Annotated in this window: 99 protein-coding genes (2 of these 99 only partly in view); 36 read left to right on the top strand and 63 right to left on the bottom strand. The window is 56.1% G+C overall.

Translation table 11 applies throughout. The features are described 5' to 3' along the window. From FGA82_RS10930 to kdpF, 6 genes are all read right to left on the bottom strand, one after another. Positions 1 to 618 carry the 5' portion of a response regulator gene (locus FGA82_RS10930; protein ID WP_141127095.1) on the bottom strand. The gene continues 81 nt to the left of window position 1, outside the view, so the window shows 618 of its 699 coding nt (coding positions 1-618); it begins with the start codon at positions 616 to 618; its stop codon lies beyond the left edge, outside the window. 48 nt (positions 619 to 666) lie between these two features. Further along, positions 667 to 3,318, bottom strand: coding sequence for a sensor histidine kinase (locus FGA82_RS10925; RefSeq protein ID WP_141127094.1), 2,652 nt, complete (start codon positions 3,316 to 3,318; stop codon positions 667 to 669). A 130-nt stretch (positions 3,319 to 3,448) separates the two neighbouring features. After that, a complete protein-coding gene (kdpC, locus tag FGA82_RS10920; RefSeq protein ID WP_141127093.1) occupies positions 3,449 to 3,994 on the bottom strand; it encodes a potassium-transporting ATPase subunit KdpC in 546 nt (181 codons plus the stop codon). A gap of 345 nt (positions 3,995 to 4,339) precedes the next feature. Beyond that, positions 4,340 to 6,397: a potassium-transporting ATPase subunit KdpB gene (kdpB, locus tag FGA82_RS10915; RefSeq protein ID WP_141127092.1), complete on the bottom strand. Its 2,058-nt coding sequence runs from the start codon at positions 6,395 to 6,397 to the stop codon at positions 4,340 to 4,342. A gap of 10 nt (positions 6,398 to 6,407) precedes the next feature. Beyond that, positions 6,408 to 8,102, bottom strand: coding sequence for a potassium-transporting ATPase subunit KdpA (gene kdpA, locus FGA82_RS10910; RefSeq protein WP_141127091.1), 1,695 nt, complete (start codon positions 8,100 to 8,102; stop codon positions 6,408 to 6,410). 8 nt (positions 8,103 to 8,110) lie between these two features. Continuing rightward, positions 8,111 to 8,200 carry a K(+)-transporting ATPase subunit F gene (kdpF, locus tag FGA82_RS10905; RefSeq protein WP_007899818.1) on the bottom strand — a complete coding sequence of 30 codons (90 nt, stop codon included), beginning with the start codon at positions 8,198 to 8,200 and terminating at the stop codon, positions 8,111 to 8,113. A 399-nt stretch (positions 8,201 to 8,599) separates the two neighbouring features. Here kdpF and eat point away from each other — a divergent pair, with 399 nt between their 5' ends. The 3 genes from eat (at position 8,600) to FGA82_RS10890 (ending at position 10,953) form a co-directional block, all read left to right on the top strand. Beyond that, the gene (gene eat, locus FGA82_RS10900) at positions 8,600 to 9,964 is read left to right on the top strand and encodes an ethanolamine permease (RefSeq protein WP_007908507.1); all 1,365 of its coding nucleotides are present in this window, start codon (positions 8,600 to 8,602) and stop codon (positions 9,962 to 9,964) included. A 129-nt stretch (positions 9,965 to 10,093) separates the two neighbouring features. Further along, positions 10,094 to 10,261: a DUF2897 family protein gene (locus FGA82_RS10895; RefSeq protein ID WP_007908505.1), complete on the top strand. Its 168-nt coding sequence runs from the start codon at positions 10,094 to 10,096 to the stop codon at positions 10,259 to 10,261. Between the two features lie 137 nt (positions 10,262 to 10,398). Further along, positions 10,399 to 10,953 (top strand): TetR/AcrR family transcriptional regulator, encoded by a 555-nt coding sequence (locus tag FGA82_RS10890; protein ID WP_141127090.1) that lies wholly within the window; start codon positions 10,399 to 10,401, stop codon positions 10,951 to 10,953. Here FGA82_RS10890 and fabF read toward each other — a convergent pair. From fabF to FGA82_RS10875, 3 genes are all read right to left on the bottom strand, one after another. Beyond that, positions 10,950 to 12,224: a beta-ketoacyl-ACP synthase II gene (gene fabF, locus FGA82_RS10885; RefSeq protein WP_141127089.1), complete on the bottom strand. Its 1,275-nt coding sequence runs from the start codon at positions 12,222 to 12,224 to the stop codon at positions 10,950 to 10,952. The genes FGA82_RS10890 and fabF overlap by 4 nt on opposite strands. 22 nt (positions 12,225 to 12,246) lie before the next feature. After that, a complete protein-coding gene (locus FGA82_RS10880; protein ID WP_141127088.1) occupies positions 12,247 to 13,050 on the bottom strand; it encodes an SDR family NAD(P)-dependent oxidoreductase in 804 nt (267 codons plus the stop codon). A gap of 217 nt (positions 13,051 to 13,267) precedes the next feature. After that, complete coding sequence (locus tag FGA82_RS10875; protein WP_141127087.1) at positions 13,268 to 13,603, bottom strand: ComEA family DNA-binding protein; 336 nt, start codon at positions 13,601 to 13,603, stop codon at positions 13,268 to 13,270. A 74-nt stretch (positions 13,604 to 13,677) separates the two neighbouring features. Here FGA82_RS10875 and FGA82_RS10870 point away from each other — a divergent pair, with 74 nt between their 5' ends. Together FGA82_RS10870 and FGA82_RS32850 are read left to right on the top strand one after the other, a co-directional pair. After that, the gene (locus FGA82_RS10870) at positions 13,678 to 14,685 is read left to right on the top strand and encodes a class I SAM-dependent methyltransferase (protein WP_141127086.1); all 1,008 of its coding nucleotides are present in this window, start codon (positions 13,678 to 13,680) and stop codon (positions 14,683 to 14,685) included. Next, entirely contained in the window at positions 14,686 to 15,069 is a 384-nt protein-coding gene (locus FGA82_RS32850; RefSeq protein WP_141127085.1) for a GtrA family protein, read from the top strand. Between the two features lie 36 nt (positions 15,070 to 15,105). Here the strand turns inward: FGA82_RS32850 and FGA82_RS10860 are convergent, their stop codons facing one another. Continuing rightward, entirely contained in the window at positions 15,106 to 16,983 is a 1,878-nt protein-coding gene (locus tag FGA82_RS10860) for a hypothetical protein (RefSeq protein WP_141127084.1), read from the bottom strand. A gap of 250 nt (positions 16,984 to 17,233) precedes the next feature. Further along, a complete protein-coding gene (locus FGA82_RS10855) occupies positions 17,234 to 19,228 on the bottom strand; it encodes a polysaccharide biosynthesis protein (protein WP_141127083.1) in 1,995 nt (664 codons plus the stop codon). A 451-nt stretch (positions 19,229 to 19,679) separates the two neighbouring features. Here FGA82_RS10855 and FGA82_RS10850 point away from each other — a divergent pair, with 451 nt between their 5' ends. The 13 genes from FGA82_RS10850 (at position 19,680) to FGA82_RS10790 (ending at position 35,801) form a co-directional block, all read left to right on the top strand. Continuing rightward, positions 19,680 to 20,660: a glycosyltransferase family 2 protein gene (locus FGA82_RS10850; protein ID WP_249384235.1), complete on the top strand. Its 981-nt coding sequence runs from the start codon at positions 19,680 to 19,682 to the stop codon at positions 20,658 to 20,660. A 553-nt stretch (positions 20,661 to 21,213) separates the two neighbouring features. After that, on the top strand, positions 21,214 to 21,531 hold the full coding sequence (locus tag FGA82_RS10845) for a hypothetical protein (RefSeq protein ID WP_141127082.1): 318 nt from the start codon (positions 21,214 to 21,216) through the stop codon (positions 21,529 to 21,531). A gap of 1 nt (position 21,532) precedes the next feature. Then, complete coding sequence (locus tag FGA82_RS10840; protein WP_141127081.1) at positions 21,533 to 22,351, top strand: ABC transporter permease; 819 nt, start codon at positions 21,533 to 21,535, stop codon at positions 22,349 to 22,351. Continuing rightward, positions 22,341 to 23,657, top strand: coding sequence for an ABC transporter ATP-binding protein (locus FGA82_RS10835; RefSeq protein WP_141127080.1), 1,317 nt, complete (start codon positions 22,341 to 22,343; stop codon positions 23,655 to 23,657). Before FGA82_RS10840 ends, FGA82_RS10835 begins: the two co-directional genes overlap by 11 nt. Positions 23,658 to 23,693: 36 nt before the next feature. Continuing rightward, positions 23,694 to 24,641, top strand: a complete 948-nt coding sequence (locus tag FGA82_RS10830) for a class I SAM-dependent methyltransferase (protein WP_212760534.1) — start codon at positions 23,694 to 23,696, stop codon at positions 24,639 to 24,641. A gap of 113 nt (positions 24,642 to 24,754) precedes the next feature. Then, complete coding sequence (locus FGA82_RS10825) at positions 24,755 to 27,148, top strand: glycosyltransferase family protein (protein ID WP_141127079.1); 2,394 nt, start codon at positions 24,755 to 24,757, stop codon at positions 27,146 to 27,148. A 1-nt stretch (position 27,149) separates the two neighbouring features. Continuing rightward, on the top strand, positions 27,150 to 28,097 hold the full coding sequence (locus tag FGA82_RS10820) for a CgeB family protein (protein ID WP_141127078.1): 948 nt from the start codon (positions 27,150 to 27,152) through the stop codon (positions 28,095 to 28,097). Between the two features lie 15 nt (positions 28,098 to 28,112). Then, positions 28,113 to 29,780: a hypothetical protein gene (locus FGA82_RS10815; protein ID WP_141127077.1), complete on the top strand. Its 1,668-nt coding sequence runs from the start codon at positions 28,113 to 28,115 to the stop codon at positions 29,778 to 29,780. Positions 29,781 to 30,019: 239 nt separating this feature from the next. Further along, positions 30,020 to 31,450 (top strand): UbiA family prenyltransferase, encoded by a 1,431-nt coding sequence (locus tag FGA82_RS10810; protein WP_141127076.1) that lies wholly within the window; start codon positions 30,020 to 30,022, stop codon positions 31,448 to 31,450. Continuing rightward, positions 31,447 to 32,760 carry an FAD-binding oxidoreductase gene (locus FGA82_RS10805; protein ID WP_141127075.1) on the top strand — a complete coding sequence of 438 codons (1,314 nt, stop codon included), beginning with the start codon at positions 31,447 to 31,449 and terminating at the stop codon, positions 32,758 to 32,760. The genes FGA82_RS10810 and FGA82_RS10805 overlap by 4 nt, the downstream gene beginning before the upstream one ends. Beyond that, complete coding sequence (locus tag FGA82_RS10800; RefSeq protein WP_141127074.1) at positions 32,757 to 33,497, top strand: SDR family oxidoreductase; 741 nt, start codon at positions 32,757 to 32,759, stop codon at positions 33,495 to 33,497. The genes FGA82_RS10805 and FGA82_RS10800 overlap by 4 nt, the downstream gene beginning before the upstream one ends. 79 nt (positions 33,498 to 33,576) lie before the next feature. Continuing rightward, positions 33,577 to 34,512: an NAD-dependent epimerase/dehydratase family protein gene (locus FGA82_RS10795; protein ID WP_141127073.1), complete on the top strand. Its 936-nt coding sequence runs from the start codon at positions 33,577 to 33,579 to the stop codon at positions 34,510 to 34,512. A gap of 2 nt (positions 34,513 to 34,514) precedes the next feature. Beyond that, on the top strand, positions 34,515 to 35,801 hold the full coding sequence (locus tag FGA82_RS10790; RefSeq protein WP_141127072.1) for an NAD(P)/FAD-dependent oxidoreductase: 1,287 nt from the start codon (positions 34,515 to 34,517) through the stop codon (positions 35,799 to 35,801). 191 nt (positions 35,802 to 35,992) lie between these two features. Here the strand turns inward: FGA82_RS10790 and FGA82_RS10785 are convergent, their stop codons facing one another. The 17 genes from FGA82_RS10785 to mtnA form a co-directional block, all read right to left on the bottom strand. Further along, complete coding sequence (locus FGA82_RS10785; protein ID WP_141127071.1) at positions 35,993 to 37,003, bottom strand: MraY family glycosyltransferase; 1,011 nt, start codon at positions 37,001 to 37,003, stop codon at positions 35,993 to 35,995. Continuing rightward, on the bottom strand, positions 37,000 to 37,962 hold the full coding sequence (locus tag FGA82_RS10780) for a UDP-glucose 4-epimerase family protein (RefSeq protein WP_141127070.1): 963 nt from the start codon (positions 37,960 to 37,962) through the stop codon (positions 37,000 to 37,002). The genes FGA82_RS10785 and FGA82_RS10780 overlap by 4 nt, the downstream gene beginning before the upstream one ends. Continuing rightward, a complete protein-coding gene (locus FGA82_RS10775) occupies positions 37,959 to 38,882 on the bottom strand; it encodes a glycosyltransferase (RefSeq protein ID WP_141127069.1) in 924 nt (307 codons plus the stop codon). Before FGA82_RS10775 ends, FGA82_RS10780 begins: the two co-directional genes overlap by 4 nt. Positions 38,883 to 38,937: 55 nt before the next feature. Next, entirely contained in the window at positions 38,938 to 39,828 is an 891-nt protein-coding gene (gene rfbA, locus FGA82_RS10770; RefSeq protein ID WP_141127068.1) for a glucose-1-phosphate thymidylyltransferase RfbA, read from the bottom strand. Then, positions 39,825 to 40,706, bottom strand: a complete 882-nt coding sequence (gene rfbD / locus FGA82_RS10765) for a dTDP-4-dehydrorhamnose reductase (protein ID WP_141127067.1) — start codon at positions 40,704 to 40,706, stop codon at positions 39,825 to 39,827. Before rfbD ends, rfbA begins: the two co-directional genes overlap by 4 nt. After that, positions 40,703 to 41,779 carry a dTDP-glucose 4,6-dehydratase gene (gene rfbB, locus FGA82_RS10760; protein WP_171057268.1) on the bottom strand — a complete coding sequence of 359 codons (1,077 nt, stop codon included), beginning with the start codon at positions 41,777 to 41,779 and terminating at the stop codon, positions 40,703 to 40,705. The genes rfbD and rfbB overlap by 4 nt, the downstream gene beginning before the upstream one ends. Positions 41,780 to 42,002: 223 nt before the next feature. Further along, positions 42,003 to 42,242 (bottom strand): lipopolysaccharide assembly protein LapA domain-containing protein, encoded by a 240-nt coding sequence (locus FGA82_RS10755; RefSeq protein WP_141127065.1) that lies wholly within the window; start codon positions 42,240 to 42,242, stop codon positions 42,003 to 42,005. Positions 42,243 to 42,272: 30 nt separating this feature from the next. Then, complete coding sequence (ihfB, locus tag FGA82_RS10750) at positions 42,273 to 42,569, bottom strand: integration host factor subunit beta (protein WP_003189779.1); 297 nt, start codon at positions 42,567 to 42,569, stop codon at positions 42,273 to 42,275. Between the two features lie 151 nt (positions 42,570 to 42,720). Then, positions 42,721 to 42,999: a hypothetical protein gene (locus FGA82_RS10745; protein ID WP_141127064.1), complete on the bottom strand. Its 279-nt coding sequence runs from the start codon at positions 42,997 to 42,999 to the stop codon at positions 42,721 to 42,723. 205 nt (positions 43,000 to 43,204) lie between these two features. Continuing rightward, the gene (gene rpsA, locus FGA82_RS10740; protein ID WP_122609279.1) at positions 43,205 to 44,893 is read right to left on the bottom strand and encodes a 30S ribosomal protein S1; all 1,689 of its coding nucleotides are present in this window, start codon (positions 44,891 to 44,893) and stop codon (positions 43,205 to 43,207) included. A 119-nt stretch (positions 44,894 to 45,012) separates the two neighbouring features. After that, the gene (gene cmk, locus FGA82_RS10735) at positions 45,013 to 45,702 is read right to left on the bottom strand and encodes a (d)CMP kinase (RefSeq protein ID WP_015093983.1); all 690 of its coding nucleotides are present in this window, start codon (positions 45,700 to 45,702) and stop codon (positions 45,013 to 45,015) included. Continuing rightward, the gene (locus FGA82_RS10730; protein WP_249384234.1) at positions 45,699 to 47,906 is read right to left on the bottom strand and encodes a bifunctional prephenate dehydrogenase/3-phosphoshikimate 1-carboxyvinyltransferase; all 2,208 of its coding nucleotides are present in this window, start codon (positions 47,904 to 47,906) and stop codon (positions 45,699 to 45,701) included. Before FGA82_RS10730 ends, cmk begins: the two co-directional genes overlap by 4 nt. Positions 47,907 to 47,934: 28 nt before the next feature. After that, on the bottom strand, positions 47,935 to 49,047 hold the full coding sequence (hisC, locus tag FGA82_RS10725) for a histidinol-phosphate transaminase (protein WP_095120519.1): 1,113 nt from the start codon (positions 49,045 to 49,047) through the stop codon (positions 47,935 to 47,937). 13 nt (positions 49,048 to 49,060) lie between these two features. Continuing rightward, positions 49,061 to 50,155 (bottom strand): prephenate dehydratase, encoded by a 1,095-nt coding sequence (gene pheA, locus FGA82_RS10720; protein ID WP_007908404.1) that lies wholly within the window; start codon positions 50,153 to 50,155, stop codon positions 49,061 to 49,063. Further along, positions 50,155 to 51,240 carry a 3-phosphoserine/phosphohydroxythreonine transaminase gene (serC, locus tag FGA82_RS10715; protein ID WP_141127063.1) on the bottom strand — a complete coding sequence of 362 codons (1,086 nt, stop codon included), beginning with the start codon at positions 51,238 to 51,240 and terminating at the stop codon, positions 50,155 to 50,157. Before serC ends, pheA begins: the two co-directional genes overlap by 1 nt. Positions 51,241 to 51,469: 229 nt before the next feature. Continuing rightward, positions 51,470 to 54,244: a DNA gyrase subunit A gene (gene gyrA, locus FGA82_RS10710; protein WP_141127062.1), complete on the bottom strand. Its 2,775-nt coding sequence runs from the start codon at positions 54,242 to 54,244 to the stop codon at positions 51,470 to 51,472. A gap of 423 nt (positions 54,245 to 54,667) precedes the next feature. Then, positions 54,668 to 55,744 carry an S-methyl-5-thioribose-1-phosphate isomerase gene (mtnA, locus tag FGA82_RS10705; protein ID WP_025113083.1) on the bottom strand — a complete coding sequence of 359 codons (1,077 nt, stop codon included), beginning with the start codon at positions 55,742 to 55,744 and terminating at the stop codon, positions 54,668 to 54,670. A 108-nt stretch (positions 55,745 to 55,852) separates the two neighbouring features. On the opposite strand from mtnA, the gene FGA82_RS10700 reads away from it, so the two are divergent. From FGA82_RS10700 to FGA82_RS10680, 5 genes are all read left to right on the top strand, one after another. Beyond that, a complete protein-coding gene (locus FGA82_RS10700; protein WP_141127061.1) occupies positions 55,853 to 57,187 on the top strand; it encodes a TRZ/ATZ family hydrolase in 1,335 nt (444 codons plus the stop codon). Between the two features lie 56 nt (positions 57,188 to 57,243). Continuing rightward, complete coding sequence (gene ubiG, locus FGA82_RS10695) at positions 57,244 to 57,942, top strand: bifunctional 2-polyprenyl-6-hydroxyphenol methylase/3-demethylubiquinol 3-O-methyltransferase UbiG (protein WP_141127060.1); 699 nt, start codon at positions 57,244 to 57,246, stop codon at positions 57,940 to 57,942. Between the two features lie 4 nt (positions 57,943 to 57,946). Continuing rightward, entirely contained in the window at positions 57,947 to 58,618 is a 672-nt protein-coding gene (gene mupP, locus FGA82_RS10690; protein ID WP_038364376.1) for an N-acetylmuramic acid 6-phosphate phosphatase MupP, read from the top strand. A gap of 72 nt (positions 58,619 to 58,690) precedes the next feature. Next, complete coding sequence (locus FGA82_RS10685) at positions 58,691 to 59,431, top strand: YciK family oxidoreductase (protein ID WP_007908397.1); 741 nt, start codon at positions 58,691 to 58,693, stop codon at positions 59,429 to 59,431. A 361-nt stretch (positions 59,432 to 59,792) separates the two neighbouring features. Beyond that, the gene (locus FGA82_RS10680; protein ID WP_141127059.1) at positions 59,793 to 60,719 is read left to right on the top strand and encodes a GGDEF domain-containing protein; all 927 of its coding nucleotides are present in this window, start codon (positions 59,793 to 59,795) and stop codon (positions 60,717 to 60,719) included. A 136-nt stretch (positions 60,720 to 60,855) separates the two neighbouring features. On the opposite strand, the gene FGA82_RS10675 is transcribed toward FGA82_RS10680, so the two are convergent. The 7 genes from FGA82_RS10675 to FGA82_RS10645 form a co-directional block, all read right to left on the bottom strand. Next, complete coding sequence (locus FGA82_RS10675) at positions 60,856 to 61,617, bottom strand: TenA family transcriptional regulator (protein ID WP_432767141.1); 762 nt, start codon at positions 61,615 to 61,617, stop codon at positions 60,856 to 60,858. Between the two features lie 79 nt (positions 61,618 to 61,696). After that, positions 61,697 to 64,156 (bottom strand): EAL domain-containing protein, encoded by a 2,460-nt coding sequence (locus tag FGA82_RS10670; protein ID WP_141127057.1) that lies wholly within the window; start codon positions 64,154 to 64,156, stop codon positions 61,697 to 61,699. Between the two features lie 201 nt (positions 64,157 to 64,357). Continuing rightward, positions 64,358 to 66,184, bottom strand: coding sequence for an ABC transporter ATP-binding protein (locus FGA82_RS10665; RefSeq protein ID WP_141127056.1), 1,827 nt, complete (start codon positions 66,182 to 66,184; stop codon positions 64,358 to 64,360). Beyond that, positions 66,177 to 66,779, bottom strand: coding sequence for a DsbA family protein (locus FGA82_RS10660; protein WP_171057270.1), 603 nt, complete (start codon positions 66,777 to 66,779; stop codon positions 66,177 to 66,179). Before FGA82_RS10660 ends, FGA82_RS10665 begins: the two co-directional genes overlap by 8 nt. 35 nt (positions 66,780 to 66,814) lie before the next feature. Further along, positions 66,815 to 67,756, bottom strand: a complete 942-nt coding sequence (locus tag FGA82_RS10655; protein ID WP_141127054.1) for a rhodanese-related sulfurtransferase — start codon at positions 67,754 to 67,756, stop codon at positions 66,815 to 66,817. 163 nt (positions 67,757 to 67,919) lie between these two features. After that, entirely contained in the window at positions 67,920 to 68,225 is a 306-nt protein-coding gene (locus tag FGA82_RS10650) for a BolA family protein (RefSeq protein ID WP_141127053.1), read from the bottom strand. A gap of 12 nt (positions 68,226 to 68,237) precedes the next feature. Further along, on the bottom strand, positions 68,238 to 68,753 hold the full coding sequence (locus FGA82_RS10645; protein WP_064391456.1) for a DUF2059 domain-containing protein: 516 nt from the start codon (positions 68,751 to 68,753) through the stop codon (positions 68,238 to 68,240). A gap of 193 nt (positions 68,754 to 68,946) precedes the next feature. Here FGA82_RS10645 and FGA82_RS10640 point away from each other — a divergent pair, with 193 nt between their 5' ends. Next, positions 68,947 to 70,341, top strand: a complete 1,395-nt coding sequence (locus tag FGA82_RS10640; protein WP_141127052.1) for a class II fumarate hydratase — start codon at positions 68,947 to 68,949, stop codon at positions 70,339 to 70,341. A gap of 123 nt (positions 70,342 to 70,464) precedes the next feature. On the opposite strand, the gene FGA82_RS10635 is transcribed toward FGA82_RS10640, so the two are convergent. Beyond that, positions 70,465 to 71,424, bottom strand: coding sequence for a DMT family transporter (locus FGA82_RS10635; protein ID WP_141127051.1), 960 nt, complete (start codon positions 71,422 to 71,424; stop codon positions 70,465 to 70,467). Between the two features lie 210 nt (positions 71,425 to 71,634). Between FGA82_RS10635 and FGA82_RS10630 the strand changes: the two genes are divergently transcribed. Then, complete coding sequence (locus FGA82_RS10630) at positions 71,635 to 71,829, top strand: DUF6316 family protein (protein ID WP_141127050.1); 195 nt, start codon at positions 71,635 to 71,637, stop codon at positions 71,827 to 71,829. A 139-nt stretch (positions 71,830 to 71,968) separates the two neighbouring features. Here FGA82_RS10630 and FGA82_RS10625 read toward each other — a convergent pair whose 3' ends face one another. Together FGA82_RS10625 and pap are read right to left on the bottom strand one after the other, a co-directional pair. After that, complete coding sequence (locus tag FGA82_RS10625; protein WP_141127049.1) at positions 71,969 to 73,153, bottom strand: thiolase family protein; 1,185 nt, start codon at positions 73,151 to 73,153, stop codon at positions 71,969 to 71,971. Positions 73,154 to 73,255: 102 nt separating this feature from the next. Next, positions 73,256 to 74,770: a polyphosphate:AMP phosphotransferase gene (gene pap, locus FGA82_RS10620; RefSeq protein WP_141127048.1), complete on the bottom strand. Its 1,515-nt coding sequence runs from the start codon at positions 74,768 to 74,770 to the stop codon at positions 73,256 to 73,258. A gap of 171 nt (positions 74,771 to 74,941) precedes the next feature. On the opposite strand from pap, the gene mnmC reads away from it, so the two are divergent. Continuing rightward, complete coding sequence (mnmC, locus tag FGA82_RS10615) at positions 74,942 to 76,921, top strand: bifunctional tRNA (5-methylaminomethyl-2-thiouridine)(34)-methyltransferase MnmD/FAD-dependent 5-carboxymethylaminomethyl-2-thiouridine(34) oxidoreductase MnmC (protein ID WP_141127047.1); 1,980 nt, start codon at positions 74,942 to 74,944, stop codon at positions 76,919 to 76,921. Between the two features lie 4 nt (positions 76,922 to 76,925). On the opposite strand, the gene FGA82_RS10610 is transcribed toward mnmC, so the two are convergent. Beyond that, positions 76,926 to 81,746, bottom strand: a complete 4,821-nt coding sequence (locus FGA82_RS10610; protein ID WP_141127046.1) for an NEL-type E3 ubiquitin ligase domain-containing protein — start codon at positions 81,744 to 81,746, stop codon at positions 76,926 to 76,928. A gap of 262 nt (positions 81,747 to 82,008) precedes the next feature. On the opposite strand from FGA82_RS10610, the gene FGA82_RS10605 reads away from it, so the two are divergent. From FGA82_RS10605 to FGA82_RS10585, 5 genes are all read left to right on the top strand, one after another. Then, positions 82,009 to 83,814, top strand: a complete 1,806-nt coding sequence (locus tag FGA82_RS10605; protein WP_212760533.1) for a dermonecrotic toxin domain-containing protein — start codon at positions 82,009 to 82,011, stop codon at positions 83,812 to 83,814. Positions 83,815 to 83,923: 109 nt separating this feature from the next. Beyond that, complete coding sequence (locus FGA82_RS10600) at positions 83,924 to 85,696, top strand: N-acetylglutaminylglutamine amidotransferase (RefSeq protein ID WP_141127045.1); 1,773 nt, start codon at positions 83,924 to 83,926, stop codon at positions 85,694 to 85,696. Between the two features lie 3 nt (positions 85,697 to 85,699). Continuing rightward, positions 85,700 to 87,448, top strand: a complete 1,749-nt coding sequence (gene ngg, locus FGA82_RS10595; RefSeq protein WP_141127044.1) for an N-acetylglutaminylglutamine synthetase — start codon at positions 85,700 to 85,702, stop codon at positions 87,446 to 87,448. 166 nt (positions 87,449 to 87,614) lie between these two features. Then, the gene (locus FGA82_RS10590) at positions 87,615 to 88,805 is read left to right on the top strand and encodes an osmoprotectant NAGGN system M42 family peptidase (RefSeq protein WP_141127043.1); all 1,191 of its coding nucleotides are present in this window, start codon (positions 87,615 to 87,617) and stop codon (positions 88,803 to 88,805) included. 170 nt (positions 88,806 to 88,975) lie between these two features. Continuing rightward, on the top strand, positions 88,976 to 89,203 hold the full coding sequence (locus FGA82_RS10585) for a YheU family protein (protein WP_003236706.1): 228 nt from the start codon (positions 88,976 to 88,978) through the stop codon (positions 89,201 to 89,203). Between the two features lie 5 nt (positions 89,204 to 89,208). Here FGA82_RS10585 and csrA read toward each other — a convergent pair whose 3' ends face one another. The 3 genes from csrA to FGA82_RS10570 all read right to left on the bottom strand — a co-directional run bounded on the left by csrA (position 89,209) and on the right by FGA82_RS10570 (position 90,741). Next, entirely contained in the window at positions 89,209 to 89,394 is a 186-nt protein-coding gene (gene csrA, locus FGA82_RS10580) for a carbon storage regulator CsrA (RefSeq protein ID WP_141127042.1), read from the bottom strand. Positions 89,395 to 89,529: 135 nt separating this feature from the next. Then, positions 89,530 to 89,862, bottom strand: a complete 333-nt coding sequence (locus FGA82_RS10575; RefSeq protein WP_141127041.1) for a YnfA family protein — start codon at positions 89,860 to 89,862, stop codon at positions 89,530 to 89,532. Between the two features lie 63 nt (positions 89,863 to 89,925). After that, on the bottom strand, positions 89,926 to 90,741 hold the full coding sequence (locus FGA82_RS10570; RefSeq protein WP_095120542.1) for an SDR family oxidoreductase: 816 nt from the start codon (positions 90,739 to 90,741) through the stop codon (positions 89,926 to 89,928). 323 nt (positions 90,742 to 91,064) lie between these two features. On the opposite strand from FGA82_RS10570, the gene FGA82_RS10565 reads away from it, so the two are divergent. After that, complete coding sequence (locus FGA82_RS10565; RefSeq protein WP_169432680.1) at positions 91,065 to 91,223, top strand: DUF3309 family protein; 159 nt, start codon at positions 91,065 to 91,067, stop codon at positions 91,221 to 91,223. A gap of 75 nt (positions 91,224 to 91,298) precedes the next feature. On the opposite strand, the gene FGA82_RS10560 is transcribed toward FGA82_RS10565, so the two are convergent. The 10 genes from FGA82_RS10560 to FGA82_RS10515 form a co-directional block, all read right to left on the bottom strand. Then, complete coding sequence (locus FGA82_RS10560; protein ID WP_141127040.1) at positions 91,299 to 93,392, bottom strand: LTA synthase family protein; 2,094 nt, start codon at positions 93,390 to 93,392, stop codon at positions 91,299 to 91,301. 314 nt (positions 93,393 to 93,706) lie between these two features. Beyond that, positions 93,707 to 94,312 (bottom strand): START domain-containing protein, encoded by a 606-nt coding sequence (locus FGA82_RS10555; RefSeq protein ID WP_016985992.1) that lies wholly within the window; start codon positions 94,310 to 94,312, stop codon positions 93,707 to 93,709. A 41-nt stretch (positions 94,313 to 94,353) separates the two neighbouring features. Beyond that, positions 94,354 to 94,608 carry a YkgJ family cysteine cluster protein gene (locus FGA82_RS10550; RefSeq protein ID WP_007908349.1) on the bottom strand — a complete coding sequence of 85 codons (255 nt, stop codon included), beginning with the start codon at positions 94,606 to 94,608 and terminating at the stop codon, positions 94,354 to 94,356. Between the two features lie 166 nt (positions 94,609 to 94,774). Continuing rightward, positions 94,775 to 95,245, bottom strand: coding sequence for a translation initiation factor 2 (locus FGA82_RS10545; RefSeq protein ID WP_141127039.1), 471 nt, complete (start codon positions 95,243 to 95,245; stop codon positions 94,775 to 94,777). 78 nt (positions 95,246 to 95,323) lie between these two features. Then, a complete protein-coding gene (locus FGA82_RS10540; RefSeq protein ID WP_007908347.1) occupies positions 95,324 to 96,763 on the bottom strand; it encodes a PLP-dependent aminotransferase family protein in 1,440 nt (479 codons plus the stop codon). Between the two features lie 202 nt (positions 96,764 to 96,965). Further along, positions 96,966 to 97,778 carry an OmpA family protein gene (locus FGA82_RS10535; RefSeq protein ID WP_141127038.1) on the bottom strand — a complete coding sequence of 271 codons (813 nt, stop codon included), beginning with the start codon at positions 97,776 to 97,778 and terminating at the stop codon, positions 96,966 to 96,968. Further along, a complete protein-coding gene (locus tag FGA82_RS10530; RefSeq protein WP_141127037.1) occupies positions 97,775 to 98,131 on the bottom strand; it encodes a DUF4398 domain-containing protein in 357 nt (118 codons plus the stop codon). Before FGA82_RS10530 ends, FGA82_RS10535 begins: the two co-directional genes overlap by 4 nt. Before the next feature lie 9 nt (positions 98,132 to 98,140). Further along, on the bottom strand, positions 98,141 to 98,974 hold the full coding sequence (locus FGA82_RS10525) for a substrate-binding periplasmic protein (RefSeq protein WP_141127036.1): 834 nt from the start codon (positions 98,972 to 98,974) through the stop codon (positions 98,141 to 98,143). 80 nt (positions 98,975 to 99,054) lie between these two features. Next, complete coding sequence (locus FGA82_RS10520) at positions 99,055 to 99,984, bottom strand: electron transfer flavoprotein subunit alpha/FixB family protein (RefSeq protein ID WP_034155324.1); 930 nt, start codon at positions 99,982 to 99,984, stop codon at positions 99,055 to 99,057. Beyond that, a complete protein-coding gene (locus FGA82_RS10515) occupies positions 99,985 to 100,734 on the bottom strand; it encodes an electron transfer flavoprotein subunit beta/FixA family protein (RefSeq protein ID WP_007908338.1) in 750 nt (249 codons plus the stop codon). A gap of 550 nt (positions 100,735 to 101,284) precedes the next feature. Between FGA82_RS10515 and FGA82_RS10510 the strand changes: the two genes are divergently transcribed. Next, positions 101,285 to 102,949: an electron transfer flavoprotein-ubiquinone oxidoreductase gene (locus tag FGA82_RS10510; RefSeq protein ID WP_064120345.1), complete on the top strand. Its 1,665-nt coding sequence runs from the start codon at positions 101,285 to 101,287 to the stop codon at positions 102,947 to 102,949. Positions 102,950 to 103,133: 184 nt separating this feature from the next. Here FGA82_RS10510 and FGA82_RS10505 read toward each other — a convergent pair whose 3' ends face one another. After that, complete coding sequence (locus tag FGA82_RS10505) at positions 103,134 to 104,024, bottom strand: AraC family transcriptional regulator (protein ID WP_141127035.1); 891 nt, start codon at positions 104,022 to 104,024, stop codon at positions 103,134 to 103,136. Positions 104,025 to 104,215: 191 nt separating this feature from the next. Between FGA82_RS10505 and FGA82_RS10500 the strand changes: the two genes are divergently transcribed. Next, positions 104,216 to 105,268 carry an NAD(P)-dependent alcohol dehydrogenase gene (locus tag FGA82_RS10500; RefSeq protein WP_141127034.1) on the top strand — a complete coding sequence of 351 codons (1,053 nt, stop codon included), beginning with the start codon at positions 104,216 to 104,218 and terminating at the stop codon, positions 105,266 to 105,268. 6 nt (positions 105,269 to 105,274) lie between these two features. Here the strand turns inward: FGA82_RS10500 and FGA82_RS10495 are convergent, their stop codons facing one another. From FGA82_RS10495 to FGA82_RS10450, 10 genes are all read right to left on the bottom strand, one after another. Further along, positions 105,275 to 106,078, bottom strand: coding sequence for an IclR family transcriptional regulator (locus tag FGA82_RS10495; RefSeq protein WP_008085521.1), 804 nt, complete (start codon positions 106,076 to 106,078; stop codon positions 105,275 to 105,277). Positions 106,079 to 106,138: 60 nt separating this feature from the next. Beyond that, positions 106,139 to 107,449, bottom strand: coding sequence for an MFS transporter (locus FGA82_RS10490; RefSeq protein WP_141127033.1), 1,311 nt, complete (start codon positions 107,447 to 107,449; stop codon positions 106,139 to 106,141). A 170-nt stretch (positions 107,450 to 107,619) separates the two neighbouring features. Further along, positions 107,620 to 108,768 carry a galactonate dehydratase gene (gene dgoD, locus FGA82_RS10485; protein ID WP_007908327.1) on the bottom strand — a complete coding sequence of 383 codons (1,149 nt, stop codon included), beginning with the start codon at positions 108,766 to 108,768 and terminating at the stop codon, positions 107,620 to 107,622. Positions 108,769 to 108,827: 59 nt separating this feature from the next. Further along, entirely contained in the window at positions 108,828 to 109,448 is a 621-nt protein-coding gene (locus FGA82_RS10480; protein WP_141127032.1) for a 2-dehydro-3-deoxy-6-phosphogalactonate aldolase, read from the bottom strand. A gap of 19 nt (positions 109,449 to 109,467) precedes the next feature. Further along, on the bottom strand, positions 109,468 to 110,457 hold the full coding sequence (locus FGA82_RS10475; protein ID WP_141127031.1) for a 2-dehydro-3-deoxygalactonokinase: 990 nt from the start codon (positions 110,455 to 110,457) through the stop codon (positions 109,468 to 109,470). Between the two features lie 105 nt (positions 110,458 to 110,562). Then, complete coding sequence (locus tag FGA82_RS10470; protein WP_141127030.1) at positions 110,563 to 111,093, bottom strand: hypothetical protein; 531 nt, start codon at positions 111,091 to 111,093, stop codon at positions 110,563 to 110,565. Further along, positions 111,090 to 111,824: a hypothetical protein gene (locus FGA82_RS10465; protein WP_141127029.1), complete on the bottom strand. Its 735-nt coding sequence runs from the start codon at positions 111,822 to 111,824 to the stop codon at positions 111,090 to 111,092. The genes FGA82_RS10470 and FGA82_RS10465 overlap by 4 nt, the downstream gene beginning before the upstream one ends. Positions 111,825 to 111,829: 5 nt before the next feature. Beyond that, a complete protein-coding gene (locus FGA82_RS10460; protein ID WP_141127028.1) occupies positions 111,830 to 112,324 on the bottom strand; it encodes a PAAR domain-containing protein in 495 nt (164 codons plus the stop codon). Next, positions 112,321 to 112,983, bottom strand: a complete 663-nt coding sequence (locus FGA82_RS10455) for a hypothetical protein (RefSeq protein ID WP_141127027.1) — start codon at positions 112,981 to 112,983, stop codon at positions 112,321 to 112,323. The genes FGA82_RS10460 and FGA82_RS10455 overlap by 4 nt, the downstream gene beginning before the upstream one ends. A gap of 159 nt (positions 112,984 to 113,142) precedes the next feature. After that, positions 113,143 to 113,622, bottom strand: a complete 480-nt coding sequence (locus FGA82_RS10450) for a GNAT family N-acetyltransferase (RefSeq protein WP_038364457.1) — start codon at positions 113,620 to 113,622, stop codon at positions 113,143 to 113,145. Between the two features lie 225 nt (positions 113,623 to 113,847). Here FGA82_RS10450 and FGA82_RS10445 point away from each other — a divergent pair, with 225 nt between their 5' ends. Together FGA82_RS10445 and FGA82_RS10440 are read left to right on the top strand one after the other, a co-directional pair. Then, positions 113,848 to 114,501, top strand: a complete 654-nt coding sequence (locus tag FGA82_RS10445; RefSeq protein ID WP_141127026.1) for an HD domain-containing protein — start codon at positions 113,848 to 113,850, stop codon at positions 114,499 to 114,501. Positions 114,502 to 114,611: 110 nt separating this feature from the next. Beyond that, positions 114,612 to 115,343, top strand: the 5' portion of a protein-coding gene (locus FGA82_RS10440; protein ID WP_141127025.1) for an MFS transporter. Its footprint extends 465 nt past the window's final position; only the first 732 of its 1,197 coding nucleotides appear in the window; its start codon is at positions 114,612 to 114,614; its stop codon lies beyond the right edge, outside the window.

Below are 115,343 nucleotides of genomic sequence, written 5' to 3'. Positions count from 1 at the left end.
CAGCTTCTGGCGCAAATGCCCCACCACAATCCGCAGATAGTGACTGTCCTCGGTGTGGGTCGGCCCCCAGATATCCTTGAGCAATTGCTGCTGGGTAATCACCCGCCCCGGATGCCGCGCCAGTTGCGCCAGCACTGCGTACTCCTTACGGGTCAGCGCCACCTCGACGCCCTCGAGCAGCACCCGCCGATAGGCCAGATCGACCGTCAACGGGCCAAAGCTCAGCGCCGCCTGTTGCGCTTCCCCTGCCGGCGCCTGACGCAACAACGCCCGCACCCGCGCCAGAAACTCCTGAATGCCGAACGGCTTGGTCACGTAGTCATTGGCGCCGCTATCCAGCGCCTGGACTTTCTGCCCTTCGCTGGCACGTACCGACAACACCAATACCGGGGCCGTGGCCCATTCGCGAAACTCGCGCAGCACTTGCTGGCCGTCCATATCCGGCAAGCCGAGGTCGAGCACCAGCAAGTCCGGCTTGTTCAGCGCGGCTTGCGCCAACCCTTCCGCACCGGTGCCGGCCTCGAGCACTTTGTAGCCTTGGGAAGCGAGGCTGATGCGCAGGAACTTGCGGATCTGCGGCTCGTCGTCGATGACCAAAATGGTCGCGGTCTGGCTCATGAATTCACATCAACACAAAAGAGTGGCAAGAGAGTAGCGCAGTCGGACTCAGCCTTCATCGTCCATCCCCGGTTGCGTCTGCAACGGCAAGTGCAAGGTGATGCAGGTGCCGCGTCCGTCGATGCCGTCGGCGACGCTGATGCGACCGCCGTGCGCACCGACCATGCCCTGACAGATCGCCAGGCCGAGGCCGGTGCCCTGGCCGCCGCGATCACCGCGGGCAGCGGTGTAGAACATGTCGAAAATCTTCGCCCGTTCATCCTCGGGAATTCCTGGTCCTTCGTCGCTGACCGAGAAGAAAATCTCCTCGTCATTCGCTCCTGCACTGAGTTGCAAGCGACCGTGAACGGGTGAAAAACGCGCTGCGTTTTCCATCACGTTGACCAGCGCCTGCTCGATCAGCGCGGCATGCACGAACAACAGCGGTAACTCCGCCGGCACATCGGTGCTGACCTGCAACGGCGCGAGCACCGCGCGCAGGCGGTTGAGCGAACTGCCGATGATGTCGGCCGGCGACACCCAGTCCCGTGCCAGCTTCAGCGCGCCGTGGCCGAGGCGCGTCATGTCGAGCAGATTCTGGATGTAGCGGTCGAGGCGTTCGGCTTCATCGCGAGTGCCTTCGAGCAGTTCACGACGATCCTCCAGCGGGATCGCTTCGCCGAGAGCCAAGAGGCTGTCGATGCTGCCGCGCATGGCGGTCAGCGGCGTGCGCAAGTCATGGGACACGGAGGCCAGCAAGGCACTGCGCAGTTGTTCGGTTTCACCGTGCAGGCGCGCGGCTTCCAGATCGTCCGCCAGTTGCGCGCGGGCCAGTGCTTGCGCCAGCGGCTGGCTCAACGCGGTCAGCAAACGCCGGCGCTGGCCGCTCAAGGTCTGGCCCTCTTTGGCACACACGCCGAGCAGCGCCAGCGGCCCATCCTCGACCGACAACGGCCACCACCACCAACGCCCGAACGGCAACGTGCCGGTGCCCATGCCCGCCGGTTGATCGTGTTGCCATGCCCAATCGGCGGCGGCGCGTTCGGCTTCGGTGAATTGCAACGGCCCGCCGGTCTCGACTTTCCAGCCGCCCTGGCCGTCGCGATTGAGCAGGCACAGTTGCAGATCGCTCCAGCCGTTGAGATGTTGCGCGGCGGCACTGACCACGGCTTGGCGGTCGGTCGCGGCGGTGAGTTTGCGCGACAGGTCGAGCAGTTCGCTGGTCTCTTCCTGGGTGTCGCGCAAGGCCTGCAATTGCCGACGCTGACGCGCCGCGAGATTACCGGTGAGCGCCGCCATCAGCAGGAAAAACAACAAGGTCAGCACGTCTTCTTCGCGCTGAATGCTGAAAGAGAAATTCGGCGGAATGAACAGAAAGTCATAGGTCAGAAACGACAACGCGGCACAGGCCAGCGCCGGGCCGAGACTGCTGCGCACCGCCACCAGCAACACTGCCGCGAGGAACACCAGCGAGATATTCGGCAGCGGCAACACACTCGACACCGCCCACGCCAGCGCACTGGCCAACACCGTGGCAACTAGCGCCAGCGCATAGTCGAACCACACCAGTGTCAGCGCGTGGCGCGGGCGCGGTTGATGCTGTTGCTGATCGCTGTCGAGGACGTTGATTTCCAGTCCGTGGGCCTGACGTAACAAACGCGCCGCGAGACCGCCACCGAACAAACGACGGCGCAGACGCGGTCGGGATTGACCGACTAATACCAGGCTCGCGCGGCGCTCGGCGGCATGCTGGATCAAGGTTTTCGCCACTTCACCGGCACGCAGTAAAACCACCTCGCCGCCCAGGCGTTCGGCCAATTGCTGAGCGCTTTGCAGACGTAGGCGTGATTGCTCGTCGCGCACGGTACCGTTGTCGACGTGCACCAGACTCCACGGCAAGTGCAGGCGCTGGGCAACGCGACTGGCATGGCGCACAAGGCGTTCGGCCTGTTGGTCGCCATCGACGCCGACCAGCAATCGCCCGCGCACTGCCGGGGCGGCCTGACCGAGTTGGCGATAGCCTTGGGCGAGATCGTTATCGACCTGCGCAGCAGCTGTTTGCATCGCCAGTTCGCGCAATGCGGTGAGGTTGGTCTGGGTGAAAAACGCATCGATCGCCGCGCGCGCCTGCTCCGGTACGTAGACCTTGCCTTCGCGTAAACGCTCGAGCAATTCGCGCGGCGGCAGGTCGATCAGCAGCAATTCGTAGGCTTCTTGCAGCACCCAGTCCGGCAGGGTTTCGCGCACTTGCACACCGGTGATGCCGCGCACCTGATCATTGAGGCTTTCCAGGTGCTGGACGTTGACCGTGGTGAACACGTCGATGCCGGCGGCGAGCAGTTCCTGAATGTCTTGCCAGCGTTTGGCGTGGCGGCTGCCGGGCGCATTGCTGTGGGCCAGTTCATCGACCAGCACAAGCTTCGGCCTGGCCGCGAGAATGCCGTCGAGGTCCATTTCTTCGAGCATCACGCCACGGTATTCCGAGCGCACCAGCGGTTGCTGCGGCAAGCCGCCGAGCAACGCTTCGGTTTCGGCGCGACCGTGGGTTTCGACCACCCCGGCGAGGACTTTCACGCCCTGACGAAGTTGCGTGTGGGCGGCCTGGAGCATGGCGTAAGTCTTGCCGACACCGGGGGCGGCGCCAAGGAAAACCTTCAGGCGGCCACGGCCGTCACGGGGCAGGTCTGCTAACAGCGCGTCGGCGCGGCCGGAGTCGCTCATGCTGGGAGTTCTCTCTTCCTGATGTTGAGTCGGTGTCCGTTATGGCCCCTTCGCGAGCAAGCTCGCTCCCACATTTGGAACGCGTCCTCCTGTGGGAGCGAGCTTGCTCGCGAATGGCAGCACCACAAAACTACAATTTTTCCAGTGCCATGTTCAGCTCAAGCACATTCACCACCGGAGGCCCTACCAGCGGCTGTTCGATATGCGCATCGAGCAGTTGCTGCAAGGTCGATACCGGCAGGTTTCGCGCCGCCGCAACACGCGCCAGTTGATAGGCAATTGCTGCCGGTGGCAAGTGTGGATCGAGGCCGCTGCCGGAGGTGGTCAGCAAGGCCAGTGGCACCGGACCCTGGCCGGGCACCTGCAATTTATTGGCATCGTCGATCACCCGCGTGGCGAGTGCCGGATTGCTCGGGGCCAGGTTGCTTGCGCTGCTGGAAACCGTAGCAAACGCACCGGCGGAGGGACGTGGATGGAACCAGGCATCGCCGACAAAATCCTGGGCGATCAGTGACGAGCCACGGACTTTGCCGTCGGCGTCGTGCACCAGGCTGCCGTTGGCTTGAGCAGGGAATGCGACTTGCGCGACACCGGTTACCACCAGTGGATAGGCGACGCCAGTGACCAGGGTCATCAGCACCAGCAGGCTGAGGGCGGGACGTATCATTGTGGACATTGCAAAATCCTCGAATTCGTTGGGCAAACTTTGGTGGGGTGTCAGGGGGATCTTTTCCCCCTCACCCCAGCCCTCTCCCCCAAGGGGGCGAGGGGGAAAGGGAGCCGATCTTTGTGCAGTTCAAAACCTGTGTTCGGCTCGGTATCTCAAGTCGACGCAGCTCTCGCAAACACCTCAATCAGTCCCTCTCCCCCGATGGGGCGAGGGGAAAGGGGGCCCGATCTCGGTGCTTTTCAAAACCTGAGTTCGGCTCGGTATTTCAGGTCGATGTACCTCTGATTAACCACTCGGTCAGTCCCCTCTCCCTCTGGGAGAGGGTTAGGGTGAGGGGCTGCGATGTCAGCCTCACACCAGATGCAGCGCCGTGAGCAGCATGTCGATCGCCTTGATCCCCACAAACGGCACCAGAATCCCGCCCAATCCATAGATCAACAGATTGCGTCGCAACAACGCCGCCGCACTCGCCGCCTGCACGCGCACACCACGCAGCGCCAGCGGAATCAGGACAACGATGATCAAGGCGTTGAAGACGATGGCCGAGAGAATCGCGCTCTGCGGACTGGTCAACTGCATGATGTTCAGCACGCCCAGTTGCGGATAAATCGAGGCGAACAGCGCCGGCAGGATCGCGAAGTATTTGGCCACGTCGTTGGCAATGGAAAAGGTCGTCAGCGCGCCACGGGTCACCAGCAATTCCTTGCCGATCTGTACCACGTCGAGCAGCTTGGTCGGGTCGCTGTCGAGATCGACCATGTTCGCCGCTTCGCGCGCCGCTTGTGTGCCGTCGTTCATTGCCATGCCGACGTCAGCCTGGGCCAGCGCCGGCGCGTCGTTGGCACCGTCGCCGCACATCGCAACCAGACGACCGTCGTTCTGCTCATGACGAATGCGCGCGAGTTTTTTCTCCGGGGTGGCCTCGGCGAGAACGTCATCGACCCCTGCTTCAGCGGCAATGGCGGCAGCGGTCAGCGGGTTATCACCGGTGACCATCACGGTACGGATCCCCAGTTTGCGCAGTTCGGCGAAACGCTCGCGAATGCCCGGTTTGACCACGTCCTTGAGATGGATCGCGCCGAGCAATTTACCGTCGGCGCAGACCAGCAATGGCGTACCGCCGCTCTGCGCGATCTTGTCGATTTCCCGCGACAGCGCCGGGGCCAGGTCCGAGCGTTTCTGGCCAAGGAAACTCAGCAGCGAATCCACTGCACCTTTGCGGTAGACACGGCCCTGATAGTCGACGCCGGACAAACGGGTTTCAGCGCTGAACGGCACAGCGGTCAAGGTTTCCAGCGCCGGCTCAGGTTGCGGGTGCAGACCGCGCAGGTATTCAACAATGGATTTGCCTTCAGCGGTTTCGTCGGCCAGCGAAGCGAACAGCGCGCCTTCAGCCAGCTCGCGCCCCGTCACACCTGGCGCGGCATATACCGCACTGCAGCGACGGTTACCGAAAGTGATGGTGCCAGTCTTGTCGAGCAACAGCACATGCACGTCACCCGCCGCTTCCACGGCGCGACCGGATTTGGCGATCACGTTCAGACGCACCAGACGATCCATGCCGGCAATACCAATTGCCGAAAGCAAACCGCCAATGGTGGTCGGAATCAGCGTGACCAGCAGCGCCACGAGAAACACCAGCGGCAGGCTGCCGTTGGCGAAATGGGCGAACGGTTGCAGGGTCACGACTACCAACAGGAAGATCAGGGTCAGACCGATCAACAGAATATCCAGCGCGACTTCGTTCGGGGTCTTCTGGCGTTTGGCGCCTTCGACCAGCGCGATCATGCGATCCAGAGTCGACTCACCGGGATTGACGGTGATTTTCACCAACAACCAGTCGGAGACCAGACGGGTGTTGCCGGTGACGGCCGAACGATCGCCACCGGATTCACGAATCACCGGCGCCGATTCACCGGTGATCGCCGCTTCGTTGACCGCCGCGATGCCTTCGATGACTTCGCCGTCACCAGGGATCATCTCCCCCGCTTCGACGCGCACCACATCACCCTTGCGCAGGCTCGCCGCCGGCACCACTTGAAAGCTGCTGTTGGCCAGTTTGCGTCGCGCGCTCAAGCCTTCGCTGCCCGCCTTGAGGCTGTCGGCGCGCGCCTTGCCGCGACCTTCGGCCAAGGCTTCGGCGAAGTTGGCGAACAGCACGGTGAACCACAGCCACAATGCAATTTGCGCGGCGACGAAGGTCGGCACGTCGGCGTCGGGAATGAAGCACAGCACGGTGGTGAAAATCGCCGTCAGTTCGACCACCAGCATCACTGGCGAACGCTTCAGCTGCCGAGGGTCTAGCTTGACGAAAGCTTGCAGCAGCGCCGGACGCCAGAGGGCCGAGATTGCGGTTTTCGCTTGTTCCGGCGCCTTGACGGCAGCGGGTTTGATTGCGGGCATATTCATCATTCAGTCCTCAGAAGCCCATGCTCAGGTGTTCGGCAATCGGGCCGAGCGCCAGAGTCGGCAGAAAGGTCAGGCCGCCCACCAGCAAAATGGTCACGGTCAACAGGGTCACGAACAGCGGGCCATGAGTCGGAAAGCTGTTCTGGCCGATCGGTGCGGTTTTCTTCATCGCCAGGCTGCCGGCCAAGGCCAGTACCGGAAGGATGTAACCGAAGCGACCGATCAACATACCCAGACCGAGCATCAAGTTGTGGAACGGCGTGTTCGCACTCAGGCCACCGAACGCCGAGCCGTTGTTGGCGCTCGCCGAGGTGTAGGCATAAAGCAACTGGCTGAAACCGTGCGGGCCGGGGTTACTGATGGTCGCCGCAGCACTGGGAACCGCGGCGGCAATCGCACCGAGCACCAGCACGCCAACCGGCATGACCAGCAGGGTCACCACCAGCAACTGCACTTCCCGCGCTTGCAGTTTCTTGCCGAGGTATTCCGGGGTTCGACCAATCATCAGACCGGCAAGGAACACCGCGATCAGCACGTTGAGCAACATGCCGTAGAGCCCGGCACCGACGCCGCCGAAGATCACTTCGCCAACCATCATGTTGACCAGCGCGACCATGCCGCTGAGCGGGTTGAGGCTGTCGTGCATGGCGTTGACCGAACCGTTCGAGGCCGCCGTCGTCGTCACCGACCACAGCACCGTGGCGGTGGTGCCGAAGCGCGCTTCCTTGCCTTCCAGCGGCGCGGTCTGTTCAACCGCAGCGTTGTTCAGCGTCGGGTTCGGTTGGTATTCAGCCCACAGCGAGGTCGCGCCGCCGATCAGGAACAGCGCCAGCATGCAGGCGATGATCGCGCGGCTCTGACGCAGGTCTTTGACGTAGTGGCCGAAAGTGAACACCAGTGCCACCGGGATCAGAATGATCGAAGCGACTTCGAACAAGTTGCTCCACGCGGTCGGGTTCTCGAACGGATGCGCCGAATTGACGCCGAAGAAACCGCCACCGTTGGTGCCCAGCTGCTTGATCGCAATCTGACTGGCGGCCGGGCCGAGCGGGATCACTTGATCGACACCCTGCATCGTCACCGCGTTCACATACTGCGCGAAGGTCTGCGGCACGCCCTGCCAGACCAGATACAGCGCCAGCAACAGGCACAGTGGCAGCAGGCCGTAGAGGGTGGCGCGGGTCATGTCGACCCAGAAGTTGCCGAGGGTTTTCGTCGATTTGCGGCCGATGCCACGGCACAGCGCAACCAGCACGGCGAGGCCGGTGGCGGCGCTGACAAAGTTCTGCACGGTGAGGCCGACCATCTGGCTCAGGTAGCTGAGGGTCGCTTCACCGCTGTAGGACTGCCAGTTGGTATTGGTCATGAAACTGACCGCAGTGTTGAACGCCTGGGTCCATTCCTGGCCCGGCAGATTTTGCGGGTTCAGTGGCAAGTGATCCTGAAACAACAGAATCGCGAACAACAGCAGGAAACCGGCGAGGTTGAAAGCCAGCAGCGCCAGCGTGTATTTCTGCCAGCTCTGTTCAGCCTGCGGGTCGACCCCGGCGATGCGATAGCAACCGCGCTCAACCGGGCCGAGAACTGGCGTCAGCCAAGTGCGCTGACCTTCCATCACCTTGTAGTAGAAGCGCCCGAGGAACGGCGCCGGCAGCAAGACCACCGCAAAAAACGCGAGGATCAGCCAATAGTCATAACTGTGCATAGCCGCTCCTAGTTCCGATCCGCGCGCAACAGCGCAACCAACAGATAAATGAACAGCCCCACTGCCAACAGCAGTGACACCCCGTCCAGAACGCTCATGGAAGATCTCCGTGTTACGGCGTATTGCCGTGTGTGCAGGCATTGTCGGAAAGGAGGCTGTAAAGGAACGAGAGCGAGGGGTGCTGCGGGGCATAAAGAAAGCGTAAAGAGTGGGTTTATGCGGGCGTTACAGCTGGGCTTTGTGGTGTTTGGGCTGGCGCCTTCGCGAGCAAGCTCGCTCCCACAGGGGAATGCATTGCAAATTGTGGGAGCGAGCTTGCTCGCGAAGACGGCATAACGAGCAACATCGCACCCAACTGGCGCACAAAAAACGCTCATCCCACCGCGAACATCCCCGATACGACAGCTTTCAACTCTTTACGACTTGTTTCAGCGCAATGGCACGCCCACTGCAAACGCCCTCCCCCGAGCTTTCCAAACCGTTCAGGGAGCAAGCGCATGAACACACAACTCAAACCCACGCTGGGCACCTTGCATCTGTGGGGTATCGCCGTCGGGCTGGTGATTTCCGGGGAATACTTCGGCTGGAGTTACGGCTGGGGCGTGGCCGGAACACTGGGTTTCCTGGTGACATCGTTCATGGTCGCGACCATGTACACCTGCTTTATCTTCAGTTTTACCGAACTGACCACCGCGATTCCTCACGCAGGCGGGCCGTTTGCCTACAGCCGTCGAGCCTTTGGTGAAAAAGGTGGATTGATTGCAGGCCTGGCGACGTTGATCGAATTCGTCTTCGCACCACCGGCCATTGCCCTGGCCATTGGCGCTTACCTCAATGTGCAGTTTCCGGCACTCGATCCGAAACACGCAGCGGTCGGCGCCTACATCGTGTTCATGGGCCTGAACATTCTTGGGGTGAAACTGGCGGCCACGTTCGAGCTGATTGTTTGCGTGCTGGCCGTTGCCGAACTGTTGGTGTTCATGGGCGTCGTCGCGCCGGCGTTCAGCTTCAGCAACTTCGCCCTTAATGGCTGGGCGGGGTCGGATGTGTTTGGCGCACCGGCAATTGCCGGGATGTTCGCGGCCATTCCGTTTGCGATCTGGTTCTTCCTCGCCATTGAAGGCGCGGCGATGGCCGCCGAAGAAGCCAAGGATCCGAAGCGCACGATTCCCAAGGCCTACATCAGCGGCATCCTGACTCTGGTGTTGCTGGCGATGGGTGTGATGTTCTTTGCCGGCGGTGTCGGCGACTGGCGCACCCTGGCTAACATCAACGACCCGCTACCGCAAGCGATGAAAACCGTGGTCGGCGACAACTCGGGCTGGTTGCACATGCTGGTGTGGATTGGCCTGTTCGGTCTGGTCGCCAGTTTCCACGGGATCATCCTCGGCTACTCGCGTCAGTTTTTCGCTCTGGCGCGCGCCGGTTACCTGCCTGCCTCGCTGGCGAAACTTTCGCGTTTCCAGACACCGCATCGCGCAATCATTGTCGGCGGCATCATCGGCATTGCCGCGATTTACAGCGACGGGCTGATCAACCTCGGCGGCATGACGCTCACCGCGGCGATGATCACCATGGCCGTGTTCGGCGCCATCGTGATGTACATCATGAGCATGCTCAGCCTGTTCAAACTGCGTAAGTCGGAACCGAATCTGGAACGCACTTTCCGCGCGCCGTGCTATCCATTGATTCCCCTGATTGCATTGGTGCTGGCGGTGGTTTGTCTGGTGGCGATGGCGTGGTTCAACGCGCTGATCGGGTTGATCTTCCTCGGTTTCATGGCAGTCGGTTTCGGTTACTTCCTGCTGACCGGGCAACTGCGCGCCAACGCACCGGCCGATGCGATGCTGACGGGCAATTGAGGGATTTCGGGTGAACCGGGTGCAAGCGGCCTAGAATGGAACCACTGCGAAGTCACTTCGCTCAAACGTGGTATGCAGCGTCGCACGGCGAAATCCTCGCCCGTCGACCTGCCATTAAGGAGAGCCGTTATGCCCTGGTATGCCTGGTTGATTCTGGTGGTTGCAATCGGCTCGATCGTCGGTGGATTAATGATGTTGCGCGACACCGCCAACAAGGTCGATCTGACCGATGAAGAACGCCGACGCGTTGCCCAACGCAATGCCGAAGCGGATGCCAAAGACGCACAAGATCGCTGAACACAACCCCGCCTGATCGGCGGGGTTTGCGCTTTTTATAGCGATTGGACCTATCTGCAAGCTTTTAAGAAGTAGAAGTACAGTCACCATTTAATTTTCCTTGGTTAAGATGGGGACATTGTTGCGGAGAGTTCCAGATGCGTTACTCGCAGGACCATAAAGCCCAGACCCATCAGCGCATCATCAAGGAGGCTTCGGCACGCTTTCGCAAGGACGGCATCGGCGCTACGGGTCTGCAACCCCTGATGAAAGCGCTGGGTCTGACCCATGGCGGTTTCTACTCACATTTCAAATCCAAGGACGAGTTGGTCGAGAAGGCCTTGCAGGAGGCCGGTGACCAGGTCGACGGCTTGTGTGCTGAGATCTTTTCACAGGACCATCCACTCGATGTCTTTATCGAGACCTACCTGTCGCAATGGCACCAAACGTCACCGCATGAAGGCTGTCCTTTGCCGACCATTTCTTCCGAACTGGGTCTGCGTGGACAACCAAGCCCCACCAGCGACGTGGTCCTCAACGCACGACTGGAGCAGATCGAAAACAGCCTCGAAGGCGAGAACAGCGCAGATCGTGCCATCGTCATCATGTCGACACTGGTCGGCGCGCTGCTGCTGTCACGCAGCGTCGCGGATGCCGAGTTTGCGCAACGCATCCTCGATGTCACCCGCGATCACCTCAAGAACCGCGACTAAGCCTGCCAGCGCTTGAACAGCACGCTGGCATTGACCCCGCCAAACCCGAAACCGTTGGACAACGCATATTCGATCGACATGGGCCGAGCCTGGCCGTGGACAATGTCCACGCCTTCGCTCGCAGGATCGGGATTGTCGAAATTCAGCGTCGGCGGCACCACCTGATCACGAATTGCCAGCAGCGTGAAGATCGCTTCAAGCCCACCGGCAGCGCCTAGCAAATGCCCAGTGGCGGACTTGGTCGAGGTCACGGCGATTTTATTTTGTGTGCCGAACAACGCTTTGATCGCCGCCAACTCGCCGAGGTCGCCCACCGGGGTCGAGGTCGCGTGGGCATTGAGGTGCTGCACCTGATCCGGCTCGATACCCGCCTGCGCGAGTGCCAGCGTCATCGCCCGCCGCGCACCACTGCCATCTTCCGGCCCGGCCGTCAGGTGATACGCGTCGGCACTCGTGCCATATCCGACCAGTTCCGCCAACGGCTTCGCACCCCGGGCCAGAGCATGTTCCAGAGATTCGATCACCAGCAGCCCCGCGCCCTCGCCCATCACGAAACCGTCGCGACCGCTGTCGAACGGCCGCGACGCGCGTTGCGGGGTGTCGTTGTAGCCACTGGACAGTGCTCGCGCCGCCGCGAAACCGGCCAGGCTGACTCGATCGATTGCCGCTTCTGCCCCGCCGCACACGGCAATATCCGCTTCACCGGCGCGGATCAATCGTGCCGCGTCGCCAATCGCTTGAACACCCGCAGCGCACGCCGTCACCGGCGCCCCCAAAGGTCCCTTGAGGCCGTGTTGAATGGACACGTGCCCTGCCGCGAGATTGACCAGAAAAGAGGGAATGGTGAACGGTGACAGACGCCGAGGGCCACGACTGTCGGTGGTGCGAACGGCGTCGGCAATCGCACCGAAACCACCGACACCTGAGCCGATGATCGTTGCGGTACGTTCCTGGCTTTTGCTCTCCGACGGATGCCAGTCAGCCTGCTCCAGCGCCTGTCGGGCAGCCTCCATGGCGAACAGAATGAAGCGGTCCATCTTCTTCTGCTCCTTGGGCGGCGTGGCGCGATCCGGATCGAAACCTGCTTCAGCGTCCTCTTCCAGTGTCGGCACCGCGCCGCCGACTCGCGTGGGCAAATCAGCGACCGTTGCCTCAGGCAAGTTACGCAAACCAGAACGCCCGGCCAGCAAACGCTGCCATACGACTTCAAGATCGCTGCCCAAGGGTGAAACCAGGCCCATGCCCGTGACGACTATTCGACGCGAATCCATACCGTGGTGACCTCTGATCAATTCAATTGCCGGACTTGTAGCGTTGGGCTGCGACACTGCGAGAAAGGTTCGGCGCCATGACATGGCGAGCCGCAACAAAGGCGTGCCATTCGCTTGCGTCAGGCAGCGAAGGAATGGTGATCAACTCGCCCTGATCCAGACCGGCCAGCGCCGCATCGACCATCTCGCCCGCGTCCATGACCATTTCTGCCGGAATGCCACTGGCATCGATACCGGAGCGCTCCCAGATTTCGGTGCGGGTCACACCCGGCAGCACGGCCTGGATCTGCACGCCGGTGCCTTCGAGTTCAGTGTTCAGCGACTGGGTCAGGCTCAGTACATAAGCTTTGCTAGCGCTGTAGGTGGCGTTGAAGCGTTCCGGAAACAACGCCACCACCGAGGCGATATTGATGATCGTGCCACGACCGGCCTTGGCGAAACTGGCGGCGGCCGCCGATGCCAGGCGCGTGACGGCAGTGATGTTCAGCTGGATCAACCGCTCCAACTGGTCCATATCGGCGTTGGCCAGCAATCCGTCCGCCGCCACACCGGCGTTATTGACCAGCAAGCTGATGCTGGAATCGCTGCGCAGGCGTTGTTCGAGTTTGAGCACGTCATCCTTCTGCGTCAGATCGGCCTTGAGCACTTCAACCTGAACGCCATGGGCATCACGCAACTGGCTCGCAGCGCTTTCCAGACGATCCTTGTCACGGGCAACCAGCAGCAGATCAAAGCCACGCGCCGCCAGGCGCTGAGCGTAAACCGCACCGATACCGGACGATGCGCCGGTAACGAGAGCAGTACCTTGGGAGTGTGCGGAATTCATGAGAATGCTCCTGAAATGCTTGATGAAGGAAGTTGCCGATGAGACGTGTCGGCTCGACGCCCCGGCAAATTATTATAGGCATAATCTAAAGGCAATATGATATCCGTAATTTTAAATCGTCCGACGGCTGCCCTCTCCACTCCCACCCGCAGCCAAGCACTGCGCCAAATGAAAAAGGCCGGTCTAAGACCGGCCCCCTTGGCGTTGAACAGTAAGCTTAGTTGACTTCCAGCTTGTCGCGATTGCGATCCAGGATCGCTTTGCCAATCCCCTTCACTTCCAGCAACTCATCTACTGATGAAAACGGCCCGTTTGTTTCACGATAGGCAACAATCGCTTTCGCCTTGGCCTCACCCACTCCAGCCAGTTCCTTTTGCAGCGTCGCCGCGTCGGCATCATTGGGATCGACTTTTGCGCTTTGTGCAGGTGCCGCTGTATCCATGACCAAAGGCGCTTTAGGCGACTCCGCTGGCGCAACAGGTGCGGCAATAGCGGCGATCGAGGCGCTGGTGAGGAAAGCAAAGATCAGAGAATAGAAGTAACCGGTACGCATTAGTGACGCTCCATCATCGTTTGAGAAAGCAGCTTTTCCGAAGCTGCTCTCCAAACGTAGGTCATGATGGAGCGATGTCAAAAATACGAGCGTTACAGGATGTGAAACAATCAGGGTTCGAGACAGCGTTGCTGGTAGATCCAGTCGACGATTTCGCCGTCGGGTCAGAACGAAACCGCTACCCCGCTGAACTCCTATCTAAATCATCGATTCATGCGGTTGCAACTGGTCAGACGGAGAAGCACTTATCAGTCCAGTCATGGAAAAATCTTGAGCTCCAACCCGGTGACAGCTATGAAGTATTTGGTCCCGCATGGTATTTTCGTGCCCGCCGGAATTTACCGTCTACGAGCTCAGCCACAGAGTCGCCCAGCTACTCGCTAACGAGCTCAGAGACTAAAAAAGAGAGAGTATTTATGGATAATAGGTCTGAAGTTCTACGAAATGAATATCAAGCTCGATTTGAAGGTAAAGAGACTTATCGTGACGCAGTTTGGAGCTTACTCTGCTCCGAGATTTTTTCTAAATATATAATGCCCGAACATACCATCCTCGACTTAGGTGCTGGATGGGGAGAGTTCACAAGAAACATAAAAGCCCAAAAGAAATACTCAATGGACTTAAATCCAGAGTGTGGTAAACGAATTGCTGGAATGTCTGAGTTTTTACAACAAGACTGCTCGACGACCTGGCCTCTCGAAAGTGAGTCATTGGACGTAGTTTTTACCAGCAACTTCTTGGAACACTTGCCTGATAAGGATCTAATAGACAAGACCCTGAAAGAAGCGCATAGAGCGCTAAAAAAAGGAGGCCTAATTATTTGTGTCGGTCCTAACATCCAGTACCTGCCAGGTTTATACTGGGATTATTGGGACCACTATACTCCAATTACCGGAGCATCCATGGCTGAAGCACTAACACTTCAGCAATTCTCTATCAAGAGGAGGACGGATAAATTCCTACCCTATACCATGTCAGGAGGTGGTAATCCTCCCCTAGCTTTTGTAGCTGCATATCTGAAAATGCCATTTTTTTGGAAGTTTTTCGGAAAACAATTCTTTGTGATCGGACAAAAACAGTAGATGAACGAAATAAGTAGGTTTTTGTTTGTCGGCGGGGTGTCTGCATTACTGAATTGGTCTTCGAGATTTCTGTTCTCCATATGGTTCAGTTATGAAGCATCTGTCGCACTGGCATTTTTCATTGGTTTGACTTCAGGATTCTGCCTGATGAAAATGGTGGTTTTTCAGAACAGTACTAAACCTACGCTTAATCAGGCAGGCTATTTCTTGATAGTTAATATCTTCGCTTTAGCCTTAACATGGACTGTCAGTGTGTACCTCGCTAAAGTTTTCTTCCCTTTAATCGGACTCGATAAAGGAGCAGAGAGTATCGCTCATCTAATCGGAATAACAGCACCGATCATCACCAGTTACTTCGGCCACAAGTATCTGACGTTCCGATAAAAAAGCCGTCCAAGGACGGCTCAATTGGAATTAACCCTATCGTACAAGAACGATTTTCATTGGCGCCAATTTAACTTCAATATTCTCGTCGAACGCTTTGATCCAGGACTCTTCCTGATAAATACGAATGCTTGTTACGGATTGAACTATGGATTCACCAGATTCAATCCGAGTTGAGATGGTTTGAAATTCATCGGTCGATGAGATTTTTGGTGATAGCAAGAAACCTGCGGTACCTACCTGAGCTAAGTATCTAAAGCTTTCTGTTTTTCCATCTATTGTTTTCAGTTCAATGTACAATCGCGGCGCGCGAAAAATTAGGCTTACGAATTTTCCAAGAAGGTTTTTCTTAACATCGATATTAGCCCAGAGCAAACCGCTACTCTCGGCAGAAACATCAATTTCCTCTCCCAAATCTGCATGTATGATTTTTGAATCTTCGAAAACCACTGCCTTACTGTGTGCAGCACTTACAAAATGAAGCCCCGAAGAGAATCTATCTTTTAACTCGTAATTAGCCCAAATTTCAGGCCAACTCAAGCCATCATCCATGGCTGAATATCTCCCGTCAATAGGTTCAATATTAAATAACAAGTTTGCAGGGCGAGTATTCCTGCTTAAATATTCGGCGTTAATTCGCGCAAGAATACCATTATAAGCGGCATAGCTTTGGATAATGGGGCGCGGAGTCCAGTTAACATTGTGCGCCAAAAGTGATGCCTGTCGAAATGAGTATATATCTACCGTGCCCTCAAACCGCGGTAACACATTTTGACTAGCCATCCCATTCATACGACTTAGAAATATTTCGCGTAATGACTCGGGATTTGAAAGCATACTGCTAATGCTATTAACGCTACGCAGGGCTTGACTCCTAAACTCGCCAAAAAACACAGATACGGGAAGACCAATTTGATTATTGTAAGTTACGACACTCAACAAAACTGAAACTGCAGCCAATACCACAGTTGACCACCTGAGCCACAGCGCCAACAGGATACAAGATGTTAGTGCTAGCATGCCTGCTGCAATTATTTCGTGGATATCCTGTCTGACATAAGCTCCTTTGAAGGAAAAAAACAGTGTTGCTGCCAGCGCTAAACTTGTAGGAATACTCTTAAACCCCAGAGAGATCAGTAGCGCCAACAGACATCCCACAATGTAGATCAAAACCGTCCAGATCGACCCCGTCGTAGACATTGCGTCCGTATAACCAGAGACAATAGGGAGAATTCCCAAAGCATGCGAGACAAGTCCCGGCAGTGTCTGCCCTGCGGCCAACCAAAGAGCAATCACCGTTGAAACATATATAATAACGGGCGCGACTCTTATTCTCCAAGGAGCCTGCAATAAAAAAAGCAAACCTAGCAACACGATAGAAGATATAGCAAAAGTGCCTTTTACTAGAGTAATACATGCAAGAGCTACCAACCCCATCACCGCTAGTACACTCAAGCGCCCCTCAATGAAGTCGATGCGTATTACAAGGAACGTCATGAACGGTACAATGAGAAAAAGCGCATCCCTCAAGTACAGGCTAGCAATAACTGAAATCAACCCTCCCCAGACCAATAGAAAAATACTACCCGATATATTTTTTGAAGTAACTCTGAGAAATGAGAGAGATAAAAATAGTCCTATAAATGACGAAATCGCGACAGTCCATCCAAAAAGGCCTGGATAGTAGTTCTTCGTATAAACAGCACTAAAGGGGCCAAAGGTAAACAATATATCCTGACCAAATGACATTCCATGCGCTGAAGCATAGTTCATCCCCAACTGCCACGAGTGCTCTAGATCATCCCCAGGAAACTCGGGCAACCAAGGGACTATATACATAAGGGTTACCGCCAGCGAGACAAGAAAGCCCACTAACAAAAAATACCCCTCTGATCGTAATTGCCAAAATCGCATATAAAACTCTCTTGAATTGGAGCGTATCAGCGTCGCTCATCGCAGATTCACAAACGTACCTCCCTCTGGAAGGTATTTAACCATGCACCAAGTATCACTCATGCTTAATGTAAAATGAGTCATTACGGATGCGGAGCTTCTATGCTCAAACTTATAATGTATTTGATAAAAAATCGAATACAGTGCTTTCTACAAATGAGACGATGCAACCAAGGCCGCAAGAACCACAGCGGCCAAACGCTATTAACAATCAAGGCTCAAGGCGACGCTGCTGGTGAATCCAGTCAACGATTTCCCCGTCAGGGGTATACCCGCTCACCGTGTCACGCAGCAACTGACGTACTCTCGAATAATCATCCTGCTCAACGGCACTGAGAAGCTCTGCTAATCGAGCTTTGAGAACATCCCAAGATAAGTGATCCTCGTTGGCACTCATAATCATTGGGTGCTGGGTCGACGCTACATTGTCACCAATCAACAACTCTTCATATAGCTTTTCGCCTGGACGCAACCCGGTAAATTGGATAGATATGTCGCCCTGCAAGTTTCTGTCCGAGCGGATACTCAAGCCCGACAGATGAATCATCTTCTCCGCCAACTCAACAATTCTAACCGGTTCTCCCATATCAAGAACAAAAACGTCTCCGCCCAATCCCATCGATCCGGCCTGAATCACAAGCTGAGCTGCTTCAGGAATGGTCATGAAATAGCGGGTGATTTTCGGATGCGTGACCGTCAGCGGTCCACCTTGCTTGATCTGGCTATGAAATAGCGGAATTACCGAACCTGAAGACCCCAGAACGTTGCCAAAGCGAACCATGGTGAAGCGTGTCCTGTTGACGTGAGACACATTTCCCTTTTCACCGAATAGTATCGGCGCTAACTCTCTACTGAGGGCTTGCAAGGTAAGCTCGGCAAGTCGCTTGGTACTGCCCATGATATTGGTGGGACGCACAGCTTTGTCAGTGGAAATAAGTACGAAGTTTGATACTCCCGTCTGCAGGGCAGCTTGCGCGGTATTTAACGTACCAATGACATTATTAAGAACTCCCTCTGCGATATTGTGTTCTACCATGGGTACATGCTTATACGCAGCGGCGTGGTAGACCGTGTCAACTCGCCAAGTCTTCATCACATCAATAAGCTTATCCTGATGACGAATGGAGCCTAAAATCGGCAATAACTGAACAGAAATCGACTCGCGGCAGCAACGCTGCTCCAATTCCGAGAGAATGCTGTATAAATTGAACTCACTATGCTCAAACAACAAAAGAGTAGTTGGTCCGAGAGAAAAAATTTGACGGCAAAGCTCCGAGCCAATTGAACCGCCCGCCCCGGTAACCATAACCACTTTTCCCTTGATGCAGTGTTCCAGTAAGTCGGGGTGCGCAGGTACTGAGTCGCGCCCCAATAAATCAGCTATATCAACCTCTTGGATATCTTCAACTTTGACTCTGCCGCTAGCCAGATCTGTGAAGTTCGGGACACTTCGCACGTGAAGCGGGAACCCTTCCAGGAGGTTGAGTATCTCCCTTCTCCTCGCGCGAGTTGATGATGGTAAGGCGAGAAGGATTTCTTGAGCTCCGGTCACGTCAATCATTTGCTGAATGTGCTTGGGCTTGTAAACCTGAAGTCCTGAAATCGAACGGTCTGAAATACTTGGATCATCATCAATGAATGCCACCGGACGCATTACACGCCCCATGCGAAGCGCGGCAACCAGTTGATTACCTGCAACCCCAGCACCGTAAATTGCAACTTTTGTCAGCCCGTCCTCACGATTGGCAAAAGGTACATGCTGAGCTGCCGTAAACCAATCACCCATAAAGTACTGACGCATGCAGAGGCGTAGCCCGCCGATGATGACCATGCTGAGCCACCAATAATTGAAAATGATTGATCGCGGAACCACAGCTTCATGATTGCTATACCAATACACCACGACAGCCAGAATTAAGGATGAGAGACTGACAGCTTTGATAATCGCAATAAGCGCATCATTGCCAAAGTAGCGCATCACTGCACGATACATGCCGAAACGAATGAAAAGCGGTATGGCGACAACCGGTGCAAAAGCGAAAAGCCAGAAATGGACCTTAATTGGGTTATACATATCATCAATGCCCAGTCGCACAATAAACGCTAACCAAAGAGCAATCCACACGAGCACAACATCGGTAGCCACCTGCAAAAGCCGCTTCCTTCGACGCGGAAGACCTAGCAGAGAAGATCTGATTTTATCCATGACATCATCCGACACCGTATTACGCCTCCACCTGTGCGCTCTTACATGCGAGGCCATTGTACGCACCTGAAAAATTTGGAGCTACAAAGATATCGACCTCAGAAAAGCTACAAGATTGCTCTTGGAGTGAAATCCCGAGCCCGCAGTTGAACGCTGGCCCGCCAGAAAACAAAAATGAAACCCATTCTCAATTGTAGCGTTCAAATAAGAAAGGAGGCCACGCCCTCCGTAGTCCAGCCCCCTCCCAAAAGAAAACTCTTCAGCAAGTCAAGCATTCAGTAGCACGACGCCACCAGAGACACCCCGCCCCCCCTAAAATTCCGGGCGAACACGTCCTTGAATTTTCTTCAAACAGATCAGAATTTTCGAATGGATAGCAGAACGGTTTGTGATATTTTAGATAAATTACAAAAACCAATAGAATACGACGACAGACACGGAAGGTTATTGATTGCCGATTGTTAAACACCTCAAAAACAACCAAGTTCAAAGTGAACACTTAGAAGTGCCCCGCGTTGCAATATTGATGTGCACCTATAATGGCGAGCGCTTTCTCCGGCAGCAACTCGACTCTTTTTTTACGCAATCGCATAGTAATTGGACACTGGTAGTTTCTGATGATGGCTCACAAGATGGCACGCGACGACTACTAGAGGACTACACTGAACGGTGGGGCACCGATCGCATCCACATAACCGATGGCCCTCAGCGTGGCTATGTCGCTAATTTTCTCTCACTGACCCGAAAAGCAAAAGCTGTGGTGACGGCCGATTTTTACGCTTGGTCCGATCAAGATGACGTATGGAAAGAAGACAAACTACAGGTTGCTCTTCAACACATAGGCAATACTGCTACAGATCTCCCTGCTTTGTATTGCGGCCGCACGCAACTGGTTAGTGAATCTGGAAGCCTTATAGGTCAATCGACCAACTTCAAACGCCCGCCCCACTTTTTAAATGCATTAGTGCAAAGCATCAGTGGCGGCAATACCATGGTATTTAATCAGGCCGCGCTGAACCTTCTCGAGGCAACTCATGAAGACGTAATGGTGGCGTCCCATGACTGGTGGGCATACCAGCTTATATCAGGCGCCGGAGGTATAATCTACTTCGACAGCGAAGCAAAAATTTTTTATCGACAGCATGAGCACAATATAATCGGCAACAAACAAGACTGGCAAACCAAATTTAAACACTTAGCAATGGTGTTTCACGGACTGCACTCCGACTGGAACAGCCAAAATATTGCAGCACTTGAAAGCATGCAGCGGCATCTCAAAAAAGAAAATCAACTAATACTCGAACAATTTAAAACTGCAAGACAAGAAAAACTACCCAAAAGACTACTGCAACTTATAAAACTAGGTATTTACCGGCAAACTGTTAAGGGCAATATCGCCATGTATGGCTCTATCCTGCTTAAAAAAATATAGCCTATTCAAAAAACATCAACTTCAAGTTATCAAACACACTATCACTGTACAGGCATCCAACCGGAAAAGCATGATATCGATATGACAGCCTATAGCGGTATATCAACAAACCTTCTCACCTGCGTCCAAGAGAAAGCGCCATGCTAATCACCTGCAGAGAGATGATAGAGACTCCCACCAAGCCCCTACGCGCCGCCTGGAATGAAGAGCGAAGCTCAGCCCGCTCTCAAACCAGCCTCACAATAGCCAATTTATGATCAAGAGCTCGATTGCGACGGCTTGTAAGCTAAGGCTTTTAGCGCCAAAATGTACGCAGTGTGCCCCAACCTCCAAGAGCCAACTGAGAAAAGCACCATAAATCTGAATTAAAGTCAACGAGAAAAGGAGTATTCCAAACTGCCGCTAGACCGCCGACATTAGGAGGTGCGACGGATATGCGGCCAAGGAAGGTCTGACGAACCGCTCACTCCTTACTCGCGGTGATATTCGACCTTTCGCAAGCGTCGAAAACCTAGTAGAGGAACTTAAGAGATATTATGGAGAAGTGTCATAGATGAGAGCGACCGCCCTTGGGCTTGATTTCACCTCATCCGAGAGAAAAGTCTTGGGGGAAGCTAGCGACAGCTTTCACTTGAACCCTATCCCTGGGAAATCCATTGCGCCCATGAATGATACCCCCTTCATTGCCCAAGCTGATCAGTTTGGCTCAGCAGCATTTTTACTGGCTATTTTGCACCATCGGAATCAGAAATTTCATGGAAGATCTAAGCGTGATTCAGCAGGGCAAACATTTGATGTCTTGTTCGACATTCATCCAACTCGACCTGCCCAATTCTTAAACGCTGATTTATTACCATGGAACTGTATTTGAAATGAAAGAATTTAGTATCTCCCCAGTCGAAATGATCTCTAGCCTTTGGCGGAATCGGAGTCTGGGGCTCGCACTGATCAAACGCGAAGTAATTGGTCGTTACCGTGGTTCGGCACTAGGTCTGCTGTGGTCATTTTTGACACCGGTACTAATGCTCATTGTGTACACATTTATATTCAGCGTCGTATTCAAAACAAAATGGGGAGGTGGAACAGGATCCAAAGCTGAGTTCGCGTTGATTCTGTTTGCAGGGCTCCTGGTGTTCAATTTCTTTTCGGAGTGCATCGGTAGAGCCCCGAATCTTATAATCGCAAACGGGAACTACGTTAAAAAAGTCATCTTCCCTTTAGAAATATTGCCTTTTGTAAGTATTGGCGCAGCTCTTTTTCATACCTTTGTCAGCTTTTTGGTCTGGCTAATCTTCTATCTTCTATTCTTGGGCGAACCTCACTTTACGCTCCTGCTGTTTCCTGTCGTTCTTTTGCCACTGATACTATTATCTCTAGGTATCTCATGGTTCCTCGCTTCCCTAGGTGTATATCTTAGAGATGTTGGGCAAATTATCGGCGTCTTTATTACAATGCTGATGTTTCTCTCTCCCATTTTTTACCCCGTAAGCGCATTGCCAGAGAAGTTTCAACTATTCATGCACTTGAATCCGCTTACATCCGTTATAGAACAGGTTAGAGAAATACTAATCTCCGAAACGGTACCGAATATTGGACTCTTTCTCGTCAACCTATTGATCTCAGCAGTTTTCGCCTGCCTAGGATTTATGTGGTTTCAGAAAACTAGGAAAGGTTTTGCAGATGTGCTCTGACATAGTGATAAAGCTCGAAGGTGTTGACAAGTGCTATCAAATATATGAGAAGCCGAGAGATCGGCTTCTTCAAATGTTTGCTTTCGGACGCAAGAAATACTCACAGGATTTTTGGGCCCTACGAAATATTTCATTTGAAGTCAAAAGAGGTGAGACTGTTGGAATTGTCGGGCGAAACGGGAGTGGCAAGTCGACTTTACTGCAAATTATTTGCGGCACGTTAAATACCTCTGCCGGCACCGTGCAGACAAATGCAAAAATCGCAGCATTACTTGAGCTCGGTGCGGGCTTCAACCCGGAGTTTAGTGGCCGGGAGAATGTGTATTTAGCGGCGTCACTCTATGGGTTGACACCTGCTCAAATTACAGAACGCTTCGAAGATATCACGGCCTTTGCAGATATTGGCGACTTTATAAATCAGCCAGTCAAATCCTATTCGAGTGGGATGTTTGTTCGACTAGCGTTTGCCGTAATCGCGCACGTCGACGCTGAGATCCTCATCATCGATGAAGCTCTGGCAGTAGGAGACGCATTTTTCACTCAAAAATGTATGCGGTTTTTGCGTAATTTCATGGCCAACGGAACAGTCCTATTTGTAAGCCACGACACTGCTGCAGTAAAAGCTCTCTGCACCAAAGCTATCTGGCTAAGGAATGGCACGCACGTTGCTACTGGCCCGGCTAAAAACATCTGTGATGCCTACCTGGCAGAAATAATAGAATCAAATCAAGGCAATACAGATGTTCCGTCCAATGAGCAAATTCTGAAACAGATAGAGACTGATGCAGAAGATATCGGTGACGCGGTTGATGGTGAAACGCTTTGGTTTTTGCCATTTCGAACAACTGAAACTGGATTTGGGGCTGGAGGAGCCAAGGTCGTTTCAGCGACGTTCCGAGATACTGAAGGGAATATAATTCAAAAAGCAAAGCACCATACTACGGTGGTGTTTCAGATCGACGTTGAAGCACTGCAAGAGATCAAGTCTCCAATCGTTGGGTTCTTTGTAAGAGATCGCCTCGGGCAAACACTGTTTGGATCGAATACGTTTGCGGCCGATAGAGTTCAAGGAATAAGCTGCTCTATGGGCGGCCGTTTACACGCATCTTTCCAGTTTGTTTTTCCTGCACTGCCTGACTCTGACTATACCGTATCGATTGCTATCGCCGATGGGACTCAGCAAGAACATACTCAGTTGCAGTGGATTCATGATGCCCTTGTAATCAAGGCTCAAGGTGTATCTGACGTTGGAGGGCTGGTTGGTCTTCCAATGCAAGTAGTAGAACTCTATAAATCAAGCCTGTAATTACGTGCTTAACTGAATGAACAGTGGTATTCCCAAATGAATAGTCTTGACAATGCAGCTTTAATTAACAACTCAATGCTTATCGCACCAAGACGCAACGTGTTGAGTGCGTGGACGGGACACGTTCCGTTCGCCGGCTGGCTAATGCAAACACAAAAACCACGTGTATTTGTTGAACTCGGTACACATTTGGGAATGTCTTATTTTGCCTTCTGCCAGTCTGCCGTTGAAGGTAATATTGATACACGGTGCTACGCGGTAGATACCTGGGAAGGCGATGCACACGCAGGATTCTATAACGACAACATTTTCAACGAAATTGCCTCCCATAATGAAGAACATTTCAGCGCATTTTCAAGACTTATTCGTCAGCGCTTTGATGATGCAGCCTTAGAGTTTGCTGACGGTTCTATTGATTTACTGCACATCGACGGCTTCCATACCTATGAAGCCGTAAGCCATGACTTCGAGACATGGAAAAGCAAGCTTTCCGACAGAGCCGTCGTTATTTTCCACGATATCAACGTTCGTGATTCTGGATTCGGCGTTTGGCGTTTTTGGGAAGAAATTACCAAGAGCTACCCGCACTTCCGCTTCGATCACTACCACGGGCTAGGCGTCCTTCTGGTTGGTACAGAGCAAAATGCCCAACTGAAAGAACTATGCAATCGTTCCAGTGAAGACGGAAAGTTTCTAAAGAGCCTATATTCTCGGTTGGGCGAAGTGCCTTCGTTGCGCTATCAATTAGGGCAGGCTGCGCAAAGAATTTATCATCTGGAAAGCTCGAACAATGAAGCTGCTGCCGAGATAGCGCGGTTAAATGAAGAGATCGTTAACCTAACTAATGATCATCAGACCACACTTGCAAATGAAATCGTCCGCATTAAAAATCTAGAAGAACTCCGTGTGGCATCGTTGAAAAACTCTACGTCATGGAAATTAACGGCACCTCTTCGAAAGTTGATTGCTTTGATTAAGCGCTGACACAGACAGCACGCCAAGGAAATTGCGTAGTGACAAAGCATAGAATAATTTTGGTTGATACAAAAAGTAGCAACCCCAATCATTATATTTGCATAGCCCTCCATCGGGCACTTATGAATAGTCCCGATGTAGAAGTAGTTATTAAGGCAGAACTCAATGAAGCGGTGCCCTTGGCGATTGCAAATAAATGTAACTTATTTTTCGCATTCGACGGAGAGGAACTAAATCGGGCAATTTGTTTACGCTTGGCCGCCATCTGTAATCACTCCGTTCTCTGGGTCACTGAAGACCCGTATGAACTAAGTGTGAACGTAGCTAACTCAGATATGTTTGACCTTATTTTCACCAATGATTCCGCTTCGGTATCTGCGTATGGCGATAAAGGTAGGCATCTTGCACTAGCTGGAGCGAAACCATTCCATTTCATTCCTGTGCAAAGTGCAACGATGTCTCTGCGTTATGACGTTTTTTTTGCAGGTACCGCTTGGCCAAATAGAGTGGAATTGATCCGCGAAATGCTAGGGTCAAATTGGGCAGACGAAGGAATTAAAGCGAAAATTGCTCTACCTACCAATCCGCATTTACCTAAAGTAAACCTATCGCTGCCAGCGAGCCAACTGAACTGGAGAACATCTCCGATTGATTTCGCAAGATTTGCGAACTCCAGTGTGGCAACATTGGTCCTCCCACGGGTATTTTCTTCGTCGGGTCAAAATGAATTTGCAGAGACCCCACCACCGCGCCTTTTCGAAGCGGCGTTGGCGGGCACAGTGCAACTAGTTCAAACAAAAATAGAAGAAGCTGCGGAATATTTCGAACCAGGAAAAGAGTTTATATATTTCGAAGGTGCTCAGGACCTGATCGAATCTGTAAAAAAATTACGTTCTGACCCCGAACTACGCTATGACATCGCTGTTCGAGCACAAAATAAAGCACTGGCACAGCATTGCTATGAGAATAGAGCCTCTTACGTTCTATCGGAACTTCAGAAACTCCCATCAGCATCCCTGGTTGAAATAGCTCAGCCGATCTTCGTAGGACAAAAAAAACCACGCCTGCTATTCGTTGTTCACAACGTTGTAGCAAACGGAAACTTTGGTGGCGTTGAAGTTTATTTACATAATATCAGCCAAGTTTTACGCGACACATACGAAATTTATTTCTACTCTCCTTGCATGAAAAAAGTATCGGATGCCCTTCTCCTCAATGAAACAGGAGAGCACATTGAAACATTTTCTTTTTCAGCAGTACTCTCTCCTTGGCAGGTTACTTGCCAGGAAAGGGAAAAGGCGTTCGTATCGATTTTAAACCGCTACAATATATCTACCGTCCACTTTCACCATCTGATTGGTCACGTTCCAAGTCTTGTCGAAGTGTGCAAAACCTTGGGTGTACCATCGGTGATGACCTTTCACGATTACTATGCAATATGTCACAAGTTTACATTGCTATCGTTTAAAGGAAATTACTGCAGACCCGACGAAATTTCACAATCTCAATGCGATGTTTGCCTGTGGAATTCTCACCAGATCTTACCCGGTGGTCAATCTACACGTAGAGCGGTGTGGGATCAAATTTTAGCATCTTCCGATTCGCTAATTTTCAACACCAAAGGTAGCCAGGAATTGACGGAGAGAATCTATCCGTCCGTGGCGACACACTCCAATATCAACGTACTGCCAGTACCAACCCTTTTGCAAGCGTCCGCAAGGGAAAGATCTGAAAATTCAGCACTCCCTTTAAAGGTAGTCATCCTAGGAAATTTCGCGAGTCACAAAGGTGGAGACGTTATCAGTCGAGTGATTCCCCTGCTTGAGAAGCACGCTATTGAGTTTCATATCTTCGGACGAGTTGATGGCGGCTACTTTTGGCTAAATGACCACAAGGCACTTCCTCAGGTCTTTGTTCATGGTGGATTTGATCCTGGTCAGATTCCGGAAGAAATTTATTCATGCCATGTGTCTTTACACACCTCTATCTGGCCAGAAACCTATTGTCTGACATTATCTGAAGCTTGGGACTGTGGTTTGGTACCCATTGTTAGCGATATTGGCGCACTTGGCGAGCGTGTTACTCATGGTGTGAATGGAATAAAGATTCCCGCTGACTCCGAGGGTGCATTATTCACTGCTCTTCTCCAACTAAAAGATAACCCTTCTCTATTAGATAACTATAGGAATAACGCAGTCAATGCGCCTATCGCACGTACAGATACTCATATCGCAGGACTTAACGCGATATATCGTAATCTTATGTCCGATAAAAATTACTGTATCGAAACCCAAAAAGACCTTGAACCATTTAGCCTGAGCCAATTGCAGAGGCCTATCGCGGAGGTCTGGGCGTTCTCAGCAGCTTCTAGAGGGATATCTGGGAGTAAAAATTACATAGGTAGAATTCGCCATTTAGTTACGGGACTGACCGCACACTTCGTAGATCACTGGAAGCGCCACGGCTTAAAATCCGCAGTGCGCATAAGTATTCGTTATATTTCTAGGCGTTTGTAAAGTGAAAGTATTAATTTGTGGTGCGTCTCCCGACCGTGTGAACAATAATGCAGTGCTGCGGAATTACGTCGCACGCGGTTTCTCCGAAATACTGAATGACGAGAGCGTTACCTCCTGCTCATTAGATATTTCCAACGAGACAGCGAAGAGCTTTCTACCCGACCTTATTGTTGTTTTTGGGTCCTGTATGCCAGACAGTTGCAACTATACTGGCCTTAGGGACTACTGCACTCGCTCCGGGGCTACGCTCGCGTTCTGGCTTCACGATGATCCGTACGAATTTGATCTGAATTTCAAAATCCTTAAATACGCCGATTATATATTTTCCAATGATCGTTGGGCCGTAGAGCACATCAACCACCCCAGAGTATTTCACCTTCCATTGGCTGCGGATAAAAAGGCTCATTTCATCGATGTCTCAGAAAGCATCGATAGAGACATTTTCTTCTGCGGCGTCGGATTTCAAAATCGTACACAATTGCTTTTGGATAGCCAAAATGCTTTAAGTAAGTTCAATGTAGAAGTTCTTGGCGCGGAATGGCCCGAGACGTTGAACTTCAGTAAAAATATGCGGATTTCGAATGATGATATGTCGAGACACTATAATTCCTCTCTAGTTACGTTAAATATAGGGCGCCGACACAATCTGGCTAATGACAAATATCAATTAGATGCGACGACGCCTGGACCGCGCACTTTTGAAGCAGCTATGGCAGGCGCCGTTCAATGCTATTATCTAGAAGGACTGGAGATTTCCGATTACTTCACTATAGATGAAGAAATATTAGTATTCGATTCTCCTACAGAACTAGCATCAATAGTCGACGAGTTACGCTCTTCGCCGTCACGTCGTAGAAACATCGCAGAGCAGTCTCAGTCTCGCGCGCTTAAAGACCACACCTATGCCGCACGGGCAAAATCAATACTAAGTATTCTAAAAATAATCTAAATGGTTGGCTAATAGATGATTGAGTTCTATGAATTAAAGTATTCACTGAGCGCCTTTTTAATTATATCGCTAATAGTTTTTTTGGGGTTCCTTCCATGGATTCCTTCTAGAAAAACGACAACCGAACAATCAAATCAGGGTTTGATTGAGAGAGTCTGCTTATCCGTAGTTGCCTCCGTGCTTTATTTGGCAATCGTCGGCTGCCTTATCGCCATTACCCCTTTACATCTGCGACATGCTATCGCTCTATTATTTACAGTGCCGCTACTAGCTCTGGGAACAATTAAAACGATTAAACTCTTTAGATGTCATTGCTATAAAAACCCATCATCCCTGGATATGTTCATTATTGGTGGCTTTTTTATTTTTGCTATCTCAATACTCTTCTTGTCGAGCATAAAGTTTCCGTTAAAAGACAACTTACCGGATGGTGCCTATGTTGATAAAGAGCATGTGACCTCAGTCAGAATTCAATCCATCACAGGTGGCCTGCCAGCAGACAATGTAATTCCGTATGTTGTGCAGGAATATATGGCCAGGAGCATATCATTCATAAACAACAGCCCTATATTACCTGGTCAGCACGTTGCTAACAGACCGATACTTGTCAGCCTTATTGCTCTGCCGATACGGATGACTCTACGATCGGTGAAACCGCAAGGTGATCTTCCCACATTCGGATACGTCGATACGCAATGGCCCGATTTCCGGATACTCTTACGAGATCAAGCGACTTTTTCGATATTCTTAGGAGTCGCTGTATTTCTGAATGCCTGCCTATTGCTGGGTGTTGGTTTGGTCGCTACAAAAATTGAAAATATCAAATGGTATAACAGTGCATTGATATTTCTGTTATTCGCAACAAGTCCATATTTCATATTTCAGACATTATTTACCTGGCCAAAATCCTTGGCAGGTTTTTTCATAATCACGTCATTTTTTTTCTATCAAAAACACCGAAACCCCCTGATAACTGGTGGGTTGTTAGCGTTGGCTTATCTCTCTCACCCTTACGCGATAGGTTATCTCATTGTAACAACTGCAGCACTTCTCACTATAGAAAAGCGTAACAGTATATATACGAGAGTTGTAAACTCCACTTTACTTTGCCTAGCGTTTGCTGTCGTAGTGGCCCCTTGGTTTCTCTGGACAAAATTATACTTGGGCGGAAGCTCAGACCTTATATCTCAGAATTTTAGCTTTGCAAATCTCAGCCCATTTCAGTTTGTTTGGCCGCGAGTTGCCAATTTGATGAACACAATGTTACCGGTTCATTTGCTGACTTTCGACACACACTTGACTTCGATATATATTCAGAGCTCCTTAAACTTGGCAGGGGCACTAGGAACTTTAGTTCTCTCGTGCTCGGCCAGTATGGCTATTTTTTATTCACTGATGAAATATGCGCCTACGGCTGAACTCACGGCCATCCAAGCGCATACGGAACTTAAACAAGCGACACTATTATTCGGAGTCGCTAGTACCCTTCTAGCTTGTGTTTTTAGCAATCCTGGGTACCCGCTATTGCATGGCTGGCAACCCTTTGCAGCATTGATTATTGTATTAGGCGTGCACTGGGCTAGTGTTTCAAGAATGGCTTTGGGTATTTTCTGGATACAGGTAATAATAAATTTCTTAATGACAGTAGTTTATTTTTATCGCCGTTCAGTAATCGACATTTAATCGCAGCAACAAAATATAGACGATTTCCCGCTCAGAGTGAGTAAAATTCACTCTGCAGCGTTCTGAAATCATCGGAGCTAAGCCTGAGATTTGGCGGATTTCTTCTAAAGGCAAGGGAGATATGGTATTTTCTAGCATGGCTGCGTAGCTGAAAGAGCTAGCAACCGTTACATAATAACTAACAGTCTTTCAATTCCGCCGGTTCAGCTTCCGCCAGGCAAGCCATCAGGGAAGTTTTTGTGACAACATTCAACATTCCACTCGTTATTGATCTAGACGGAACGCTTCTGCGTTCTGATTTACTGCTAGAAACCGGGCTGTCCTACATCCGTCATAACCCACTTGGATTGTTTAAACCATTGACATGGCTGGTAAATGGCAAAGCAACTCTGAAACAGAAGTTGGCTGAGGCTACAGACATTGATGTCAGCGTATTACCCTACGACGCCGCAGTGCTCGAATTCATTCAGGCGGAAAAACGTAATGGCCGCATGATTGTTTTAGCGACGGCAAGCCATCGTTCTTTGGCAGAGCGTATCGCCCAGCACCTCGATTTGTTTGATCAGATTTTAGCTAGTGATGGGGTCTGCAATTTATCCTCTCATCGTAAACGTGATTTATTGGTGCAACACTACGGAGAGAAAGGATTCGATTACGCCGGTAACTCACACGATGATATCCTCGTGTGGGCTGCGGCTAGAGATGCTTATGTGGTTAATCCTGAACGTGGTGTTGAACGTAAAGCGCGAGCCACGGGGAATGTTAAACAGCTTTTTCAAACAAATCCTTCTCTGCCAAAAGACTGGGTAAAAGCTCTTCGTCTACATCAGTGGTTGAAGAATATGTTGGTTTTTGTTCCATTAATTGCCGCCCATAAATTATTTAGTCCATTATTGTTATGGCAAGGAATAATCGCATTCTTCCTATTCGGTCTATGCGCATCTAGTGTTTATATACTAAATGATCTCCTGGATCTTGCTGATGATCGTCATCACAAAAGCAAACGTAATCGCCCATTTGCCGCAGGTAGACTATCCATAAGAACCGGGATCTTCATATTCCCCGTTCTGCTAGTGGTTTCATTCGCTGGAGCGATGTTTACATTACCCTACGAGTTTGTGGCTGTTTTGGCTGCATATTATATTCTAACATTAATTTACTCACTGCTGCTAAAACGACAAATGGGCATCGATGTAATCGTATTGGCGTTGTTATATACAATACGCATCGTTGCGGGAGCGGCTGCATTTAGCTTAGCATTAACTTTCTGGATGTTAGCTTTTTCAATGTTCATGTTTTTGATCCTAGCGCTGGTAAAGCGCTATTCTGAGTTGCAGGAAGCAAGAAAGAAGGGGCAGTTAGAAAAGACTCGAGGACGAGGTTACTACCCGAACGATCTCGAGATGATATCGTCGCTTGGAGCTTCTTCTGGTTACCTGTCGGTAATGGTATTAGCTTTATATATTCATGACCAAGCGACTGGAGAGCTATATTCGCACCCTCAAGTAATATGGCTTGCCTGTCCGCTCTTACTATTCTGGATAACACGTGTCTGGATGCTTACACATCGAGGGGAAATGCATGATGATCCTGTTGTTTTTGCAATCCGAGATAAAGTAAGTTTCGCCGTAGGAATACTATTTTGCCTCGTATTCTGGATAGCCGCATGATTCCAACACTGTACTCTTGGGGACGCTACCCCAACAATCCGCAACATTCGCACCCGAATCATTGGCAAGAAGAGCTGAAAGTTTTGCTCGACTCAATGTCATCCGAATATGGAACTACTCTTCCTTACGGAAATGGACGAAGTTATGGCGATAGTTGTATGGCCGCATCTGACCACGTAATAACTATGCGAAGCATGGATCGATTTGTTCATGTTGACTGGGAGACGGGAGTTATTATTGTTGAGGCAGGCATCACTCTTTCAGAGGTTTTAGCCGCAACCATACCTAATGGTTGGTTCCTTTCTGTCACCCCCGGAACTCAATTTGCCACAATTGGGGGCGCTATAGCTAATGATGTTCATGGAAAAAATCACCATTCGAAAGGCACGTTCGGAAACCACTTACTTAGCTTTGGATTAATTAGGAGCGACGAGGGCCATTTAACTTGTTCCCCCACCATTAATCCACAAATGTACACTGCAACTATCGGAGGCTTGGGACTGACAGGGATCATTACTTTTGCCGAGATCCAACTAGTACCTATAAACTCTAGTGAGATTGACAGCCATATCATTCGTTTCGGCAACCTGACTGAATTCTTTGCACTCTCCTCCGAACTTGATTACAAACATGAATATAGTGTCGCTTGGATTGACTGCTTGGCATCTGGCAACAAAATCGGACGCGGAGTTTATATAGTTGGTGACCATGCACGTTATGGAGCGTTAGCACTAAGCGGCAGTGCGACATTAACTGTTCCGTTCACACCACCACTGTCTTTAATCAATAATTATTCTTTACGCGCATTTAATGAGTTGTATTGGCGCGCGCACCCAACTAAATCAGTTCAAAAACGTAGCAGTTACGAACCTTTTTTCTATCCTCTTGATCGGATCAAGAACTGGAACCGCGTTTATGGGCCGCGAGGCTTTCAACAGTATCAATGTGTCATTCCGGATGCATCTGCTGAGATGGCCATTAAAGAACTCTTGGAGGCTATCTCCAAGAGCGGCCAGGGATCGTTTCTTGCGGTACTTAAACGTTGTGGTGATATAAAGTCTCCTGGTCTAATCTCCTTTCCGCTCCCCGGTACATCTCTTGCGCTGGACTTCCCTCATAGATCTAATTTAATAAACCTCTTTAGTCATCTTGATGAAATTGTTAGGCGATCTGGAGGGCGATTGTACCCAGCGAAAGATGCGCATATGAGCGGCACTGACTTTCGTCATGCATACCCTGAATGGGAGCGTTTGGAGTCTATGCGCGATCGTTCATTAGTTTCCCGATTCTGGAAGAGAGTTACAGAATGAAAAAGATCCTTATCATAGGTGCGACATCGACTATCGCCACAGCTTGCGCGCGGCTTTGGGCTGTTCAAGGTGCAGAAATGTTCCTGGTAGGCCGTAATCAATTAAAGTTGGAGCAAACTGCTGCTGATATGAAGGCACGCGGTGCTGGCGAAGTCACGACTTACGTCATGAACTTTTCAGAGTTCGATGCACATCAAAAAATGATAGACAGCTGCTTGTCAGCACTAAAGCAAATAGATATTGGCTTCATTGCTCATGGCACTCTTCCCGATCAAAAAGTCTGTGAGCACGACGTAAACAAAGCATTAGAAGAGTTCACGATTAATGGTATCTCAGTAATAGCAATACTTACAAGACTCGCCAACCAATTTGAAGTCCAACGTTGCGGTACGCTTGCAGTTATTTCTTCTGTAGCTGGAGATAGAGGTCGCCAGTCCAATTATTTGTATGGCGCAGCAAAAGGAGCAGTCTCCATTTTTTGTGAAGGGTTAAGAGCTCGACTGTTTAAAATAGGTGTACATGTTATGACAATAAAGCCCGGCTTTGTCGATACTCCTATGACCAAAGAATTACCTCTACCTGCGCGCCTCGTAGCGAGTCCTGAGCAAGTCTCACTCACTATAGTCAAGGGAATCGAAAGAAAAGTCGATACTCTTTATACTCCAGCATTCTGGACTATTATAATGTTAATTATCAGGTCTATTCCATCGTTTATTTTTAAGAGACTGTCGCTATAACCATTTTAAGAGACTGATGCTCGTGTAGACGAGCAGTTCCGCGCTTACTTCATACCAATTATTTCTCGAGCTACTCTTTATGAAAGATAAAATCATTCTCCCAGGTGGCGCAGGTCTAGTAGGCCAAAATTTGGTAGCTCGGCTAAAAGCGAAAGGTTATAGCAACATCGTCGTACTTGACAAACATGAAAACAACTTAAAAATTCTAAAACAGGTCCATCCAGATATTGTCGCTGAGTTTGCGGACCTCGCAAAGCCAGGACCTTGGCAGCAACACTTTATCCAGGCTGATGTCGTTGTGATGCTCCAAGCACAAATTGGTGGAACTGATTACCAAGACTTCGTGTTAAACAATATTGATTCGACTCGCATCATCCTTGACACAATTAAAAATAATAAAAACACTTATTTAGTACATATAAGCTCATCGGTCGTAGAGTCCGCCGCCGATGACTTTTACACAAAGACCAAAAAAACCCAAGAAAAAATGGTCATCGATAGTGGTATCGCCTGCCCTATTCTCCGGCCGACCCTGATGTTTGGTTGGTTTGACAGAAAGCATCTTGGATGGCTTTCTCGCTTTATGAAAAAAGTGCCAGTTTTTCCAATACCGGGCGACGGGCAATACATGCGCCAACCTTTATACGCCGGCGATTTCTGCAATGTGATAATTAGCTGTATTGAACATCGCACCCGGGATGGCATATACAATATTTCGGGACATGAAAAAATAGATTACATTGATATAATTCGAGAAATCAAGCGTGCAACGGCATCTAATACCGCTATTTTAAAGATACCTTATAGCCTGTTCTATTCACTTATTTGGGTCTGGTCGTTATTTGATAAAAACCCGCCATTCACAACTCAACAATTATCTGCGTTGAGCGCGAAAGATGAGTTCGAAATCATTGACTGGCCCGGTATTTTCGGAGTGTCTTATACGAAGTTTAGCGATGCAGTCGACGAAACCTTCAATGACCCTGCTTATGGCAAGATTGTTCTGGAGTTTTGAAAATGGACAAACGTATTGCAGTTTTAGGTGCGGGACCAATGGGCTTAGCTGTTGCATATCAGCTAGCCCGAGATGGTTACCAACCGATAGTTTTTGAAGCCGATGATCGAATAGGCGGAATGACCGCAGCGTTCGATTTCTCAGGGTTAAGTATTGAACGCTACTACCATTTTCATTGCATTTCTGATCACGCCTTCCTCAAAGTTCTCGACGAATTGGGGCTGTCAAATGAAATGCGTTGGGTAGAAACAAAAATGGGGTACTGGTTTAAAAATGAGTTACAGCCTTGGGGTAACCCAATTGCCCTTCTACGCTTTCGCGGATTAAGCATGCTCGCTAAATTCCGCTACGGGCTTCATGCTTTTTTATCAACAAAGCGTAACGATTGGAAGCCACTCGATCATGTGGAGGCCACAAGTTGGATCAGACGTTGGGTAGGGAAAGAGGCCTACGATGTCCTTTGGCGCAAACTTTTCGATTATAAATTTTACGATTATACAGATAACCTATCCGCCGCTTGGATCTGGAGTCGTATCAGACGAATTGGACGATCTCGTTACAGTCTCTTCCGGGAAAAACTGGGATACCTTGAAGGCGGGTCCGAAACACTTCTGCAGGCAATGCGGACTGATATCATAAGTAACGGTGGCCAAGTCCGCTTGAAATCTGCCGTGTCCAAAGTGGTAATCGAAAATGGCAAGATTCTTGGAATTGAGATTGATGGCAGCTTAGAATCCTTTACTAAAATCATCAGCACAATCCCGTTACCATATGTATCCAAAGTCATACCCGATTTGCCTGTCGAGTTACTTCAAAAATTTAGCGCCGTCAAAAATATCGCGGTCGTTTGCGTTATCGTGAAACTTCGGAAAGCCGTAACCGAAAATTTTTGGCTTAACACGAATGATCCGGATATGGATATTCCTGGCCTAGTGGAATATACAAACTTACGCCCTCTCAACCACCATGTCGTCTACGTTCCGTTTTATATTCCCGGAGAGCATCCGAAGTTCTCTGAGCCCGATCAAAACTTTATTGACAAGGTCAAAGCCTATCTCAAAAAAATCAATCCTTCGCTTACTGATACCGACTTCATCGACATACGGGCTAGCCGCTATCGTTACGCCCAGCCGATCTGCGAACCAGGTTACTTAGACAACCTGCCTCCCGCCAAACTCCCTATTAACGGACTTTGGGTCGCTGATACGTCTTATTATTACCCGGAAGATCGTGGCATATCTGAAAGCATTGATTTCGGGAGGAAAATGGCTAAGGAAGCGGTGCTTTAGCGTTGCCAAAGATTATTCTTTTAACTTATTTCTTCCGGCGGTGTAAAAACCGCCCTTTTATTTCAGCAGACACTAAATGCTAATGAATGTTTATTAAATCCATCGCTTTATAGTAGCTAACAACTGTATATCTACCTATATCAGCCAAAACCCACACTGGATTGCTTTATAGTCCTTCCAGAGTATCTCAACTACTCTTCCGCGCCCGCGTCAAACTTGATTGCCAGCAATACTAAGGGTACGTAGGCCAGCACAAACCCAGCTAATCCATTCAAGCTCGAGTTACCAACAGCAATAGAAAGAGGCATCAACCAGAAAAGATTGATTCCGATGATGCCAAGTGTAACCCGCCTATGACTCACGTAGAGCCTTGATGCCGATTGATAGGCATGACTGCGATGAGCTAGATAAACCTTCGCACCTCTGAATAGCCTCCGCACCAGCGTGAAAGTTGCATCAACTATGAATACACCAAGTAAAATCAACCAACTCCAAAGGAACACCGGCTTAGTCCACACGGAATACAGCAATATTATACCTAGCACTACACCGAGAAACCCACTCCCCGCATCACCCATAAAGATCCGCGCTGGAGGAATATTCCACCAAAGGAACCCTGCAACCGCAGCAGCCACAGTCAACGGTAGCCATATCAGCTCACTATTGCCACTAAACCAATACACCAGGCACATACCCAAACAGACGCTGATCGCTTCGGCACTGGCCAAACCATCAATGCCATCCATAAAGTTATAGAGATTGAGCATCCAGACTAAATACAGTAACGCCAGAATATTACCGAGCCATCCCAGATCAATTATGTATCCGAACAGCTCAATTGGCGCTAGCCCGTTCATCCAATACAACGCCCAGGCCGCAGCAGTGAAATGACCAAGCAACCTCCACCTTGCTGCAATATGCCCATGGTCATCGGCAAACCCGATAACGGCAACGAGTAGACCCGAGCCAAGAAGCCCAATCAGGGCCGAAAAGCTTAGCAGATCCAAACTCGCAAGCAGGGGCAGTGCCAGTAGAAAGGAAACAACAATAGCGACCCCTCCCCCACGCGGCGTCGGAACTGAGTGAGAGCTGCGCTCGTTAGGTATGTCTATCAAACTCTTGGCCAAGGCGTATCGACGCAAGAGAAGCGTCAATACCCAGGAAACAGCGAATACAGAGAGTAGCAGCCACCAAACATTCATTGCGTTTGCTTTTCCAAGTAATGGCCAGCGGTTTGGCGCATGGCTTCGTCCATGTTGACGGGAGGAGCCCAACCCAGCAGGTCACGATTCTTAGTGATATCGACTTGCAATGAGCCACATATTCTTTGCACGACAGACTGCTTGCCCAATACCGATGCCGCTACTGCCAGCAACCATTCGGGTACAGGTAACAGTCGGGCGGATTTACCCAGTGCACCGGAGAGTCGACGCAGCAATTGACTGGTAGACAAATCTTCACCGTCACTGACTAGAAAAATCTGGTTAGCCGCGGCTGGATGATCGATACAGGTGACTATCAGACTCACCAGATTACCGATCGAAACCAGACTTCGCCGATTTCCAATGGCCCCCAGAGGCAAAGGAATACCTTTATCAAGCCAACGCAACATGCTCAGAAAATTAGCTTTTACGCCGGGACCGTAAACCAGCGGTGGACGAATTATCACGACCTCCATGCCGGTGTCACGACCCAACTGCCTCAATCGCTCCTCCGCCTCGTATTTGGATACCCCATACGGGTCTTGGGGGCTCGGCTGGTCATCGGCATTGAATGGTTTACCTGCTACAGTCGATTCGCCATTGACCTTGATAGAACTGAGAAAAATAAAGCGTTTAACTCCAGATTCGGCGGCACATTTCGCCAACCTTAGAGTTCCCTCCACATTGACCCTACGAAACTCGGCCAACGCGTCGTCTGCAGTTTCGTTCATGACATGCACTCGCGCAGCAGCATGAACGACAACTTGAACACCACGCAGCGCTGGCAGTTGTGTGGCATCGGTCAAGTTGAAGGTTTGAACTGCGCACACCCCCTGAAGCCGAGTGGCTCCGCGTACAGCCGCAATCGGGTAAAACTTTTTGTCTACTAATAGCCTGAAAACCACCGCCTCCCCAACGAAACCGCCGGCACCTGTAACCAACACGTTCGGGGCGGTCATCTAGACTTGTTCCCTATCAACGCAGTAACCCAACAAATGCAAAAGAAAAACACCTTGTCGCGTACTCTCCGCCGGCAACGCAAAGCGCTGAAGGAAAGCGTTATCAATTGCCTGCGACGCAATTCCAGCCACGTTCGCACAAAGGGGTCGCCGCCCCGACCAATCAAGCGCACGATCAACTGCACCTGACTGAACCACCAGCCGTCATGAATTGTTTTATAGCGGGCAACCAACGGACTCAAGCCCTTGTTAGCGCCGACCTGATTACGCTCGTGTTGGCGATAATTCATGGACGGTTCCGGGTCAATGTACCAGCGGTAATGATGACTGCGCGCAAAAGCGTAGCAATACCAGTCATGGAGACTGACGGCTTGCAAAAGCTGCCAATTGTCGAGCATCGACGTCTTCAGTGTATCTGCGAGCCGCTTGCCCATCACGTAAGTACAACCAGGCCCTGCCGCCTCGAATAGATAGTCCCATTCAACTTGAGGCTGTGCCTTGTCCAGCAGATGAGTTTTACCGTCTGGCCAAAATGCTGTGACATTACTTGAGTAAGCATCGATCTGACGGTCTTGCATTACATGAACCGCACGCTGCAGCTTGTCCACATGCCATACGTCGTCCTGATCGGCGAAGGCAATGAAGTCGTACCCCTTAAAGTCGACATCACGGATGAGACGGAAGAAGTTGCGGGATGCCCCCCCAAAACTGCCGGCAGTCGGCAGGATCAAAACCTCAGGGTGTTGCCCAGCGTAAGCCACGCACCACGCCTCAGTTCCGTCAGTGGAGGGGTCGATACTTATATGAACAGTTACGTCGACCGCTAACTGGCCGAGGATCGAGGCCAACTGCTCCTCGATCCACTGCATGCCATTGTAGGCAGCCAGCAAAACCGCGACCTTAGGATGTTTTACTGACATGCCGTTCCTGCTTGAACCGGTTGACGCTTCTACTCGAAAGGATTACGCGCTCGAATCAATGGGAAGGCGAGTCCAGCAGTTTCTGCAGATACTGACCGTAGCCAGTTTTCTTCAGGGCATCGGCTTGAGCCCCCAGTTGCTCGGCAGTGATCCAGCCGTTGTGGTAAGCAATCTCTTCCAGGCACGCCACTTTCAAGCCTTGTCGCTGCTCGATAGTGTGTACGAAGTGACTGGCTTCCAGCAGCGAATCATGAGTCCCGGTATCAAGCCAGGCGAAACCGCGGCCAAGCATTTCAACACTCAGCGTTTTGCGCTCAAGGTATGCACGGTTAACGTCGGTAATTTCCAGTTCGCCACGCTCGGAAGGCTTGATGCCCTTAGCGATCTCGACAACGTCGTTGTCGTAGAAATACAAACCGGTGACGGCATAGTTGGATTTGGGTTTCAGTGGTTTTTCTTCGATACTCAGCGCGCGCCCCGTTGCATCGAATTCAACTACGCCAAAACGCTCCGGGTCGGATACGTGGTAGCCGAATACAGTAGCACCCTGCTGCTGTGAGCTTGCAGAACGCAAGTTATCCGAGAAGTGCTGACCGTAGAAAATATTGTCCCCCAAGATCAAGCAGCAAGGGTCCTTTCCAATGAACTCTTCACCAATGATGAACGCTTGAGCGAGACCATCGGGGCTAGGCTGCTCGGCGTAGGTCAGATTGATTCCGTACACGCTGCCATCGCCGAGCAACTTGCGAAAGCACGGCAAATCTTCCGGGGTGGAGATGATCAGAATCTCGCGCATCCCCGCAAGCATCAGTACCGACAACGGATAAAAGATCATCGGCTTGTCGTAGATCGGCAACATCTGCTTTGATACGCCAAGAGTCAGCGGGTGCAGACGCGTGCCCGAGCCGCCGGCGAGGATGATACCTTTACGATTTGTCGTGGTCATTTATTCAAAACTTCCCTAAGCATTCGGGTTACACCACTTTGCCAATCCGGCAAGTGCAGAGAAAAATTGTCACGTAGTTTCTGCGTATTCAAACGTGAATTCAGAGGACGCCGTGCAGGTGTTGGGTAAGCGCTGGTGTCGATTGGATCTATCGCTTTAACCGCAAGCTGCTCGCCATTGGTTTGTGCAAATTCTATGACATGGCTGGCATAGCCATGCCAAGAAACCTCACCGCCTGCAGCCAAGTGATAAAGACCCGCCAGTTCAGGGCGCTGCATCACTTGTTGAATTGCCAAACCCGTCACGTCTGCAATCAGATCAGCACCGGTCGGCGCTCCGATCTGGTCGGCAATAACATTAAGCGTTTCACGCTCCTTGGCTAAACGCAGCATGGTTTTGGCAAAATTGTTGCCACGTGCGCCGTAAACCCAACTGGTGCGGAAGATCAGGTACTTGCAACCTGACGCGATAATCGCTTGCTCACCGGCCAGCTTACTGGCGCCATAGTGATTCACCGGGGCGACTGCATCAGTTTCTTGCCAAGGCTGCGTACCCTGGCCGCTGAACACATAGTCGGTCGAGTAATGAACAAGCCAGCTACCCAAGGACGCAGCCTCTTCAGCCATGACCTGACTCGCCCGAGCGTTCACACGGTCTGACAGTTCGGTTTCCGACTCAGCCTTATCGACAGCGGTATAGGCTGCGGCGTTGACGATGACGTCAGGTCCAACCTTGCGAATCATCGTGCGCAGGGCGTCCAGATCAGATAAGTCACCACCTGTATTGCGATCAAGGGCAATTAATTCTCCAAGTGGCGCAAGGGCGCGTTGTAGCTCCCACCCCACCTGCCCATTCATACCCAGCAATAAAATTTTCATGCTTTAGTCGATCGATCTGCGTAGTTCTGGTCAATCCACTGTTGATAGCTACCGCTCTTCACGTGCTCTACCCATTCGGTGTTACTCAGATACCACTCAACAGTCTTGCGAATACCGGTTTCAAAGGTTTCCTCCGGTGTCCAACCCAGTTCACGCTGAATCTTGCTCGCATCGATTGCATAACGCACGTCATGCCCTGGACGATCCTGAACATAGGTAATCAGGCTGGCATGCGGACGATGGGCAGAATCAGGGCGCAACTCATCGAGCAACGCACACAGGGTATGCACCACTTCGATGTTTTGTTTTTCGTTATGACCGCCGATGTTGTAAGTCTCACCAATTACGCCTTCGGTGACGACTTTGTACAACGCCCGAGCGTGATCTTCTACATACAACCAGTCACGAACCTGGTTACCTTTGCCATAAACCGGCAGAGGCTTGCCTTCCAGAGCATTGAGAATAATCAGGGGGATCAGCTTCTCAGGGAAATGGCATGGGCCGTAGTTGTTCGAGCAGTTGGTAACCAGTGTCGGCAGACCATAAGTACGTGCCCAGGCACGAACCAGATGGTCGGAGCTGGCCTTGCTTGCCGAGTAAGGCGAGCTTGGCTGGTAAGGCGTGGTTTCGGTGAAGAGATCTTCCGGCCCCTCGAGATCACCGTAGACTTCGTCAGTCGAAATATGGTGAAAGCGGAAACTGGCTTTACGCGCATCATCCAGCGCGGCCCAGTAATGGCGGGCGGCTTCGAGCAGCGTGTAAGTGCCGATGATGTTGGTCTGGATAAACTCGGACGGGCCGGAGATCGAGCGATCGACGTGGGATTCTGCGGCCAGATGCATAATGGCATCCGGTTGGTGCTCACGCAGGACGCGATCGATTTCATCACGATCACAGATATCGACGCGCTCGAAGGCGTAACGCGAATTCTGGCTGACTTCCGCCAGCGACTCCAGATTGCCGGCGTAAGTCAGCTTATCGACGTTAACGACCGCATCGGAAGTGCTGGAGATGATGTGACGGATGACTGCCGAGCCAATGAAGCCGGCGCCGCCGGTAACTAGAATTTTCACGCGAAACGATACCCTTGAGCTGCGGACAGCGCTGCCATTGAGCGCCATCTAATCCATGAATGCAGAGGCCAGTCGCAGTTGGCATCCGTCAGAGTCAGTCTGAATCGATATGCAATAAGGCACGATCGAACAAGGGCTGCATTTTACAGCTTAATGATGGTTTTACTAATGGATAAAGACAGGCTGAGGCGCAATTTCGACAGACGCCGTGCGCCTGTCGTTTTCAGACCAGTCGCTTGCGTGCGGCTCTGGACGAACGCCCCAGAAACCAGCCCAATAAAGGGCCAATCAGCATTCCGATCAACAAAGCCAACACTGCAACGAGCGACACTGGCAACTGCGGCCCGGAAAAACCTAGAAACAAAAGCGAAACCGACTGCTGATTCTCAAGCACAAAAGCCAGAACAATCAGAACCATCAGCAGAAGAAATACGCCAAGCAGTATGCGTTTCAGGTTACGCATTCACGCCCCCTCGAATTTGAATAGCGCAGATCAAACCCCCTCCTCCTCTTCCTCATTCACCCGATCACGCAATTCTTTACCCGGCTTGAAATGCGGAACGAATTTACCGTCAAGACTGACCGACTGACCTGTCTTAGGGTTACGACCAACGCGCGGCGCACGGTAGTGCAGGGAGAAGCTGCCAAACCCACGGATCTCGATGCGATCACCGGTGGCCAGGCATTGGGACATTTGCTCAAGCATGGTCTTGATGGCCAGCTCCACATCCTTGGATGAGAGCAGCCCTTGATGGGTGACAATTCGTTCGATCAACTCCGACTTCGTCATATTTTTCCCTTCTTTTTCAAGCAGCTAGATCAGCGCTTGAAAGGTTTTAGCACGCCCGGAAGATTTTGAACAGCCCAGGGATTGACATATCTTCATCGGCGCCGAAACGCCCATTTTCAGGGCATTAAAGTAACAAACTGAGCATGCATGCTTATCGACAGATCACCAGCATGGTGCGTGTCACGTAGCCTGCCGGGTTGAAGCCAAAAGGAAACTCATCCTCATCCTTGGCATCATCTGATCGCGTGATCACTTTGTAGCCCGCGCCCTTGCACTCCTTAGCCGCGCGCTTCTGGCATTTCTCCCAGCCAGAGCCCAACCCGGAGCAATCGACCTCGATACCACTGACGCCACGCACCGCATGGGTTTTGGCACTGGTCGTACAGCCAGCCAGAACAAGTACAGCCACGAGGATAATAAACTTGTTCATCCACTTCCTTATGCCAGGCAACTGCCCGACGACTTCACGCTTAAGACCAAGCTTAGACGTGAATAGACGATTGATCCGATTAAAGAAACAGACCGCCCAGAAGCGGGATTGGTTTCACTGAAACCTTCATGCATGACTCGAAACACTAAATCGCAGGCACAAAAAAGGGCGACCGAAGTCGCCCTTTTTATTGCCCAATCAGAACTTAGTTCTGTTTGGCCGCCATTGCCTGGCGCAGCAGGCCAGCCATGGTGGTGTCAGCTGCTTCACCTTCCGGAGCCGATTTCAGGCTCTGGATAGCTTCTTTCTCTTCAGCATCATCTTTCGACTTGATGGAGAGTTGGATCACGCGGCTCTTACGATCAACGCTGATGATCTTGGCTTCTACTTCCTGGCCTTCTTTCAGAACGTTGCGCGCGTCTTCAACGCGGTCACGGCTGATTTCGGAGGCTTTCAGAGTCGCTTCGATATCGTCGGCCAGAACGATGATGGCGCCTTTGGCGTCAACTTCTTTCACGGTGCCAGTAACGATTGCGCCTTTGTCGTTAACCGAGACGTACTCGGAGAACGGATCGCTTTCCAGTTGCTTGATACCCAGGGAGATACGCTCGCGCTCTGGGTCAACCGACAGGATAACGGTGTCCAGCTCGTCGCCCTTCTTGAAACGACGAACAGCTTCTTCGCCAACTTCGTTCCAGGAGATGTCGGACAGGTGAACCAGACCGTCGATGCCGCCGTCCAGACCAATGAAGATACCGAAATCGGTGATCGACTTGATGGTGCCGGAGATTTTATCGCCCTTGTTGAACTGGCCAGAGAAATCTTCCCATGGGTTAGATTTGCACTGCTTGATGCCCAGGGAGATACGACGACGCTCTTCGTCGATGTCCAGAACCATAACTTCCACTTCGTCGCCGACTTGTACGACTTTCGAAGGGTGGATGTTCTTGTTGGTCCAGTCCATTTCCGAAACGTGTACCAGACCTTCAACGCCTTCTTCCAGCTCAGCGAAGCAGCCGTAGTCGGTCAGGTTGGTTACACGAGCGGTAACGCGAGTGCTTTCTGGGTAACGGGCTTTGATAGCAACCCATGGATCTTCGCCCAGTTGCTTCAGGCCCAGGGAAACACGGTTGCGTTCGCGATCGTATTTCAGAACCTTAACGTCGATTTCGTCACCAACATTGACGATCTCGGAAGGATGCTTGATGCGCTTCCAGGCCATGTCGGTGATGTGCAGCAGGCCGTCCACGCCACCCAGATCGACGAATGCGCCGTAATCGGTGAGGTTTTTGACGATACCTTTGACTTGCTGGCCTTCCTGCAGGGATTCCAGCAGAGCTTCACGCTCGGCGGAGTTCTCGGCTTCCAGGACGCTGCGACGGGAAACGACAACGTTGTTGCGCTTCTGGTCCAGCTTGATGACCTTGAATTCCAGCTCTTTGCCTTCCAGGTGCGTGGTGTCGCGCACTGGACGGACGTCAACCAGGGAACCTGGCAGGAACGCACGGATGCCGTTAACGTCGACAGTGAAGCCGCCTTTAACCTTACCGTTGATAACGCCCTTGACCACTTCCTCAGCTGCGAATGCTGCTTCCAGAACGATCCAGCACTCAGCGCGCTTGGCTTTTTCACGGGACAGCTTGGTTTCACCGAAACCGTCTTCAACCGAGTCCAGAGCAACGTGAACTTCGTCACCGACATTGATAGTCAGATCGCCAGCGTCGTTGTAGAACTGCTCAAGCGGGATGAGTGCTTCAGACTTCAGGCCAGCGTGAACGGTTACCCAGCGAGCCTGGTAATCGATATCAACGATAACACCGGTGATGATGGAGCCTGCCTGAAGGTTCAGGGTTTTTAGGCTTTCTTCAAAGAGTTCCGCAAAGCTTTCGCTCATTTTAATTCCTGTAAATGAGGGCGAAGGATACGCCCATCTCCACACCCCAGACGGTGTGGGTTAGTTTCATATAGAAGAAGCGCCGCAGGACTATGACTGGTCCCCTGCAACCTTCTTGGTCACCCGGCGATATCGCGAATGGCGATCTCGCTCATGATGCGTTCAAGCACCTGATCGATGGACAACTCCGTGGAATCCAGCTGTATGGCGTCAGCCGCCGGCTTAAGCGGGGCTACCGCTCGCTGGGTGTCACGCTCATCGCGTGCACGGATCTCATCTAGCAGACTCGACAGACTAACACCCTCGACTTTGCCCTTCAACTGCAAATATCGACGGCGCGCCCTCTCCTCGGCACTGGCGGTCAGGAAAATCTTCAGCGGCGCATCCGGAAAAACCACCGTGCCCATGTCGCGACCATCGGCCACCAGGCCCGGCGCTTCCTGAAAAGCACGCTGGCGTTGCAGCAGCGCCTCGCGTACGGCGGGCAATGCAGCCACTTGCGAAGCGCCGGAACCGACGCTTTCGGTGCGAATGACATCGCTGACTTCGTCACCCTCCAGAATGATCCGTTGCAACTGACCATCCGTCGCCGCAATGAACTGCACATCCAGATGAGCGGCAAGTTTCTTCAGCAGTTCTTCGTTGGTCAGATCAACGCCATGGTTGTGCGCAGCAAATGCCAGCAAACGGTAAAGCGCACCGGAATCCAGCAGGTTCCAGCCCAGACGCTTGGCCAGAATCCCGGCTACGGTGCCTTTGCCCGAGCCGCTTGGCCCATCAATGGTGATGACCGGTGCAATGTTTTTCACGACTGAGCCTCTTGTGCCACACGAATACCGACCTGCCCGCACAGTGCGAGGAAGTTGGGGAACGACGTCGCGACGTTGGCACAATCATGGATGCGGATCGGTGCGGTGGCGCGCAGAGAGGCCACACTGAAAGCCATCGCGATACGGTGATCGCCATGACCATGCACTTCGCCGCCGCCGATCTGGCCGCCGTCGATGATGATGCCGTCCGGGGTCGGCTGGCATTTCACGCCCAGCGCCAACAGACCGTCCGCCATCACCTGAATACGATCCGACTCCTTGACCCGCAGCTCTTCAGCGCCGGTCAGCACGGTGCGCCCTTCGGCGCAGGCCGCAGCCACGAACAGTACCGGGAATTCGTCGATGGCCAACGGCACCAGCTCTTCCGGAATCTCGATACCTTTGAGTTTAGCTGCCCGCACGCGCAGGTCAGCCACAGGCTCGCCGCCGACTTCGCGCTGGTTTTCCAGAGTGATGTCCGCGCCCATCAGACGCAGGATGTCGATAACGCCGGTACGAGTCGGGTTGATGCCGACGTGCTCAAGCACCAGCTCCGAACCTTCGGCGATCGAGGCCGCGACGAGGAAGAAAGCTGACGACGAGATGTCGCCCGGAACTTCAATGTGAGTCGCCGTCAGCTTGCCGCCAGATTCGACCGAAGCCGTAGCGCCTTCAACGCTGACCGGATACCCGAAACCACGCAGCATGCGCTCGGTGTGATCGCGAGTCGGAGCCGGCTCGGTCACGGTGGTCTTGCCTTCAGCGTACAGACCGGCGAGCAGCAGGCAGGACTTCACCTGCGCACTGGCCATCGGCATGGTGTAGGTCAGGCCTTTGAGCTTGTGACCGCCGCGAATGGTCATTGGCGGACGACCTTCGGCGGCGGTTTCAATCACCGCGCCCATTTCACGCAGCGGATTGGCCACGCGATTCATCGGGCGCTTGGACAGCGACGCATCGCCAGTCAGCGTGCTGTCGAAGTTCTGCGCAGCCAACAGGCCGGACAACAGACGCATCGAGGTACCGGAGTTGCCCAGATAGATGGGGCCTGGCGCCGGCTTCAGGCCGTGCAGACCGACACCGTGGATGGTCACGCGGCCGTGATGCGGGCCTTCGATGACCACGCCCATGTCGCGGAATGCCTGCAAGGTCGCCAGAGCGTCTTCGCCCTCGAGGAAGCCTTCGACTTCAGTGACGCCTTCGGCCAGCGAACCGAGCATGATCGAGCGGTGGGAAATCGATTTGTCACCCGGTACGCGAATCCGACCGGACAGGCGGCCACCAGGTTGAGCCAGGAAGATCAGATCGTTGGAGTTCATAGCGTCCACATAGGCCCTGCGGGCCAGGATTTTACTGAAATGCTCGCGGGCAACCCGGGCGCGAGTGAAAACGCCCAACAATTGGTGCCCATCCCCTGCATCGACCGCGTCGCGCAAGGCGTCGAGGTCGCTGCGAAATGTATCGAGTGTGCGCAGGACAGCCTCGCGGTTGGCGAGGAAGATGTCGTGCCACATCACCGGGTCGCTTCCGGCGATTCTTGTGAAATCGCGGAAACCGCCCGCAGCGTAACGGAAGATCTCAAGATTTTCATTGCGCTTGGCCAACGAGTCGACCAGACCAAAGGCCAACAGGTGCGGCAAATGGCTGGTCGCAGCCAGCACTTCGTCGTGACGCTCGACCTGCATGTGCTCGACATCGGCGCCCAATTCGCGCCACAGACGATCGACCACAGCCAGCGCCGCCGGATCGGTTTGCTCGAGCGGCGTAAGAATCACTTTGTGACGACGGAACAGTTCGGCATTGGAGGCTTCTACCCCGCTCTGCTCGGAACCGGCGATCGGATGTCCCGGCACGAAACGCGCCGGCATGCCGCCGAACGCCTCGGTCGCCGCGCGCACCACATTGCCTTTGGCACTACCGACATCTGTCAGAATCGCCTGCCCCAGATCCATGCTCGCCAGACGTGCGAGCACTTTTTCCATGGCCAGAATCGGCACCGCCAGCTGAATTACGTCAGCACCTTGGCAAGCCGCTGCCAAGTCATCTTCACAACGATCAACCACACCCAACTCGACCGCCAGCTTGCGCGATTGCGGATCGAGATCGACCCCGACCACTTCGCGGCACACACCGCTTTCACGCAAGCCTTTGGCAAACGAACCACCGATCAACCCCAGACCGACCACCACAAGGCGACCGATCATAGGTGCAGCAGATTGCATTGCAGTGACATCACCCACGAGCCAGAACCTTGCGCAGCGCTTCAAGGAAACGGCTGTTTTCCGCCGGCAGACCGATGGTCACCCGCAGGTGGTTCGGCATACCGTAATTGGCAACTGGACGCACGATCACACCTTCGCGCAGCAAGCCCTGGAACACCGGGGCCGCGACTTGAGCGAGATCGACGCAGATGAAATTGCCTTTGGATTCGATCCAGCTCAGGCCCAGCTCACGAAAACCGGCTTGTAACTGTTGCATGCCCGACTCGTTTAGCTGACGGCTTTGCGCCAGATACTCTTCGTCTTTCAACGCTGCACAGGCTGCCGCCAGGGCGAGGCTGTTGACGTTGAATGGCTGGCGAACACGGTTCAGCACATCAGCAACAACCGGGGTCGACAGGCCGTAGCCGACGCGCAATGCCGCGAGGCCATAGGCCTTGGAGAAGGTGCGCGAAACCAGCAGGTTCGGATACGCCGCGAGGAAATCCAGACCGTCCGGCAGATCACTGCCTTCGGCGTACTCGATGTACGCCTCGTCCAATACCACCAGCACGTGCTCCGGAACATCCTGCAGGAACTCGTCCAGCGCTTCAGCGCCGAACCAGGTGCCGGTCGGGTTGTTCGGGTTGGCGATAAATACGACACGGGTATTGGCATCGATGGCCGCAAGCATCGCAGGCAGGTCATGCCCCCAATCCTTGGCCGGTACCACTTTGGCTTGTGCGCCGACCGCCTGAGTGGCAATCGGATACACCGCAAACGCGTGCTCACTGAACACCGCATTCAAGCCCGGCGCCAGATAGGCTCGCGCGACCAGCTCAAGAATGTCGTTGGAGCCGTTGCCCAAGGTAACCTGGTTCAGTTCGACACGGCATTGCTCGGCCAGCAGGGATTTCAGGGCGAAACCGTTGCCGTCCGGATAACGGGTCAGCTCGGCCAGCTCTTCGCGGATCGCCGCCAAGGCTTTCGGACTGGCGCCCAGCGGGTTTTCGTTGCTCGCCAGTTTGACGATTTTTGCCGGATCCAGATCCAGCTCGCGCGCCAGTTCGTCCACAGGCTTGCCCGGAACGTACGGCGAAAGTTGTTGCACGCCCGGCTGTGCCAGAGCGAGGAAGTTGCCACTCATTTGCTACCGCCCCTTAGAGAACTGCTTTCGGGTAGGAACCCAGCACTTTGAGTGCTACTGCTTCCTGACTGATCTTTTCCAATACACCTTTGATCAACGGATCACGGTGATGGCCGACGAAGTCGATGAAGAACACATACGTCCATTTGCCGCTGCGCGACGGACGGGTTTCGATACGGGTCAGGTCGATCCCGTTGTCGTGGAACGGCACCAGCAACTCGTGCAACGCGCCGGGTTTGTTGCTCATCGACACGATGATCGAAGTCTTGTCGTCGCCGGTCGGCGGCACTTCCTGGTTACCGATCATCAGGAAGCGCGTCGAGTTGTCGGGACGGTCTTCGATCTTCTCGGCCAGACGGGTCAGGCCATACAGCCCTGCCGCCATGTCGCCGGCAATCGCCGCCGAATTCCACTCACCTTTAACCCGTTTGGCCGCTTCGGCATTGCTCGACACCGCCACGCGCTCGACATTCGGGTAATGCGCGTCCAGCCACTTGCGGCACTGAGCCAGCGACTGCGCATGGGAATAGATGCGGCTGATGCTGTCGGTCTTGGTGTTTTCACCGACCAACAGGTGATGGTGAATGCGCAACTCGACTTCGCCACAGATCACCATGTCGTGTTCGAGGAAGCTGTCCAGCGTGTGATTGACCGCGCCTTCGGTGGAGTTTTCCACCGGCACCACGCCAAAATTTACCGCACCGGCCGCCACTTCACGGAACACTTCGTCGATAGCTGCCATCGGCTTGCTGATGACGGCGTGGCCGAAGTGTTTCATGGCTGCGGCTTGGGTGAAGGTGCCTTCAGGGCCGAGGTAAGCCACTTTCAGCGGCTGCTCCAGCGCCAGGCACGACGACATGATTTCGCGGAACAACCGCGCCATCTCTTCGTTGCCCAGCGGCCCCTGATTGCGCTCCATCACACGCTTGAGCACCTGAGCTTCGCGCTCAGGACGATAGAACACCGGCACTTCGCCTTCGGCCAGCGAGGCCATCTTTACTCGCGCGACTTCCTGGGCGCAACGCGCACGCTCACTGATCAGCTCCATGACTTTGGTGTCCAGAGCGTCAATGCGAACGCGCAGTGCCTTGAGTTCTTGCTCGGACATCAGCCGTGTTCCTTCTCGAATTCAGCCATGTACGCCACCAGCGCGTTAACCGCGGTGATGTCGACGGCGTTGTAGATGGAGGCGCGCATGCCGCCCACGGAGCGATGGCCCTTGAGGTTGAGCAAGCCGCGCTCTTCGGCACCGACGAGGAAAGGCTTGTCCAGACGATCGTCAGCCAGACGGAACGGCACGTTCATCCACGAGCGGTCCGACTTATTGATCGGGTTGCTGTAGAGGCCGCTGGCGTCGATGAAGTCATACAACGTGCGCTGTTTGACGTCATTGAGCCTGGCGATGGCTTCAACGCCGCCCTGCTCTTTCAGCCACTGGAACACCAGACCGGACAAGTACCAGGCCAACGTCGGCGGGGTGTTGTACATCGAGCCGTTATCGGCTGCGACTTTGTAGTCGAGCATGGTCGGGCACAGCGAACGAGCCTTGCCCAGCAAGTCTTCCCGAATGATGTTGACGACGATACCGCTAGGGCCGATGTTCTTCTGCGCGCCGGCGTAGATCATGCCGAAATGCGAGATGTCGACTGGACGCGACAGAATGTCCGAAGACATGTCAGCTACCAGAGGCACGTCGCCGGTTTCCGGGATCCACTGGAATTCCAGACCGCCGATGGTTTCGTTCGGCGCATAGTGAACGTAAGCGGCGTCTTTCGACAGGTTCCACTCGTTCTGGCCCGGGATGGCGAAATAGTCGTAAGGCTTGGCGGTGGCGGCAACATTGACGTGACCGTAGCGCGAGGCTTCTTCGATGGCTTTCTGCGACCAGATACCGGTATCGATATAGTCGGCAGAGCCGCCTTCAGGCAGCAGGTTCAGTGGGATCTGCGCGAATTGCTGGCTGGCGCCACCTTGCAGAAACAGCACTTTGTAGTTCGACGGGATATTCAGCAGGTCACGCAGATCCTGCTCGGCCTGGGTGGCAATGGACACGAACTCATCGCTGCGATGGCTCATTTCCATGACCGACAGACCCTTGCCGTGCCAATCAAGGAGTTCACCCTGGGCGCGCTGCAGGACAGCTTCAGGAAGCGCCGCAGGACCGGCGCAGAAGTTATAGGCTCGCTTGCTCACATCCAATCTCGCTCTGATTTGGTGGTCACTTAAATCTATTGGTCTGCGGATGATCGTTCCCACGCTCTGCGTGGGAATGCATCGGATGACGCTCTGCGTCATGGGACGCGGAGCGTCCCGAGCGGCATTCCCACGCAAAGCGTGGGAACGATCCTGTGCAGTGTCGCAAATTTTCAAACAGGACAAATAACAAGGGGGCGAATTCTCATCCGCCCCCTCGTTTGTCCGCTTATTCTTGCGGTTCTTCGTCTGCTGCGGCGTCGAGTTGCTGGTCTTCGCCAGCATCGTCGATCACGACGCTGCCTTCGAATTCCTCGCCCTCTTCACCCTCAAGCTCTTCACCTTCTACTTCCGAAGGCTCCTGAACCCGCTCCAGCCCGACCAGGGTTTCATCCTTGGCCAGCTTGATCAGCGTCACGCCCTGAGTGTTACGGCCCAGGCTCGACACTTCGTCGACACGGGTTCGCACCAGGGTGCCCTGATCGGAGATCAGCATGATCTCTTCACCGTCCTGCACCTGAACCGCACCGACCAGACGGCCGTTACGCTCGTTGCTGACCATGGCGATCACGCCCTGACCGCCACGCTTGTATTCAGGGAACTCGGTGATCGCCGTGCGCTTGCCGTAGCCGCGCTCGGAAGCGGTGAGGATCTCGCTGCCTTCTTCCGGAATCAGCATGGAGATCAGCTTCTGCCCTTCCGGCAGACGCATACCACGCACACCGCGGGCAGTACGGCCCATGGCGCGAACTTCGGATTCCTTGAAGCGAGTCACTTTGCCGCCGTCGGAGAACAGCATGATTTCCTGCTCGCCATCAGTGATGGCAGCGGAGATCAGGATGTCACCCTCGTCCAGTTCCAGCGCGATCAGGCCGACGCTGCGCTGACGGCTGAACGCCACCAGCGGGGTCTTCTTCACGGTACCGTTGGCGGTCGACATGAAGATGAACGGCGCCTTCTTGCGGTCGGCAGCCTTGATGCGAGCACGACGCTCTTCATCGGTCTCGTTGCTGTTTTCGATCTCTTCTACATCAGCCTCGGCGCCTTCGGCTTCTTCTTCATCAGCCTGACGCTTCATGGCTTCGAGATCGACCGGCAGCATGGTGGTGATGTATTCGCCCTCGCTCAACGGCAAGAGGTTGACCAGCGGACGACCACGGGCGGCGCGGGACGCTTCCGGAATCTCGTAGGTCTTGAGCCAGTACACCTTGCCCTTGCTGGAGAACAGCAGCAGCGTGGTGTGGCTGTTGGCAACCAGCAAGTGAGCGATGTAGTCCTCATCCTTGACGCCAGTGGCCGATTTACCTTTACCGCCACGACGCTGAGCCTGGTACGCAGCCAATGGCTGGGTCTTGGCGTAGCCACCGTGGGAAATGGTCACGACGCGCTCTTCTTCCGGGATCATGTCACCCAGGGTCAGGTCGAGACGGGCATCGAGAATTTCGGTGCGGCGCACGTCGCCGTATTCGGCGCGGATCACTTCCAGCTCTTCGCGAATCACTTCCATCAGGCGCACAGCGCTGTTGAGGATGCGGATCAGCTCGCCGATCTGGTTGAGGATCTCTTGATACTCGGCCAGCAGTTTTTCGTGTTCCAGACCGGTCAGACGGTGCAGACGCAGTTCCAGAATGGCTTGCGCCTGTTCTGGCGACAGGAAGTACTTGCCCTCGCGCAGACCGTATTGCGGATCGAGGTTTTCCGGACGGCACGAATCGGCACCGGCACGTTCAACCATCGCGACCACGGCCGAGGACTCCCACGGCGTGCTGATCAGCGCTTCTTTCGCTTCCGAAGGGGTCGGCGAGGCCTTGATCAGGGCGATAACCGGGTCGATGTTCGACAGGGCAACGGCCTGACCTTCGAGGATGTGACCACGCTCGCGCGCCTTGCGCAGTTCGAACACGGTGCGACGGGTAACCACTTCGCGACGGTGACGGACGAAGGCTTCCAGCAAATCCTTGAGGTTCAGGATGCGTGGGCGGCCGTCGATCAGCGCAACGATGTTGATGCCGAATACCGATTGCAGCTGGGTCTGGGCGTAGAGGTTGTTGAGGATCACCTCAGGCACTTCGCCGCGACGCAGTTCGATCACGACGCGCATACCGTCCTTGTCGGACTCGTCGCGCAGCTCGGTGATGCCTTCGAGCTTCTTCTCTTTGACCAGCTCGGCGATCTTCTCGATCAGACGCGCCTTGTTCAGCTGGTACGGCAGTTCGGTGATGACGATCTGCTGACGACCACCGACCTTGTCGATGTCTTCGATGATCGAACGAGCGCGCATGTAAATACGCCCGCGACCGGTGCGGTAGGCTTCGATGATGCCGGCGCGACCATTGATGATCGCGGCGGTCGGGAAGTCCGGACCGGGGATGTATTGCATCAGTTCATCGACGGTCAGCTCAGGGTTGTCGATGAGCGCCAGGCAACCGTCGATGACTTCACCGAGGTTGTGCGGCGGAATGTTGGTCGCCATGCCCACGGCGATACCGCTGGAGCCGTTGACCAGCAGGTTGGGGATACGGGTCGGCATGACCGCCGGGATCATTTCGGTGCCGTCGTAGTTCGGCACCCAGTCCACGGTTTCTTTATGCAGGTCAGCCAGCAACTCGTGCGCCAGCTTGGTCATGCGCACTTCGGTGTATCGCATCGCAGCAGCGTTGTCGCCGTCGACCGAACCGAAGTTGCCCTGACCGTCTACCAGCAGGTAGCGCAGGGAGAAAGGCTGAGCCATACGAACGATGGTGTCGTACACGGCAGTGTCACCGTGCGGGTGATACTTACCGATCACGTCGCCGACAACACGGGCAGATTTCTTGTACGGCTTGTTGAAGTCGTTGCCCAGCTCGCTCATCGCGAACAGTACGCGACGGTGCACGGGCTTGAGGCCATCGCGCGCATCCGGCAGTGCACGGCCGACGATCACGCTCATCGCGTAGTCGAGGTAGGACTGTTTCAGCTCGTCTTCGATATTGACCGGGAGGATTTCTTTGGCCAGTTCGCCCATGAGAAGCCTGATTCCTTTTTCTGGTGAAACTTCGTCATATCCATGTGGGAGCAACGAAGCTCGTCGGGGCAGGCCGAGTGCCATGCGCCGACTTACGACAAATCAACATTGAATCGCGGATTTGCGCAGTAAAGACAGCTCCGTGGAGCTGCCTCGGAAAACGCCGGATGTTATCACAAGAGCCGCCACGCACCTATCCCCCTGATGCGCATGGAGCATAGTTAGTTGACCGGTGACAGGCTTAACGGGGACGAGAGAGGCTCAGAGCTTGTTTGAATGCAGAATTGAGGCTTGGTTTGGGGATGTTTATTGACTTTTAAGACCCCTTCGCGAGCAAGCTCGCTCCCACAGGGTTCTGTGGTGATCACAAAACCTGTGGGAGCGAGCTTGCTCGCGAAGAGGTCGACGCGGGACTCAAGCCAATCAATGCAGGCGTTTGCGGCACATCAACTGGGCCATTTTCGCGGTGTCCGGGCGTTCGACGATGCCCTTCTCGGTGACGATCGCATCGATCAGATCAGCCGGAGTCACGTCAAACACCGGGTTGAACGCTTCAACATCGGCACCGACGCGCTTGCCGCCGACTTCGAGCAGCTCGGCGCCGTCACGCTCTTCGATCGGGATGTCGTCACCGCTGGCCAGATTCATGTCGATGGTCGAACTCGGCGCCACGACCATGAAGCGCACACCGTGGTGCATGGCGTTGACCGCCAGTTGATAGGTGCCGATCTTGTTCGCCACGTCACCATTGGCGGTGATGCGGTCAGCGCCGACGATCACCCAGGTCACACCCTTGGTTTTCATGATGTGCGCGGCAGCTGAGTCGGCATTCAACGTTACCGGGATGCCTTCGTTGGCCAGTTCCCACGCAGTCAAACGCGAGCCTTGCAGCCACGGGCGGGTTTCATCGGCGTAAACGCGCTCTACCATGCCTTCCAGATAAGCCGCACGAATCACTCCCAGCGCCGTACCAAAGCCGCCGGTGGCCAGCGCGCCAGTATTGCAGTGAGTGAGAATCGCCTGGGCATTGCCCTGATGTTTGCGGATCAGATCAACGCCCAACTGCGCCATGGTCAGGTTGGCTTCGCGATCGCTTTCATGAATGGCGATGGCTTCGGCTTCCAACGCCGCCAGCGGATCGGCGTTTTCTTTCAAGCGATCAAGGCGATCGTGCATGCGACCCAAGGCCCAGAACAGATTGACCGCGGTCGGACGAGAATCCGCCAGCAAGGCGAAATCCTCTTCCAGCGCCGCATACCAGTCGCCGCCCTCAGCGATCCGCGCACGCGCCGCGAGGACGATGCCATACGCCGCACTGATGCCAATGGCCGGCGCGCCGCGCACCACCATCGAGCGAATCGCCTCAGCCACGCCGGCGGCGCTGGTGTAGGCAATCCACGTTTCCTCGAACGGCAAAATACGCTGATCCAGCAGGTGCAGCGCGCCGTCTCGCCAATCGATGGCCTTCACTTTCTCCGCAGCCAACAGTCGATCGCGCATCCCACACCCCGCACTCATGAACAAAAGCCGCCGATTATAGCGATCCCCCCGCGAAGACGCTCGGGTATACTTCGCCATCCTTTACAAAAGCACTGGAACCGACCCTCGATGCCGAAACCTGCCATTGCGCTCGACTTATTATTGCTGCCGACCTGGCTGGTACCCGTCGAACCTGCAGGCGTTGTGCTCAAGGAGCACGGCCTGGGCATCCGCGACGGTCGCATCGTGTTTATCGGCCCGCGCGCCGAAGCATTGAAGTGTAACGCCACGGAAGTCCGCGAATTACCCGATGTGTTGCTGGCTCCAGGCCTGATCAATGCGCACGGCCACGCGGCGATGACGCTGTTCCGTGGCCTCGCCGATGATCTGCCGCTGATGACCTGGCTGGAAAACCACATCTGGCCGGCCGAGGCCAAATGGGTCGATGAAGAGTTTGTCCGTGACGGCACTGATCTGGCCATCGCCGAGCAGATCAAGGGTGGCATCACCTGTTTTTCGGACATGTATTTCTTCCCGAAAGTCGCCAGTGAACGCGTGCACAACAGCGGTATTCGCGCGCAAATTGCCATTCCGATCCTTGATTTCCCGATCCCGGGCGCCAGCAGCGCCGATGAAGCCATTCGTCAGGGTGTCGAGTTGTTCGGCGACTTGAAGCACCACGAACGCATCAAGATCACGTTCGGCCCTCATGCACCGTACACCGTCGGTGACGAGAACCTCGAGAAAATCCGCGTGATTGCCGAGGAGCTGGACGCCTCGATCCATATGCACGTGCACGAAACCGCTTTCGAAGTTCAGCAGTCACTGGAGCAGCGCGGCGAACGCCCGCTCGCTCGCCTTGGCCGTCTCGGCCTGCTGGGCCCGCGCTTCCAGGCCGTGCACATGACCCAGATCAGCGATGACGACCTGGCGTTGCTGGTAGAAAGCAACACCAGCGTGATCCATTGCCCGGAATCCAACCTGAAACTCGCCAGCGGCTTCTGCCCGGTCGAGCGTTTGTGGCAGGCTGGGGTTAATGTCGCGGTCGGCACCGATGGCGCGGCAAGCAACAATGATCTCGACCTGCTCGGCGAAACCCGCACCGCCGCGCTGCTGGCCAAAGCCGTGGCCGGCTCGGCCACGGCGCTGGACGCCCATCGGGCACTGCGCATGGCCACCCTGAATGGCGCGCGCGCACTGGGGATCGAGACGCAAGTCGGCTCACTGGAAATCGGCAAAGCTGCCGACATCGTCGCTTTCGACCTGTCCGGCCTGGCACAGCAACCGGTGTACGACCCGGTTTCGCAGCTTATATATGCCACTGGTCGCGATTGCGTGAAACACCTGTGGGTCGCCGGCAGACAACTACTCGACGACCGACGCCTGACGCGCATGGACGAAGAGCAACTGGGCGCCACCGCTCGGGCCTGGGGCCAGCGCATCAGCGGCCACACCGAATCGTAAACACTCTGGCGCAAACGCCAGAGCTACAGCACTTTTTAAGTTTTAGAGGATTGAACATGAGCAACGTCGACCACGCCGAAATCGCCAAATTCGAAGCCCTGGCCCATCGCTGGTGGGACCGCGAAAGCGAATTCAAACCGCTGCACGACATCAACCCGCTGCGGGTCAACTGGATTGACGAACGGGTCAATCTGGCTGGCAAGAAGGTCCTCGACGTCGGTTGCGGCGGCGGCATCCTCAGCGAAGCCATGGCGCAACGCGGTGCCACCGTGATGGGCATCGACATGGGCGAAGCGCCGCTGGCGGTCGCGCAATTGCATCAGCTGGAATCCGGCGTCAGCGTCGAATACCGCCAGATCACCGCAGAAGCCCTCGCTGAAGAAATGCCTGAGCAGTTCGACGTAGTGACCTGCCTCGAGATGCTCGAGCACGTGCCTGATCCATCATCGGTGATCCTCGCCTGCTTCCGCATGGTCAAGCCCGGCGGCCAAGTGTTCTTCTCGACCATCAACCGCAACCCGAAGGCGTACCTGTTCGCCATCATCGGCGCCGAATACATCATGAAGCTGCTGCCGCGCGGCACCCATGACTTCAAGAAATTCATCCGCCCGTCCGAGCTGGGCGCCTGGAGCCGCATGGCCGGCCTGACCGTCAAGGACATCATCGGCTTGACCTACAACCCGCTGACCAAGCACTACAAGCTGGCCAACGACGTTGACGTCAACTACATGATCCAGACCCTGCGCGAGGAATAAGCCGATGGCCATCAGAGCAGTTCTCTTCGACATGGATGGCACCCTGCTCGACACGGCGCCGGACTTCATCGCCATCTGTCAGGCGATGCGTGCCGATCGTGGCTTGCCGCCGATCAATGACAAGCACATTCGCGACGAGATTTCCGGTGGCGCCAAAGCGATGGTCGCGGTGACGTTTTCCATGGACCCGGAATCGCCGGGCTTCGAAGAACTGCGCCTGGAGTTTCTTGAGCGCTATCTGGTCGGCTGCGCGGTGCACAGCAAACTGTTCGACGGCATGGGCGAACTGCTCGCCGATATCGAGAAGGCCAACCTGATCTGGGGCGTGGTGACCAACAAGCCGTTGCGTTTTGCCGAGCCGATCATGCAACAACTGGGGCTGGCCGAGCGTTCGGCACTGCTGATCTGCCCGGATCACGTGAAGAACAGCAAACCGGATCCGGAGCCGTTGATCCTCGCGTGCAAAATGCTTGATCTGGATCCATCGACGGTTCTGTTTGTGGGCGATGATCTACGCGATATCGAATCGGGCCGCGATGCCGGTACGAAAACTGCGGCGGTGACGTTTGGCTATATCCACCCGGACGACAACCCGCGGCATTGGGGTGCGGACGTGGTGGTGGATCATCCGTCGGAGCTGCGCAAGGTGCTCGATAGCGCGCTTTGCAGTTGCTGAGACCTGACGCAGAGCGTCATTGGCTGCATTCCTTTGCTGCGCATGGGAACGATCTGACTTGATGAGGTTTTTATGTTTGATTACTCCGCTCGTCCCGAATTGCTCAAGGATCGGGTCATTCTGGTCACCGGTGCCGGTCGTGGCATCGGCGCGGCTGCCGCAAAAACCTACGCTGCTCATGGCGCTACGGTACTGCTGCTGGGCAAGACCGAAGCCAATCTGACGCAGGTCTATGACGAGATCGAAGCTGCCGGGCATCCGCAACCCGCCGTGATTCCGTTCAACCTGGAAACCGCCCTGCCCCATCAGTACGATGAACTGGCGGCGATGATCGAAGCCGAATTCGGCCACCTCGACGGCCTGCTGCACAATGCCTCGATCATCGGCCCACGCACGCCGATCGAGCAGTTGTCCGGCGAAAACTTCATGCGTGTCATGCAGGTCAACGTCAACGCCATGTTCATGCTGACCAGCACCCTGCTGCCGCTGCTCAAGCTGTCACAAGACGCCTCGGTGGTGTTCACCTCCAGCAGCGTCGGCCGCAAGGGCCGTGCGTACTGGGGCGCTTATGGCGTGTCGAAGTTCGCCACCGAAGGCCTGATGCAAACCCTGGCCGATGAAGTCGACGGCGTGGCACCAGTTCGCTCCAACAGCATCAACCCGGGCGGTACGCGCACCAGCATGCGTGCGCAGGCCTATCCGGGAGAAAACCCGCTGAACAATCCGACACCGGAAGAAATCATGCCGGTCTATCTGTACCTGATGGGCCCGGACAGCACCGGCATCAACGGTCAGGCATTCAACGCGCAATAACTGCCATACGTCGCATTTGTTGCCGCGGCAGATTCCTGTCGCGGCAGGCATTTGCCGCCCACGACCGTCACAATTCAGTCAATTTTCCAGCACCCACCTCTCATCCCCGTATCCAAATCATTGATTCCAAACGGTTTAAATAAAACCGAACCGAATGGCACGACTTTCGCTCTAACTTCTCTCAAAGCAAGCCGCGTGAAGGCAATGGGGCGAAGCCGATTTCGATAGCTGACTAATCGTCATCCGGCAGACTAAACTTACGCCAAACGTCCTACGGGACTGATGGATCAGTATGACGCGCAGCCCATAGCCGCTCTCACCCAGCCTGTAAGACGGACTTACCGCTAAGGGTTCACGCCATATGAAATCACCCTCCCAGACCAATGCAATTGACTTTGACAGTGCCAAATTGCAACGCCTGGGCTTTGGTCAACTGCCGCCCCTTCTGGAGCGACCGGCCAGTCTGGCGCAATTGCGCCAGCAAATGAGCCTGCAACTGCAAACCAGCCTCGAACCGCAACGCATCCTAGGTCTGTTTTTCCGCGAAGTTCAGCGCCTTGTGCCGCTGGATGCGCTGAGTTACGTGCACCAAGGCAGCGATCTGCGCCTGGAATTCGGTACCCGCGGCCACCATTCGATCAGCTACAGCCTGAGCCACGAAGGCGAGCACATGGGCGAACTGGTGTTTCGCCGCAATCAGCGTTTCAACGACAAGGAACAAGGCCAGCTGGAATCTCTGCTGTCATCCTTGCTGTACCCGATGCGCAACGCCCTGCTTTACCGTGAGGCGACCCAGAGCGCTCTGCGCGATCCGCTGACCGGCGCCGGCAATCGCATTGCCATGGAGCAGACCCTGCAGCGGGAAATCGAGATGTCGCGTCGACATCTGCAACCGTTGTCGCTGCTGATGCTCGATATCGACCACTTCAAACGGGTCAACGACAGCCATGGCCACAGCGCCGGCGATGATGTGCTTAAAGCCATCGCCGCGACGATCAAGGCCCAACTGCGCAATGTCGATATGGTGTTCCGATACGGCGGCGAAGAGTTTCTGATTCTGCTGTCCAACACCAGCCGCGAAGCGGCAGCGATGGTCGGCGAACGACTGCGCTATGCGGCACAGGCCGCCGAATACTATGCGGACGGGCAGTTGATCGAATTGACGGTTAGTCTGGGATGTTCGACTTTATTGCCGGGCGAATCGGCTGACAGCTTGCTGCGCCGGGCTGACAGTGCGCTGTATGTGGCCAAGCGCGAGGGTCGTAACCGCCTGGCGATGGCGGGCTAAGGCCATTCAGGCAACACAAGACAGTGTGGAAGCGAGCTTGCTCGCGAAAGCGGTGTACCAGTCAAAACAATGCTGACTGACACGCCCCCTTCGCGAGCGAGCTCGCTCCCACATTGGTTTTGTGTGAAGCCGAATATCAGCTCTCGACTACCGCCCTGCGCTCTCGGTTGACCAACAAGCGTTCCGACGTCTCCAGTTGCATGCAGCGCTCCAGAAACAGATACATGTAGTCATAGCTCTTGCACACAGCCTGACGCAGCTCGGCCTGCAAGGCCTTGCTCGGGTTCATCCCGGCCAGGGTGCAGATGATTTCCAGCGCTTCCCAAGGATGGGCATCGTCGTACTGGGCATGCATCTTCAGCCACTTCATCGCGCGCTTGCGATCCTCTTCGGGAAACGCTGCGGCATACACGCCGGTGGAGCAGACCAGCGCCGACCACTCCCCGGTCGCGCCCTCAATGGCATAGTTGGTGGCGGCAATGGCCACGATCAGCGAATCGGCAGAACTGGTGTGCCAGCACCAATGACTCAAGGCATGCAACTCAGGCGGCACCTGTTGAGCCTGAAGGTCTTCCAGACTGACGCCATGGGCACGGCTCCAATGCACCCAATAATCGGCGTGATTGAGTTCAACGCGGATATTGCGCATCAGCCAGCGCCGCGCCATGTCTTCGCCCGGGTGACGGGCAAACCTGGTTTTGGTGAGATTCTGCGCCATGTACAACGCAAACTGCTCAACCACCGGCCAGCCCCCGATCAGGTACTGACGCATGGTTCTGGCACTGAGCTTGTTATCACGCATGCGCAGGTAAAGTTCATGTTCGACAACCCGGCGCTTGCTCTCGCTGCAATCCTGTATGAGCTGTTGCGCCCAGGCTGGATAACTTGCAGCTTCCATGAGTGGTCCGGTTCGGTTGAATGTGTCGATCACTGTTCGGCTCCTTTTGATTTGTGATTGTAAGGATCGGCGAGAGACTTCAACGGAACGTGCCAGGCGCTTTGAATAACAGCGGTTGCGGTCTGGCGGGCCGACTTTGCAAACTGTCACAGGTAAACAACTGTGGGCGTTCTATAACATAACCCTGAGCGTAATCCACACCAATTTCAAGCAATGCCTGCTCGATCTGGGTTGTTTCAACAAACTCGGCAATTGTCTGCTTACCCATGACATGCCCGATGTGATTGATCACTTCGACCATTGCGCGGTTAATCGGGTCGTCCAGCATATCCTTTACGAAACTCCCGTCGATCTTCAGGAAGTCTACAGGCAAATGTTTCAGATAAGCGAATGAAGACATTCCGGCGCAAAAGTCATCTAACGAAAAGTAGCAACCTAAGCCTTTGAGTTCATTAATAAATCTAATTGCGCTGCCCAGATTTGCAATTGCACTGGTTTCTGTAATTTCAAAACAAATCATTTCAGGCGGTATTGCATAGTTAACAAACTGCTCGCGCAGAAAGTGCAAAAACGCGTCATCTCCTATAGTAATGCCTGACAGATTAATCGCACACATTGCTAAAGGTTCTTGATGTTCTTGTGCAATACATTGAGCAATAACCTTGAATACGTTCTGAACTACCCAACGGTCCAGTTGACTCATCAAACCGTAGCGCTCTGCAGCGGGAATGAAACTGTCCGGCAGGATCATCCGCCCGGCTTCATCATGCAGTCGCAGCAGAATCTCGATGTGCCCACCCTTGTTGTCGCCCGGCTTGAGCGGCGCGATTTCCTGGGCGTACAGACAAAAACGGTTTTCCTCCAGCGCCATGTGCAGTCGCTGCACCCAGGCCATTTCACCAAAGCGCAGCGACAGCTCGGAATCGTCGGCGTGGTAGACCTGCACCCGGTTGCGGCCCTTCTCCTTGGCCATGTAACAGGCCATATCGGCGGCGCGTAATGAGGATTCAAGGGTCGTCGGGGTCTGCGTGATATGCACCAGACCAATGCTCACCGTGGTCAGGAACGGCCGCCCCTTCCAGACAAAGTGCAGATTCTGCACAGTCTGGCGCAGCGCCTCGGCGATTTTCTCGGCCGCATCTGGCGCGCAGTTTTCCAGCAGAATGCCGAACTCATCGCCGCCAAGTCGTGCCAGCGTATCGCCCTCGCGCAGCCCCGATTGCAGCAGCGTGCAAATGTGCCGCAACAGCTCATCACCGGCGGCGTGACCACAGGTGTCGTTGACCAGTTTGAATTGATCGAGGTCGAGGAACATCAGCGCATGCCGACCGGAATGGCGCGTGAGATTGTGCAGCGCCTGCTCCAGCCGATATTCGAACTCGCGACGGTTGGCCAGCCCGGTCAGCGCATCATGGGTGGCCTGCCACGACAGATTGGCGATGTACTGCCGCTCCTGAGTCATGTCGTGCAACACCAGCACCGTGCCGCTGACCTTGCCGGCATTGCGGATCGGCGCGCCGACCAGCGTCACCGATAACGTCGTGCCATCCAGACGCTGGATCAGTTTCGAGTGCTCGCTGCCGCCACTTAGCTTACCGCTGAGGATGTGCTCGATCAGCGTCAGGCCTTCGGCCTGGGCATTGTCGTCGAGCAAGTTGAACAGCGCGGCCAGCGGCAGGCCGGCCGCCTGCTCGGCCTTCCAGTGGGTCATGGCCTCGGCGGCGGGGTTCATGTAATCGATGGCGCCGCTGACATCGGTGGTGATGACGCCATCACCGATCGAATGCAAGGTGACGTGCGCCCGATCCTTCTCCAGTTGCAACGCCTCGGCAAAAGCGTGGCGCTGCTTGAGCAGTTTGTGCGTGCGCCACAAGGCCAGCACGATCAGCCCAAGTGCCGTCGCCAGGTTGGTGAACAGCAGCAGACGCATGATCATCCGCGAGCCTTCGCCCAAGGCATCGCTGAAGGCTTTCGCCGCCGGCGTCACGCCATCGTTGACGGCGAAAATCCGCGCCTTCCAGCGCTTGATATCGGCACTGTTGGCGGTGTTCTGCGAGATGCTGCGGTGCATCTCCTGCGCCACGTCATCCAGCTCGACCAGATAGGCGTCACCGACCGTCCAGCGGTCAATGGCAGTTTCCAGATAACTGAAGTGGCGGAAGTTGAGGTACAGCCAGATCAGGCTGGAGACGTCGTCCGGGTGGTTGCCGCCCTTGAGAATACCTTCACGCGCTGCGGCCAGATCCGGCGGCTGATGATCCAGCGCCAGACGCAACTGATGCCCGCCTTGCGGCACGGCAATCGCATTGCGATATTTGAGGAAAATCGCCTCGTCGCGACTGTCGGCGTACAGATTGAGGTAATAAATCGCGTCTTTCTGGCCCTTGGACCAGAGGCTTTCACCGGCGACATAACCGCGAACGGCCGAGAGCACGTAAAGACTCACGCCGCCCAATAACGCCTGGAATAACACGACGGCAATAAATGGCCAGACGATGCCCAACAACCGTGGCGTTCCGAGAGTCCGCTTTTGCTTCATGAGATCCCTTGCGCAAGCACTGCCAGATGAACACCGGAAAATCCCGCTCCTGACAGCTCAGCCTAGGCTAATTTTCGACAAGTCAAAGGGACAGCTCTGCCGTCCTCTAGGTCGATTGTGCAAATGGCTGGTCTGCTTGAGCGTTCCGGTTGATTTTACTCAATGCAATTCAAGCACTAAGCACAGAAACCGGGAGGAAACTCAAGGGCGCTGGATCTGCTGCAGGTGACCATAGAGCTTGGCATACAGGCCACCATCGGCAATCAACTGCTGATGATCGCCATCTTCGGCAACCTGACCACCGTCAAACACCAGCACGCGATCAGCCTGCTTCACTGCCGACAGTCTGTGGGCAATGATCAGCGTGGTGCGGCCATTGAGGAAGCGCGCCATGGCTTGGTGCAGGTTGTACTCGGTCGCGGCGTCGAGGGCCGAAGTGGCTTCGTCGAGGATGACGACTTTCGGCTCGGCGAGGATCATCCGCGCGATGGCCAGACGTTGTCGTTGACCGCCAGACAGGCGCACGCCGGAGCGGCCGACAATACTGTCCAGACCATTGGGCAAGGCGCGGATGGTCGCTTCGAGCTGAGCGATTTCCAATGCCTGCCAGCAGGCTTCGTCGCTGCGAGTGCGGCCCATGGTGAGGTTGGCGCGCACGGTATCGTTGAACAGTGCCGGGTGCTGCAACACCACCGCAACGTTTTCGCGAACCGTGTCCAGGCCGATTTCCTGTTGGGTCGAACCGCCGAAACGAATGGTCCCGGCCAGTGGCGTGTACAAACCCAACAGCAACTGCACGAGGGTACTTTTGCCGCCACCGCTGGCGCCGACGATCGCGACTTTCTCACCAGGGGCAATCGACAGGTCGAGTTGATCCAGCACCAGCTCATCGCCGTAACCAAAGCTCAAACCCTGCACCTGAATACCCACCGTATCGCGGCCCTTGAACGGATCGACACCGCCGGGATATTGCGGCTCATCGGCGCGCGCCAGCAGTTCGTTGATCCGCGCCAGCGCCCCGCCCGCCGCGTAGTAGGCGTATTGCAGGTTGAGCAGTTGTTCGACCGGGCCGATCATGAACCACAGGTAACTGAACACCGCGAGCATCTGGCCGATCGACAGGTCGGAGAACAACACCGTGAGCATCGCCGCCGCGCGGAATATGTCGATGCCGAACTGGAAGAGCAAACCACTGGCGCGGTTCGAGGCGTCGGTTTTCCACTGCGAGTTGACCGCGTAATTGCGCACTTCCTGCGCACGCAGGCCGAGTCGCCCGAGGAAGAAGCCCTGACGGTTGCCGGCACGGATTTCCTGAATCGCATCAAGGGTTTCGCTCAACGCCTGAGTGAAGCGCGAGGTACTGTCGTTCTCGAGTTTCTTCAGGTGTTTGACCCGTTTGCCCAACTGCACCGTGGCGTAGATCACCAGCGGGTTGAACAGCAGAATCAGCAGCGCCAGTTTCCAGTGCATCCACATCAGGATGCTCGCGGTACCGACCAGTGTGAGCATCGCCACCAGAAAGCGGCTGAGGGTTTCGCCAACGAATTTGTCGAGGGTATCGAGGTCCGTGACCAGGTGCGTGGTCACCGTGCCGCTGCCCAGGCTTTCGTATTCGCCGAGGGAAATGCGCTTGAGGCGTTCGATCAGGCGTACGCGAATGCGGTAGACGATGTCTTTGGCCAGTCGTGCGAACAGCCGCGACTGCAACACGCCAAAGCACAGCGAGCCACATCGCAACGTCAGGGTGACCAACAGCATCAAGCCGATGTAACCCGCCGCCTGCTGCCACATTGTCGGCAGTACATGGTTCATCACTTTCAGCGCGGCATCGCCGTGGCCGAGCAACACCTCATCGACCAGCAACGGCAACAGCAACGGAATCGGCACGCTGCATAGCGTCGCCAGAACGGCCACGCCGTTAGCGATCCACAGGGATTTTTTGTGTGTCAGTGCCAGTCGCCGGACTTCTGCCCAGCTCAGCCGGTCGACACGCTTTACGGCTGGCGTGTCATCGGCCAGATCAGACACAGGCTGCACGCTCCAGCCATCGACCCAGTAACGGCGACAGTTCGCTGAGCGGTTGATAGCCGTTGGTCAGCAGGGCCAGTTGGCCATTGCGCTCGGCGAGCAGAGTCGGAAAACCGGCGATGCCGAGATCCTGCACCCAACTGAAATCGGCCTGAGTCGCTTTGTGTTGATCGGCATGATCGAACAACGCGGCAAATTCGATGCGCGGCACGCCGGCCTTTTCTGCCAGCTCAACCAGCACGCTGGCCTGGGTGACATCGCGACCTTCAGCGTAAAACGCCTGCTGGATCAGTCCGACCAGTGTCCACGCGCAATCCGGCGCCAGACTGCGCGCGGTGACGATCGCCCGGCAGGCCGGTTCGGTGTCGTAGACAAAACCGTCAGGCAACGCACCTTCGAACTTGAACGCTTGACCAGTGGCCTCGGTGACCGCTTGCCAGTGTTCAAGAATGTAGCGACGCGTGGTCGGCTCCAGCGCCGAACCACTGCCGGTGCGCAAACCGCCAACCACCAGATGCAGCTCCACCCCGGCTGCGTGCGCCTGCTCGACCAATGCCTTGGCCACCGGAGCAAAACCCCAGCACCACGAACACATCGGATCCATCACATAGAGCAGGCGCGCAGACATGGTTAAGCCTCGGTGGATGCTTGCTTGTAGTTGTAGCCGATCGGGTGCGGCATGTTGCGCGCCTTGGCCAGTTCGATCTGCTTCTGCCGATCGATGGCGCTGCGGCGGGTTTTCTCGCTGAGCTTGTCCCAGCAATGCGGGCAACTGATGCCAGCGACGTAATGCTCGCAGGCGCGATCTTCAACACTGACCGGTGTGCGGCAGGCATGACATTGATCGTAGTCGCCTTCGCTGAGGTCGTGACGCACGGTCACACGGTTGTCGAACACAAAGCAGTCGCCCTGCCACTTGGTTTCTTCCTGCGGCACCTCTTCAAGGTACTTCAGGATGCCACCCTTGAGGTGGTAAACCTCTTCATAACCTTCGCTGAGCATGTAGCTCGAGGCTTTCTCGCAGCGAATGCCACCGGTGCAAAACATCGCAACCTTCTTGTGCACGGCCGGGTTGAAGTGTTCTTTGATGTAGTCAGGGAATTCGCGAAAACTGGTGGTTTTCGGATCGATGGCGCCTTCGAAGGTGCCGATCGACACTTCGTAGTCGTTACGGGTGTCGATCAACAGCACTTCCGGGTCGCTGATCAACGCGTTCCAGTCTTGCGGATCAACGTAGGTGCCGACCTTTTTGTTCGGGTCGACGCCTTCGACACCGAGGGTGACGATCTCTTTCTTCAGTTTGACTTTGGTGCGATAGAACGGCTGCTCGTCGCAGTACGACTCTTTGTGATCGATATCGATCATGCGTGGGTCGTTCTTCAGCCAGGCGAGCAGGCCGTCGATGCCTTCCCGGCTGCCGGACACCGTACCGTTGATGCCTTCTTCGGCGATCAGCAGGGTGCCTTTGATCTGGTTGTCGACCATCGCTTGCAGCAGGGGCTCGCGCAGGTCAACGTAATCTTCGAGGGTGACGAACTTATACAGTGCCGCCACGACAATCGGTTGTGTCATGGGTATTTCTCCAGGTGGCTACCCTCGCAAAGGGTGAACCGGATTCAAAAAAAAACGCGCCGGGTGAGCGGCGCGTTGCGGATTCTAGCAAAAAAGCAGCTTCAAGCGGCGAGCTTCAAGCGACAAGCCAAGAACACTCGCCTTTAACTTGCAGCTTGCCGCTTCAAGCTTGCGGCTGCCGTCCTCCGGCACAGGTTGGCGACGCCGGTGCGGCGCCGGTCTCTGCCCATTCCTCTGGGGTGTAGGTGTGCAGCGCCAACGCATGGAACTCGCCCATCAGCTCGCCGAGCGTGCCGTAGACTTTCTGGTGGCGCTTGACCCGGTTCAGGCCGTCGAACTGCGCGCTGACTACCACTGCCTTGAAGTGCGTCTGTAGCCCGCGACTGTGCATGTGGCTTTCATCCAGCACTTGCAGGTGCTCAGGCTTAAGCAGGGCCAGCGTCGATTCGATGCGTTGTTGCATGGTCATCACGAACTCCGCTTACTTCTTCTTGGCCGGTGCAGCTGCAGGGGCCAGCTCTTTGGTCATGTCGTCGAGCAGCTTGTTGACGACCGGTACGGCGCTTTCCAGTTTGGCTTGGGTCATCTGGGCCGATTGCTGAGTCAGCTGCGGCATTTTTTCGAGGACTTTCTTGCCCAGTGGCGACTGGTAGAACGCGACCAGGTCTTTCAGCTCGGATTCGCTGAAGTTAGTGGTGTAGAGCTTGACCATGTCAGGCTTGAGCTTGTTCCAGCCGATGGCCTGGTCCAGCGCGGCGTTGGCCTTGGCCTGGTAGGTTTCCAGTACGGCTTTCTTGGCTTCCGGGGCTTTGGTCTGTTCAAAACGCTGAGCGAACATTTGCTGCACTTGCATGTACACCGGAGTGCCCAGCTTGTCAGCGTGCGCCAGGGTCAGGAAAGCTTCAGCACTGGCGTTGTGGCTGGCGGTATCGGCAAGCACCTGGCCGCTGGCGCAAACCAGTGCAACCGCGGTGCAGATGGCACGAAGACGAGTCATCGAGTTTCCTTTTAAGCAAAGCGAGGTCAAACCCCAAGGGCGACCATTCTGCGCCTAAAAAACCTTGTCGCTCAACCCCCGAGCCTTGCCGCGCTTGATTGGCGGGGATTTACCGGTCAACAATCAGCTCGATGGAACCACCTGGGCCGAAGCCGGCCTAAACTGCGCAAACAGACCAACAGGAGTGTGCACGATGAGCCGTATCGAAACCGACAGCCTGGGCCAGATCGAAGTCCCGGACGACGCTTACTGGGGTGCTCAGACGCAACGCTCGCTGATCAACTTTGCCATTGGTCAGGAACGCATGCCGCTGCCGGTCCTGCATGCCCTGGCCCTGATCAAGAAAGCCGCCGCCCGCGTCAATGACCGCAACGGTGATCTGCCCGCCGACATCGCCCGCCTGATCGAACAGGCCGCCGATGAAGTCCTCGATGGCCAGCACGACGATCAGTTTCCGTTGGTGGTCTGGCAGACCGGCAGCGGTACCCAGAGCAACATGAACGTCAACGAGGTGATTGCCGGTCGCGCCAACGAACTGGCCGGCAACCCGCGCGGCGGCAAGACGCCGGTGCACCCGAACGATCACGTCAACCGCTCGCAAAGCTCCAACGACTGCTTCCCCACCGCCATGAGCATCGCCACCGCCCAAGCGGTGCAGGAACAACTGCTGCCGGCGATTGCCGAGCTGTCCGGCGGTCTCGCCGAACTGGCGGCGCGGCACATGAAACTGGTGAAGACCGGGCGCACGCACATGATGGACGCGACGCCGATCACCTTCGGTCAGGAGCTGTCGGGTTTTATCGCACAGCTGGATTACGCCGAACGTGCAATCCGCGCCGCACTGCCAGCCGTGTGTGAACTGGCCCAGGGCGGCACCGCGGTCGGTACCGGGCTGAATTCGCCGCACGGTTTTGGTGAGGCGATTGCTGCAGAACTGGCGGCACTGTCCGGTCTGCCCTTCGTCACCGCGCCGAACAAGTTCGCCGCCCTCGCCGGCCACGAACCGCTGACCAGCCTGTCCGGCGCGCTGAAAACCCTCGCCGTGGCGCTGATGAAAATCGCCAACGACCTGCGCCTGCTCGGCTCCGGCCCACGCGCAGGGTTTGCCGAAGTGCGCCTGCCGGCGAATGAGCCGGGCAGTTCGATCATGCCGGGCAAGGTCAACCCGACCCAGTGCGAAGCGCTGTCGATGCTCGCCTGCCAAGTGCTGGGCAATGACGTGACCATCGGCATTGCTGCCAGTCAGGGTCACTTGCAGTTGAATGTGTTCAAGCCGGTGATCATCCACAACCTGCTGCAATCGATTCGTCTGCTCGCCGATGGTTGCAGCAACTTCCAGCAGCACTGCATTGCCGGGCTAGAGCCGGACGCTGAAATCATGGCGCGACATCTGGAGCGTGGATTGATGCTGGTGACGGCGCTGAATCCGCATATCGGCTATGACAAGTCGGCGGAGATTGCCAAGAAGGCTTACAGCGAAGGACTGACTTTGCGCGAGGCGGCGTTGGCGCTGGGGTATCTGACCGATGAAGAGTTTGATGCGTGGGTGCGGCCGGAGAATATGATCGAGGCTGGCGCCAAGGGTTAAGTTTTGTAGAGCCTGAAAGTCCGTCTTCGCGAGCAAGCTCGCTCCCACATTTGGGCGCATTTCCAACATGAGAATGCAGTCGAATGTGGGAGCGAGCTTGCTCGCGAATGGGGGCGACGCGGTTTAACTGGCCGCCATCTTCATCCGCCGCGCCTTCAACCCGGCAATCAACGATGGCCCCAACGCCACCAACGCCGAGCCCAGCACTACCAGCACCGCCCCGCCATAACCCAGCGCATTGATCTGCTCGGCATGCACGTATTCGGGCCAGATCCCCGCCGCAATCGCCACTGCACCAAACGTCACCAACGGCGTGATCGCCAACGTCGCGCTGACGCGCGAAGCCTCCCAATGCGCCAGCGCTTCCGCGAACGCGCCATAGGCAATCAATGTGTTCATGCAGCACGCCAGCAGCAGCCAACCCTGCAGCGGGCTCAGGCTCAGCGCTTCGAGCGGATGCACCCACGGCGTCAGCAACAACGCGCAGAACAGGTAGATCACCATCATCACCTGCAGCGAATTCCACACCGTGAGCAATTGCTTCTGGCCCAGCGCATAGAAGGTCCATACCGTCGACGCCAGCAGCACCAGCAAAACCCCTGCGGTGTAATCGGACAACGAGGTCAGCAGCTCGGCCAGACGTTGGTTGAAAAACAACACAAAACCGATCAACAGCACCGCCAGCCCGATACCCTGACCAATACTGAAGCGTTCCTTGAACACAAAGAGGCTGGCGATCAGCAACATGATCGGGCCCATCTGCACCACCAGTTGCGCGGTGCCGGGGCTGAGCAAATTGAGACCCATCAGGTACAGCACATAGTTGCCAACCAGCCCGAGCACCGCCATCAGCACCAGCCAGCCGCCCTTGGGCCCGAGCACCTTGCGGCTGGGCAGGCGCTTCACCGCCGCCAGATAGATGAACAGGCAGCCGCCGGAAACCAACAGACGAAACCAGGTCACCGTGATCGGGTCCATCACCACCAGCACCTGTTTGAGTTTGATCGGCAGGATGCCCCACAGAAACGCGGTCAGCAGCGCCAGGAACAGACCGTAGACCCAGCGACCGGATGAAATGTGCATGGAAACCCCAAAGCCTGCTGACAAGTGCGCTCATTCTAGGCGCGCAGCCGGTCACGACACAGGGACAGTTAAGGCCAGGACGCGAATGAAACTGTGCAGGTCGCAGCATTAAATTGACGCGGCGCCGTTGATCGGCTGACCGGGCGCGCCAAGTGCTTCAGGCATAAGCTCATTGGATCCCTTCCAGCACATCAGCCAAGGAGACCGATCATGTTAGGAATGCGCGCCCGCGACAGCGCCCCCGAAATGCACTTTCGCAGCGACCGGGTGTGCCGGGTCAATGGCGAACTGTTTTTCAGCACCCGGGAAAATACCCTTGAGGGGCCGTTTGACAGTGCAGAAAAGGCTGAGCAGGAAATAAAGGCTTATATCGCGCGGATGCAGCTGCTGGATTCCAACCGGTAAACCCGGTCGATCCCTTCGCGAGCAAGCTCGCTCCCACACTGGATCTCTGGTGTACACAAAATCAGTGTTCACTGAAGATCTACTGTGGGAGCGAGCTTGCTCGCGAAGAGGCCAGAACAGACAACTAATAACTTGAGGATCAGCGCACTGCCTCAAACAATCCGGTAGCGCCCATCCCCCCGCCCACGCACATCGTCACGATGCCGTAACGCAAATTACGCCGCTGCAACTCCCGCACCAGATGCCCGACCTGCCGCGACCCGGTCATGCCAAACGGGTGACCAATCGAAATCGAACCACCGTTGACGTTGTACTTTTCATTGTCGATCTCCAACCGGTCACGGCTGTACAAGCACTGCGAAGCAAACGCCTCGTTCAACTCCCACAAGTCGATATCCGCCACTTGCAAGCCCTTGGCCTTGAGCAGTTTCGGCACCGAGAACACCGGGCCGATGCCCATCTCGTCCGGTTCGCAACCGGCCACGGTGAAACCACGGAAAAACGCTTTCGGCTTGAGGCCCAGTTGCAAGGCTTTTTCCAGGCTCATCACCAAGGTCATCGACGCACCGTCAGACAGCTGCGACGAGTTACCGGCCGTCACCGAACCGTCCTCGGCAAACACCGGTTTCAACCCGGCAAGACTTTCATACGTGGTGTCCGGACGATTGCAGTCATCGCGGTCGACGACGCCGTCGAGAATCTGCACTGCACCGGTGTTCTTGTCCTCGACACGATACTTGACCGCCATCGGCACGATTTCATCGTTGAACAACCCGGCGGCCTGCGCCGCCGCAGTGCGAATCTGGCTTTGCAGGGCGTAACGATCCTGCGCTTCACGGCTGACGCCATAACGTCGCGCGACGATTTCGGCGGTCTGGCCCATCGTGTAATAAATACCCGGCGATTGCTGCTTGAGCACAGGGTTGATCAGGTGATCGGTGTTGACGCTTTTCATCGTCAGGCTGATCGACTCGACGCCGCCGGCAACGATGATGTCGCTGCAACCCGAGGCGATCTGGTTGGCGGCAATCGCAATCGCCTGCAAGCCTGAGGAACAAAAACGGTTGAGGGTCATGCCGGCGGTGCCAGTGCCCAGACGCGAGAGCACCGCGACGTTGCGGCCGATGTTGTAACCCTGCGCGCCTTCGTTGGAGCCAGCACCAACGATGCAATCCTCGACGCTGGCCGGGTCGATGTCGTTGCGCTCAAGCAGCGCGTTGACGCAATGGGCCGCCATGTCATCGGGACGGGTCTGGTTGAACTTGCCGCGAAAGGATTTGGCCAGGCCAGTCCGCACGCTGTCGACGATCACCACTTCACGCATGGCATACCTCATTGTTGTGGTCAGTTGAGAGTGGACCGAGCATAAGTCCACCGTATCAACCACTGCGACAATCATTCACCCCGCGTATGCGCGTCTATCGGCTCAATCCTTGTGTTTCTTCGCGTGCTTGTCGGATTTCTCGAAGGCGTCTTCGAGTGCGCGGTTGATTGTGCGCAACACCTTGACCCGCGCCCAGCGCTTGTCATTGGCTTCAACCAAGGTCCACGGCGCGATCTCGGAGCTGGTGCGATCGACCATATCGCCGACGGCGGCGCGGTAATCGTCCCACTTGTCACGATTGCGCCAGTCGTCTTCAGTGATCTTGAAGCGCTTGAACGGGATCTCCTCGCGCTCCTGGAAACGCTCCATTTGCGTGTCCTTGTCGATGGCCAGCCAGAACTTGACCACGATGACACCGGCGTCGGCCAGTTGCTCTTCAAAGTCGTTGATCTCGCCATAGGCGCGCAGCCAGTCGGCCGGCGTACAGAAGCCTTCGACCCGCTCCACCAAGACCCGGCCGTACCAGGAGCGGTCGAACACGGTGAACTTGCCGCGCGCCGGAATGTGTCGCCAGAAACGCCACAAATACGGCTGCGCACGCTCCTCTTCAGTCGGCGCGGCAATCGGCACTATGTTGTATTGACGTGGATCGAGCGCCGCCGCGACCCGACGGATCGCCCCGCCCTTGCCGGCGGCATCATTGCCTTCGAACACCGCGACCAGTGCGTGGCGGCGCATGCGCTTGTCGCGCATCAGCCCGGACAATCGCGCCTGCTCGGTGATCAGTTGTTCCTCGTAATCTTTCTTGTCCAGACGCTGAGTCAGGTCGAGGCTGTCGAGCAGGTTCAACTGATCGACTGGCGTGCCCAGCGGCGCGGCGCTGACATCGTGCGGATGAACGTCCGGGCGCTTCAGCGCATTTTGCAAACCCTCGAGGAGAATCTTGCCGACCGCCAGGCTGCGGTAGTGGGCGTCGACGCCTTCAATCACATGCCACGGCGCGTAATCACGGCTGGTACGGCGCAGCACGCGCTCGCCGTATTTGACGAACTTGTCGTAGGTTTCCGATTGCTGCCAGTCCAGCGGGCTGATGCGCCAGCTGTGCAACGGGTCATCGGCCAGTGCTTTGAGCCGCGCCTTCATCTGTTTTTTCGACAAGTGAAACCAGAATTTGAAAATCAGCGCGCCTTCATCGCAGAGCATCTTTTCCAGACGCTCGGCACCGGCAATCGCCTGATCCAGACGCGGATCCTTGAACAAGCCGTGCACCCGTCCCTGCAGCATCTGGCTGTACCAGTTGCCGAAGAATATGCCCATTCGCCCCTTGGCCGGAAGCATCCGCCAGTAGCGCCACGCCGGTGGCCGCGACAACTCTTCATCGGTCTGCTGATCGAACGTGCGCACTTCAATCAGGCGCGGGTCCATCCACTCGTTGAGCAGCTTGACCGTCTCGCCCTTGCCCGCCCCCTCAATGCCGTTGATCAGGATGATCACCGGGAAACGCTTCTGCTGCTGCAATTCGAACTGGGCTTCGAGCAAGGCTTCACGCAATGCCGGGACGACCGCCTCATAGGTGTCTTTGTCGATGGCGTGACCGATTTCAGCGGATTCAAACATGGGACGGCTCCTTCCAGGATTCAGCAAGACTAGCGGATTGGGCACAGCAGCGGCGCAGAAATTCCCGCGGGTGGCGGATTGTCCGCCAGTCTCGGCAACAAGCCTTGCCATGGATCAAGCAACGCCTGCGCGATCGGCTAGAATGGCCGCCTTGTCGTTGCCGAGCCTGCCATGAAGCCCGTATTGCCCCACGCCCAACTCGATTGGGATGACCAGGGACGCCCGCGTTCGCGAGTGTTCGATGACGTGTATTTTTCCGACCAGTCAGGTCTGGATGAAACCCGTTATGTGTTCCTCGAACAGAACCGCCTGGCCGAACGTTTTGCCGCGTTGCCGGCGGATGGGCGACTGGTCATCGGCGAAACCGGTTTTGGCACCGGACTGAATTTTCTCTGCGCCTGGCAGTTGTTCGAGCAGCACGCCGTGGCCGGTGCGCGACTGCATTTCGTCAGCGTCGAAAAATACCCGCTGAGCCCTGCCGATTTGCAACGGGCCCTGGCCTTGTGGCCAGAGCTCAAGCCTTTGGCCGATCAGTTGCTGACGCACTACGTAGCGATCCATCAGGGTTTTCAGCGCATCACACTGGCCAACGGCCGCGTGACGCTGACGCTGTTGATCGGCGATGCACTGGAGCAACTGCCGCAGCTCGACGCACAGATCGACGCGTGGTTTCTCGACGGCTTCGCTCCGGCAAAAAACCCCGACATGTGGACCGCCGAACTGTTTGTCGAACTGGCGCGACTGGCAGCCCCCGGTTCGACCATCAGCACCTTCACCAGCACCGGTTGGGTAAGGCGCTTGCTGAATGCCGCCGGGTTCAAAATGAAGCGCACGCCGGGCATCGGCCACAAGTGGGAAATCCTCCGCGGCGAATTTCTCGGCTGGCCAGCGGAGGTGGCGCCACCTGCTGCGCAAAAGCCGTGGTTCGCGCGCCCTGCCCCGACTGTCGGTGAGCGTCGTGCGCTGGTGATCGGCGCCGGTCTGGCCGGGTGTGCCACGGCGTCCAGTCTGGCCGCACGCGGCTGGCAGGTCACGTTACTGGAACGCCATGACGCCGTTGCGCAAGAAGCTTCCGGCAATCCACAAGGTGTGCTGTACCTGAAGTTGTCTGCCCACGGCACGGCGTTGTCGCAACTGATCGTCAGCGGTTTCGGTTACACCCGGCGCCTGCTGGAAACCCTGCAACGCGGCACCGATTGGGACGGTTGCGGCGTGCTGCAACTGGCGTTCAATGCCAAGGAAGCCGAGCGCCACGCGCAATTGGCGCAAGCCTTTCCCGAAGATCTGTTGCAGTGGCTGGATCAGCCCGAGGCGCAAGCCCGCGCCGGGGTCGGCGTGAGCCATGGCGGTTTGTACTATCCCGAAGGTGGCTGGGTGCATCCGCCGGCGCTGTGTCAGGCACAAGCGGCGCAGCCGAACATCGAACTGCTCAGCCATTGCGAAGCGCTGCAACTGCGCAAGGTCGATGATCAGTGGCAGGCTCTGGACGGTGAGCGTTTGCTCGCCAGCGCGCCGGTCGTGGTGCTGGCCGGTGCCGCCGAGATCAAACGTTTTGCCCAGAGCGCCGAACTGCCGCTCAAGCGCATTCGCGGACAAATCACCCGTCTCGCCGAAACCGCAGGCAGTCAGACACTGGCTACCGTGGTCTGTGCCGAAGGCTATGTCGCCCCGGCCCGCTTGGGCGAGCACACCCTCGGTGCCAGTTTCGATTTCAACAGCGATGATCTGACCCCGACCACCGCCGAACACCAAGGCAATCTGGCGATGCTCGATGAGATCTCCAGCGACCTCGTCGAGCGCCTGAACATCCGCGAACAGGCAGTCGAAAAACTTCAGGGCCGCGCGGCTTTCCGCTGCACCAGCCCGGACTATCTGCCGATCGTCGGTCCCCTCGCCGATCGCGAAGCCTTCCTCGAGGCCTATGCCCCCCTGAGCAAGGATGCCCGGCAAGTGCCGGACATCATCTGCCCGTGGCTCGACGGTCTGTACGTCAACAGCGGCCACGGTTCCCGGGGGTTGATCACCGCGCCACTGTCCGCTGAGCTGCTCGCCGCGTGGCTGGACAACGAGCCGCTGCCGCTGCCCAGGAGCGTGGCCGAAGCCTGCCACCCCAACCGCTTCGCCCTACGGCGGTTGATTCGCGGCAAGTAGCTCTTCAGTCCGAGGGCATCGCACAGATGCCCAGATTCGCCATGCGGATGGCGTCGTCGGTCAGACGCGTCAGCAGAGCGTTTTCGGCCGTCTCCCGTTCAACTTTGATGGCCTCTATCGCGCTCAGGTAGTCCGCTGAACTCAATGCATCGGCCTGTTCGGATACCGCGTCGAGCTTCGGTGAAAACGTGTCATTGATGCTGGCAAATTTTCGCTCAAACGTACGCTTTAGATATTCACACCAGAACGACTGGCGCCGCAGAAACGTCAACCACTCGGAAGACAATTCAGCGGCGTTGACCTTGTTTTTCGCCAATTCCAGATGCTCAGCGGTCACTCCCGCCAGCATGGCAAAGCGCATGTTGCGCGGCTGGCCCGGCAAGTCCAGGGCGTCGGCCAGTCCCACACGATAGGCCAGGTTCACCTCCAGTGGGTCGGCAGTCGGCGACTTGGCGGCGTGTTCCTGAGCGACCCGGTCCAGTTGATCCAGCCGGAACAGGCCGCGCCCCAGTTTCAGCAGCGGTTTGGCTGTAGTGATCCGGCCGCCGGCCAGGTTGGTCACCCGATCGACTTCCACTGCGACTTCCAGATAACTGAAATTCATTGCCGCGCTGTCCGTGCAATTGATCGGGCTGGCGGCAAGGTTCAGTAACTGATCACACAATGGCGCATCCGCTTCTGCCGCCTCCAGTACGGCCCAGACCCGCCGTTGCATGTCACTGCGCACTCGCTTCGAGTCGGCCGTACTGCCCAGCTCCGAGAGCAAGTGAAACAGCCCTTCGGCCTGAGAGTCTTCCTTGAACGCCGTCCAGATCTTGTCACGCCGGGCCCAGTCATGGCCGACACCGTCGCTGAACCACAGCAAGCGGGCCTGTTGCTCGTCGAGCCGGGCCATGTCGTTCTCCAGATAACCCATGCCGACGCCGACATTGCCTCGGTAAGTCTCCAGATATGTCTTGCTGGTCGCAGACAAAGGATTGGCTCGCAGGTTGAGCGTCTGGCTGAAACGTCGCGGGGTCTTGAACAACCAGCCCGGCAGATCCTTGATCTGGTTATTGCGCAAGTCCACCCAGTCCAGTGACGGCAGACGCTCCAGGCCCTTGGGCATTTCCGTAAGCCCGGTCTCGCGCAGCAACAAACGGCGCAGATCAAACATTTTGCTAACGTCGGGCGTTGCGCCCAGTGCGTTTTCGTTCAAATTCAAATACTGCAGAGTGGGCAACTGGCTGAGCTTTGCCAGCGTCTGTCCGCTCAGCTGGATTTGATTCTTGGCCAGACTCAGGCGCGTGAGTCGGGGCATGTGCGACAGCACTTCCGGGAGCCGTGTCATCGTGTTTTCGTCGAGTTCGAGCGATTCGACCTGTTTGAACGCCTTGAGAAAATACACGACATCATCGCCCTGCCCCATGTTCTTCAGCGACAACTGCTGAATGTGATCAAAGCTCAGCCCCACAGGCAGCGTCGGCAATCTGCCCACGCGCATACCGTCCAGATTCAGCGCGCAGACTGACTGGCCACTTTCGTCCTTCGCCCAGAACAGCCGTCGAAAGGCATCCTCGATCATTTCGGCCACAGCTTTGCGGCTGTGCCGCAGGTCACGCAAATCCCCCCCGGCTGCCTTCAGGGCCGGCTCGTCCTTACTCCAGAGTTGCAGCGAGACACGCAGCTTTTTCAAATCCTGCTTGAGCGCTTTCACTCGCGTCGCACGGCTCAGCGGATCATCACCAAGTTGATCGATCAAGGCACTGGCCTGGCGCTCGGTCAGACTCGGATAAAGCCTTCTGACCTTGCGCATCAAGGCGCGTGGGTGATACGTCACAAGCGACGGATCCGCCTGAACACAGGCAGGTTCGACGACGACCGGTTCGGCTTTGCCGCTGCTCAGGATCCGCCTGCTGATGTCCCGCTCATCCAGTGCAGTGTCGAGCAATTGCTGGCGCAACCGCGCGCTGTCCGCGGCCACCGGGTCGGGAAACCCGCTGGCAATTCGTTGACGCGGCGGCAATGCCTTGAGCAGCGCGCCATACAAAGTTTCCGGGCCATCGTCGATCGGGCCGAGGCCTTGGCCGTCGCCATCGAACGCTTTATAGCCGGTGCCGGACTTGACCAACGTGCAGGTGTTCAAAGAGCTTGCCGTTTCCGGGCCGATGCTCTCGATAATCGGCCCTTTGAGGGTTTTGTCTCGCAACACCAAACGCAGTTCCGCGTCCCAGCCACTCAGGTGTGGCAACAGCTGAATTGCCAGTTTTTCGCTATCTTCATTGGCGATTTCAGGCAGATGCAGTCCCGACAGCGCGCGATCCAGCCGAACCTCGCTGTTGGCGGCTCGCACCCGCTGCGCCAGCCTCAGGTGCATCCGCCCGCAGGTGTGCAAATGGAGCCGCTCGACACTGGACGCCCGGTCGATCAGCGTTTGCGCAAAGCGCGCAGGCAGGTCAGCAAACCCGCTGCGCAAATGGCTGACGGGGTCGGCGTCGCTGTGGTCATAATCCTTGTACAGGCGCTCGAAAACCGCGCGACGATCAGCCTTTAGCGCCGCTCCCAGTTTTTTTGCCAACAGTTGTTTTTCAGCATGGCTGGCGACTTTCTTGCCCAGCAGCGCCTCGACTTCCTGCCGATACAGGCCATCGATCACCGTTTGCAGCAGTTGACCTTGGGCCAATTGATCTTCGGTCACCAACACGCAAGCCGTATCGTCGTGCACCCGAGTGAGCGGATAAGTGGCTTTGATTTCACCTTCGCCATCGGTGACCTCAATGTAGCGATCCGTCGGCCAGCCGGGCAATTTCGGCAAGCCATGCAACTGCGCCTCGACCGGCTGGCCGGAATGGATTTCACCGTACTCCAGCTCACGAATCAGTTGCCGCAACTGGCGCTCGATGCGCGCTCGCTCCACGGTATCGCGCAACCGTCCGGGCAAAACCCGGTTGTCATTGAAGACCCGCAACAACGCGTCGTGAGACGTCCCGCTGAGTCGACGCATCATGTCCAGATCGGTGTCGCTGAACTCGCTAAGACCCGGATCGATACGCTTGAGGGTATAAGCATTGCTCCACTGCTCGGCATTATCGGTCGCCAGTCGCCAGCCGCCCTCGACATGCCGCTCCAACTGCGGCGCGTAGGCCTGCAGGCGCTGCGGATGTTCGAGGCGCCAGACCTCGGATTCTGAATCATAGTTACCGGCGAAGATCCGATGGTCGACGCGACCGAGGGTCTTGGCGCCAATCAGATAGAACTCCTCGGAGGTATCGGCCATGGTCACCCCCCAAGGAAGCTGATGCTCATAACTGCGCAAGTCGGGTTTCCACAGCCGGGGCTTGCCGGCCTGATTGAGAATGGCGGTGAATTGCCCGAAGAAATCGGGGTGTGACTTCACCAGTTTGCGGCCAAGCGTGCCGAGCACTTTCTGCCCTGCGGCGAACGCGGCCATCGACGCAATGTTCTCCACCACACTGAGCAGGTGTGAAAGCGCCTGCTGCTGATCGCCACGGCGCCAGTCCTCGACACCTTCGTAGACCTCGGCCAATAGCTGGCCGACGGCAACGCCCATCATCAATTGCCCAAGCACCGGAACGACCAAACCGGCTACCGAAACCACGCTCACCCCCAACTGGAGCAAATCCAGCAAGCGTTTCTGCCGCACGTCCTCATCGATATCCTCGGTCGGTACCGCCAGCTTGCGCGCATCGAGTTGCAGCTTGCCGACATGGCTTTGCACCATGAACTCAAAGAGCGGCACACTGATCGGCAGTTGTTTGATGTGCCCCAACTCGGCGGTATCGGCGAACGTCTTGAAGAAATCCGCCTTGTCATCCTCGTCGATGCTGTTGGCGAAATAATCCTTGTAGCGTTTCTCTTTCAACTGCCGGGTGAGGTACTGCTTGAATGCGTTGAAACTGGAATACTCGTACACCGGTCGCTCCGGCTCTGCGGCCATGTACACCAGGCACCATTCATCCGGATACAGCTCAACGGAACGCGCGGAAAACACCACAACGCCCCAGACACAACTATCGAGAATCTCAATGCCTTGCATGATCAGCGGGCGCGTGCTGTAAAGCAGCGTTTTCGGCGACACCACGCCGTCAGCGTCAATCAGTGTCTGCAGCATTTGCAGGCCTGTCGGTGTGAGATGGTTTTTCAGTACCGCCAGATGCATGTCCAGTTGCAGCAACAACCTTTTCATTTTCGCGATATCGCGGGTCATCGAACTCGTGGCGATCACCTTGTCGTCGCTGCTGCGCAGACCAAACACCTGCTGAAAATGCTCCTGGTAACGCTTGCCCAGGTCCAGCTCCCGGCAAAAACTGGCGAAACTGGCCGGGGTCAGCCCTTCCACACCGGCCGGCTGGTTGCTCAGACGCACCAGGCTGCCCGATGGGAACGTGCCGCTCGCCTCATCTTCGCTGAAGTTCTGCATGGCCGCTTGCAGCAACGTTTGCGTAGCATGCGGGAACGTTTGAATCCCATCCTCATCGGTCGAGGTAGCCGGGCAGCCACAGTCGACGCCGGGCAAACTCAACAGATCTTTTTCGACATCGAAGACCGCTGACCATTTGTCGTTCAGAGCACGGCTCAGTTCGTCGATGCAGAATGCCTGCAACGGTTTCAGCGCGGCCAGATCCTTCTCGACAACCGACTGAATCGAGTGCAGTTCACGTGCAGTCTGATCAAGGGCGGCCAACGAATCGGTCGTCGCCTTGAGCAAATGAACCGGGAGGTTTTTTTGCAAGGTCTGGGCAATATCGAGATCTTCCGTGGCCTCGAGCAACAGGCTCAGAATTGCATTTTGATTCAGCGATTCTTTGTTTACAGAGGTTGTCATTGGCAATAGTCCTTTATTGCGGATTCGAGCACTGAATATAGCGAAACTTAATATTTATTAGAACAAAAAATAATATTTTTCGGCACCCGCCACACCCCTGACAACCCTCGGCATATTTACATCACGCGCAGGTGGTAAATATGTATATTTCACAGTCAAAATCCTGCTCACCCTGCGCCTCAAACGACCAACTAATAACGTTATTTATTTGCACACAACCGAACTAGCATGAAGTCTCTTATTGACGACGAGACTTCACCCCATGAATCCAGACACCGAGCAACAAACCGCTATTCTGGCCAGCGAAGCGACGCTTAAAACATTGTTTGAAGAGATCAAGGATCAGGACAAGGCTAACGCCGTCGGCCGTTTTATCAGCCACGCATTGCCAAAGGCCGATCCCGTCAGACTCGCCGATTTCCGCGCAATCCTCGATGAAGCATTGCCTTACCAGAACTACATCGATGAACTGCTCAGCAAGGTCGAAACTCTGGAAAATTTCTGCCGGCGCAAGCTTCGTCATGAACTGCAGCAAACCTATGGCAGGCGTTTCAGTGTCAACGACAGCATCAGGCTCAAGCCAGCCAATGACACTGACACTGATCCGTGCAGCTATAGCCTGCTGCAGGCGGCCATGCTGAATTTCACGGCCGAAGAAGCGACTCCAGGTTATTTCTCGAGCGACAGCGAAACCGCGGGCAAGGTAGACAACACATCAGGCGCCGGATCAAAACCGATCAAGATAACCGCGCACGCGTTTGCCACGCTAAGTCGCCAACTCGATCTCGGCGGTCAGTACCAGAAGCACATTGCCAGAACTTTCAAGGTCTCAAACATCGAACTAATCGGGGCTCGCCTGCACAAGTTCAATATGAAACTCGCCGCCTACGAAAAGTATTTGAGCAACCCCGACTTCCCTCAGCACCAGCTGCTCACGCTGTCAAGCCTGCTCACAGGAATCGAGGACATCTTTGATGGTACCCCGTTCAACAACGGCAACATCAAACTGTACTCCGTGCAGCTATTCGGCAACTATCTGACCGATGCCATCCTGATAACTTGCCGTCAAACTGATCATTCGACGAAAGACAGTTTTATCCTGTACATCCCCAACGATCCGGGCGACTGCTTTTACAAGGACAACAGTGAGGAAGAGTGCAAACATCGGCTAGGCGTCAACTTCATCGCAAACAAAGAACTGCAAAAAATGATTATTTCCCAGCTGACCAACACCGAACAGCGTCAGTTGCAGACAAATAACCTGGACAGCATTTCGATTGTCGACGACATAACGTTTATCCCGTTAAAGAAAGGACTGTGCAAACATCTTTTTGAGCGCAATCTGAACAAGTTGGCCGCCGATGCCAGAGACATCGCCGTGCCGGTCGCCAATGTCAGCGAACCCTTCTACGCCAAGCGGCGCGAAGACCATGCTTTGCGCAGTACCTCCCGACAGTCCCGCCACCCGACCCATGACTTCAGCAACAACTTGCGCACGTTTGCCACGGATGAATTGCTCGCCCTCGTCTTCACCCACCTGAGCGATTGGACCGCCATCGAAAAGCACGCAGCCCTGTCCCGCCTGCTGGATCTGAAAAAGCGCCTGTCAGCGTCCGATACCGGGACTTACAGTCGACTGGTGGATGCCGAAGCGGCTGACGACTATTTCCGCCAATTCGAGGTAAAAGAACATTCTGCCGAGCTACCTGGCATTCGAATGGAAAAACCGGCCCTGTCGACGTACCAGTCGGGTGCCGAAATTGCCCGGCAGGTTTTGCTGCAGGCTGTCTCTGAGGACGACGATCACCGGGTGCTCAAATGGAACGGGCGACAGTACATCAAGGTCGACGAGCGCGTTTATGAGGTGCAGCCCGATCCGTCAGCGTGGCGTATCCGCCATCCGCTGAATGCGCACGCCTACGGCCCGTCCGTGGTGTATTGCGCCGACAATGGCTGGACCGTGCAGCACAAAGCCATCGCCGATCAAGCCACACAAGGTGCACAGATCAGCGAAGGCTCAACAAGCGATCATTCAGCAACGCCAACAGATCAACGCCCAGCCTTATAACTTATCGTTCTAAAACTCCACTTACCGGCGCGGGTCAGTTTCTGAGTACCCGCCCTTCTGGCGAGGTACGGCTTGACCCCTCCCCAACGGAAAAACCGGTAAGGATTTTATGTGCGGATTAGCTGGCGAGTTACGTTTTGATCAACAACCTGCAGACCTTGCAGCGATCGAGAGAATTACCCATCACCTGGCCCCTCGCGGCCCCGACGCGTGGGGCTTCCATGCCCAAGGGCCGATTGCCCTCGGTCATCGTCGCCTGAAAATCATGGACCTGTCGGACGGCTCGGCGCAGCCGATGATCGACAGCCAATTGGGCCTGTCGCTGGCCTTCAACGGCGCGATCTACAACTTCCCGGAGCTACGCGCCGAACTCGAAGCGCTGGGCTACGCCTTCTACTCCGGTGGCGACACCGAGGTGCTGCTCAAGGGCTACCACGCCTGGGGCGAAGCGTTGCTGCCCAAGCTCAATGGCATGTTCGCCTTTGCCATTTGGGAACGCGACGCCAAGCGCCTGTTCATCGCCCGCGACCGCCTCGGTGTGAAGCCGTTGTACCTGTCGCGCACCGGTCAGCGTTTGCGTTTTGCTTCGGCCTTGCCGGCGCTGCTCAAGGGCGGCGACATCAACCCGATCCTTGATCCGGTGGCGCTCAATCATTACCTGAATTTCCATGCTGTGGTTCCGGCGCCACGCACCCTGCTGGCCGGCATTGAAAAACTGCCGCCCGCTACTTGGATGCGCGTTGAAGCCGATGGCAGCACCGAGCAGAAAACCTGGTGGACACTGCCCTACGGCCCACACGACGACGAAAAAAACCTGACGCTGGAAGACTGGGTCGACCGCGTCCTCGACAGCACCCGCGAGGCGGTGGCGATTCGTCAACGCGCAGCAGTGGATGTCGGTGTGCTGCTGTCCGGCGGTGTCGATTCGAGCATGCTCGTCGGTCTGTTGCGTGAAGTCGGCGTCGAGAACCTGTCGACCTTTTCCATCGGTTTTCAGGATGCCGGCGGCGAACGCGGTGACGAGTTTCAGTATTCCGATCTGATCGCCAAACACTACGGCACCCACCATCATCAATTGCGCATCGATGAGAAAGAGATCATCGAGCAACTGCCCGCTGCATTCCGTGCGATGAGCGAGCCCATGGTCAGCCACGACTGCATCGCCTTCTACCTGCTGTCGCGCGAAGTGGCCAAGCACTGCAAAGTGGTGCAGAGCGGTCAGGGTGCTGACGAGTTGTTCGCCGGTTATCACTGGTACCCGCAAGTCGACGGCGCAGCCGATCCTTACGCGGCGTATCGCAACGCGTTTTTCGACCGCAGCTACGACGACTACGCCGCCACCGTGCAACCCAAATGGCTGACTGCGCATGACGCGGCCGGTGACTTCGTGAAAGAACATTTCGCCCAGCCGGGCGCCGATGCGGCGGTGGACAAAGCCCTGCGTCTGGACAGCACGGTGATGCTGGTCGATGACCCGGTCAAACGCGTCGACAACATGACCATGGCTTGGGGCCTGGAAGCGCGTACGCCGTTTCTCGACTATCGACTGGTCGAACTCTCGGCCCGCGTACCCGGCAAATTCAAGCTGCCCGATGGCGGCAAGCAAGTCTTGAAAGAAGCCGCGCGCCGAGTGATTCCAAGTGAAGTGATCGACCGCAAGAAAGGCTACTTCCCGGTGCCTGGTCTCAAGCACTTGCAGGGCGACACGCTGAACTGGGTGCGCGAACTGCTGCTCGATCCAAGTCAGGATCGCGGCCTGTTCAACCCGGCCATGCTCGACAAATTACTGACCGACCCGCAAGGCCAACTGACGCCGTTGCGCGGTTCGAAGCTGTGGCAACTGGCAGCTCTGAATCTGTGGCTCAGTGAACAAGGAATCTGATCGATGAAACCCCACGCCACGGCCATCAACCAGCGGCTGCTACGCGGTCAGACACCGTCCTATGAACGCTTGCAGGCACGTCTGGCCGAAGACGGCAGCACGCTGGCCGCCGAGCCGATCGCGGTGCATTGCGGATGGGGCCGGTTGCTGATCGGCCACACGTTTCCCGACCCGGCATCGCTGGCTCAGGAACTGCTCAAAGAACAGCCCGGCGAACGCGACATCGCGCTGTACGTCGCCGCGCCACAGCAGATTCTCGGCCTGGAACCGACGCAGTTGTTCCTCGATCCATCCGACACTTTGCGCCTGTGGTTCAGCGATTACCGCCAGGCCACCCGCGTGTTTCGCGGCTTTCGCATCCGCCGTGCGCAGAGTGAGGCGGACTGGCAAGCGATCAACCAGTTGTATCAGGCGCGCGGCATGTTGCCGATCGATGCCACATTACTGACCCCGCACCATCAGGGCGGCCCGGTGTACTGGCTGGCCGAGGATGAAGACAGTGGCGCGGTGATTGGCAGCGTCATGGGCCTGAACCATCACAAAGCCTTCAACGACCCGGAAAACGGCAGCAGCCTGTGGTGCCTCGCGGTTGATCCCCAGTGCTCGCGCCCGGGTGTCGGTGAAGTGCTGGTGCGGCACTTGATCGAACACTTCATGAGTCGCGGTCTGAGCTATCTGGATCTGTCGGTGTTGCACGACAACCGTCAGGCAAAAAGCCTCTACGCCAAGCTCGGTTTCCGCAACCTGTCGACCTTCGCCATCAAGCGCAAGAACGGCATCAACCAGCCGCTGTTTCTTGGCCCCGGCCCGGAGGCGCAGTTCAATCCGTACGCGCGGATCATCGTTGAAGAAGCGCATCGGCGCGGCATTGATGTGCAGGTGGATGACGCTGATGCCGGGTTGTTTACGCTCAGCCATGGCGGCCGTCGCGTGCGTTGCCGTGAATCGCTGAGCGACCTGACCAGCGCGATCAGTATGAGCCTGTGTCAGGACAAAAGCCTGACGCACAAAGTACTGAAAGCGGCCGGTCTGAATCTGCCGTCGCAGCAACTGGCGGGCAATGCCGACGACAATCTGGCCTTTCTCGATGAGCATCAACGGGTGGTGGTCAAGCCGCTCGACGGCGAACAGGGCCAGGGCGTTGCGGTGGATCTGCAGAACATCGAAGAGCTGCAGCAGGCCATCGAAGCGGCGAAACAATTTGATAGCCGAGTGCTGTTGGAGAGTTTCCACGAAGGCCTTGATCTGCGGATTTTGGTGATCGGTTTTGAAGTGGTCGCGGCAGCGATTCGCAAACCGGCGGAAGTGGTTGGCGATGGTCAGCATTCGATTGGCGCGTTGATCGAGGCGCAGAGTCGACGTCGGCAAGCGGCCACCAGTGGCGAGAGCAAGATTCCGCTGGATCACGAAACCCAACGCACCTTGCATGCCGCGGGTTACGACTACAGCAGCATTTTGCCGGCCGGCGAGCATCTATTTGTGCGGCGCACGGCGAATCTGCATACCGGCGGCACGCTGGAAGATGTCACCGCGATTCTGCATCCGACATTGGTTGATGCCGCCGTGCGCGCGGCGCGGGCGCTGGATATTCCGATGGTTGGCCTCGACTTGATGGTGCCAGCGGCGGATCAACCGGAGTACGTGTTTATCGAGGCCAACGAACGCGCCGGGTTGGCCAATCACGAGCCGCAACCGACGGCGGAGCGGTTTGTTGATTTGTTGTTTCCGCACAGTCAGCCGGTTGTCTCTTGATTCTCTAGTGACTGGACTGACGCCATCGCTGGCAAGCCAGCTCCCACAAGTTTTGCGGTACACACAAAAACTGTGGGAGCTGGCTTGCCAGCGATGAGGCCCGATCAAGCAACACAAAACTTTCCTCATCGAAACCATCGGTGTGCTCAACCCATCAGGAGTTTCCATGACCACGCAAATCCCCGAACCGGATCTCAACTACCTGCAAAAAGTCCTCCTGGAAATGCTCGCCATTCCCAGCCCCACTGGCTTCACCGACACCATCGTGCGTTACGTCGCCGAGCGTCTGGAAGAACTTGGTATCCCGTTCGAAATGACTCGGCGCGGCACCATTCGCGCCACGCTCAAGGGCAAGAAAAACAGTCCCGACCGTGCCGTTTCCGCGCATTTGGACACCATCGGCGCCGCCGTTCGTGCGATCAAAGACAACGGCCGCCTGACTCTCGCCCCGGTCGGCTGCTGGTCGAGCCGTTTCGCCGAGGGCAGCCGCGTCAGCCTGTTTACCGACAACGGTGTGATTCGCGGCAGCGTGTTGCCGCTAATGGCGTCCGGACATGCGTTCAACACTGCCGTCGATGAAATGCCTATCAGTTGGGATCACGTTGAACTGCGGCTGGACGCCTACTGTGCGACCAAGGCCGATTGCGATTCGCTGGGCATCAGCATCGGCGACGTGGTGGCGTTCGATCCGCTACCGGAGTTCACCGAAAGCGGCCACATCAGCGCCCGTCACCTCGATGACAAGGCCGGAGTTGCGGCGCTGCTGGCGTCACTCAAAGCCATTGTCGACAGCGGTCAGGAACTGATGATCGACTGCCATCCGCTGTTCACCATTACCGAGGAAACCGGCAGCGGCGCAGCGGCGGCATTGCCATGGGACGTCAGCGAGTTTGTCGGTATCGACATTGCCCCCGTTGCGCCGGGGCAGCACTCCAGCGAGCATGCGGTGAGTGTGGCGATGCAGGATTCCGGCGGCCCGTATGACTATCACCTGTCGCGACATTTGCTGCGGCTGGCCGGTGAAAACGAACTGCCGGTGCGCCGCGACCTGTTCCGTTATTACTTCAGCGACGCGCACTCGGCGGTGACGGCGGGCCACGATATCCGCACCGCCCTGCTCGCTTTTGGTTGTGATGCGACCCATGGTTATGAGCGTACTCACATCGACAGCCTGGCGGCACTGAGCCGACTGCTCGGGGCTTACATTCTGAGTCCGCCGGTGTTTGCCAGTGATGCGGCGCCAGCGAATGCTTCGCTGGACCGGTTCAGTCATCAGATTGAACATGACACGCAGATGGAGAGCGATACGCGGGTGCCGTCGGTGGACAGCCTGGTGGGGCAGCGTTCCGACAGTTAGATCATCGTTGTTTGGAACACCGCTATCGCGAGCAGGCGAAGACCTACCTTTGGAATGCGTTCTCCTGTAGGTGTGAGCCTGCTCGCGATGGGGTCGGCATAGGCAACACAGAACTGGCAGGCAACCCGCAATCGCCGTAGCATCCCGACATTGATTTGACCGAGGTGCCCATGCTCATTCCCTACGACGCGCTTGAAGTCGACACACTCACCCGCCTGATCGAAGATTTCGTCACCCGCGACGGCACCGACAATGGCGATGACACGCCGCTGGAAACCCGCGTGCTGCGCGTGCGCCAGGCTCTGACCAAGGGCCAGGCGCTGATCGTCTTCGACCCGGACAGCGAGCAATGCCAGTTGATGCTCAAGCACGATGTGCCCAAGCATCTGTTCGACTGAAATCCTCAGCGAACTTTCTGCGTGGTCTGCTTGCGCTGAATCCGCTCATAGACCTCCGCGCGGTGCACGTTGACCTTTTGTGGCGCCTCGACGCCAAAACGCACGCTGGCACCGTTCACTGACAGAACGCGCAAGGTGATGTCATCACCGATTGAAATCAACTCACCAACGACACGGCTGAGTACAAGCATGAGATTCGTCCTTCAGGGTTAGCGAACCCTGAAGATGCGCGGCTTGGCGCGGCTCTACAATGCATGGCGGGCAAATCAGTTTTACCTTACAGCCATGCTCGCTTCAAGCCGTCAGACGTTTCCGACAACCAGCCATCACGCCGCAGAAAAGCGTGGCCCGAACAGAATCACGCTGGCGCCGATCACGCACAATGCCACGCCGATCCAGTCCGAACCCAACGGACGCACCCGCTCGACCACCATCAGCCAGCCAATCGACGCGACGATGTAGATCCCGCCATAAGCGGCATAGGCACGCCCCGCATAATTGGCTTCGACGCGGGTCAGTAACAAGGCAAACAGGGTCAGACTGAGCATCGCGGGCATCACCCACAGAGCACTTTTGCCCTGGCGCAGCCACATGAAGAAGGCGAAACAACCGGCGATTTCAAACAACGCCGCGAGGAAAAACCACAAGTAATTGAGCATTGAAGCGTCTCGACAGGGTGACCATTGCGGCCACCCTAACGACGCCGCCGACAACGGGCAAGGTCAGCCGTTGTTCTGTTTGGCTTTGGCGCGCATTTTTTCGGCCATTGAAGTCATTTCGTTATAGAGCAGTTGCGGATTTTTCTGCTTGATCGCCCAGGCCATGCGCCCTTGTTCGTGGGGCAGGATCATGAATTCGCCGGCCGCTACTTGCTGATAGATGTAGTCGGCGATGTCCGCCGCGGTGATCGGCGAACTTTCCAGCAACTTGCCCACCTGCGCTTTCATCGCCGGCGTCGGGCCACGGAAGGAGTCGAGCAGATTGGTCTGGAAGAATGACGGACAGACCACATGCACGCCGACTTCCTGTTGGGCCAGTTCAATCAACAGACTTTCCGAAAGCGCCACCACGCCAGCCTTGGCCACGTTGTAATTACTCATCGCCGGGCCTTGCATCAATGCGGCCATCGACGCGATGTTGATGATCTTGCCTTTGCTTTGCTCAAGCAGCGGCAGAAACGCTTTGCAGCCCTTGACCACGCCCATCAGGTTGATCGCGATCTGCCAGTCCCAGTCTTCCAGCGACAGCTCACTGAAGAAACCGCCCGACGCAACACCGGCGTTGTTGACGATGATGTCGATGCCACCCAGCTTCTCTTCGCAGGCTTGGGCGAATGCGGTGAGCTGGCTGTAATCACGCACATCGCAGCGCTGAGTGAAACCGTCACCGCCCGCCTCGCGGACCATTTTCAGGGTTTCCTGCAGGCCGGGTTCGCTGACGTCAGACAAAGCCAGTTGCCAGCCTTCGCGCGCCCAGCGCAGCGCGATTTCGCGACCCAGGCCCGAGCCCGCACCAGTGATCATCATGCGATTTTGCATAGCACACAGCCTTGTTGTTCCGGGGAAGATGCGCCGAGTGTAGCGAAGGATCGGCGCGCGCCCACGCTCCATCAAGTTGCTGAATGGAGGATCAAAAGATCGCAGCCTCCGGCAGCTCCTGCATCGAACTCCTGTAGGAGCTGCCGAAGGTTGCGATCTTTTGATCTTGTGCTTTAAAGGAAATAAGCGAGCAATCCAAATACATTAAAAAAACATTGAATTTTCTTTCATGCGCAGCAGTCGGAATTTGTAAGCCGTCTGGAATTACTTAGTCTCCAGTCGCCCTTGAACACCAAGACTTCTCGAACACTATCAACAAGGAAATCGACATGGGCACAATTCTAATCATTATCCTGATCCTGTTGCTGATCGGTGGTCTGCCGGTCTTCCCACACTCCAGAAGTTGGGGTTATGGTCCTTCGGGCATTATCGGCGTGGTGTTGGTGGTGCTGTTGGTACTGCTGTTGCTCGGTCGGATATAGCCATGTAACCGGCAAAAAAAAGAGGCCCTGTTCAGGGCCTCTTTTTTATTGCGCGGATTTATTGTCGGTAAGCGATCAATCCGGCTTGCCGTGAACGACGCCCGCGGTGTTATCCATCAGGCTTTTGGTCGCCGTTTGCAGGAACGCTTCCAGCTTGAGTTTCAACTCGGCGGTGCGCGGTGCATTCGGAACGACTTCGGCGTGCGGATTGGCACCCAACTGGTACTGCCACATCTTCGGCCCCATGTCCTTGTCTCTTGGCAACACCAGGATCTGGTCGGCGGTGACGATGGCGGTAGTCTGCTCGCTGCCCGATGGCTTGATCACACCGAAACCGGTGTCGCCCTCCGGCAGATTGAGCAAGTCACGGCCCCAGCACTGATGACGCACTTCGCCACCGAGCCGGCCCATGATGGTCGGCACGATGTCGATCTGTGTACCCACAGTGTGATCACGGGTACCGAACTTCTCTTGAATGCCCGGTGCAATCATCAGCATCGGCACGTTGAAGCGGCCCAGGTCCATTTCGGTGATCTGACGCTCGTTGCCGAAACCGTGGTCACCGACGATGACGAACAGGGTCTCCTTGAAGTACGGCTCTTTGCGCGCCTTCTCGAAGAACTGACCCAACGCCCAATCGGAGTAGCGCATGGCGGTCAAGTGTTCATTGAGGCTGCCACGATCGGTCACGCGCTCGACTGGCAATGGCGTCGGCAAGGCGTATGGCGTGTGGTTGGACAGGGTTTGCAGCAGCGCGTAGAACGGCTTGCCGTTTTCCCGCGCCTTGAGCTCCTGCAGACCACGGTCGAACATGTCCTGGTCGGACACGCCCCAGGTCGGATCGGAGAACACCGGGTTGACGAAGTCGTTACGGCCGACAAAGTTGGTCATGCCCTGGTTGCTGAAGAAGCCCGACTGGTTGTCCCAGGCAAAATCGCCGTTGTAGACATACACGTCGTCGTAGTTACGGGCGCTGAGCACCTGCGGCAGGCCAGACAGTTTGTGGCTGCCTTCCGGAGTCTGCATCAGGTATTCGAAACCTGGCAGATTGGGGAAGCAGGCCATGGTCGCGAACATGCCCTGGTGGGTGTGCGTGCCGTTGGAGAAGAAACGGTCGAACAGCAGGCCTTCCTTCGACAATTTGTCCAGGTATGGCGTGATGTTGCCCGGCGCACCCAGAGCACCGACCGAGTGACCGGCCATGCTCTCCATCAGGATCACCACGACGTTCTTGATCGGCAGGGTCTTGTCGGCCGGCGGCGTGTAATCACGGCGTACGGCGGCAATATCGGCATCGACCAGTTTGTCGTCAGCCATCAATAGCATGTCGCGCACGACTTTCTGCGCTTGTTCTTGCGGCAACGTGGCTTTCCAGATGTTGTCGCGATCCTCGCCCATGCGGGACTTGGCGGCCTCGATCAGCGACAGCGTGGCGTTGAGGCCGAGCTGGTTGGCGAAGTTGGAATCGGTGGTGTACACGTCACCCCAACGCATCGGCGGGCCTTGACGCAGCGTGCCACGGGCCGCGACCACGCAGATCAGCAGGCAGACCACGAACACCGCCAGACGGGTGTACCACGGCGCGACTTGACGGCTGCTGACGCTACCGCCACTGAAAGGCCCGCGCGGGCGGGTGGCACGGTCAGCGCCTTTGAACGCCAGCGTCAGGATGACAGTGCCGACGACCCAGGCCAGCAGGTAGCGCACCACCGGAAAACCGTACCAGAGCATGCTCATCACGGTTTTCGGGTCTTCTTTCACATACTGGAACACCAGACCATTCAGGCGCTGGTGGAACTCGCGGTAGAAGTCCATCTCCATCAAGCCGAGGAACAACGCGATGCTCGAGGCGATCGTCAGCCACAGACGGAAGAAACCGCGTGCGGCCATGGCGCGAGCACTGAACAGTGCCAGCACCAGCGGAATGCACACGTAAACCACCAGGCGCAGGTCGAAACGCAGGCCATTGGCGAAGGCTTCGAGGAAGGTCGAAGCCGGGGTGTCGAGGATCATCTCGCGGTTGTAGACCAGCAGCGCGAGGCGCAGCACGGAAAACATCACCATCATGACCAGCGCGCAAAGCAGCGTGTAGGCCAGATGCGATTTGACGGTCGGTTGCAGCAGGCGAGCAGAAGATCGCTGCTGATTCAGGGCGTCCGGGTTTGCCATGTCGTTTTAGGACCCATTGGAAGTTGAAGTTGCAAAAAAACAGCGGCGCCATGCCCTCTATTGGTCATTCCAGACCCCGGGGCGTGCGCGGTGCGCAAATGTTGCACGATCACCCGCACCATTGCCATTGATTACTGCCCCACCGCCAGACACTTTCATTCAGCACAGCGGCAAACCGGGACAGCGTGCAAACAGCGCGGGCGAATTGTCTTGAACACTTTGTGAAAATTTCGTGCAACGAATATCCGGAAACACAATATAGATACAAAACAAAACGCCCCGAATCGGTCGGGGCGTTTTGTCTGAGCGCGAGATTACTTCTCGGCGCGTTCTTTCAAAGCCTTGAGGGTGTTGAACGGCGCATCGACAACAAACTTGTTGGCAATCATCGACGGCACGCTACCACCTGGCTCGGTGTGCACCTGGTAGGTCACTTCAACCTGATCACCTTTGGGTACGAACTTCCAGAAGCCTTTGACCTGCGCTACACGGACAAAACCTTTCTCTTCCGGGATGTACTTCGGCAGACCTTCGAGGTTACGGGTCAGGCTGCCGTCGGCGCCCTCAACGGTGGTGATGTGCAGTACCGAATCACGCGGGGTCACTGGCCAAGGCGTGTTGAACTGAGTGTAGGTCCAGCTCTGATCGCCCTCGTGCTTGAGCAGTTTCTGGGTCTTGCACTCGTGAATCCAGGCGCAGGCGCCGGAGACGTCTTCCTGCAGTGCGCGCAGTTTGGCGACGGTGGTCTTCATCAGCGCAACGCCCTGGTAGGACTTGTAGTCCGACCCCGGCACTTCACTCAGGGACACCTTGATGCCGTCCTCGTTCTTGGCGACTTTCCAGTCTTCAGCCTGAGCGACGGAGGTCGCCAGCACAGCGGTCAAACCACACAACACAGCGATACGATGCAGCGAACCCATAGTCTTGTTCCTTATTGTTGAAGTTCCGTTCGTTTGACACATCACGCCGCCGTCATTTGCTCCCACCAGCCAATCAGCCTGATCGCTTCTTCCGAGCTGCTGCCACAGACTTCGACATCAGCCGCGAAGCCGGAACAGACTGCCGGGCGCTCCGGGCGGCCGAAAATGCTGCACAGGTTTTCGACCGAGAGTTGCACGCAACGTTCGCCGGCAGGTTTGCCATCAGGCATGCCGGGGATCGGCGAACTGATGGAAGGGGCAATGCAGCAAGCGCCACAGCCTTCACGGCATTTCATGACGAACGTTTCCTCGCGACGGGCGATGTGTAAAAGGGACGCGGAACAGAGTAACCGCTAAAACGGCTGTTTTAAATTCCCTTAACCGGGGTTTTTAGCGATAACTGAATGTGACTGACCAGTCTCCGACAAAGCGTCTGCTCTGCGGGTCACAGATGGGTTGGTTTTACTGTTTGAATTCGAAATCCAGCGCCGCACCTTCGACTTCGCGACGTTCTTCGTTGCGCAGTTGCAACTGCATTTCGTTGCTGAGCAAGCGGCCGTTGAGCTGGAATCCGTTGTTTTTCTCGCCAAACATCTGCGGCAGGATCGGCTCGCGCTTGGGCAACTCAACCGTGCCCTTGGGCTTCAGTTCCTGGACCATGTCCTTGGGCAAGCTCAAATCGAGTTTTGCCGGCGGTAACCTGGCTTTCACCACTTCGCTGGCAGGCTTCGATTTGGAGGCGATCGGCTTGCGTTTCTTGATGACTTTTTGCTGGGTTTTCTTCGCAGGAACGGCCTTCTGCGCAGCCGTGGTTTTTTTAGCGGGGCTCGTCGCGGCCGGTTTTTCCTGAACCGCAGCGGCCACTGCGCCAGGCGCATGACCGATCATCAGCAAACCCAACAAAACCCAAGCAGCAGGAAAAATCGCTTTCATGGACCCAACGACGCTAACGGCAGAGGGCCATATGCTCGCTTGTTGGGCGCCACAAGACAAGCATCACCCAATGCTCGTTCAGAATCCGCCAGCGGTTTCCTGACACAGTTGAGTCGCCAGCATTCCCAGGGTCATCAGCGCGCGCTCCGCCTCGCGGTTCCACGGAATCCCGCAGTTGAGGCGGATACAGTGGTTGAACTGCTCGGTATTACTGAAGATCAGCCCCGGTGCAATACTGATGCCTTGCTGCAAGGCGCGAACATGCAATTCCTGGGTATTCACCCTCCCCGGCAAGCTCACCCAGAGGATGAAACCGCCCGTGGGCCGGGTCATTTGCGTGCCTTCGGGAAAGTACTGCTGCACCGCCAGCTGGAAGGCGCTGAGGTTTTTTCGGTATTCCTGGCGGATGTACCGTAAATGCCGGTCATAACCGCCGTTTTCCAGATAAGCGGCAATCGCCATCTGCGTCACGCTGCACGCCGAATGGGTACTGAAAGTCTGCAAGCGCTGGATTTCCTGCTGGTACTTGCCGGCGATCATCCAGCCGATGCGTACACCGGGTGACAAGGTTTTAGAGAAGCTCGAGCAGTAGATCACCCGATCCAGCCGGTCATAAGCCTTGAGCGCTTTGGTTTTGCCTTGCTCGAACATCAGTTCGCCATAGATATCATCTTCGACGATCTGGATATCGAAATCCGACGCCAACCGCAGCAACTGCTTCTGCCGCTCTTCGGGCATGGTGCCGCCCAGCGGATTGCTCAGGCGAGTGGTCAGCACCAGCGCTTTGATCGACCATTGGTTGGCGGCCAGTTGCAGGGCTTCGAGGCTCATGCCGGTGGCAGGATCGCTGGGGATCTCGATGACTTTCAGGCCGAGCAGATCGGCCAGCTGCAGCAGCCCGTAATAAGTCGGTGATTCAGCGGCGATCAGATCGCCCGGCCGGGTCAGCACGCGCAACGACATCTGCAAGGCGTCGACACAACCGTGGGTGATCACCACTTCCGACGGATCGACCACCACGCCGGCATCGCGCATACGGATCGCCACTTGCCGGCGCAACGGTTCAAAACCGGGGCTGAACATGTAGCTGAAGGCTCGCGGGCTATGGAAACGGGTGACCTTGGCCAGTTGCTGATGCAGTGCACGCACCGGCAAGTAATCGACACTTGGCACCGCCGCGCCCAGCGGGAACACACCTTCGCGGCGTGATTCGACCAGAACTTGTTGAATGATGCTGCTGCGGGTGACCAGCCCCGGCCGTTCGACCCGGGCAATGTCCGGCGTCGGCGCAGTCAGCGCGGGGGTCTGATGCACGTAATAACCGGACTGCGGGCGCGCCCGAATCAAACCCTGATCTTCAAGATTGGCGTAAGCCTGCAACACCGTCGCATGGCTGACGTTGAGCTGCGAACTCATCTTGCGCACCGAAGGCACGCGCTCCCCCGGTTGATAGACCCCACGGCGGATGTCTTCGGCCAGTTGCTGAGCAATACGTTGGTAGAGCAAGAGATTGGTCATGACGCAGCACTCGATTTCACGGGCATTTTATTCTTGTGTGAAACAATACCGGAACAGTTTAGAAGTGTACTGGGACAGTTGCCACATTACTCGACCATACAGTGCGGTGTCTGCCCCTGACTGTACTGATTTGCGGGCCATTCGACAGACGTAAAAAAGCCCGGCACTGCATGACAGCCCGGGCTTTCCAGAGACGCAACCCTTAACGGGCGGCGCCGAGCTGGCCTTTTTCGTCGGAGAAGACTATTTCCACGCGACGGTTCTGTGCTCGCCCGCGCTCGGAAGCATTGGCGTCCACCGGGTATTCGTCGCCGTAACCCTCGACCTGAATGCGTTTATCGTCAATGCCCAGATCCATCAGCACGTCCGCGACCGATTGCGCGCGGTCGCGAGACAGCTTGAGATTTTCCTGTTTGCCGCCGGTGCTGTCGGTGTAGCCCTCGATGCGCACCACGCGTTTCGGGTTCAGTTGCAGGAACTGCACGATCTTCAGCACCACGCGGTTGGCTGAGTTTTTCAGCTCCGCTTCACCGGTGTCGAACAGCACATCGCCGAGGGTCATCACCAGACCTCGATCGGTCTGCGTGGTGGCCAGTGCAACGATCTGTTCTTCCAGCCACTTGCCCTGCTGCTGCACACTGAGCAACTTGGATTCACGCAGGGCCAGTTGCAAGCGCTGGCGGTCCAGTTCGAGCTTGGCCGCGCGCTCTTCGTTGAGTACTTGATTGGTGTGCTCGCGGGCGATTTCACTGTAGCGCTGGCTCAGGTAGGCGTAATGCACCACGTCGGAACCGCTGCCCCAGTAGGTCGACAGGCGATCGGCACGGGCCAGCGACTCACCGGCGCGGATCACGTCTTTCGGCGCAATGCGCAGCACGTTGGAGTCTTCCTTGACCTTCTGGAAGTCAGCGCTGGCTTCTTGCAGAGCGGATTCGCTGTGCTGACCGGCGCAGCCGTACAGGCTGACACAACCGGCGAGGATCAGGCCGCCGACAACTTTCGACTTGACGCTCATTGGGCATCTCCCAGTTGCTTGCGCAGACGGACGATGCGGGTGTTAAGCACATTCAACTGTTCTTCACTTTTTTGCGTCAGCACTTTGGCTTCGGCCAGACGGGCATCCAGTTCGGCCTGTTCGGCGCGCATGCGCGCGTTCCGGTAGGACTCGTCCGCCATGTTGCCTTTGGCGCGGTTGTACTTGGTTTCGGCCAGTTTCATTTCCGGCACTTCGTCGGCGGTGGCGCCAACGGCCTTGGCCTGGATGATGGCTTGCTCGGTCAGGCGCATTTGCTCATTGGGTGCCGGATCGGTCGCGCAACCGGCCAGAGCCAGAACGGCCACAGCCGCGAAAAAAGGTCGAATACTCACTAAGAATCCCTACTGTTTTGGGGCACTGACAGGTTGTTGCGGCTGTTGCTGCTGCGCCTTCCAGCGCTCGATATTGCGTTGCAGCGCAGCTTCCGTCAGTCCGGACGCGGGCAATTCTGTCATCTTTTTGGCTAGCTGTCCGCGCAACCACGGATCGTTGCACGCCGAGTTGTGCGAAACCGCGAGGTACAGCCCCGGGCGGTCGATCGGTTGCTCGAACGCCAGCAAGTCATTGGCCATGCCCAATGCCTGCGCGGCGGCCATGCCTGAGTAACGGCCGGCGAGTACATATTCGACTTCACCGAGGAGCAGTTTCTGAAAGGCTTGAGTGAGATTGGCTGTCCGGGTCAAAGTCAGATTCTGCTCGGCGAAAGTGCCGAATGCCTGGGTGATTCGAGACTTTTCCGACAGCGCACCCGCATGGCCGTGCAGATCCTTGGCTTCGCTGTAGACCAGGGTCGAGCCTTTACGCGTCCACACCAGGTAGTCGTTTTCCAGCAATGGCGGATGGATGTAGTCGAGGTTTTCCAGCTCGGTGAAGGTCAGCGGCGCATCCGCCAGCATGTCCATGCGTCCGCTGCGCACTTCGTCGAGGGCTTGCGAGCGTTTGCCGGCGTAGAGCAACTCGACTTTGATGCCGAGGTCTTTGGCGACTTGTTGCAACAGGTCGGCACTGGCGCCGATCAACTGCCTGGGATTCTGTGGATCCTGCCACAGGTACGGCGGTGCATCCGGGCTGCCGGTCACGACGAGGCGCTCGCACTTGCCGGCGGCTGTGGCCAAACCTGGCAGCAGGGCCAATCCCAGCAATACCGAGTAACGCAATCCGCAGCGCAGATCCATGGCAAAACGCTCCCACTCAAATCCGAGACAAAAAAAAGCCCGACCAAAAGGTCGGGCTCTTTATAAGTGAAGCCGCTGGATTAGACCAGCTTCTCCAGCTCAGGTACCGCTTCGAACAGATCAGCCACGAGACCGTAATCGGCCACCTGGAAGATCGGCGCTTCTTCGTCCTTGTTGATCGCAACAATCACTTTGGAGTCTTTCATGCCGGCCAGATGCTGGATCGCGCCGGAGATACCGACGGCGATGTACAGCTGTGGCGCAACGATTTTGCCGGTCTGACCGACCTGCATGTCGTTCGGTACGAAACCTGCGTCGACCGCGGCGCGCGAAGCACCGACGGCAGCGCCCAGCTTGTCGGCCAGAGCGTACAGGTGTTTGAAGTTGTCGCCGTTCTGCATGCCGCGGCCGCCGGAAACGACGATCTTGGCAGCGGTCAGCTCTGGACGATCGGACTTGGCCAGTTCTTCGCCAACGAAGCTCGAAGTGCCTGCGTTGTGCGCAGCAGCAACCGCTTCAACAGCAGCCGAACCACCTTCAGCAGCCACCGGGTCGAAACCGGTAGCACGCACGGTGATCACTTTGATAGCAGCAGTCGACTGTACGGTAGCGATGGCGTTACCGGCGTAGATCGGACGCTTGAAAGTGTCAGCGCTTTCGACCGAGATGATCTCGGAGATCTGGTCAACGTCCAGCTGCGCAGCGACGCGCGGCAGGATGTTTTTGCCGTTGGAAGTGGCGGCAGCCAGGATGTGGCTGTAACCAGCGCCAAGCTCAGCTACCAGCGGAGCAACGTTTTCCGGCAGCTGATGCGCGTAAGCGGCGTTGTCAGCGTTGAGGACTTTGCTCACGCCAGCGATTTTCGCAGCGGCTTCAGCCACGGCGCCAGCGCCCTGACCTGCAACCAGAACGTGGATGTCGCCGCCGATTTTGGCAGCAGCAGCCACGGTGTTCAGTGTGGCCGGGGCCAGCACTTTGTTGTCGTGTTCAGCAATAACCAAGATAGTCATTTAGATTACCTTCGCTTCGTTTTTCAGTTTCTCGACCAGTTCAGCCACCGACTTGACCTTGATGCCTGCGCTGCGTGCAGCCGGCGCTTCGACTTTAAGGGTCTTGTTGGTGGAGGCGGTGGAAACGCCCAAAGCATCCGGAGTCAGCACTTCGAGAGGCTTCTTCTTGGCTTTCATGATGTTTGGCAGGGACGCGTAGCGCGGCTCGTTCAAACGCAGGTCGGTGGTGACGATTGCAGGCAGTTTCAACGAAACAGTCTGCGCGCCGCCGTCGATTTCGCGAGTCACGGCAACGCTGTCGCCCGAGACTTCGACTTTCGATGCGAACGTGCCCTGACCGTAGCCGCTCAGTGCAGCGAGCATCTGGCCGGTCTGGTTGTTGTCGCTGTCGATGGCCTGTTTGCCGAGGATCACCAGCTGCGGCTGTTCCTTGTCGACCACAGCCTTGAGCAGCTTGGCCACGGCGAGCGAGGTCAGATCTTCAGCAGATTCGACGAGGATGGCACGGTCGGCACCCAGAGCCAGTGCGGTACGCAGTTGCTCCTGAGCGGTGGTCGGGCCGATGGAGACGACGACGATTTCAGTCGCAACACCTTTCTCTTTCAGGCGTACGGCTTCTTCCACTGCGATTTCGCAGAACGGGTTCATCGACATCTTGACGTTGGCGAGATCGACGCCGGAATTGTCCGCCTTGACGCGAACCTTGACGTTGTAATCCACAACGCGTTTGACAGCTACAAGAACCTTCATGGATTCCTCGTTACTCTCCGGTGAAAAGAAAGTCGCCTAGGCGAACCTGGCGGTTGATGCTCATCAGGCTAAAAGGGCACCTCTAAAAACGCCGACTCGGGTGTCTGGTGGCTGCACAGTGTGAAGACCTGCGACCGTTCGTCAGGGGTGACCGACGGGTCATTGATCTTCACGCTGTGTAAACTGCGCGCCAGACTGCGCTGCGCATCACCTTCTACTGCCTGTGCCCTGTCTTTAGACGTGCTCTTGAAACCGCCAGTCTGCCTACGACCAGCGCAAAACCGCCCGTATCTTGACCGGAACGCCTATTCCGGTCAATACAGCAAAATGACCATTCATAAGCCGCGCTTCTTTGATTTCTCTGGGCTGGAGCCAATTCAAACAAACGTTTGTATTGGACGCTCGGAGTGGTGTAGATATAATGCGCCGCCTAGAGAGAAAGGTCTGTTCTCCAATATTCCCCTTGACGTTAACGTAAAGGAATAGCGGATGCGACATCAAACCTCCAAATTAGAAAAAAAACTGTTGAGCCTTGAGTAGGAGATAGCCTGTGGAACGCGAATACATGGAATTCGACGTGGTCATCGTCGGTGCCGGCCCCGCTGGCCTGTCCGCCGCCTGCCGTCTGAAGCAGAAGGCCGCCGAAGCCGGTAAGGAAATCAGCGTCTGCGTGGTCGAAAAAGGCTCCGAAGTCGGCGCACACATCCTGTCCGGCGCCGTGTTCGAACCACGCGCTCTGAACGAATTGTTCCCGGACTGGAAAGAACTCGGCGCCCCGCTGAACACGCCGGTCACCCGCGACGATATTTTCGTGCTGAAAAACGCCGACAGCGCGCAGAAAATTCCTGACTTCTTTGTGCCCAAGACCATGCACAACGAAGGCAACTACATTATTTCCCTCGGCAACCTGTGCCGCTGGCTCGCCCAGCAGGCCGAGAACCTTGGAGTGGAAATCTACCCGGGGTTTGCTGCTCAGGAAGCGCTGATTGACGAGCAAGGCGTGGTGCGCGGGATCATCACCGGTGATCTGGGCGTCGACCGCGAAGGCAACCCGAAAGAAGGCCTGTACACCCCGGGCATGGAACTGCGTGGCAAATACACGCTGTTCGCCGAAGGCTGCCGTGGCCACATCGGCAAGCAACTGATCAAGCGCTACAACCTCGACAGCGATGCCGACGCCCAGCACTACGGCATCGGTCTGAAAGAAATCTGGGAAATCGACCCGGCCAAACATCAGCCAGGCCTGGTGGTGCACACCGCCGGCTGGCCGCTGGACATCATGGGCACCGAAAACACCGGCGGCTCGTTCCTCTATCACTTGGAAAACAACCAGGTGGTAGTCGGTCTGATCGTTGACCTGTCCTACAGCAACACTTACCTGTCGCCGTTCGACGAATTCCAGCGCCTCAAGCATCACCCGGTACTGGCGCAGTACCTGGAAGGCGGCAAGCGCATCAGCTACGGCGCCCGCGCAATCTGCAAAGGTGGCCTGAACTCGCTGCCGAAAATGGTCTTCAAGGGCGGCGCGCTGATCGGTTGCGACCTCGGCACCCTGAACTTCGCCAAGATCAAAGGCAGCCACACCGCGATGAAGTCCGGCATGCTCGCCGCTGAATCGGTGGCTGACGCACTGTTCGCGGAAAAGGACGGCACTGAAGAACTGACCACTTACGTCGACGCGTTCAAGAAGAGCTGGCTCTACGATGAACTGTTCGCCAGCCGCAACTTCGGCCCGGCGATCCACAAGTTCGGCGCCATCGTTGGCGGCGGTTTCAACTGGCTGGACCAGAACATCTTTGGCGGCAAACTGCCGTTCACCCTGCACGACACCAAGCCGGATTACGCTTGCCTCAAGCTCGCGGCGGACTGCAAGAAGATCGACTACCCGAAACCCGACGGCAAACTCAGCTTCGACAAACTCAGCTCGGTGTTCATCTCCGGTACCAACCACGAAGAAGAACAGCCTTGCCACCTGAAGCTGACCGACCCGAGCATTCCGATCAGCAAGAACCTGCCGCTGTACGACGAACCGGCGCAGCGCTACTGCCCGGCCGGCGTGTACGAAGTGATCACCAAGGAAGACGGCGAGAAACGCTTCCAGATCAACGCCCAGAACTGCGTGCACTGCAAGACCTGTGACATCAAGGACCCTTCGCAGAACATCACCTGGGTCACGCCGGAAGGCGCTGGCGGCCCGACTTATCCGAACATGTAAGTCGAACCGCTGAACATCAAGGCTCCCGAATCGGGGGCCTTTTTGTTGCCAAAAATCCCTGCAAAACCGCCGAACCAATGTAGGAGTGAGCCTGCTCGCGATAGCGGTGTTTCAGTCAGCATCATCGTCAACTGATACACCGCTATCGCGAGCAGGCTCACTCCTACAGGGGATCTTCGTCGAATCAGGCTGCGCGCTCGTCACCCGGACTGCGCTCGAAATAGCGTTTGTACTCGCGGCTGAACTGCGACGTACTCTGATACCCCACCCGATGCGCGACCTGCGCCACACCCAAGCCTTCCGCCACCAGCAACGTCTGCGCCTTCAACAAGCGCAAACGTTTCAGATACTGCACCGGCGACAACAACGTGCTGCGTTTGAAATGCTCATGAAAGGTCGACACGCTCATGTTCGCGCAACCGGCCAGGGTCTCGACATTCAACGGCTCGGTGTAATGCGCATGCAGATGACTGATCGACGCCGCCACCCGCGCAAATTGGCCCTGCTGCTCGACCAACGCGCGCAACACATCGGCCTGGGGGCCACGCAACGCGACGAACAATAACTCTCGCACCCGCGCCGGCCCGAGAATCTGGCATTCCAGCGGATCGTGCAGGCAACTCAACAGCCGCTCGACACACCCACGCATGTCATCGTCGAGCACCACCGAGGTCATCGACTCCGGTGTCTGCGCCGGAATATGCCTCCCGGGTGCCAATCCCATCGCCAGCACCAGTTCACCGAGCAACACCCGATCAATCGCCACAGTCACCCCGAGCAGCGGCGCATCCGGCAAGGCAAACGTCTCGCACTCGAACGGCACCGGCAGCGCCTGGATCAGATAATGCCCGGCGCCGTACTCCATCGTCCGAGGCCCGAGAAACGCCAGTTTGCTGCCCTGGGCGATGATCATCAGGCTTGGCTCATAAATGTGCGGGCCACGGGCGACGTCGCAACTGGCGCGCAACACCTGCACACCGGGCAACCCGGTCGGGGAATAACCATCGCGCAGCGCCAACGGTTCGATCAGCGAAACCAGCCGGGCATTGGCATCAAGATGACGGGTTAATTGCATCAAAGCTCTTCACTGAAAATGGAGCGAAAAAAGGGATGCAAGCATCATCGCAGATCCCTTTGCCAATGCGACCGATCAAACCCGCATGCCGGAGGATTAGGCATGAGACCCGGAGGAATCGTCATGGCCGACCGGTCAGTCAGCGCCCAGAATGCGCCGCCTCACTTGTTCCTGCTTTTGCGAGGTTTCACATGTACACCGCCATCGGCTATGCCGCCCAATCGGCCACCACTCCCCTCGCCCCGATGAAATTCGAACGCCGCAGCCCGCGCGCCGACGACGTCGCCATCGAGATTCTCTACTGCGGAGTCTGCCACTCCGACATCCATCAGGCGCGCAACGAATGGGGCATCGCCGTTTACCCGTTGATGCCCGGCCACGAGATCGTCGGAAAAGTCACCGCGATCGGTGCGAATGTCACTCAACATAAAGTAGGCGATCTGGTCGGTGTTGGCTGCATGGTCGACTCTTGCCGCACCTGCGAAGCCTGCCAGTCGAACCTTGAGCAATACTGCCTCGAAGGCCCGACCATGACCTACGCCACCCCGGATCGGGTCGATGGCAGCAACACCATGGGCGGTTATTCGGACAGCATCGTCGTCAGCGAGCACTTCGTGGTGCGCATCCCGGAGAAACTGGCTCTGGCCAGCGCCGCGCCGATCCTCTGCGCCGGCATCACCACCTACTCGCCGCTCAAGCACTACGGCGTCAAGGCCGGCGACAAGGTCGGGATTCTCGGCATGGGCGGTCTGGGCCACATGGGCATCAAGTTTGCCAAAGCCATGGGCGCCGAAGTCACGCTGTTCACCCGCTCGGCGAGCAAGGCTGAAGAAGGTCGTCGTCAGGGTGCCGATCATGTGATCGTTTCCACCGACGCCGAGCAGATGAAAGCCGCTGCCGGTTACTTCGACTTCCTGCTCGACACCATTCCGGTGCAGCACGATCTGAACCCCTACCTCGACACCCTGCGTTTCGACGGCGTGCACATTCTGGTCGGTTTGATCGAGCCGGTTGATCCACCGGTACACGCCGGCAAACTGGTGATGAGCCGCCGTGTGCTGGCCGGTTCGTTGATCGGTGGCGTTGCCGAAACCCAGGAAGTGTTGGATTTCTGCGCCGAACACAACATCACTTGCGACATCGAAATGCTCGACATTCGCCAGATCAACGAGGCTTACGCCCGTATGATCGCTGGCGACGTGAAGTACCGTTTCGTCATCGACATGGCGACGCTTAAGGTTTAAACGCGCTTAAACCTTCAAGCCAAGCTCTGCCGAAAGCCGGGCTGTGACCCCTTTGATCAGGGGAATCAGCTCGGCCATTTTTTCCAGCGGCATGTACGGCACGGTGCTGGCGATACTGATCGCCGCGACAATGCCCTTGCTCGCATCGCGAATCGGCGCCGCCACGCAGCGGATCGACGGTTCGTTGTCTTCCAGATCGAAGGCGTAGCCACCGGCGACGTATTCGGTCATGCGTTGCTCAAGCTGTTCCCACGATTGCTGGGGATGCTGCGGCCAGAACTGACTTTTCCCACCGGCCGGCAGACTGATGTCGTACAGGCGCTGCCAATCTTTCGGCGAGTCATCGAGCATCAACGCCTTGCCAATCCCGGTGCGCGCCAACGGCATGCGATGGCCGACCCGCGAGCGCATTTCCGGGCCGTTGCGTCCCGGGTTCTTCAGCAGATACAGCACCTCATCGCCTTCACGAATGCCCAAATGCACGGTGTCGCCGGTCAGCGCCGACAATTCGTCCAGATACGGCGCGGCCAGGGTCACCAGCGGCAACTCTTCGCGGGCCTGAAAACCCAGTTCGATCAGCTTCGGCCCGAGCAGGTAACCGACTTGCGGCACCACGCGCAGGTAACGCTCATCGACCAGGCAACTGGCCAGACGATGGGTGGTGCTGCGTGTGGTGCCGATCAGCCGGGCAATTTCCTTGAGATCGCGGGCGCCACTGGCCACCGCTTGCACCACACCCAAGCCACGCAACAGCGTCTGAGTGCCGGTGGGCGCGGCGTCCTTGGTTTTTTCCGGAGCGTCTTCCTGCATATCCAGCCTTTACCGATGAGCGAGGGAACGGGCGGCATTATGGTCGCCCGATGCAGACCACTACAACTCGATACGCTCGACCTTGCCGACCAGCAGCACGTAGGACAAAGCACCGATCAATGCGAGAACCGCGATATAGGTGATTGCCGGGGCGAACGAATCGCCGCTGGCGAGGAAGCCGATCACGATCGGCGTGGCAATCGCCGACAGGTTGCCGATGAAGTTGAACACCCCACCGGTCAGCCCGAGCAAACGTGCCGGCGCCAACGTAGACACCAGCGACCAGGTGATCGAGGCCAGACCGTTGCCGAAGAACGCCAGCGCCAGAAAGGCAATCACCAGCGGCGTCGACTCAACGAAATTGGCGCCGATGATCGAGGTGGAAATCAGCAGCCCGCCAATAATCGGCAACTTGCGCGCAAAACCGACGGTGTAACCGCGACGAATCAGGAAGTCGGAAAAGAACCCCGAACACAACACGCCAACGAACGCTGCGAGAAACGGCAGTGACGCCAACAGGCCAGACTTGATGAAGTCCATGCCGCGATATTTCACCAGATAGGTCGGGAACCACGTCAGGAAAAACCACAGCGTCGAGTTCAGGCAGAACTGGCCGAGGTAGATGCCCCACAACTTGCGCCTGGTGAGGACGATGCCCAAATCGGTCCAGCTGAATTTGGCTTTGACCTTGGCCGTCTCTTGCTGAATATCGACCAGACCACCGCCCTCGCGGATCAAGTCGATTTCGGCTTCGTTGGCGCCTTTGAAATCCCGTGGCTCGCGATACACCGCGTACCAGATGGCTGCCCAGATAATGCCGACGGCGCCTGTTGCGACGAACACCATGTGCCAGCCGAATTCGTGTTGCAGCCAGGCCAGAACCGGGGTCAGAAATGCCAGACCAACGAACTGCCCCGACGTGTAAAAACCAATCGCCGTGGCGCGTTCCCGCTCGGGAAACCACGTCGTGACCACGCGGCTGTTGATCGGATACGCCGGTGCTTCCAGCGCGCCGACCGCCATGCGCAGCACGAACAGCGCAATGAAACTGGCCGCGAAACCGAGCATCACCGTGGCCAGCGACCACAGCAGCAACGCGACACTGTAAAGAATGCGCGGCGGCACGCGGTCGACCAGCCAGCCGCCGGGGATCTGCATGGCGGCGTAAGTCCAGCCGAACGCGGAGAAAATCAGGCCGACGTGAATCGGATCGATACCCAGCTCACTGGTCAGGGCCGGCGCGGCAATCGACAGGTTACTGCGGTCGAGGTAGTTGATGACCACGGTGATAAACAGCAACACCATGATAAAAAACCGCTTGCGGCTAGGCGTGACTAAAGACGCCTGCCCGGTGAGGGTTTGCGGTTGCATGGGGAGAGCCTCTTTTTATGTTTATTGAGGTCGGCCTGAGGCCTGCACTGCACTCTGTGGGAGCGAGCTTGCTCGCGAAGACGGCGGCACATCTGGCATCAATGTGACTGACCTGCCGCATTCGCGAGCAAGCTCGCTCCCACAGGGGGTTGTGGTATCTCAGAGACAAATCACCACTCGGCAAAACTGCCATCGGCATGACGCCAGATCGGGTTGCGCCAGCGGTGCCCGACTGCCGCACGCTCGATCACATATTCCTCGTTGATCTCGATGCCTAAACCTGGCCCGTTCGGAATCTTCACGAAGCCCTTGTCGTAATCGAACACCCGTGGATCCTTCACGTAGTCGAGCAAGTCGTTGCTCTCGTTGTAATGGATGCCCAGGCTTTGCTCCTGGATAAACGCGTTGTAACAAGCCGCGTCCAATTGCAAACACGCTGCCAGCGCAATCGGTCCCAGCGGGCAATGCAGCGCCAACGCGACGTCGTAGGCTTCGGCCATGTTGGCGATCTTGCGCGTTTCAGTGATGCCGCCGGCGTGGGAAGCATCCGGCTGGATGATGTCGACATAGCCTTCGCTCAACACGCGTTTAAAGTCCCAACGCGAGAACAGCCGCTCACCGAGAGCAATCGGCGTGCTGGTCAACGGCGCCAGTTCTTTCAACGCTTCGTAGTTTTCGCTGAGTACCGGCTCTTCGATAAACATCAGTTTGTACGGGTCGAGTTCCTTCATCAGCACCTTGGCCATCGGCTTGTGCACGCGACCATGGAAGTCGACGCCGATGCCGACGTTCGGCCCCACCGCATCACGCACGGCGGCCACGTTGGCCAGCGCCAGATCGACTTTTTCGAAGGTATCGAGAAATTGCAGCTCTTCAGTGCCGTTCATTTTCACCGCAGTGAAGCCACGGCTCACCGCCTCTTTCGCCGCACGCGCGGTGTCGGCCGGACGATCGCCGCCGATCCACGAATACACGCGAATCTTGTCACGCACCTGGCCACCGAGCAGATCACTCACCGAGACACCGAGGGCCTTGCCCTTGATGTCCCACAGCGCCTGATCGATACCGGCCAGTGCGCTCATGTGGATCGCGCCGCCACGGTAGAAGCCGCCGCGATAGAGCACGGTCCAGATGTCTTCGATATTGCGTGGGTCTTTGCCGATCAGGTAGTCGGACAATTCTTCGACGGCAGCGGCCACGGTGTGTGCGCGGCCCTCAACCACAGGCTCGCCCCAACCGGTAACGCCTTCGTCGGTTTCAACCTTGAGGAAACACCAGCGCGGCGGAACGATGAAGGTCGTGAGTTTGGTGATTTTCATCTCTGCTCTCTTTTGTAAATGCAGCTCTTATTAGATGCAGCGCACGCAGCGCGAAAGTCTTAGCGAAGCGCCTTCCACGCGGCCACGTATGCCTGGGCATTCACCGCCACCTGCTCCGGCGTCATGCCTGATTTGAACAGGCCGGAACCGAGGCCGAAACCTTTCACGCCAGCGTCGATAAACGCCTGCATGTTGTCCGGCGTGATGCCGCCGACCGGCGCCAGCACCGTCCCGGACGGCAACACCGCGAGCCAGGCTTTTACGACCGCCGGGCCCATCTGCTCGGCCGGGAACAGCTTGAGAATGTCCGCGCCCTCCGCCAGCGCTGCGAACGCTTCCGTTGGCGTGGCAACGCCGGGCGATAGATAGAGTCCCGCCGCTTTTGCCGCGCGCAGAACCTTGGCATCGCTGTGCGGCATGACGATCACTTGGCCGCCGGCCTCCTTCACCAACTCGACCTGTTCCGGGGTCAACACCGTGCCGGCACCGATCAGGCAATCGGCGGGCAAGGTCTTGCGCAGGATGCGGATACTTTCGTACGGCGAAGGGGAATTGAGCGGTACTTCGATGACGCGAAATCCGGCGGCATACAGGACTTCTCCGACAGCGGCGGCTTCCTGCGGATGCAGGCCACGCAGGATCGCGATCAGACCGTTTTGCGCCAATGCTTGCTTGAGCATGTCAGGCCTCCAGTCAGGGTTAACGGGATGAGGAATCGATCAGTCCGGCGGCCAGCGCCAGTTGCCACAGACCACGTTCGGTGGCCTGCTCGGCCAGCGTCACGTTGGCGAAACCGCAGGCGTCGAGGGCACGGCGGTAGCGCGCACACAGTTGCGCGTTGCCGATGAGGATGATCGAAGGAAGATTCGGGTTGTCGCGGCGACGGCGTTGAGCGCTGGCCAGTGCTGCCAATTCATGGCCGATCATCAGGCCGGACAGATAATCCGCTTGCGCGGTTGGGCTGAGTTCGCCGGTCAGGCCCAAGGTACGGGCACTGAACAAGGTCGACAGCACGCCCAGCTCGCCGTCCGCCGACTGCGCAACCTGCACACCGCGGTCAAACGCCTGAGCATCGAACGCCGCGCCTTGCTGTTGAGTGCGGCCAAGAATGCTGTGCTCGCTGAGCACGGCGAACACTTCGCCAGTCATGAACGTGTCGAAATGAGTGATGCAGCCATCGACCACGTCGACCCATTTCGAGTGGCTGCCTGGCAGACCGATCAGCAGATCAGCGCCCGCCTCGACCGGCAGATTCTGCAGAACACCCAACACTTGGGTTTCTTCGCCGCGCATCACATTCGGCAGACGCGAACGCTGAATCACGCCCGGCACGATATGCACCCGCGTGCCGCGCAGACTGACAACTGTTTGTAGGGAGTTTCCGAGATTGGCGACATTCGCCGGCGTCTCGCAGTAGGCCGCTTCACGCCAGCCCTGCGCACTGCCGACCATGCCGCAGGCAATCACCGGCAGACCCGGCTGCGCATCGAGCCAGTCGCCGCACGCGTCGTCGAAGGCCAATTCAAAACCATCGGCGCATTCGCGACCGTTGATGATTCGCGGGGTCTTGGGCAACTGCATGATCCCGGACGACAGCGCGCGCTGCTCCAGCACCACACCGCCCGCCGCGAGTTTGTAAGCACGTAATGAGGTCGTCCCCCAGTCGAGCGCGATCAATTGCGCCAGCATCGCTTCACCTGTTTTGTTTTTGGCAGTGAGTGCGACGGACTATAGACCTCTCAGACGGGAAATCTCAATATGTAATTTTGCATCCCATATTATGGGACAAAGCAATCATTGCACGCGCTGCTGTTCAATGACGTGTACGAGGTCAGTTGCTGGAATCAGCATTGACTTCGAATAGTATCCCCCGAATGAGTAAGCTGAGGTAAACACTCTGCAAGAGACGGCGTTACGTTCATTTAATAATGCCAGCAGTTCTTCCGCGCTCATGAAAACATTTGAAACGCCCTCATCCTCCTTTCTCACTGCGGACAATCTAGACGTATAAATATGGTCTAAACCAGACTTATCGGCGTCAACCTCAACAAGATTACCAACAAAATAATTAGTCAATTTATCGGAGTTTTCAAATTCAAGCTCTTTATCCAGAGAGCAAAACAATGTTTCACCCAACTGTGTTTCTCCCGTCGCATCCTTAAAAAAATTCAACACATCGGTCTTCGAACTAAAGCGAACATTCCAAGACAAACTATCGCCCCCTGTAGCGACAGAAATGAATTCAATCTCGGTATCAGGAAGAATCGGCCGCTTGGCACAAGAACTACATAGAAGCATCGTCAGCACAATAAATAGTCGTATCATTTTTTCGATTCCAAATATTGAGTCACTCGCTCATAAACTATATCGCACGCAGACTTTCCACTTTGAAGTTTGGAGGCGAACAGCATACCTGCTTGCCGGTGATTCGCACTGACCGCCTCATTTATATTCGGTCCAGATGTCATGATCCAGCGCTCTCCCAAACTGGCAACAGTATCTGAATCGTCTTTTTCCTTGGGGGATGCCAATATATTTATCCAATAATCTGCCACGGGCTTTGGCGTCGTAAAATAGATATCAGAGAACATCCATACACCTGTACCACCGCCAACAGGATCGAGTGTTACCAATATCTTGACTGTATAACCTCGCTCTTTCAAAATCGAGGTCAAATGTGCACCATTCCACCCCCCAAGGCTATGACCAACAATCACAAGATAAACCGTCTTATCACCTTTTAACGGGCGTATTACATACTTCTCGATATCCTTCTCACCGCGAACATCCTTATAGCTTATATAAGGCAAATTAACGTCGAGCTTTTGTTCCGGAGACAATCTGTTCGACAACTGATTCCAGGCATTTTGCACGTTATGATGAGGAGGTTCATTCTGGTAATACTCCTCTTTATCCCCAGCACCGCCAATAAAGAAAATGGCTACCTTTTTCACTTTGACAGTAACTTGCTTGACGCTCTGGTCAGTCTTGCAGGTCAACTCATGGCCAGCCACTTCAGTTTTGCAGTCTCTGAGTGCAGGATTTTCGACTTCCATTTCGATCACTCTACAAACAATTTAATAGTTTCAGCCAAGTGAGAACTCACCATATGGGTAAAGCCCCGCTCATTGGTGATGCCATGTTCTATGCGCCCATCACCTCGCTGGATCGCATACGGATGATCGGGGATAGGCTCGCCAGTCGCCTCGTTAACCACTTGCAACCTGTCCGTAAAATGCGCCGGCATCGGCAACAGCCCACTAAACGCTGCCCCGCCGCCACTCTGGCCGATAATCACCGTCCCTGAACCACCAACCACGACATTGCCATGGCCTCCGGTGCTATCGAGCGTGGCCGCGTTCAGGCCGTTGATGAATACGGTGCCGGAAACGGCTCCGGTAATCGGGCTGCCACACGCCGATTTATCGGTCATGCGCGCGGCGGCGAGACCGTCGAAGAAGACGTTCGGCGAGCCGGAGGCAATCGGGTTGGTGCCATGGCCTGGCAATGGGCAGGCGGTCGGGTCGGTGACGCGTGCAGCGGGTTTACCACTCAATTCAAAGCTCCTTGCTTCAGGGGTTCCGGGTGCGGCTGATGAATATCGATGTCGGTCGCGGCGAAGCGCCAGCGGTTGTCGACGGGGTCGAACAGGGCGTGGCAATGCTCACGGCTGTCGGGTGATGCGGCGGTTTGCAGGTGTCGCCAGGCTTCGTCGGTTTGCCAGGCCAGTTCAGCCGGCGAGGCGTCGTCGAGTTCGTTGAGCCAGGCGTTGTAGTTGCGCAGGTGATTACGCTCGTAAGTCGATTGCAGCAGTTCGGCCATTTGTGCGCCGAGGTCGAGATGATGCTGGACCGTCCACTGGCCGATCTCGGAATAGACGTACCAGCCCATCGGCATCAACCCGCCGTCCTTGAGCAGCGAATGCCCGGCAGGGGCGACGAAACCACAGCAAATGTGCAGCGTCAGCCAGCCTTGATGGGCGTCGATAAACGCCGTCGGATCGAAGGTGCGCAGCGGTATCACGCGGTATTCGGCGAGCCCGGCGCTGCGGGCCATCAACTCGGCATCAAGGCGTGACACGAACGCGCGAATGGCGCTGCCGCCCGTGCGGTTTGTCATGCACAGAATGTCGACCGGTTGGCGCTGGGGGTTGTCGCTCGAGCCTGAGTCTTTCACCAGGCCATACAGACGCATTGACGCCCGTAGTCCGCTCATCGCCGGTCACTCGTTGACGCAGCGAAGGCTCCACGGGCGTGGAGAAGTTGTGCCAGAGGCATTGCAGGTGTCGTCCGTGAGCGCGCAAAAATGGCGCGTAGAATGCCGGACTAGAGCGCTGGCGACAATCGAATTACTGCCGGATTGCCATCACTGTGTTCAGCCCTCGGCAAACTCACGCAGGACCTGACCATCCATGCGGTAGCGCACCCACTCTTCCTGAGGTTGCGCGCCGAGGGATTTGTAGAATTCGATCGCCGGCGTGTTCCAGTCCAGCACGCTCCATTCGAAGCGGCCGCAGTCGTTGTCGCAGGCGATTTTCGCCAAGTGGCGCAGCAGGGTTTTGCCGGCACCGCCGCCGCGTTGCTCCGGGGTGATGTAGAGGTCTTCGAGGTACAGGCAGTTGCTGCCGAGCCAGGTCGAATAGCTGAAGAAAAACACCGCGAAACCGATCGGCAAACCATCACGCAGGCAGATCAGACCGTGGGCGGTGGCGCCTTCGCCGAACAGGCTGCGTTCGATGTCGGCGACGCTGGCGATGACTTCGTGACGGGCCTTTTCGAAATCGGCGAGTTCAGTGATGAAGGCGAGAATTTGCGGAGCATCGCTGGGGGTCGCCGGGCGGATGTCGATCGTCATGGACGGGCCTTGTCGGAAAAGGAAAACGCCATACTAAGGCCGTGGGCGGCGCTCGTCACATGGCAAAACACACACTATCCTGCGCAATGTTGCAAACACTGCAGTTCCCTGTGGGAGCGAGCCTGCTCGCGAAGGCGGACTGTCAGTGACATTGCGGTGACTGATACTGCCTCTTCGCGAGCAGGCCCGCTCCCACAGGGACTTCGACAATCTGAAAGGATGCTTATGAACTTAGATAGTTTTACACCCGTGGCGGCACTGGCAGCAGAGTTACTGCCCCACGCCCTGGAGCCGTCCGATGACGGCGCCCACGACCTCGCCCACCTGCAACGGGTCTGGCACAACGTACGTACGCTGCATGAAGAAGAAGGCGGCGATCTGGAGGTGTTGTTGGCCGCCGTGCTCTTGCACGATTGCGTGGCTGTCGAGAAGAACTCGCCACTGCGCGCGCAAGCCTCGCGACTGGCGGCGGAAAAAGCTTCATCGGTGCTCGCCGCGATGAACTGGCCCGAAGAAAAAATCACGGCCGTAGCCCACGCCATCGAAGCCCACAGTTTCTCCGCCAACCTCACGCCACGCACTCTTGAAGCGAAAATCGTCCAGGATGCCGATCGTCTCGACTCTCTGGGCATGCTCGGCGTCGCCCGTACTTTCTACATTGCCGGGCGCATGGGCTCGGCGCTGTACGACCCACAGGATCCCGAAGCGAAACAACGCGACTACGACGACAAGCGGTTTTGCCTCGATCATTTCCAGACCAAGCTGTTACACCTCGCCGACGGTTTCCAGACCGTCGCCGGCCAGCGGCTGGCGCAAGTCCGTCATCAACGTCTGAAGGGTTTCATGGAGCAGTTCAAGGAAGAGATCGGCATCGCCTGACGCGTTACTCCGGCGCACAGCAATCCTGACTTCGCCAACCTCAGACCTAACCCCCGCGCCGGGCGTGTTAAACAGATGACGCTGAATTTTTCCGGTCAAGGAACCGCGTCATGTCGCCAGTAACACCCAAGGTTTCAGGCAAGCTGTTCGGCCTGTTCTGTCTCGCCAGTTATCTGCTGTCGCTGTCCTATGGCACGACGTTTTTGTTGTCGCTGCTGATCGCTTCTCGCGGTGGCAATGAACAGGATGCCGGCAGTGTGATTTCAGCGGCGATGCTCAGTACCTTTGTCGCAGTGCTGGTGTCCGGGCATCTGTCGGACTGGCTCGGTGCGGCACGTTCGATTGCCCTGTTCGGGCTGTTGCTGGTGGCGGCGAGTCTGGGCTTTGCGATGACGCCGGGCTTTGGTCATCTGCTGTTGTTTTTCGGCTTGCTGTTGGGATTGGGTTGGGGCGTTTTCTATACGTTGGGGCCGATCATCGTCGCCAGTCTGGTGACGCCAACGCAACGAGCCAAATACTTTGCGTTGTTGTCGGGCAGCATGATGACCGGTATCGGCAGCGGCCCATTGCTCGGGCGTGCGGCGAGTGCAGTGGGTTTGCCGGTGACCTCGGCGTTTTATCTGGCGGCGTTGGCAAGCCTGATCGGTGTGCTGCTGTTCTGGCAACTCGGCGCAAAACTGCAAACCACGCAGGCCACAACCGCTGCAAAAATCACCTGGCAGGCGAGCACTCAAGTACTCAGCTCGCGCGCGCTGTTCCCCATCCTCATGGTCGGTCTCGGCGGATGCGTGTTCGGTGGCCTGTCCAGCTTCCAGACCAGCTATGCCACCGCCCGCTCGCTG

Origin of the sequence: Pseudomonas fluorescens (genome assembly GCF_005938625.1) — a bacterium.
Classification (GTDB): Bacteria; Pseudomonadota; Gammaproteobacteria; order Pseudomonadales; family Pseudomonadaceae; genus Aquipseudomonas; species Aquipseudomonas fluorescens_BD.
Note: the sequence above shows the minus strand (reverse complement) of the source record. Positions and strands in the feature narration are given on the sequence as shown.

Bases quoted from the DNA above. Each gene is read 5' to 3' on its own strand.
- FGA82_RS10925 (WP_141127094.1), bottom strand. From the start codon at position 3,318: ATGAGCGACTCCGGCCGCGCCGACGCGCTGTTAGCAGACCTGCCCCGT.
- kdpC (WP_141127093.1), bottom strand. From the start codon at position 3,994: ATGTCCACAATGATACGTCCCGCCCTCAGCCTGCTGGTGCTGATGACC.
- kdpB (WP_141127092.1), bottom strand. From the start codon at position 6,397: ATGAATATGCCCGCAATCAAACCCGCTGCCGTCAAGGCGCCGGAACAA.
- kdpA (WP_141127091.1), bottom strand. From the start codon at position 8,102: ATGCACAGTTATGACTATTGGCTGATCCTCGCGTTTTTTGCGGTGGTC.
- kdpF (WP_007899818.1), bottom strand. From the start codon at position 8,200: ATGAGCGTTCTGGACGGGGTGTCACTGCTGTTGGCAGTGGGGCTGTTC.
- eat (WP_007908507.1), top strand. From the start codon at position 8,600: ATGAACACACAACTCAAACCCACGCTGGGCACCTTGCATCTGTGGGGT.
- FGA82_RS10895 (WP_007908505.1), top strand. From the start codon at position 10,094: ATGCCCTGGTATGCCTGGTTGATTCTGGTGGTTGCAATCGGCTCGATC.
- FGA82_RS10890 (WP_141127090.1), top strand. From the start codon at position 10,399: ATGCGTTACTCGCAGGACCATAAAGCCCAGACCCATCAGCGCATCATC.
- fabF (WP_141127089.1), bottom strand. From the start codon at position 12,224: ATGGATTCGCGTCGAATAGTCGTCACGGGCATGGGCCTGGTTTCACCC.
- FGA82_RS10880 (WP_141127088.1), bottom strand. From the start codon at position 13,050: ATGAATTCCGCACACTCCCAAGGTACTGCTCTCGTTACCGGCGCATCG.
- FGA82_RS10875 (WP_141127087.1), bottom strand. From the start codon at position 13,603: ATGCGTACCGGTTACTTCTATTCTCTGATCTTTGCTTTCCTCACCAGC.
- FGA82_RS10870 (WP_141127086.1), top strand. From the start codon at position 13,678: ATGTCAAAAATACGAGCGTTACAGGATGTGAAACAATCAGGGTTCGAG.
- FGA82_RS32850 (WP_141127085.1), top strand. From the start codon at position 14,686: ATGAACGAAATAAGTAGGTTTTTGTTTGTCGGCGGGGTGTCTGCATTA.
- FGA82_RS10860 (WP_141127084.1), bottom strand. From the start codon at position 16,983: ATGCGATTTTGGCAATTACGATCAGAGGGGTATTTTTTGTTAGTGGGC.
- FGA82_RS10855 (WP_141127083.1), bottom strand. From the start codon at position 19,228: ATGGATAAAATCAGATCTTCTCTGCTAGGTCTTCCGCGTCGAAGGAAG.
- FGA82_RS10845 (WP_141127082.1), top strand. From the start codon at position 21,214: ATGAGAGCGACCGCCCTTGGGCTTGATTTCACCTCATCCGAGAGAAAA.
- FGA82_RS10840 (WP_141127081.1), top strand. From the start codon at position 21,533: ATGAAAGAATTTAGTATCTCCCCAGTCGAAATGATCTCTAGCCTTTGG.
- FGA82_RS10835 (WP_141127080.1), top strand. From the start codon at position 22,341: ATGTGCTCTGACATAGTGATAAAGCTCGAAGGTGTTGACAAGTGCTAT.
- FGA82_RS10830 (WP_212760534.1), top strand. From the start codon at position 23,694: ATGAATAGTCTTGACAATGCAGCTTTAATTAACAACTCAATGCTTATC.
- FGA82_RS10825 (WP_141127079.1), top strand. From the start codon at position 24,755: ATGAATAGTCCCGATGTAGAAGTAGTTATTAAGGCAGAACTCAATGAA.
- FGA82_RS10815 (WP_141127077.1), top strand. From the start codon at position 28,113: ATGATTGAGTTCTATGAATTAAAGTATTCACTGAGCGCCTTTTTAATT.
- FGA82_RS10805 (WP_141127075.1), top strand. From the start codon at position 31,447: ATGATTCCAACACTGTACTCTTGGGGACGCTACCCCAACAATCCGCAA.
- FGA82_RS10800 (WP_141127074.1), top strand. From the start codon at position 32,757: ATGAAAAAGATCCTTATCATAGGTGCGACATCGACTATCGCCACAGCT.
- FGA82_RS10795 (WP_141127073.1), top strand. From the start codon at position 33,577: ATGAAAGATAAAATCATTCTCCCAGGTGGCGCAGGTCTAGTAGGCCAA.
- FGA82_RS10790 (WP_141127072.1), top strand. From the start codon at position 34,515: ATGGACAAACGTATTGCAGTTTTAGGTGCGGGACCAATGGGCTTAGCT.
- FGA82_RS10785 (WP_141127071.1), bottom strand. From the start codon at position 37,003: ATGAATGTTTGGTGGCTGCTACTCTCTGTATTCGCTGTTTCCTGGGTA.
- FGA82_RS10780 (WP_141127070.1), bottom strand. From the start codon at position 37,962: ATGACCGCCCCGAACGTGTTGGTTACAGGTGCCGGCGGTTTCGTTGGG.
- FGA82_RS10775 (WP_141127069.1), bottom strand. From the start codon at position 38,882: ATGTCAGTAAAACATCCTAAGGTCGCGGTTTTGCTGGCTGCCTACAAT.
- rfbA (WP_141127068.1), bottom strand. From the start codon at position 39,828: ATGACCACGACAAATCGTAAAGGTATCATCCTCGCCGGCGGCTCGGGC.
- rfbD (WP_141127067.1), bottom strand. From the start codon at position 40,706: ATGAAAATTTTATTGCTGGGTATGAATGGGCAGGTGGGGTGGGAGCTA.
- FGA82_RS10755 (WP_141127065.1), bottom strand. From the start codon at position 42,242: ATGCGTAACCTGAAACGCATACTGCTTGGCGTATTTCTTCTGCTGATG.
- ihfB (WP_003189779.1), bottom strand. From the start codon at position 42,569: ATGACGAAGTCGGAGTTGATCGAACGAATTGTCACCCATCAAGGGCTG.
- FGA82_RS10745 (WP_141127064.1), bottom strand. From the start codon at position 42,999: ATGAACAAGTTTATTATCCTCGTGGCTGTACTTGTTCTGGCTGGCTGT.
- rpsA (WP_122609279.1), bottom strand. From the start codon at position 44,893: ATGAGCGAAAGCTTTGCGGAACTCTTTGAAGAAAGCCTAAAAACCCTG.
- FGA82_RS10730 (WP_249384234.1), bottom strand. From the start codon at position 47,906: ATGATCGGTCGCCTTGTGGTGGTCGGTCTGGGGTTGATCGGTGGTTCG.
- hisC (WP_095120519.1), bottom strand. From the start codon at position 49,047: ATGAGTGGCAACTTCCTCGCTCTGGCACAGCCGGGCGTGCAACAACTT.
- pheA (WP_007908404.1), bottom strand. From the start codon at position 50,155: ATGTCCGAGCAAGAACTCAAGGCACTGCGCGTTCGCATTGACGCTCTG.
- gyrA (WP_141127062.1), bottom strand. From the start codon at position 54,244: ATGGGCGAACTGGCCAAAGAAATCCTCCCGGTCAATATCGAAGACGAG.
- mtnA (WP_025113083.1), bottom strand. From the start codon at position 55,744: ATGCGCGATCGACTGTTGGCTGCGGAGAAAGTGAAGGCCATCGATTGG.
- FGA82_RS10700 (WP_141127061.1), top strand. From the start codon at position 55,853: ATGCCGAAACCTGCCATTGCGCTCGACTTATTATTGCTGCCGACCTGG.
- ubiG (WP_141127060.1), top strand. From the start codon at position 57,244: ATGAGCAACGTCGACCACGCCGAAATCGCCAAATTCGAAGCCCTGGCC.
- mupP (WP_038364376.1), top strand. From the start codon at position 57,947: ATGGCCATCAGAGCAGTTCTCTTCGACATGGATGGCACCCTGCTCGAC.
- FGA82_RS10685 (WP_007908397.1), top strand. From the start codon at position 58,691: ATGTTTGATTACTCCGCTCGTCCCGAATTGCTCAAGGATCGGGTCATT.
- FGA82_RS10680 (WP_141127059.1), top strand. From the start codon at position 59,793: ATGAAATCACCCTCCCAGACCAATGCAATTGACTTTGACAGTGCCAAA.
- FGA82_RS10675 (WP_432767141.1), bottom strand. From the start codon at position 61,617: ATGGAAGCTGCAAGTTATCCAGCCTGGGCGCAACAGCTCATACAGGAT.
- FGA82_RS10670 (WP_141127057.1), bottom strand. From the start codon at position 64,156: ATGAAGCAAAAGCGGACTCTCGGAACGCCACGGTTGTTGGGCATCGTC.
- FGA82_RS10660 (WP_171057270.1), bottom strand. From the start codon at position 66,779: ATGTGTTCGTGGTGCTGGGGTTTTGCTCCGGTGGCCAAGGCATTGGTC.
- FGA82_RS10655 (WP_141127054.1), bottom strand. From the start codon at position 67,756: ATGACACAACCGATTGTCGTGGCGGCACTGTATAAGTTCGTCACCCTC.
- FGA82_RS10650 (WP_141127053.1), bottom strand. From the start codon at position 68,225: ATGACCATGCAACAACGCATCGAATCGACGCTGGCCCTGCTTAAGCCT.
- FGA82_RS10645 (WP_064391456.1), bottom strand. From the start codon at position 68,753: ATGACTCGTCTTCGTGCCATCTGCACCGCGGTTGCACTGGTTTGCGCC.
- FGA82_RS10640 (WP_141127052.1), top strand. From the start codon at position 68,947: ATGAGCCGTATCGAAACCGACAGCCTGGGCCAGATCGAAGTCCCGGAC.
- FGA82_RS10635 (WP_141127051.1), bottom strand. From the start codon at position 71,424: ATGCACATTTCATCCGGTCGCTGGGTCTACGGTCTGTTCCTGGCGCTG.
- FGA82_RS10630 (WP_141127050.1), top strand. From the start codon at position 71,635: ATGTTAGGAATGCGCGCCCGCGACAGCGCCCCCGAAATGCACTTTCGC.
- FGA82_RS10625 (WP_141127049.1), bottom strand. From the start codon at position 73,153: ATGCGTGAAGTGGTGATCGTCGACAGCGTGCGGACTGGCCTGGCCAAA.
- pap (WP_141127048.1), bottom strand. From the start codon at position 74,770: ATGTTTGAATCCGCTGAAATCGGTCACGCCATCGACAAAGACACCTAT.
- mnmC (WP_141127047.1), top strand. From the start codon at position 74,942: ATGAAGCCCGTATTGCCCCACGCCCAACTCGATTGGGATGACCAGGGA.
- FGA82_RS10610 (WP_141127046.1), bottom strand. From the start codon at position 81,746: ATGACAACCTCTGTAAACAAAGAATCGCTGAATCAAAATGCAATTCTG.
- FGA82_RS10605 (WP_212760533.1), top strand. From the start codon at position 82,009: ATGAATCCAGACACCGAGCAACAAACCGCTATTCTGGCCAGCGAAGCG.
- FGA82_RS10600 (WP_141127045.1), top strand. From the start codon at position 83,924: ATGTGCGGATTAGCTGGCGAGTTACGTTTTGATCAACAACCTGCAGAC.
- ngg (WP_141127044.1), top strand. From the start codon at position 85,700: ATGAAACCCCACGCCACGGCCATCAACCAGCGGCTGCTACGCGGTCAG.
- FGA82_RS10590 (WP_141127043.1), top strand. From the start codon at position 87,615: ATGACCACGCAAATCCCCGAACCGGATCTCAACTACCTGCAAAAAGTC.
- FGA82_RS10585 (WP_003236706.1), top strand. From the start codon at position 88,976: ATGCTCATTCCCTACGACGCGCTTGAAGTCGACACACTCACCCGCCTG.
- csrA (WP_141127042.1), bottom strand. From the start codon at position 89,394: ATGCTTGTACTCAGCCGTGTCGTTGGTGAGTTGATTTCAATCGGTGAT.
- FGA82_RS10575 (WP_141127041.1), bottom strand. From the start codon at position 89,862: ATGCTCAATTACTTGTGGTTTTTCCTCGCGGCGTTGTTTGAAATCGCC.
- FGA82_RS10570 (WP_095120542.1), bottom strand. From the start codon at position 90,741: ATGCAAAATCGCATGATGATCACTGGTGCGGGCTCGGGCCTGGGTCGC.
- FGA82_RS10560 (WP_141127040.1), bottom strand. From the start codon at position 93,392: ATGGCAAACCCGGACGCCCTGAATCAGCAGCGATCTTCTGCTCGCCTG.
- FGA82_RS10555 (WP_016985992.1), bottom strand. From the start codon at position 94,312: ATGGGTTCGCTGCATCGTATCGCTGTGTTGTGTGGTTTGACCGCTGTG.
- FGA82_RS10550 (WP_007908349.1), bottom strand. From the start codon at position 94,608: ATGAAATGCCGTGAAGGCTGTGGCGCTTGCTGCATTGCCCCTTCCATC.
- FGA82_RS10545 (WP_141127039.1), bottom strand. From the start codon at position 95,245: ATGAAAGCGATTTTTCCTGCTGCTTGGGTTTTGTTGGGTTTGCTGATG.
- FGA82_RS10540 (WP_007908347.1), bottom strand. From the start codon at position 96,763: ATGACCAATCTCTTGCTCTACCAACGTATTGCTCAGCAACTGGCCGAA.
- FGA82_RS10535 (WP_141127038.1), bottom strand. From the start codon at position 97,778: ATGAGCGTCAAGTCGAAAGTTGTCGGCGGCCTGATCCTCGCCGGTTGT.
- FGA82_RS10525 (WP_141127036.1), bottom strand. From the start codon at position 98,974: ATGGATCTGCGCTGCGGATTGCGTTACTCGGTATTGCTGGGATTGGCC.
- FGA82_RS10520 (WP_034155324.1), bottom strand. From the start codon at position 99,984: ATGACTATCTTGGTTATTGCTGAACACGACAACAAAGTGCTGGCCCCG.
- FGA82_RS10515 (WP_007908338.1), bottom strand. From the start codon at position 100,734: ATGAAGGTTCTTGTAGCTGTCAAACGCGTTGTGGATTACAACGTCAAG.
- FGA82_RS10505 (WP_141127035.1), bottom strand. From the start codon at position 104,024: ATGCAATTAACCCGTCATCTTGATGCCAATGCCCGGCTGGTTTCGCTG.
- FGA82_RS10500 (WP_141127034.1), top strand. From the start codon at position 104,216: ATGTACACCGCCATCGGCTATGCCGCCCAATCGGCCACCACTCCCCTC.
- FGA82_RS10495 (WP_008085521.1), bottom strand. From the start codon at position 106,078: ATGCAGGAAGACGCTCCGGAAAAAACCAAGGACGCCGCGCCCACCGGC.
- FGA82_RS10490 (WP_141127033.1), bottom strand. From the start codon at position 107,449: ATGCAACCGCAAACCCTCACCGGGCAGGCGTCTTTAGTCACGCCTAGC.
- dgoD (WP_007908327.1), bottom strand. From the start codon at position 108,768: ATGAAAATCACCAAACTCACGACCTTCATCGTTCCGCCGCGCTGGTGT.
- FGA82_RS10480 (WP_141127032.1), bottom strand. From the start codon at position 109,448: ATGCTCAAGCAAGCATTGGCGCAAAACGGTCTGATCGCGATCCTGCGT.
- FGA82_RS10475 (WP_141127031.1), bottom strand. From the start codon at position 110,457: ATGCTGGCGCAATTGATCGCGCTCGACTGGGGGACGACCTCATTACGT.
- FGA82_RS10470 (WP_141127030.1), bottom strand. From the start codon at position 111,093: ATGATACGACTATTTATTGTGCTGACGATGCTTCTATGTAGTTCTTGT.
- FGA82_RS10465 (WP_141127029.1), bottom strand. From the start codon at position 111,824: ATGGAAGTCGAAAATCCTGCACTCAGAGACTGCAAAACTGAAGTGGCT.
- FGA82_RS10455 (WP_141127027.1), bottom strand. From the start codon at position 112,983: ATGAGCGGACTACGGGCGTCAATGCGTCTGTATGGCCTGGTGAAAGAC.
- FGA82_RS10450 (WP_038364457.1), bottom strand. From the start codon at position 113,622: ATGACGATCGACATCCGCCCGGCGACCCCCAGCGATGCTCCGCAAATT.
- FGA82_RS10445 (WP_141127026.1), top strand. From the start codon at position 113,848: ATGAACTTAGATAGTTTTACACCCGTGGCGGCACTGGCAGCAGAGTTA.